At 61.4% G+C, this 103,122-nt stretch carries 91 protein-coding genes; 38 read left to right on the top strand and 53 right to left on the bottom strand.

Annotation, left to right across the window (positions count from 1 at the left end; translation table 11 throughout):
- The 7 genes from AAFO90_RS06330 to AAFO90_RS06300 all read left to right on the top strand — a co-directional run.
- Positions 1-1,005, top strand: a 1,005-nt coding sequence (locus tag AAFO90_RS06330) for a hypothetical protein (RefSeq protein ID WP_347508880.1), incomplete at its 5' end; no start/stop codon positions are given.
- A 47-nt stretch (positions 1,006-1,052) separates the two neighbouring features.
- Positions 1,053-1,307 carry a hypothetical protein gene (locus AAFO90_RS06325; RefSeq protein ID WP_347508879.1) on the top strand — a complete coding sequence of 85 codons (255 nt, stop codon included), beginning with the start codon at positions 1,053-1,055 and terminating at the stop codon, positions 1,305-1,307.
- A gap of 338 nt (positions 1,308-1,645) precedes the next feature.
- A complete protein-coding gene (locus tag AAFO90_RS06320; protein WP_347508878.1) occupies positions 1,646-2,395 on the top strand; it encodes a hypothetical protein in 750 nt (249 codons plus the stop codon).
- Between the two features lie 166 nt (positions 2,396-2,561).
- Complete coding sequence (locus AAFO90_RS06315; protein WP_347508877.1) at positions 2,562-4,169, top strand: peptide chain release factor 3; 1,608 nt, start codon at positions 2,562-2,564, stop codon at positions 4,167-4,169.
- A gap of 178 nt (positions 4,170-4,347) precedes the next feature.
- Positions 4,348-5,241, top strand: coding sequence for a glycosyltransferase family 2 protein (locus tag AAFO90_RS06310; RefSeq protein ID WP_347508876.1), 894 nt, complete (start codon positions 4,348-4,350; stop codon positions 5,239-5,241).
- Between the two features lie 201 nt (positions 5,242-5,442).
- A complete protein-coding gene (locus tag AAFO90_RS06305; RefSeq protein ID WP_274868063.1) occupies positions 5,443-6,948 on the top strand; it encodes a DEAD/DEAH box helicase in 1,506 nt (501 codons plus the stop codon).
- Positions 6,949-7,169: 221 nt separating this feature from the next.
- Positions 7,170-7,343, top strand: coding sequence for a hypothetical protein (locus tag AAFO90_RS06300; RefSeq protein WP_274831831.1), 174 nt, complete (start codon positions 7,170-7,172; stop codon positions 7,341-7,343).
- A gap of 86 nt (positions 7,344-7,429) precedes the next feature.
- Here AAFO90_RS06300 and AAFO90_RS06295 read toward each other — a convergent pair whose 3' ends face one another.
- From AAFO90_RS06295 to AAFO90_RS06155, 29 genes are all read right to left on the bottom strand, one after another.
- Complete coding sequence (locus AAFO90_RS06295; protein ID WP_347508875.1) at positions 7,430-9,100, bottom strand: ribonuclease J; 1,671 nt, start codon at positions 9,098-9,100, stop codon at positions 7,430-7,432.
- Entirely contained in the window at positions 9,090-9,878 is a 789-nt protein-coding gene (locus tag AAFO90_RS06290) for a type III pantothenate kinase (protein WP_065273135.1), read from the bottom strand. The genes AAFO90_RS06295 and AAFO90_RS06290 overlap by 11 nt, the downstream gene beginning before the upstream one ends.
- 13 nt (positions 9,879-9,891) lie before the next feature.
- Positions 9,892-10,641 carry a biotin--[acetyl-CoA-carboxylase] ligase gene (locus tag AAFO90_RS06285; protein WP_197492327.1) on the bottom strand — a complete coding sequence of 250 codons (750 nt, stop codon included), beginning with the start codon at positions 10,639-10,641 and terminating at the stop codon, positions 9,892-9,894.
- A gap of 70 nt (positions 10,642-10,711) precedes the next feature.
- Entirely contained in the window at positions 10,712-12,151 is a 1,440-nt protein-coding gene (gene nuoN, locus AAFO90_RS06280) for an NADH-quinone oxidoreductase subunit NuoN (protein ID WP_347508874.1), read from the bottom strand.
- 14 nt (positions 12,152-12,165) lie between these two features.
- Positions 12,166-13,713, bottom strand: coding sequence for an NADH-quinone oxidoreductase subunit M (locus tag AAFO90_RS06275; protein WP_347508873.1), 1,548 nt, complete (start codon positions 13,711-13,713; stop codon positions 12,166-12,168).
- Entirely contained in the window at positions 13,713-15,875 is a 2,163-nt protein-coding gene (gene nuoL, locus AAFO90_RS06270) for an NADH-quinone oxidoreductase subunit L (protein WP_274836736.1), read from the bottom strand. Before nuoL ends, AAFO90_RS06275 begins: the two co-directional genes overlap by 1 nt.
- 6 nt (positions 15,876-15,881) lie before the next feature.
- Positions 15,882-16,187: an NADH-quinone oxidoreductase subunit NuoK gene (nuoK, locus tag AAFO90_RS06265; RefSeq protein ID WP_005624625.1), complete on the bottom strand. Its 306-nt coding sequence runs from the start codon at positions 16,185-16,187 to the stop codon at positions 15,882-15,884.
- A gap of 4 nt (positions 16,188-16,191) precedes the next feature.
- Positions 16,192-16,794: an NADH-quinone oxidoreductase subunit J gene (locus tag AAFO90_RS06260; protein WP_065273130.1), complete on the bottom strand. Its 603-nt coding sequence runs from the start codon at positions 16,792-16,794 to the stop codon at positions 16,192-16,194.
- Complete coding sequence (locus AAFO90_RS06255; RefSeq protein ID WP_065273129.1) at positions 16,791-17,198, bottom strand: carboxymuconolactone decarboxylase family protein; 408 nt, start codon at positions 17,196-17,198, stop codon at positions 16,791-16,793. Before AAFO90_RS06255 ends, AAFO90_RS06260 begins: the two co-directional genes overlap by 4 nt.
- A gap of 7 nt (positions 17,199-17,205) precedes the next feature.
- Positions 17,206-17,700, bottom strand: a complete 495-nt coding sequence (gene nuoI, locus AAFO90_RS06250) for an NADH-quinone oxidoreductase subunit NuoI (RefSeq protein WP_065273128.1) — start codon at positions 17,698-17,700, stop codon at positions 17,206-17,208.
- A 2-nt stretch (positions 17,701-17,702) separates the two neighbouring features.
- Positions 17,703-18,740, bottom strand: a complete 1,038-nt coding sequence (nuoH, locus tag AAFO90_RS06245) for an NADH-quinone oxidoreductase subunit NuoH (RefSeq protein ID WP_065273127.1) — start codon at positions 18,738-18,740, stop codon at positions 17,703-17,705.
- A gap of 6 nt (positions 18,741-18,746) precedes the next feature.
- Positions 18,747-19,136: a hypothetical protein gene (locus AAFO90_RS06240; RefSeq protein WP_347508872.1), complete on the bottom strand. Its 390-nt coding sequence runs from the start codon at positions 19,134-19,136 to the stop codon at positions 18,747-18,749.
- Positions 19,133-21,148: an NADH-quinone oxidoreductase subunit NuoG gene (nuoG, locus tag AAFO90_RS06235; RefSeq protein WP_347508871.1), complete on the bottom strand. Its 2,016-nt coding sequence runs from the start codon at positions 21,146-21,148 to the stop codon at positions 19,133-19,135. The genes AAFO90_RS06240 and nuoG overlap by 4 nt, the downstream gene beginning before the upstream one ends.
- A gap of 3 nt (positions 21,149-21,151) precedes the next feature.
- Positions 21,152-21,562, bottom strand: a complete 411-nt coding sequence (locus AAFO90_RS06230; protein WP_274868071.1) for a DUF5333 domain-containing protein — start codon at positions 21,560-21,562, stop codon at positions 21,152-21,154.
- A gap of 89 nt (positions 21,563-21,651) precedes the next feature.
- Positions 21,652-22,005, bottom strand: a complete 354-nt coding sequence (locus AAFO90_RS06225; RefSeq protein ID WP_347508870.1) for a hypothetical protein — start codon at positions 22,003-22,005, stop codon at positions 21,652-21,654.
- Between the two features lie 145 nt (positions 22,006-22,150).
- Positions 22,151-23,449, bottom strand: a complete 1,299-nt coding sequence (nuoF, locus tag AAFO90_RS06220) for an NADH-quinone oxidoreductase subunit NuoF (RefSeq protein WP_065273122.1) — start codon at positions 23,447-23,449, stop codon at positions 22,151-22,153.
- A gap of 6 nt (positions 23,450-23,455) precedes the next feature.
- Positions 23,456-23,683 carry a DUF5337 domain-containing protein gene (locus AAFO90_RS06215; protein WP_065273121.1) on the bottom strand — a complete coding sequence of 76 codons (228 nt, stop codon included), beginning with the start codon at positions 23,681-23,683 and terminating at the stop codon, positions 23,456-23,458.
- Between the two features lie 50 nt (positions 23,684-23,733).
- Entirely contained in the window at positions 23,734-24,903 is a 1,170-nt protein-coding gene (locus AAFO90_RS06210; protein WP_274836734.1) for an NADH-quinone oxidoreductase subunit E, read from the bottom strand.
- Positions 24,903-26,117, bottom strand: coding sequence for an NADH-quinone oxidoreductase subunit D (locus AAFO90_RS06205; RefSeq protein WP_274834452.1), 1,215 nt, complete (start codon positions 26,115-26,117; stop codon positions 24,903-24,905). The genes AAFO90_RS06210 and AAFO90_RS06205 overlap by 1 nt, the downstream gene beginning before the upstream one ends.
- Complete coding sequence (locus tag AAFO90_RS06200; protein WP_065273118.1) at positions 26,117-26,722, bottom strand: NADH-quinone oxidoreductase subunit C; 606 nt, start codon at positions 26,720-26,722, stop codon at positions 26,117-26,119. Before AAFO90_RS06200 ends, AAFO90_RS06205 begins: the two co-directional genes overlap by 1 nt.
- 24 nt (positions 26,723-26,746) lie before the next feature.
- A complete protein-coding gene (locus AAFO90_RS06195) occupies positions 26,747-27,280 on the bottom strand; it encodes an NADH-quinone oxidoreductase subunit B (protein ID WP_082996117.1) in 534 nt (177 codons plus the stop codon).
- Entirely contained in the window at positions 27,271-27,636 is a 366-nt protein-coding gene (locus tag AAFO90_RS06190) for an NADH-quinone oxidoreductase subunit A (RefSeq protein ID WP_065273116.1), read from the bottom strand. The genes AAFO90_RS06195 and AAFO90_RS06190 overlap by 10 nt, the downstream gene beginning before the upstream one ends.
- Before the next feature lie 306 nt (positions 27,637-27,942).
- Positions 27,943-28,725 (bottom strand): crotonase/enoyl-CoA hydratase family protein, encoded by a 783-nt coding sequence (locus AAFO90_RS06185; protein ID WP_347508869.1) that lies wholly within the window; start codon positions 28,723-28,725, stop codon positions 27,943-27,945.
- A gap of 30 nt (positions 28,726-28,755) precedes the next feature.
- The gene (locus AAFO90_RS06180) at positions 28,756-29,613 is read right to left on the bottom strand and encodes a hydroxymethylglutaryl-CoA lyase (RefSeq protein WP_347508868.1); all 858 of its coding nucleotides are present in this window, start codon (positions 29,611-29,613) and stop codon (positions 28,756-28,758) included.
- Positions 29,614-29,701: 88 nt separating this feature from the next.
- Complete coding sequence (locus AAFO90_RS06175; protein ID WP_347508867.1) at positions 29,702-31,642, bottom strand: acetyl/propionyl/methylcrotonyl-CoA carboxylase subunit alpha; 1,941 nt, start codon at positions 31,640-31,642, stop codon at positions 29,702-29,704.
- A complete protein-coding gene (locus tag AAFO90_RS06170) occupies positions 31,635-32,063 on the bottom strand; it encodes an ASCH domain-containing protein (RefSeq protein WP_274831819.1) in 429 nt (142 codons plus the stop codon). The genes AAFO90_RS06175 and AAFO90_RS06170 overlap by 8 nt, the downstream gene beginning before the upstream one ends.
- A gap of 12 nt (positions 32,064-32,075) precedes the next feature.
- Complete coding sequence (locus AAFO90_RS06165) at positions 32,076-33,680, bottom strand: carboxyl transferase domain-containing protein (protein ID WP_347508866.1); 1,605 nt, start codon at positions 33,678-33,680, stop codon at positions 32,076-32,078.
- A complete protein-coding gene (locus tag AAFO90_RS06160) occupies positions 33,677-34,495 on the bottom strand; it encodes an EcsC family protein (protein ID WP_347508865.1) in 819 nt (272 codons plus the stop codon). Before AAFO90_RS06160 ends, AAFO90_RS06165 begins: the two co-directional genes overlap by 4 nt.
- Positions 34,492-36,021 (bottom strand): AMP-binding protein, encoded by a 1,530-nt coding sequence (locus tag AAFO90_RS06155; RefSeq protein WP_347508864.1) that lies wholly within the window; start codon positions 36,019-36,021, stop codon positions 34,492-34,494. Before AAFO90_RS06155 ends, AAFO90_RS06160 begins: the two co-directional genes overlap by 4 nt.
- Before the next feature lie 149 nt (positions 36,022-36,170).
- Between AAFO90_RS06155 and AAFO90_RS06150 the strand changes: the two genes are divergently transcribed.
- Positions 36,171-36,776 (top strand): OmpW family outer membrane protein, encoded by a 606-nt coding sequence (locus tag AAFO90_RS06150; RefSeq protein ID WP_065273793.1) that lies wholly within the window; start codon positions 36,171-36,173, stop codon positions 36,774-36,776.
- Positions 36,777-36,869: 93 nt separating this feature from the next.
- Here the strand turns inward: AAFO90_RS06150 and AAFO90_RS06145 are convergent, their stop codons facing one another.
- The 3 genes from AAFO90_RS06145 to AAFO90_RS06135 form a co-directional block, all read right to left on the bottom strand.
- Positions 36,870-38,030: an isovaleryl-CoA dehydrogenase gene (locus tag AAFO90_RS06145; protein ID WP_347508863.1), complete on the bottom strand. Its 1,161-nt coding sequence runs from the start codon at positions 38,028-38,030 to the stop codon at positions 36,870-36,872.
- Positions 38,031-38,195: 165 nt separating this feature from the next.
- Positions 38,196-39,389 (bottom strand): aminotransferase class I/II-fold pyridoxal phosphate-dependent enzyme, encoded by a 1,194-nt coding sequence (locus AAFO90_RS06140; protein ID WP_347508862.1) that lies wholly within the window; start codon positions 39,387-39,389, stop codon positions 38,196-38,198.
- Positions 39,390-39,479: 90 nt separating this feature from the next.
- On the bottom strand, positions 39,480-40,142 hold the full coding sequence (locus AAFO90_RS06135) for an HAD-IA family hydrolase (protein ID WP_274833537.1): 663 nt from the start codon (positions 40,140-40,142) through the stop codon (positions 39,480-39,482).
- A gap of 130 nt (positions 40,143-40,272) precedes the next feature.
- Here AAFO90_RS06135 and glmU point away from each other — a divergent pair, with 130 nt between their 5' ends.
- From glmU to AAFO90_RS06120, 3 genes are read left to right on the top strand one after another with little or no spacing between them, the layout of a single operon-like run.
- Positions 40,273-41,628, top strand: coding sequence for a bifunctional UDP-N-acetylglucosamine diphosphorylase/glucosamine-1-phosphate N-acetyltransferase GlmU (glmU, locus tag AAFO90_RS06130; protein WP_347508861.1), 1,356 nt, complete (start codon positions 40,273-40,275; stop codon positions 41,626-41,628).
- On the top strand, positions 41,628-43,451 hold the full coding sequence (gene glmS / locus AAFO90_RS06125) for a glutamine--fructose-6-phosphate transaminase (isomerizing) (RefSeq protein ID WP_347508860.1): 1,824 nt from the start codon (positions 41,628-41,630) through the stop codon (positions 43,449-43,451). Before glmU ends, glmS begins: the two co-directional genes overlap by 1 nt.
- Positions 43,452-43,455: 4 nt before the next feature.
- Positions 43,456-44,154 carry a DNA alkylation repair protein gene (locus AAFO90_RS06120; RefSeq protein WP_347508859.1) on the top strand — a complete coding sequence of 233 codons (699 nt, stop codon included), beginning with the start codon at positions 43,456-43,458 and terminating at the stop codon, positions 44,152-44,154.
- A gap of 33 nt (positions 44,155-44,187) precedes the next feature.
- Here the strand turns inward: AAFO90_RS06120 and AAFO90_RS06115 are convergent, their stop codons facing one another.
- Positions 44,188-44,676: a hypothetical protein gene (locus AAFO90_RS06115; protein ID WP_347508858.1), complete on the bottom strand. Its 489-nt coding sequence runs from the start codon at positions 44,674-44,676 to the stop codon at positions 44,188-44,190.
- Between the two features lie 93 nt (positions 44,677-44,769).
- Between AAFO90_RS06115 and moaA the strand changes: the two genes are divergently transcribed.
- The 3 genes from moaA to AAFO90_RS06100 are packed head-to-tail and all read left to right on the top strand — an operon-like array spanning position 44,770 to position 48,155.
- Positions 44,770-45,777: a GTP 3',8-cyclase MoaA gene (moaA, locus tag AAFO90_RS06110; RefSeq protein ID WP_065273102.1), complete on the top strand. Its 1,008-nt coding sequence runs from the start codon at positions 44,770-44,772 to the stop codon at positions 45,775-45,777.
- 1 nt (position 45,778) lies between these two features.
- A complete protein-coding gene (locus AAFO90_RS06105; protein ID WP_347508857.1) occupies positions 45,779-47,119 on the top strand; it encodes a 3-deoxy-D-manno-octulosonic acid transferase in 1,341 nt (446 codons plus the stop codon).
- Positions 47,112-48,155, top strand: coding sequence for a glycosyltransferase family 4 protein (locus tag AAFO90_RS06100; protein WP_347508856.1), 1,044 nt, complete (start codon positions 47,112-47,114; stop codon positions 48,153-48,155). Before AAFO90_RS06105 ends, AAFO90_RS06100 begins: the two co-directional genes overlap by 8 nt.
- A 58-nt stretch (positions 48,156-48,213) precedes the next feature.
- Here AAFO90_RS06100 and AAFO90_RS06095 read toward each other — a convergent pair whose 3' ends face one another.
- From AAFO90_RS06095 to AAFO90_RS06075, 5 genes are all read right to left on the bottom strand, one after another.
- A complete protein-coding gene (locus tag AAFO90_RS06095) occupies positions 48,214-49,377 on the bottom strand; it encodes a M20 aminoacylase family protein (RefSeq protein ID WP_065273099.1) in 1,164 nt (387 codons plus the stop codon).
- 96 nt (positions 49,378-49,473) lie between these two features.
- Positions 49,474-50,634, bottom strand: coding sequence for a M20 aminoacylase family protein (locus AAFO90_RS06090; protein WP_347508855.1), 1,161 nt, complete (start codon positions 50,632-50,634; stop codon positions 49,474-49,476).
- Positions 50,635-50,645: 11 nt separating this feature from the next.
- Positions 50,646-51,812 (bottom strand): M20 aminoacylase family protein, encoded by a 1,167-nt coding sequence (locus AAFO90_RS06085; protein WP_274836721.1) that lies wholly within the window; start codon positions 51,810-51,812, stop codon positions 50,646-50,648.
- Positions 51,813-52,153: 341 nt separating this feature from the next.
- Positions 52,154-53,320 (bottom strand): acetylornithine deacetylase, encoded by a 1,167-nt coding sequence (argE, locus tag AAFO90_RS06080; RefSeq protein WP_274868097.1) that lies wholly within the window; start codon positions 53,318-53,320, stop codon positions 52,154-52,156.
- Between the two features lie 4 nt (positions 53,321-53,324).
- Positions 53,325-55,145 carry an ABC transporter ATP-binding protein gene (locus AAFO90_RS06075; RefSeq protein ID WP_065273095.1) on the bottom strand — a complete coding sequence of 607 codons (1,821 nt, stop codon included), beginning with the start codon at positions 55,143-55,145 and terminating at the stop codon, positions 53,325-53,327.
- Positions 55,146-55,506: 361 nt separating this feature from the next.
- Here AAFO90_RS06075 and AAFO90_RS06070 point away from each other — a divergent pair, with 361 nt between their 5' ends.
- The 4 genes from AAFO90_RS06070 to AAFO90_RS06055 all read left to right on the top strand — a co-directional run bounded on the left by AAFO90_RS06070 (position 55,507) and on the right by AAFO90_RS06055 (position 60,586).
- A complete protein-coding gene (locus AAFO90_RS06070; RefSeq protein WP_065273094.1) occupies positions 55,507-57,207 on the top strand; it encodes a peptide ABC transporter substrate-binding protein in 1,701 nt (566 codons plus the stop codon).
- A gap of 149 nt (positions 57,208-57,356) precedes the next feature.
- A complete protein-coding gene (locus tag AAFO90_RS06065; RefSeq protein ID WP_274828840.1) occupies positions 57,357-58,364 on the top strand; it encodes an ABC transporter permease in 1,008 nt (335 codons plus the stop codon).
- Positions 58,357-59,268, top strand: coding sequence for an ABC transporter permease (locus AAFO90_RS06060; RefSeq protein WP_274828842.1), 912 nt, complete (start codon positions 58,357-58,359; stop codon positions 59,266-59,268). Before AAFO90_RS06065 ends, AAFO90_RS06060 begins: the two co-directional genes overlap by 8 nt.
- 244 nt (positions 59,269-59,512) lie before the next feature.
- Positions 59,513-60,586, top strand: coding sequence for a YeeE/YedE family protein (locus AAFO90_RS06055; RefSeq protein ID WP_347508854.1), 1,074 nt, complete (start codon positions 59,513-59,515; stop codon positions 60,584-60,586).
- Here the strand turns inward: AAFO90_RS06055 and AAFO90_RS06050 are convergent.
- From AAFO90_RS06050 to AAFO90_RS06030, 5 genes are all read right to left on the bottom strand, one after another.
- A complete protein-coding gene (locus tag AAFO90_RS06050) occupies positions 60,522-61,802 on the bottom strand; it encodes a DUF3422 domain-containing protein (RefSeq protein ID WP_065273090.1) in 1,281 nt (426 codons plus the stop codon). The genes AAFO90_RS06055 and AAFO90_RS06050 overlap by 65 nt on opposite strands.
- Positions 61,803-62,000: 198 nt before the next feature.
- Positions 62,001-63,434 (bottom strand): NAD(P)(+) transhydrogenase (Re/Si-specific) subunit beta, encoded by a 1,434-nt coding sequence (locus AAFO90_RS06045; protein WP_347508853.1) that lies wholly within the window; start codon positions 63,432-63,434, stop codon positions 62,001-62,003.
- A 16-nt stretch (positions 63,435-63,450) separates the two neighbouring features.
- Entirely contained in the window at positions 63,451-65,025 is a 1,575-nt protein-coding gene (locus tag AAFO90_RS06040; RefSeq protein ID WP_347508852.1) for a Re/Si-specific NAD(P)(+) transhydrogenase subunit alpha, read from the bottom strand.
- 139 nt (positions 65,026-65,164) lie between these two features.
- On the bottom strand, positions 65,165-65,614 hold the full coding sequence (locus tag AAFO90_RS06035) for an isoprenylcysteine carboxylmethyltransferase family protein (RefSeq protein ID WP_274833516.1): 450 nt from the start codon (positions 65,612-65,614) through the stop codon (positions 65,165-65,167).
- 225 nt (positions 65,615-65,839) lie between these two features.
- Positions 65,840-66,793: an MBL fold metallo-hydrolase gene (locus AAFO90_RS06030; protein ID WP_347508850.1), complete on the bottom strand. Its 954-nt coding sequence runs from the start codon at positions 66,791-66,793 to the stop codon at positions 65,840-65,842.
- 173 nt (positions 66,794-66,966) lie between these two features.
- Between AAFO90_RS06030 and AAFO90_RS06025 the strand changes: the two genes are divergently transcribed.
- The 3 genes from AAFO90_RS06025 to kynA all read left to right on the top strand — a co-directional run bounded on the left by AAFO90_RS06025 (position 66,967) and on the right by kynA (position 70,103).
- Complete coding sequence (locus AAFO90_RS06025; RefSeq protein WP_274831802.1) at positions 66,967-67,737, top strand: SDR family oxidoreductase; 771 nt, start codon at positions 66,967-66,969, stop codon at positions 67,735-67,737.
- A 175-nt stretch (positions 67,738-67,912) separates the two neighbouring features.
- Positions 67,913-69,106: a kynureninase gene (gene kynU / locus AAFO90_RS06020; RefSeq protein WP_347508849.1), complete on the top strand. Its 1,194-nt coding sequence runs from the start codon at positions 67,913-67,915 to the stop codon at positions 69,104-69,106.
- 148 nt (positions 69,107-69,254) lie between these two features.
- Positions 69,255-70,103 (top strand): tryptophan 2,3-dioxygenase, encoded by an 849-nt coding sequence (gene kynA / locus AAFO90_RS06015; RefSeq protein WP_347508848.1) that lies wholly within the window; start codon positions 69,255-69,257, stop codon positions 70,101-70,103.
- 163 nt (positions 70,104-70,266) lie between these two features.
- Here kynA and AAFO90_RS06010 read toward each other — a convergent pair whose 3' ends face one another.
- A complete protein-coding gene (locus tag AAFO90_RS06010; RefSeq protein WP_347508847.1) occupies positions 70,267-70,854 on the bottom strand; it encodes a helix-turn-helix domain-containing protein in 588 nt (195 codons plus the stop codon).
- Positions 70,855-70,951: 97 nt separating this feature from the next.
- Between AAFO90_RS06010 and AAFO90_RS06005 the strand changes: the two genes are divergently transcribed.
- Together AAFO90_RS06005 and AAFO90_RS06000 are read left to right on the top strand one after the other, a co-directional pair.
- Positions 70,952-71,416, top strand: coding sequence for a (2Fe-2S)-binding protein (locus tag AAFO90_RS06005; RefSeq protein WP_065273082.1), 465 nt, complete (start codon positions 70,952-70,954; stop codon positions 71,414-71,416).
- A gap of 3 nt (positions 71,417-71,419) precedes the next feature.
- Complete coding sequence (locus tag AAFO90_RS06000) at positions 71,420-73,660, top strand: molybdopterin cofactor-binding domain-containing protein (RefSeq protein WP_347508846.1); 2,241 nt, start codon at positions 71,420-71,422, stop codon at positions 73,658-73,660.
- A 572-nt stretch (positions 73,661-74,232) separates the two neighbouring features.
- Here AAFO90_RS06000 and AAFO90_RS05995 read toward each other — a convergent pair.
- From AAFO90_RS05995 to AAFO90_RS05975, 5 genes are all read right to left on the bottom strand, one after another.
- The gene (locus AAFO90_RS05995) at positions 74,233-75,012 is read right to left on the bottom strand and encodes a gamma-glutamyl-gamma-aminobutyrate hydrolase family protein (protein WP_274836713.1); all 780 of its coding nucleotides are present in this window, start codon (positions 75,010-75,012) and stop codon (positions 74,233-74,235) included.
- Between the two features lie 218 nt (positions 75,013-75,230).
- Positions 75,231-75,656, bottom strand: coding sequence for a heme-binding protein (locus AAFO90_RS05990; RefSeq protein WP_274836712.1), 426 nt, complete (start codon positions 75,654-75,656; stop codon positions 75,231-75,233).
- A gap of 76 nt (positions 75,657-75,732) precedes the next feature.
- Positions 75,733-77,865, bottom strand: coding sequence for a malate synthase G (locus tag AAFO90_RS05985; protein WP_347508845.1), 2,133 nt, complete (start codon positions 77,863-77,865; stop codon positions 75,733-75,735).
- A gap of 108 nt (positions 77,866-77,973) precedes the next feature.
- Positions 77,974-78,138, bottom strand: coding sequence for a DUF2256 domain-containing protein (locus tag AAFO90_RS05980; RefSeq protein ID WP_347508844.1), 165 nt, complete (start codon positions 78,136-78,138; stop codon positions 77,974-77,976).
- The gene (locus AAFO90_RS05975; protein WP_347508843.1) at positions 78,138-79,646 is read right to left on the bottom strand and encodes a deoxyribodipyrimidine photo-lyase; all 1,509 of its coding nucleotides are present in this window, start codon (positions 79,644-79,646) and stop codon (positions 78,138-78,140) included. The genes AAFO90_RS05980 and AAFO90_RS05975 overlap by 1 nt, the downstream gene beginning before the upstream one ends.
- 184 nt (positions 79,647-79,830) lie before the next feature.
- Here AAFO90_RS05975 and pepN point away from each other — a divergent pair, with 184 nt between their 5' ends.
- The 3 genes from pepN to AAFO90_RS05960 all read left to right on the top strand — a co-directional run bounded on the left by pepN (position 79,831) and on the right by AAFO90_RS05960 (position 84,317).
- The gene (pepN, locus tag AAFO90_RS05970; RefSeq protein ID WP_347508842.1) at positions 79,831-82,395 is read left to right on the top strand and encodes an aminopeptidase N; all 2,565 of its coding nucleotides are present in this window, start codon (positions 79,831-79,833) and stop codon (positions 82,393-82,395) included.
- Positions 82,396-82,411: 16 nt separating this feature from the next.
- A complete protein-coding gene (locus AAFO90_RS05965; RefSeq protein WP_347508841.1) occupies positions 82,412-82,858 on the top strand; it encodes a hypothetical protein in 447 nt (148 codons plus the stop codon).
- A gap of 160 nt (positions 82,859-83,018) precedes the next feature.
- Positions 83,019-84,317, top strand: a complete 1,299-nt coding sequence (locus AAFO90_RS05960) for a hypothetical protein (protein WP_347508840.1) — start codon at positions 83,019-83,021, stop codon at positions 84,315-84,317.
- Positions 84,318-84,407: 90 nt separating this feature from the next.
- On the opposite strand, the gene AAFO90_RS05955 is transcribed toward AAFO90_RS05960, so the two are convergent.
- Positions 84,408-86,774, bottom strand: a complete 2,367-nt coding sequence (locus AAFO90_RS05955) for a Tex family protein (RefSeq protein ID WP_347508839.1) — start codon at positions 86,772-86,774, stop codon at positions 84,408-84,410.
- Between the two features lie 127 nt (positions 86,775-86,901).
- Positions 86,902-88,656, bottom strand: a complete 1,755-nt coding sequence (locus tag AAFO90_RS05950; protein WP_347508838.1) for a hypothetical protein — start codon at positions 88,654-88,656, stop codon at positions 86,902-86,904.
- 364 nt (positions 88,657-89,020) lie between these two features.
- Here AAFO90_RS05950 and gatB point away from each other — a divergent pair, with 364 nt between their 5' ends.
- The 4 genes from gatB (at position 89,021) to AAFO90_RS05930 (ending at position 93,612) form a co-directional block, all read left to right on the top strand.
- Positions 89,021-90,529: an Asp-tRNA(Asn)/Glu-tRNA(Gln) amidotransferase subunit GatB gene (gene gatB, locus AAFO90_RS05945; RefSeq protein WP_347508837.1), complete on the top strand. Its 1,509-nt coding sequence runs from the start codon at positions 89,021-89,023 to the stop codon at positions 90,527-90,529.
- 198 nt (positions 90,530-90,727) lie between these two features.
- Positions 90,728-91,621, top strand: a complete 894-nt coding sequence (locus AAFO90_RS05940) for a hypothetical protein (RefSeq protein ID WP_347508836.1) — start codon at positions 90,728-90,730, stop codon at positions 91,619-91,621.
- Between the two features lie 112 nt (positions 91,622-91,733).
- Complete coding sequence (gene pepT, locus AAFO90_RS05935; protein ID WP_347508835.1) at positions 91,734-92,972, top strand: peptidase T; 1,239 nt, start codon at positions 91,734-91,736, stop codon at positions 92,970-92,972.
- A gap of 136 nt (positions 92,973-93,108) precedes the next feature.
- Complete coding sequence (locus AAFO90_RS05930) at positions 93,109-93,612, top strand: DUF4177 domain-containing protein (RefSeq protein ID WP_347508834.1); 504 nt, start codon at positions 93,109-93,111, stop codon at positions 93,610-93,612.
- A gap of 36 nt (positions 93,613-93,648) precedes the next feature.
- Here the strand turns inward: AAFO90_RS05930 and AAFO90_RS05925 are convergent, their stop codons facing one another.
- Entirely contained in the window at positions 93,649-93,903 is a 255-nt protein-coding gene (locus AAFO90_RS05925; protein WP_274828888.1) for a BolA family protein, read from the bottom strand.
- 106 nt (positions 93,904-94,009) lie between these two features.
- Between AAFO90_RS05925 and AAFO90_RS05920 the strand changes: the two genes are divergently transcribed.
- From AAFO90_RS05920 to AAFO90_RS05890, 7 genes are all read left to right on the top strand, one after another.
- Positions 94,010-94,633 (top strand): J domain-containing protein, encoded by a 624-nt coding sequence (locus tag AAFO90_RS05920; RefSeq protein ID WP_347508833.1) that lies wholly within the window; start codon positions 94,010-94,012, stop codon positions 94,631-94,633.
- A gap of 274 nt (positions 94,634-94,907) precedes the next feature.
- The gene (gene cobS, locus AAFO90_RS05915; protein ID WP_065273067.1) at positions 94,908-95,888 is read left to right on the top strand and encodes a cobaltochelatase subunit CobS; all 981 of its coding nucleotides are present in this window, start codon (positions 94,908-94,910) and stop codon (positions 95,886-95,888) included.
- A gap of 19 nt (positions 95,889-95,907) precedes the next feature.
- Positions 95,908-96,609: an aspartate/glutamate racemase family protein gene (locus AAFO90_RS05910; protein WP_347508832.1), complete on the top strand. Its 702-nt coding sequence runs from the start codon at positions 95,908-95,910 to the stop codon at positions 96,607-96,609.
- Entirely contained in the window at positions 96,606-98,483 is a 1,878-nt protein-coding gene (cobT, locus tag AAFO90_RS05905) for a cobaltochelatase subunit CobT (protein ID WP_347508831.1), read from the top strand. Before AAFO90_RS05910 ends, cobT begins: the two co-directional genes overlap by 4 nt.
- A 12-nt stretch (positions 98,484-98,495) precedes the next feature.
- Positions 98,496-99,146: a 2-hydroxychromene-2-carboxylate isomerase gene (locus tag AAFO90_RS05900; RefSeq protein ID WP_347508830.1), complete on the top strand. Its 651-nt coding sequence runs from the start codon at positions 98,496-98,498 to the stop codon at positions 99,144-99,146.
- Between the two features lie 75 nt (positions 99,147-99,221).
- Complete coding sequence (locus AAFO90_RS05895) at positions 99,222-101,012, top strand: aminopeptidase P family protein (protein WP_347508829.1); 1,791 nt, start codon at positions 99,222-99,224, stop codon at positions 101,010-101,012.
- A gap of 62 nt (positions 101,013-101,074) precedes the next feature.
- The gene (locus AAFO90_RS05890; RefSeq protein ID WP_274828896.1) at positions 101,075-101,416 is read left to right on the top strand and encodes a DUF427 domain-containing protein; all 342 of its coding nucleotides are present in this window, start codon (positions 101,075-101,077) and stop codon (positions 101,414-101,416) included.
- 332 nt (positions 101,417-101,748) lie between these two features.
- Here the strand turns inward: AAFO90_RS05890 and AAFO90_RS05885 are convergent, their stop codons facing one another.
- Positions 101,749-101,940: a hypothetical protein gene (locus AAFO90_RS05885; RefSeq protein WP_065273789.1), complete on the bottom strand. Its 192-nt coding sequence runs from the start codon at positions 101,938-101,940 to the stop codon at positions 101,749-101,751.
- 91 nt (positions 101,941-102,031) lie between these two features.
- Here AAFO90_RS05885 and AAFO90_RS05880 point away from each other — a divergent pair, with 91 nt between their 5' ends.
- Positions 102,032-102,943: a LysR family transcriptional regulator gene (locus tag AAFO90_RS05880; protein ID WP_274828898.1), complete on the top strand. Its 912-nt coding sequence runs from the start codon at positions 102,032-102,034 to the stop codon at positions 102,941-102,943.
- Positions 102,944-103,122 lie beyond the last annotated feature (179 nt).

The following is a 103,122-nucleotide window of genomic DNA, read 5'->3' as shown; positions in this document are numbered from 1 at the left end:
TGTTTCTTCTTCATTGACTGGCGTAGCGCAGGAAAGGCGGGCTGTTTGGGCATCGGCGGGCATCCTTCAAGGTCCCGCTCAGTCTACCGCAACCCGCTCAGAGCACGAGGTTTTTCAGACTTTCCTTTAGAGGTCACCATGCTTATCAATCAATCCCTGAACGCGAATACGCTCTCCCTTTTTGATACCGCAGGGACACGCCAGGAGAGTATTGAGGCATCAAAAAACTCACTGGCCGCGCCATCAGGCTCCGATCAGGCAGTGAAAATCGCCCTCAGCAGGATTGCACGTGCTGCCATTGCAGGCGAGTCCGGCGCATCGGCAGACGCAAAAACCGGAATTCCGAAGGAAGGCGGCACCTACGGGATGCAGTATACAGATCCTGCACAGCGCGCCAAAATGTTCGCCGATGCCTATGCAAGACAGGCAGAGTCCGATGCGTTCCAGGCGGAGAACGGATACAAGAACCGTCTGTCTTTGGGGCTCTACACGGCCCATTCCATGGCGAAGGCTCAGCAACCGGGCATGGGGGCTTATGAGACTCGTGAGGACGCAATTTTGGCTGCTGCGACACGGCTGGGTGATATGATTACCGCTGCCAATCAGGCGAACTTCCCTAGAAACAAGTTTGAAGTTCAGCTTGAAGATGCGTCATCAGGGCACTCAGTGGTGTATGCTTCGGCCAACACGCCCCCGGAGATGATCGAAGGCATTGTTGATGGGATGTCTTCGGAAGACATTAGAAAAAATAATGAAAAACAGGCTCACGACCTGAAAGCCACCGGCATGTGGTACGATGTGATTGCGTCGGAATTGACCCGCGACTTTGGTATCACAGTAGAAACCTCGACAAGCTTTGATGAGGACGGTCGCGTCACGTTGAATGACTTCGAGGTCACGCATTCAAAATACGGCAAGCTCGGCGAAGTGAAAGATGGCGTGTTTTATATCGCGACGGAAGATGGGGGGCTTATGGACCCCGAAGCCTACTACGGCCATAGCTGACACGTGCTGACCTGCCACTGGACATTCAACCAGCCGGAAGCAGAGCCTTGCTGATTGGCGCAGGTGGAGCAATCGACATCCCCGCGGAGCTTTCAGATGGCGCAGCCAGGGTGTCGGTTGCGGCGAACATGTGCTCGGCGAAGGCCTTGGGCGTATGGGAAATGAACGAAAAGAACATTTCTCTTCGCCCCGCGCATCAGATCAAAGGACACCACTTTTTTCGCGGCGCTGACATCAGCACTAAATGTGGAATTGGCGCCGTCGATGCTGCATATCTGAACGTCCGGTCTCGCGAAAATTAGAAAACGAAGCCGCAGCCGCAGCATAGTGAATGTCGTACCCCATGCGGATGGCGAGTTTGTGCTGCCTGCCGCCCCTCACCCTCTGCGCCTCTCCCCCTGCATGCGTTGCGCATTCAGCGCGATGCGCAGAATAGTGTCGTCCCTCTCATGCGCCTGGATGTGGCCAAACAAAAGCGGCATCCAGTAGATGCCCTGCACCGCATTGATGCCGCGGACGCGCCCCTCTCCAAAGGGTGGGTGCGATGCCATTTCCGTACTTTTGCCATGATACGGATCAAGGCGTGTATCTGTAGGTCGGTTCAGAATGCTTTGCACGCGGAACTGAAAGGGGAAAGGTCATGGAAGCAAAAAGCCTCATCCGACTATTCAGCGTGGTCGCAGCCCTGAGTTTAACCGGGTGCTTGGATACGACCCAGGTCGGTATTCCGAGTGATGCGCAAGCGCAGTATTCAAAAATCGGCCTAGTCACTCAAATCAGTGATAATGTTGTGTCAACCTACTGGGACGCTGCATTCGCCGAGCCACAGCCGATTGACGGCAAATTGGGATGGAACGCCGCATCGGCGACGGGCCGTTTTGTAAGGGAACAACTCACCCCAACAGGCGCAGTCGTCGCAAACGTTCCCTCGCACACTGGCGCAGCGGCGCAGAAGACCGACGTCGTCATCGTACTTCAGCAAACGCCCCTGGATATTCTGGGCCAGAACTACAATCCCGGACGCGACTTCTTTGCCCTCGGCGGCGGACTGTTTGCAATCGGCGCCATCGCAAGTGCTGAAAAAGCCAAAGGTGAAAAATACCAACCGCGTTTTGTCCTGTGGGTTCGCAACCCTGCAGTAAATAAAGCGCTCATCGGGGAGAATGCCTGCACAGTTGGCCTCACCGCATCTCTGGTCGATCCCGCTACTGGCAGTCAAATTGTTGAAGGCAAACAGGTAAGCGGACGATCTGTCATTCCAGGTAACTTGCAAACCAAAGATTGGGCCAATTTTTCGACCAGCGAGAAGCAACTTGTGCGTTCGCATTGTTCATTGGCGCTGCGCAGCGCTGTCTCACAAGCACTTGTGGGGTTGAAGGTCGTGCGCTGAAAGAGGGTGACGCCGGGCTGAAACCTCCCCGAGACGCGGCGCACGCAAGTTAGACATTTTGACAAAGGGTTGCCGGGGCATGCAATCGACCCGGTGTATACCCCGTGCACGTAGGGGCACGCCTGTTTTTCTTGCCTCGACCCGCAATCCTGATATACGCGCGCTCATGCTGGATTCCGTCACAAACCGCCCTGAACTGCCGCCCGAAATCGCGCGGCGCCGCACCTTTGCGATCATCTCGCACCCGGATGCGGGCAAGACCACTCTGACCGAGAAATTCCTGCTCTATGGCGGCGCGATCCAGATGGCCGGACAGGTGCGTGCCAAGGGCGAAGCGCGGCGCACGCGCTCGGACTTCATGCAGATGGAAAAGGACCGGGGCATCTCGGTTTCGGCCTCGGCCATGTCGTTCGATTTCGACGGTTTCCGCTTCAACCTGGTGGACACGCCCGGCCACTCGGACTTTTCCGAGGACACCTACCGGACGCTCACTGCGGTGGATGCGGCGGTGATGGTGATCGACGGCGCCAAGGGTGTCGAGAGCCAGACGCAGAAACTGTTCGAGGTCTGCCGCCTGCGCGATCTGCCGATCCTGACCTTCTGTAACAAGATGGACAGGGAAAGCCGCGACACGTTTGAGATCATTGACGAAATCCAGGAGATGCTGGCGATTGACGTGACCCCCGCCAGCTGGCCCATCGGAGTCGGGCGCGATTTCATCGGCTGCTATGACCTGTTGCGCGACCGGCTGGAGCTGATGGACCGCGCCGACCGCAACAAGGTTGCCGAGAGCATCTCGATCGAAGGGCTGGACGATCCGAAACTGGCAGAACACGTGCCTGCGCATCTGCTCGAAAAGTTCCTGGAAGAGGTGGAGATGGCCAAGGAGCTGTTGCCAACCCTTGACCCGCAATCGGTGCTGGAGGGCCACATGACTCCGATCTGGTTCGGCTCTGCGATCAACTCCTTCGGGGTGAAGGAGTTGATGGATGGCATCGGCCGATACGGCCCCGAGCCGCAACCCCAGCAGGCCAGCCCGCGGCAGATCTGCCCCGAGGAAAAGAAGGTCGCCGGTTTCGTCTTCAAGGTGCAGGCCAACATGGACCCCAAGCACCGCGACCGCGTCGCCTTCGTGCGCATGGCCTCGGGCCATTTCAAACGCGGCATGAAGCTGACCCACGTGCGCACCAAGAAGCCCATGGCGATCTCGAACCCGGTGCTGTTCCTGGCTTCGGACCGGGAACTGGCGGAAGAGGCATGGGCGGGTGACATCATCGGTATTCCGAACCACGGCCAGCTGCGCATTGGCGATACGCTGACCGAAGGCGAGGCCCTACGGGCGACCGGTATCCCCTCCTTTGCACCGGAACTGCTGCAGACCGTGCGGGCGGGCGATCCGATGAAAGCGAAGCATCTGGAAAAGGCGCTGATGCAATTCGCAGAGGAAGGCGCCGCCAAGGTCTTCAAACCCTCCTTCGGCTCCGGCTTCATCGTCGGCGTTGTGGGGGCTTTGCAGTTCGAAGTGCTCGCCAGCCGGATCGAGATGGAATACGGCCTGCCGGTGCGTTTTGAGCCCTCTCAGTTTACCTCGGCCCGCTGGGTCTCCGGGGAAAAACCGGCGGTGGAGAAATTCATCAACGCCAACAAGCAGCATATCGCGACAGACCATGACGGCGACACCGTCTACCTGACGCGGCTGCAATGGGACATCGACCGGGTGGAGCGGGATTATCCGGACTTGAAACTGACGGCGACCAAGGAAATGATGGTCTAACACCATCAATGCCCGGGCGGTTCAACATGGCCCGGGCGCGTTTCCAGACCGGCGGTGATCTGGAGACGACCGTCGACTGCGCCGTCCTGCTGAACCGCCGTTCTGAGAGGCCGCCCTGACACATTCGCCGACACAGACATGGGGTATCGTTAGCACCATCAAGGCCCAGGCCAAGGATGTGCTGAACTTTGCCGCCTATCATCTGGACGCAGGCGCGCATCGGCTTTTCCTCTATCTTGATGCCCCCTGCCCCGAGGCACGCGATCTCTTGGCGCAGCACCCAAAGATCCGGGTTTTCGACTGCGATGATGCCTCCTGGGCGCAGCGGCGCAAGGGCGGCAAACCTGACAAGCACCAGGTCCGGCAAACCCTGAATGCCACCCGCGCCTACAGACGTCAGAGCAAGGGGCTGGATTGGCTGATCCATATGGATGTGGATGAATTCCTCTGGTCCAAAGAGCCCTTGTCACAGGTGCTGGCGCGCCAGCCCGAAACGGCTCTCTGCGCGCGCGCGTACCCGATTGAAAGCCTGGCCGGAGGCGACGGCTCTGCCTTCAAGACGCAAATCCCCCGTGGTAGCGACAGAGGTGCCCGGGCCGGGCAGCTTTATCCCACCTATGGCGAGCATCTGCTCAGCGGCTTTCTCAGCCATACCCAAGGCAAGCTTTTCGTCCGCCCCGGCATGGAAGAGGGCAAGCTGCGCATCCACAATTTCTTCGTGGACGGGGAGGAAAATCCCAGCCAGGTGGTCCTGCCGGACGTCGACCTGTGCCATCTGCACGCCCGCGATTGGGACAGCTGGCTGTCGCATTACAGCTACCGGCTGAAGCAGGGCTCCTACCGATCCGAGCTGAAACCGGCCCGGCCCCGCGACAAGGGCGGTATCAATCTGCACGAACTCCTCTCGGCCATCGAAGCGGAACAGGGTACCGACGGTCTGCGCGGTTTTTTTAAGGAGACCTGCGCCGACAGCGTGGAACTGCGAGCGCGGCTTGAGCAGGAAGGCTGCCTGCGAATCCGTGAACTGCGCCTCGCGGAGAAACGCGCCAAACATTTTCCAAAACTCGCCTAAAGGGCGATAAACTCTGCAAATATGCACCGAAAGAGCGCGAAAAACCGCGTTTTCTCCTGCAAAATCAGGCTTCAATTGACGGTGCACCCGTATTTTGCTAAGTCCGCCCCGAAGCCGGAAGCTGCCAAACCGCATGACCTTGCGAAACCGGCTGACTCACATACGCGCGGGCCTGGTCAGTGTCCGCAAAAACGGACGCATATGACAAAATTCACCGATCTGAACTTGAACCCCAAGGTCCTCAAGGCAATTGAGGAAGCCGGGTATGAATCCCCCACCCCGATCCAGGCCGGAGCGATTCCGCCCGCGCTGGAGGGACGCGACGTTCTGGGGATCGCCCAGACCGGCACCGGGAAGACCGCTTCTTTCACCCTGCCGATGATCACGATGCTCGCCCGCGGTCGCGCGCGTGCGCGGATGCCGCGCAGCCTGGTGCTCTGCCCCACGCGCGAGCTGGCAGCACAAGTTGCTGAAAACTTTGACACTTACACCAAGCACCTGAAACTGACCAAGGCCCTTCTGATTGGCGGCGTCAGCTTCAAGGAACAGGACCAACTGATCGACAAGGGCGTCGACGTTCTCATCGCAACGCCCGGTCGTCTGCTTGACCATTTCGAACGCGGCAAGCTGATCCTCTCTGATGTGAAGGTCATGGTGGTGGACGAAGCCGACCGGATGCTCGATATGGGCTTTATCCCAGATATCGAACGCATCTTTGGCCTGACGCCCTTTACCCGCCAGACCCTGTTTTTCTCGGCCACTATGGCGCCGGAGATCGAGCGGATTACCAACACCTTCCTGTCGAACCCCGAACGGATCGAAATCGCCCGTCAGGCGACGACTTCGGAAACCATCGAACAGGCCGTTGTGGAATTCAAAGCCTCCCGTAAGGATCGCGAAGGCAGCGAAAAGCGCAAAGTGCTGCGCGCGCTGATCGATCAGGAAGGCGAAAAGCTGACCAATGCGATCATCTTCTGCAACCGCAAGATGGACGTGGATGTGGTGGCAAAGTCGCTGAAAAAATATGGCTATGACGCCGCGCCGATCCACGGCGATCTGGACCAAAGCCAGCGGACCAAGACCCTTGATGGGTTCCGTGAGGGCCAGTTGCGCATTCTGGTGGCTTCGGACGTGGCTGCGCGCGGTCTCGACGTGCCCAGCGTCAGCCATGTGTTCAACTACGACGTTCCCGGCCACGCCGAGGACTACGTGCACCGGATTGGCCGCACCGGCCGCGCCGGCCGTGAGGGCAAGGCGATCACCATCTGCACTCCGCGCGATGAAAAGGCGCTGGATGCCGTCGAAAGCCTGGTTCAAAAGACCATCGCCCGCCTGGAAAACCCTGTTAAAAAGGCACCCAGCCGCAAGTCCACCGAAGATGCCGTGGACGCAGGCAAGGATGATACCGCCGCAAGCAAGCCCAAGCCGACCCGCAGCCGTCGTGGCAAATCGGCGGACAAGGGTCAGGACGCGCCCAAGGATGCAAAGGCAGATCAGGCAGCAGACGCGGATACGGACACTGCAACCGCGCCAAAATCCCAGTCCCGCTCTGGCGACAAATCGGCCAATGCTGAAAAGCCAGCGAAACAATCGCGTGGTGGCCGTGGAGGCAAGCAGGACCGCCGCGACGACCGCAAGGTTGTCGGCATGGGCGATCACATGCCCAGCTTTATTGCGCTGTCCTTTGACGAACGCCGCGCTAGCTGACGCATCAGCACTTTGACAGTTTTGACGGCTGCATCCTGAATGGGATGCAGCCGTTTTTCGTTCTCCCCTACGGCGCCTGCCATCCAATCATTCGCGGTTTGGTGACTTGCTTTGCACCTGCAGCATGGCGGCATTGATCATTTGACCGGATGTCAAACCCGCCGCAGGGGACTATGTCACCCGCAAGCAAGACAGACACATCTCATAGGTTGAAAAGTTAAATGACCCAGTTCGACAACACCCCGCTCACCGCACAGGACATCCAGGCCATCGAGCAACGCGCCCATGCAATGCGCAGCGCGGCAATGGGCAACATGCTGCGCGCCGTGGTGGCACGCATCGGCGGCGCCGTCCACAAGATCACCGCATTGGTGCACCGCCCGCGCCACGCCTGATCGCACTTTCGAATACCACCACTCACAAAAACGCCCTGACTTATCCAGTCAGGGCGTTTTCGTTTTCAGTCTTTGACAAGTAGGGATCAGCGCATACGGCTGATCACCACTGTTACTTCAGGCTTCTTGCCGATCTCGTTGTTCGCGGTTTGGCGTGCCACACGGCGCAACTCGCCTTCCAGCTTGTCATCGTCCCGCAGGGTCTTGGCACCGGCGCGCATCAGGAACTGGTTCAGGTCCTCTTCGATCACCTCAGCCAGCGCGGCATCGGATGTTCCGGTCTCCACTAGGCCTTTGATGTCGCACCAGGGTTCGCCCAGCGGTTCGTCTTCTTCATCAAGGATCACCGTGATCACCACGTGGCCGTTCAGCGCCATGCGGATCCGGTCACGCACGATGCCATCCAGCGCGCCGATCTTGACCGATCCATCCAGATAGGTCCGACCGGTGTCCACATAGTCGACGATCTTCGGCCCCTGATCACCGGAAAGATCCAGCATGGTGCCGTTCACCGCCACAACGCTGGCATAGCCTTTTTCCTCGGCGATGCGCGCGTGCTGGCGCAAGTGGCGGTGTTCGCCGTGCATCGGCACCAGGATCTTCGGTTTGACCAGCGCGTGCAGCTGTTCAAGGTCGGGACGGTTGGCGTGGCCCGACACGTGGTACAGGCCAGAGCTGTCATCTACGACGTCGACGCCGCGCTCCGAGAACTGGTTCATGATGCGGATCACGCCCTTCTCGTTGCCCGGAATGGTTTTCGAGGAGAACAGGAACAGATCACCGGCCTTCAGCTCAAGCCCGCGATACTTACCGCGTGCCATCTGCGCAGTTGCCGCCCGGCGTTCGCCTTGGCTGCCGGTAGTGATCAGCATCACGTTGTCGCGCGGCAGTTCCTGCGCGTCCTCGGGCTGGATCACCTTGGGGAAATCCTTCAGCACACCGGTTTCCACGGCGGCCTCAACCATGCGCAGCATGGCACGGCCCAAGAGCACGATGGACCGCCCTGCCCGCTCGCCCGCCTCAGCAAGGGTCTTCACTCGCGCAACGTTGGAGGCAAAGGTGGTGGCAGCAACCATGCCGGTTGCGCTCTCGATCAGTTTGGTGATCTCCGGCGCCAGTTCGGATTCAGAGCGCCCCGGATGAGCCGAGAAGACGTTGGTGGAATCGCAGACCATCGCCTGCACGCCGTCCTTGGCGATTTCGGTCCACATCTGCGGATCAAAGGCCTCACCGACCAGCGGGTTCGGGTCCAGCTTGAAATCGCCGGTGTGCACGATCCGTCCAGCCGGGCTGTCGATCACCAATGCGCCGCTTTCGGGGATGGAGTGGGACATCGGCGCGACACCAACGGTAAAGGGGCCGAGCTTGGTCACTTCGGGCCATGCCGAAACGGTCTGCACCACCTGGGGATCATGGCCGCGCTCTTCCATCTTGCGGCGGGCAAGGTTGGCAGTAAAGGCGCGCGCGTAGACCGGAACCCGCAGATCTCCATAGAGATGCGAGACCGCCCCGATGTGGTCCTCGTGACCATGGGTGATGAAGATCGCCTCAAGCTGGTCAACGCGTTCCTTCAGCCAGGTGATGTCGGGCATGATCAGGTCCACGCCCGGGCTGGTCTCCATATCCGGAAACGCAACGCCCAGATCCACCAGGATCAGCCGTTCCTTGCCCGGTTTACCATAGCCATAGACATAGGCGTTCATGCCAATTTCACCTGCCCCGCCAAGGGGCAGATAGATCAATCGTTCAGTGCTCATTCGGAGTACCGTTATCCTTATTGTATTTATGGATGACCTGTAGGCCGTGCATCGTAAGGTCGTCCTCGAATGCGTCAAACAGATCCGCCGTTTGCTGGAACAAAGGCGCCAGCCCGCCTGTTGATATGATCTTCATAGGCACACCGCGCTCTTCCTTGATGCGGGTGCATATCTCTCGCACCAGCCCCACGTAGCCCCAGAACACGCCAGATTGCATGCAGGCCACGGTATTGGTGCCAATGACTTTTTGCGGTTTAGAGATGTCCACATGTGGCAGCGCAGCGGCCGCCTGATGCAGAGCCTCAAGACTGAGGTTCACGCCAGGGGCAATCACGCCGCCGACATAGGCGCCATCCTCGGCCACGACATCAAAGGTGGTCGCCGTTCCGAAATCCACCATGACCAGATTGCCACCGTAGTGATCGAACCCGGCGACCGTATTGACCAGCCGGTCCGGCCCCACTGCGGTGCCTTCATCCACGCGCACCTCGACCGGCAGCAGGCAATCGGGCTTGCCAACCACCAAGGGCCGTGTGTTGAAATAGCGATCCGCCAGAACACGCAGGTTGAACACCACCCGCGGCACAGTGGAGGAGATGATCATGTCGGTGATATCCGCCTCGATCCCCTGTAGCCGCATCAGCGTGTTGAGCCAGACGTAATACTGATCCGCGGTGCGTTTCCAATCGGTGGCGGTGCGCCACATGCCGATGAACTCCTCCCCGTCATAGATCGAGAAGACAGTATTGGTATTGCCACAATCAACGGCCAGAAGCATGGGCTTGTCCTTCCTAGAAATAGACATCCGCGGCCGGGATCGAAATGCGGCCTTTGGCGGTGTTTAGGACAAGGTTGCCACTGGCGTCCACCGTTTCGAACGTGCCTTCGGTTTCCGACGTTGCGGTGCGTGCGGTGATGACCTCACCGAGCTTGGCCGCGCGGGCCAGCCAGGCGGTGCGGATCGGTTCAAACCCGTAGGTCGCGAATTGCTCCTCGTATCGGGCAAAGGCCGCGGCCAGCGCCTCAAGGAAATCCTCGGGCGCCACCTGAATACCGGTTTCAGACAGCAGCGAGACCGGCCACACGGCGCCGGGTTCCAGCCACTCCTTCATCGGGGTTTCCATCAGGTTGACGCCAATGCCGATCGACAGATGGCTAACACCTGTACCCTGCCCGACGCTTTCCAACAGGATGCCCGCCAGCTTGCCACCGTTCAGCAGCACATCGTTGGGCCATTTCAGGGCCAGCCCCTCGCTGCGTCCCGTCAGGGACTCGCAGGCGTCATAGACCGCCAGCGAGGCCACGAAACTGCGCAGCGCCACCTGCGATGCCGGACCTTCAGGACGGATCACCAGCGTGGCTGCAAAATTTCCCTTGGGGTCTTTCCAGTCGCGGCCACGGCGGGCGCGTCCCTTGGTCTGACGCAGCGCCAGGATCCACTCGGGGCCCTGAAGCTCACCAACGATCCGCGCTGCCTCGTCCAGGGTGCTGTCCACCTCGGGCAGAACCCGTTTCCCATATCCCGTCGGCCAGGTCATCAAACGCCTCCACCTTTACGCACAAAAGGCCCGGTCATGCGACCGGGCCTTCCGAGACTGTCTGAACGATAGATCAATTTACAAGCGTTGCGGCGGCAGCAGCCGCTGCCCCGTCGATACCGAACTGGTAGACCACCCCGATCAGCATCAGCGCAGCCGATCCCATCAGCGCCAGCGTCAGCACCGGAGAGCCTTTGATCTCGACTTCGCCTTCGCCCGAGCCGAAGTACATGTAGAAGACAATCCGCAGGTAGTAGAAGGCACCGATGACCGAGGCGACAGCTGAGGCCACAACCAGCCCCATCAGACCCGCATCAACACCCGCCTGCCACACGCCCAGCTTGGCAAAGAAGCCAAGCATCGGCGGAACACCGGCCAGCGAGAACATCAGGATCAGCACTGCCAGCGCCTTGCCCGGCTGGCGCGATGCGAACTGGTTCAGGGCGCTGATATCGGTGACCGGCGTGCCGTCTTTTTCCAGCATCAGGATGAAAGAAAAGGTGCCGATGTTCATGGTGACGTAGATCGCCAGGTAAACCAGCATCGCGGTCACGCCCTGTTCGGTGCCTGCTGCCAGACCGATCATCGCATAACCCATATGCGCAACCGAGGAGAAGGCCATCAGGCGCTTGATGTTGGTTTGACCGATGGCGGCAATGGCGCCGAGGAACATCGACAGAACCGACAGAACCACGATGACCTGCTGCCAGTCGGTGACCGCTCCGCCGAATGCATCGTGCAGCACCCGTGCAAACAGACCCATCGCAGCAACCTTGGGCGCGGTGGCAAAGAAGGCGGTAACCGGCGTCGGCGAACCTTCGTAAACGTCCGGTGTCCACATGTGGAACGGAACGGCCGAGACCTTGAACGCCATGCCCGAGATCAGGAAAACGAGGCCGAACAGCATGCCCAGCGACATGTGGTTATGCTCTGCTACCTGAATGATACCGGCGAATTTCGTGGTGCCAGCAAAACCGTAGACCAGCGAGGCGCCATAGAGCAGCAGACCGGAGGACAGAGCGCCCAGCACGAAGTACTTGAGACCCGCTTCGGTCGATTTCACGCTGTCGCGGCGCAGGGCGGCAACCACATAAAGCGCCAGAGATTGCAGCTCCAGCCCCATATAGAGCGCCATCAGGTCGCCTGCCGACACCATGACCATCATACCCACGGTGCTAAGCGCAACCAGGATCGGGTATTCGAAGGGCAGCATGCCGCGGCGCGACATGTACTCTTGCCCCATCACCAGCACCGCTGCGGCGCCGATCAGAACCAGAACCTTGGCAAAGCGGGCAAAGCCATCATCGACGAACATGCCGCCGAAGGCCTCGTGCGTGCCATTGCCGCCGGTTGCGATCCAGACCGCCAGGGCGACCATCAGGGCTGCGGTGGACCAGACCAGCGTCGCGGCCAGCTTGTCCTTGCCCGTGTAAACCGCCGCCAGCAGCGCCAGCATTGCGTAAACAGCCAGAATAATCTCTGGCAGGACGACGGAGAGATCAGCTTGGATCATCTGCCTTGGCTCCCTTAGTGCGAAGCAATCTGGGTCGCAGACGAGGTGTCAGCGGCAGCCAGAGAATGGTTGAAATTCGAGATCAGAGCCTCGGTCGACGGGCCGATGATATCGGTGACAAGCGACGGGTAGACGCCCAGCAGGATCGTCATCACCACCAGCGGCGCAAAGATGAACCGCTCGCGTGCATCCATGTCCTTGATGGTCTTAAGGCTCTCCTTGATCAGATCGCCAAAGACCACCCGGCGATAGAGCCACAGCGCATAGCCCGCCGAGAAGATCACGCCGGTGGCAGCAACAGCCGCAACCCAGGTGTTCTTCTGGAAGGTGCCCATCAGGGTCAGGAATTCACCGATGAAGCCCGAAGTGCCCGGCAGGCCGACGTTGCCCATGGTGAAGAACATGAAGACCAACGCATAGGCAGGCATCCGGATCACAAGGCCGCCGTAGGCGTCGATGTCACGGGTATGCATACGGTCGTAGATCACGCCAACGCAAAGGAACAAGGCAGCCGAGATGAAGCCGTGGCTCAGCATCTGGAAGATCGCACCGTCTACGCCCTGCTGGTTGGCCGCAAAGATACCCATGGTCACAAAACCCATGTGCGCAACCGAGGAATAGGCGATCAGCTTCTTCATGTCCTCCTGCACCATCGCCACCAGCGAGGTGTAGACAACCGCGATGGCGGACATCCAGAGCACCAGATCAGTCATCACGTCCGATCCGACCGGGAACATCGGCAGGGAGAAGCGCAGGAAGCCATAGCCGCCCATCTTCAGCATGATCGCTGCCAGCACCACCGAGCCTGCGGTCGGCGCCTGAACGTGCGCATCCGGCAGCCAGGTGTGTACCGGCCACATCGGCATCTTCACCGCGAAGGAGGCGAAGAAGGCCAGGAACATCAGCGTCTGCATGCCGCCCACCACATGGATACCCAGCACGTCAAAGCTCGCGGCCGAGAAGCTGTGGGTCAGCAGGGACTCGATGTCGGTGGTGCCCGCGTCAGCGTACATCGCCACCATGGCCACCAACATCAGCACCGAACCGAAGAAGGTGTAGAGGAAGAACTTGAAGGAGGCGTAGATACGCTCCTTGCCGCCCCAGATACCGATGATCAGGAACATCGGGATCAGGCCCGCTTCGAAGAACAGGTAGAACAGCACCAGGTCCAGCGCCATGAAGACGCCCAGCATCAGGGTTTCAAGCAGCAGGAAGGCCACCATGTATTCCTTGACGCGGACCGTGACATTCCAGCTGGCCAGAATGGTCAGCGGCATCACGAATGTGGTCAGCAGCACGAAGAGCACCGAGATGCCATCGACACCCATCTTGTACTTCAGGCCGAAGATCCAATCGGCCTCTTCCACGAACTGGAAGCCCGTATTGGCGGCGTCAAAGTTCACGAAGATATAGAGCGACGCCAAGAAGGTGATCGTTGTCGCCAGCAGCGCGATCCATTTGGCGTTGCGCTGTGCCGCGTCATCCTCTCCCCGGAGCAGCAGGGCCATCAGGCCCGCCGCAAATGCCGGGATAAAGGTGATAATAGAAAGGATGTTGTCCATCAGTGCGCTCCTCCGCCGATCGACATCCAGGTGACAAGGGCGGCAATGCCCAGCACCATCCAAAAGGCATAGGTAAAGATGAAGCCGGACTGGGCCCGGCCAGCGAGACGGGTGAAGAAGGGCACGATGCCCAGAGCCACACCGTTCAGGAAACCGTCAACCGTCTTGCCGTCGCCCTTCTTCCAGAAGAAGCGGCCGATCGCCAGGGCGGGTTTGACAAAGATCGCATCGTACAGCTCGTCAAAATACCACTTGTTCAGGAGGAACAGGTACAGCGGACGCTGCTGCTCGGCCAGACGTGCGGGCAGCGAGGGGTTCCAGATGTAGAACCACAGCGCCAGGATCAGACCGCCCAGCATCGCAAAGAAGGGCGCGGTCTTGACTTGCCATGGAGCCGCGTGGGCATCGTCCAGAACATGGTTGTCCGGCGCGATGTACAGAGCACCCTCACCCGGCTCACCAGCAAAGACGTAGTGATGTCCACCAGCGGCTTCACCATGACCTTCATCTGCGGCGCCGTGTCCATCAGCGGCTTCGCCGTGAGCAGCCTCCTCGTCACCGCCTTCGGCGTCATGAAGCATACCGCCATGCTGATCCGGACCCAGCTTAATTTGGCCGTCCGCGCCAGCTTCGGCCACCGGGATTCCGTAGAACTTGCCCACCTGATCGGCGTGACCAAAGAAGCTGTTGTACCAGATCATACCGGAGAACACCGCACCCAGAGCCAGGACGCCCAGCGGGATCAGCATGACCATCGGGCTTTCATGCGCATGATCATGCGTATGCTTGTCGCCGCGGGGCTTGCCGTAGAAGGTCAGGAAAATCAGGCGCCAGCTGTAGAAGGAGGTCATCGCAGCAGCGATTACCAGCAGCCAGAAGCCATACATGGACCCACCTGCATAGGCGCTTTCGATGATCGCATCCTTGGACAGGAAGCCAGCGAAACCAAAATGCGTGAGCGGAATACCAACACCGGTGATGGCCAGCGTGCCGATCATCATCGCAGCAAAGGTATAGGGGATCTTTTTGCGCAGACCACCGTAGTTCGTCATGTCCTGCTCGTGGTGCATCGCGTGGATCACGGAGCCCGCGCCAAGAAACAGCATGGCCTTGAAGAAGGCATGGGTGAACAGGTGGAACATCGCTGCCGAATACATGCCCACGCCTGCGGCCACGAACATGTAGCCAAGCTGCGAACAGGTGGAATAGGCGATGACGCGCTTGATATCGGTCTGAACCAGACCCACGGTGGCGGCAAAGAAGGCCGTCGTGGCACCCAGCACGGTGATGAACATGGTCGCCTGCGGCGCCACTTCCATCAGCGGCGACATGCGGCAGACCAGGAAGACACCAGCGGTCACCATGGTCGCGGCGTGGATCAGGGCCGACACCGGGGTCGGGCCTTCCATCGCGTCCGGCAGCCAGGTGTGCAGGATCAGCTGCGCCGATTTACCCATGGCACCGATGAACAGCAGGATCGCGATCAGGTTTGCCGCGTTCCACTCGCCCCAGAGAAAGCTGAGCTGTGTTTCGGCAATCTCGGGCGTCGCCGCGAAGATGTCGTTAAAGCTGATGCTGTCGGTCAGGAAGAACAGACCAAAGATACCCAGCGCAAAGCCGAAGTCACCGACACGGTTGACGATGAAGGCTTTCATCGCAGCCGCATTGGCCGAAGGCTTGCGGTAGTAGAAACCGATCAGAAGGTAAGAGGCAACGCCCACGCCTTCCCAGCCAAAGAACATCTGAACCAGGTTGTCCGAGGTCACCAGCATCAGCATCGCGAAGGTGAAGAAGGACAGGTAGGCAAAGAAGCGCGGCTTGTAGCTTTCGCCGTCTTTCCACTGCGGGTCATGGGCCATGTAGCCGAAGGAGTAGAGGTGCACGAGGCTGGAGACCGTGGTCACCACGATCAGCATGATCGCGGTCAACCGGTCCAGCCGGATGCCCCAGGAGGTCGAAAGCGAGCCGCTTTCGATCCAGCGCATGATTTCGATGTGCTGCGTGGTCCCGTCAAAGGACAGGAAGGTGATCCAGGACAGGATCGCCGAGAAGAACAGCAGGCCCGTCGCCGTGATGGTGGCGGCCTTTTCGCCGATGAACTTCCAGCCAAAGCCGCAGATCACCGCCCCGACCAAGGGGGCAAAGAGAAGGATGGTTTCCATGACGCTTTAGCCCTTCATCACGTTGATGTCTTCCACGGCGATGGTGCCGCGGTTGCGGAAGAAGCAAACCAGGATCGCCAGGCCAATGGCGGCCTCAGCGGCGGCCACGGTCAGCACGAACAGGGTAAAGACCTGCCCCACCAGATCCCCAAGGAAGCTGGAGAAGGCCACAAGGTTGATGTTCACAGCGAGGAGCATCAATTCGATGCTCATCAGCAGGATGATCACGTTCTTGCGGTTCAGGAACAGTCCGAAGATGCCGATGACGAACAGTGTCGCCGCGACGGTGAGATAATGTTCAAGTCCGATCATTGCCTTACAGCCCCTGCCCCGGTTTGATGTCCTTGAGTTCCATCGCCTTGGCCGGGTCACGCATCATCTGTGCGACGATGTCCTGACGCTTCACGTCCTTGCGATGGCGCAGGGTCAGCACGATAGCGCCGATCATGGCCACCAGCAGGATCAGGCCCGCCAGCTGGAACAGAAGGAAATATTGGTCATAAATGATGAGGCCAAGCGCCTCGGTGTTGTGGGTATCCGTCGGTGTCGGCTGCGCCAGCAGCTCGGATGCCAGCGGCGCGCTTTCCCAGGCGCCATAGGCCATGACGAACTGCATCAGGATGACAAGACCGATCAGCAGCGCGACAGGCATGTACCTTGCCATTTCCGCTTTCAGCTCGGCGAAATCCACATCCAGCATCATCACCACGAAGAGGAACAGAACAGCGACCGCCCCCACGTAGACGATGACCAGCAGCATGGCGACGAACTCCGCCCCCAGCAGCACGAACAACCCGGCCGAGGAAATAAAGGCCAGGATCAGCCACAGCACCGAGTGTACCGGCTGGCGACTGATCACAGTGAACAGCCCGCCGGTGATGGCGCTGATGGCGAAGAGGTAGAAGGCAAAAACGCTCATGTCTCATCGTCCCTTTTGTCGTCCAGGACCTCCTGCGCCAGCTCGAGCGCGCGGGTCATGGCCGGAATGCCGGCAAAGACCGACATCTGTCCGATCGTTTCAACGATCTCTTGTTTCTTCGCGCCCGCCTCCAAAGCGTGGCGCACGGTCTGGCGCACGGCGGTATCCGCCTGCGCGCCCTGCATGGTCAGCCCGGCCAGCGTCAGAAGCAGCCGGGTCTTGGCGTCCAAACCGTCCTTGTTGACGGTCCTGCCGAACATCAGTTCCATCGCCTCTTTGGGCATGGTCGGCCAAAGCGCCTCGAACCCCTTGGGCGAGAAATGCTCAAGGCCGGGATTGAGAGCCCGGGCCATCTCGTGGGCCTGGGCCATCATGGCCTCAAAGGGGTTCTTGGTTTCGCTCATCTCTCATTCACCGGTACGGGGCGTCGATTTCCAGGTTCCGGGCGATCTCGGCTTCCCAGCGCTCCCCGTTCGAAAGCAGCTTTTCCTTGTCGTAGAACAGCTCTTCGCGGGTTTCGGTGGCGAATTCGAAATTCGGCCCTTCCACGATGGCATCCACCGGGCAGGCTTCCTGACAGAAACCGCAGTAAATGCATTTGGTCATGTCGATGTCGTAACGCGTGGTGCGGCGGCTGCCGTCTTCACGCGGTTCGGCATCGATGGTGATCGCCTGAGCGGGGCAAACCGCCTCGCAGAGTTTGCACGCAATGCAGCGTTCTTCGCCGTTGGGATAACGGCGCAGCGCGTGTTCACCGCGGAAGCGCGGCGACAGCGGCCCCTTTTCGTGCGGGTAGTTGAGGGTGGCCTTGGGCGCGAAGAAGTACTTCAGGCCCAGTTTCATGCCTTGCCAGAAATCCTGCAGCAGGAAGTATTTGGCGGCGCGGGTGTAATCGATCTGCGTCATGATCAGCCCCCAGTTGTCCAGCGTGCGAAGGCACCCCAGAACCAGTCGAATTTTGCAGCGAAGGAGACGAAGACAACCCAGACCAGCGAGAAGGGAAGGAAGACCTTCCAGCCAAGGCGCATCAGCTGGTCATAGCGGTAGCGCGGGGTGATCGCCTTTACCATCGCAAAGAGGAAGAAGAAGAAGGCCATCTTGCCAACCATCCAAAGGACGCCATCAGGCAGACCCGGGATCGGGGACAGCCAGCCGCCAAAGAACAGCAGCGTGGTCAGCGCGCACATCAGGAAGATGGCAATGTATTCACCTGCCATGAACAAGAGGAACGGCGTGGCCGAATATTCAACCTGATAACCCGCAACCAGTTCCGATTCCGCTTCGGGAAGGTCGAACGGCGGGCGGTTGGTTTCAGCCAGGGCCGAGATGAAGAACAGGAAGACCATCGGGAAGTGCGGCAGCCAGTACCAGTTGAACAGGCCAGCGTTGCCATCCTGTGCACGCACGATCTCGCTGAAGTTCATCGAACCGGTCGAGATGATCACACCAACGATAATCAGGCCAATCGACACCTCGTAAGAGATCATCTGCGCGGCAGAGCGCAGGGAGCCGAGGAACGGATATTTCGAGTTCGAGGCCCAGCCGCCCATGATGACGCCGTAAACCTCAAGGCTGGACACCGCGAAGACATACAGGATCGCCACGTTGATATCTGAAAGGACCCAGCCATCGTTGAACGGGATCACCGCCCAGGCGATCATCGCCAGCACGAAGGATGTCAGCGGCGCCAGAATGAAGACGCTGCGGTCCGCACCCGCCGGAATGACGACCTCTTTGACGACGTACTTCAGCGCGTCGGCCACCGATTGCAGCAGGCCGTAGACGCCCACCACGTTGGGGCCCCGGCGCATCTGCACCGCCGCCCAGATCTTGCGGTCCCCGTAGACGAGGAACAAAAGCGAAATCATGACAAAGGCAACAACTGCAAGCACTTGCGCCAGTATCAGAATGGCGATGCCGCCTGGGGTGTTAAAGAATTCAGCCATAGGTCCTCACACCGTGGGTATTCCGTTTGCCTCACAGTCGGCGACCACGACTTCAGCGTCGATGGTGCGCAGACCGCGCGGGAGGGAGGGCGAGATGGTGTAGACAGCATCTGCAGTCTGAACGCCACCCTCTTGTTTCATTTTTGTGCGCACGTGACGCGCGAAGCCGTAGCCCCGGATCAGCGCATATTGCGCGGCCGCACATTCGGCATAGTCATCCAGGTCCGCCTCGGAGCGGGCACCGGACATAGCAACGTTGAAACGCACCAGATCGCCGTTCAGCAGGCTGGTCTCGACCCCTTTGTATTCAGAGGTGGACCCGTCTGCCACGCCGGAACCGGGCACCTGCGCGCAGGCCCCCAGCAGCAAGGACGATATGAGCGCCGCGCGGATCACTCGGCCGCGATCTTGTCTGTCTTGCGCGCCTTGGCTGCGGCCGAAAGTTCGGCCATCAGCTGCGATGCACGTGCAATCGGGTTGGTCAGGTAGAAGTCCTTCACCGCAGGCAGGAAGTCGGCCTTGCCCAGCGGTTCGCTGTCGAGCGCAACGACCTCGTTCTCGGCAACCTCACCCACTTTCGCCAGATGCGGCACCTCACCGATCATCGCCTTGCGCAGCTGCGCCAGCGAGTCATAGGGCAGTTTCGCGTCCAGCTCGGCGCTCAGCGCGCGTAGGATGGCCCAGTTTTCCTTCGCCTCGCCCGGTGCGAACCCCGCGCGGAAGGTCAGCTGCGGCCGCCCTTCGGTATTGACGAAAAGACCGTTTTCTTCGGTATAGGCGGCACCCGGCAGGATCACGTCGGCGCGGTGTGCGCCGCGGTCACCGTGGCTGCCCTGATAGATCACGAAGGCACCCGGATCGATTTCGACCTCATCCGCGCCGAGGTTGTAGATCACCTCGGCGCCATCGATGGCTGCGGCCATGCCGCCTTCGGTCACGGCGCCGATATCCATCGCGCCAACACGTGCCGCGGCGGTGTGCAGGACCAGAACCTTGGCGCCGGATTTGGCGGCGAGCTCCTGAACCTTGGCCATCACGGCCAGTCCGTCTGCCTCACGCAAGGCGCCCTGCCCCACGATGATGACCGGTGCCTTGTCCGCAATGTCATGGGCGTTTGCCACCGCGGCGTCCAGCGCAGCGCGGTCGGTGCCGATGTGTTCGTAATCATAGGTCAGATCCGCAGCGGCGCCGATCAGCCCGACACTGGCGCCCTTCAGCCAGGCCTTGCGGATACGGGCATTCAGAACCGGCGCTTCGTCGCGCGGGTTGGTGCCAACCAGCAGGATCGCCTGCGCCGCGTCGATATCCTCAATCGCCGCAGTGCCCACATAGGCCGAGCGGTTGCCGATGGCGAGGCGGGCATTGTCGGTGCGGCATTCCACCGAACCGCCCAGACCTTCGATGAGTTGTTTCAGAGCAAAGGCCGCCTCGACCGGGACCAGATCGCCGATCAGACCGGCAACTTTCTTGCCCTTCATCGCACTCGCTACGGTGTCCAGCGCCTCGGGCCATGTGGCGGGGCGCAGTTTGCCATCAACACGCACATAGGGCTTGTCCAGACGCTGGCGACGCAGACCGTCCCAGACGAACCGGGTCTTGTCCGAAATCCACTCTTCGTTCACGCCGTCGTGGTTGCGCGGCAGGATCCGCATCACTTCGCGGCCCTTGGTGTCCACGCGGATGTTCGAGCCAAGCGCGTCCATCACGTCGATGGTTTCGGTCTTGGTCAGCTCCCAGGGGCGGGCGGTAAACGCATAGGGTTTCGAGGTCAGCGCACCAACCGGGCAAAGATCGATGATATTGCCCTGCAGGTTCGAATCCAGCGTCTCGTTCAGGTAGGAGGTGATCTCCGCATCTTCGCCGCGACCGGTCTGACCCATCTGAGTGATGCCGGCGACTTCAGTGGTGAAACGCACGCAGCGGGTGCAGGAAATGCAGCGGGTCATGGCGGTGCCGACCAGCGGTCCCAGATCCAGATCATCCACGGCACGCTTGGCTTCACGGAAGCGGGAGAAGTCGACGCCATAGGCCATCGCCTGATCCTGCAGGTCGCATTCGCCGCCCTGGTCACAGATCGGGCAATCGAGCGGGTGGTTGATCAGGAGGAACTCCATCACGCCTTCGCGTGCCTTCTTCACCATCGGTGAATTGGTTTTTACCACCGGTGCCTGACCCTCGGGGCCGGGGCGCAGATCACGGACCTGCATGGCGCAGGAGGCTGCGGGCTTGGGCGGGCCGCCGACGACTTCGACCAGGCACATACGGCAGTTGCCGGCGATGGACAGGCGTTCGTGATAGCAGAAACGCGGGATCTCTACCCCGGCCTCCTCGCACGCCTGGATCAGGGTCATGGCCCCGTCCACCTCAATCTCGGTTCCGTCAATGTTGATCTTGCGGAGGTCAGACATGGTCTATTTCGCCCTCAATAAAACGCCGATCGCGCTGTTGTTCTTGATTTCCATGCGTCCGAACGCACAGAAGGATTCCGGTTTTCCGTATGAGACGCCACGGCTTGCAAACAGCGTCTCTCCCTTTGCCCGCATCCGGGCCTTTTCCCTGTCCGAGCCGATGTAGGCGCGGATTTCAGTGTCCGAATAGCCAAGGTCATTGGCCCGCGCGCGCAGGCGCCGCAACTCGCCGACGCCCTTCCAGAACCGCGCACTCAGGCTGTCGCAGTGATCGGCGATCTCTTTGGCGACAGCGACGGCAAACAGCGGTTCTTCGATTTCCGCGACCGAGCGCAGCGGCGGCTTCGCCAGCAGCGACGATGGCACCAGCGCCAGCGCGACAGCGGACACAAATGACAGAACAACCCGTTTCACATGCCTCTCCTTCTTTGCGGAGCGCCAATGGAACGGGGAGCTTGCGTCGTTATGCAATAACGCCGGGCCAGGATATGAGGCCATACCGATCAAGTGTCGCAGGTCCCGTGGAAAATCGCGGTGTCGCCATCAAGGCGCAGCTCGGCCTCGGCGTCGTAGGGATCCACGTCCCAGATGATGTCGGAAGTGCCGTAACCGGCTTCACTCAGGCAATAGGTGACGCCTGCGTGATGCGCAGCCATACGCGCGCCCTTGAAGGATTGGGACGCCTTGGAGACCTCAACGCGGAAATCGGCCCGCGTGACCTTCTTGTCCACCGGTTTCGCCTTCGCCTTGAACGCTACGCCATCATAAAGCGTGCGGTCGCTGAAGGAACTGCCACAGCCAGCAAGAACTGCCGCCGACAGCAACAGGACACCTGCGGATTTCAGTTTCCGGTTCATCGTGCCCCCTCCCCGTCGCAGCAACAAAGACCCCATGCCCCCAGACAAAGCACAGCCGCCCGGGCAGAAACGCCTGCCTGGCCGGATGTCATTGTGAGGGTAAAATTGCTCATCATGGGATCTGCTATCTGCCTGTTTTTTATTCTTATTCAGCCGCCATCGCGCCCATGCGGCCCGACTTTTGCGCCTTGATGCGGTCTTCGATCTCTTCGCGGAAGTTGCGGATCAGGCCCTGGATCGGCCAGGCCGCCGCGTCGCCAAGGGCGCAGATGGTGTGGCCTTCGACCTGCTTGGTCACATCCCACAGCATGTCGATTTCTTCCGGTTCCGCCTGGCCTTTGACCAGACGATCCATCACGCGCATCATCCAGCCGGTGCCTTCGCGGCAGGGTGTACACTGGCCGCAGCTTTCGTGCTTGTAGAACTTGGACAGGCGCCAGATCGCCTTGATGATGTCGGTCTGCTTGTCCATCACGATCACCGCCGCCGTGCCAAGGCCCGAGCCCAGCTCACCGCGCAGGTAATCGAAATCCATGATCGCATCGCGCATGTTTTCACCGCGCACACAAGGCACCGAGGAACCACCCGGGATCACCGCAAGTAGGTTGTCCCAGCCGCCGCGAATACCGCCGCAATGCTTTTCGATCAGCTCCTCGAAGGAGATCGACATCGCCTCTTCGACGACGCAGGGGTTGTTGACGTGCCCCGAGATCGCGAACAGCTTAGTGCCCGCGTTGTTGGGGCGACCAAAGCCCGCAAACCATTCAGCGCCGCGGCGCAGGATGGTGGGAACGACGGCGATGGATTCGACGTTGTTCACCGTGGTCGGGCAGCCATAAAGACCCGCGCCCGCCGGGAAGGGCGGCTTCATACGGGGCATGCCCTTCTTGCCTTCCAGGCTTTCGATCAGGGCGGTTTCCTCGCCGCAGATGTAAGCGCCGGCACCGTGGTGCAGGAAAACGTCAAAGTCCCAACCGGATCCGGCCGCGTTCTTGCCCAGAAGACCTTTGTCGTAGCATTCGTCGATGGCCGCCTGCAGGGCCTCGCGCTCGCGGATGTATTCGCCGCGAAGATAGATATAGCAGGTGTGGGCGTTCATCGCGAAAGAGGCGATCAGCGCACCTTCGATCAGCGTATGCGGATCGTGGCGCATGATTTCGCGGTCTTTACAGGTGCCGGGCTCGGATTCATCCGCGTTGATCACCAGATAGGCCGGGCGACCATCGCTTTCCTTGGGCATGAAGGACCATTTGAGGCCAGTGGGGAAGCCCGCACCGCCGCGACCACGCAGGCCGGAGTCCTTCATGGTCTGGATGATCCAGTCACGCCCCTTTTCGATCAGACCGGCGGTGCCATCCCAGTGGCCGCGCGCCTGAGCGCCTTTGAGCGTCCGCTCATGCATACCGTACAGGTTGGTAAAGATCCGGTCCTGGTCCTTCAGCATGTCTGCCTACCTTTGGTTGTCCTGACGCATGCGCCAGAGTTGAACGATGTTGACCCCTGCATAGATCATCCCCGCCAGCGCGAGAAAATCGAACAGAAGCGCGTAACGGCCCGGCAATCCCATCGCCGGACCAATGATCAGGGACAAAGCGAGCCATGCGAGCATGGTTCCGGCAATCACCAGGGCGATGTGGCGCCCCTTGGCTGCGATGGCTTTGTCCTGTTCAGCGCTCATTGGGTCCCAATGTCTGCTCCCCCGCCCCCGGTTCAGAGGCGGAAGACGGGTTAATCTTCGTAGCGGCCGTCGTCCTTGGCCTTCTTGGCGAACTCGGTCTCTTCACCAGCGGCGAGCTGTTTGGATTGCTCAATCCAGCCGTCGCGTTCGATGCGGCCCTTGAACTTGAGGCGGCTGTCGACCCATGCGATTTCGGCCTCGGTCCATTTGGCGATCTGGTCAAAGTGGAAGAAACCGAGTTCATTCAGCGTCTCTTCCAGCTTGGGACCAACGCCCTTCAGCATCTTCAGATCGTCGGCCTTGCCACCGCGGGCTTCGCTCAGCGTCTCAGGCGCGCTTTCTTCAACCGATTTGGCGGCTGCCCCTTCGGGCGACGCAGGCTCAGCGGCTTTCTTGGCCGGAGCTTTCTTCGGTGCGGGCTTAGCCTCGGCAGCCTGTTTGGCAGCCGGTTTAGCCGCTTCGGGCGCCTTCGGAGGCTGACCTTCGGCAGCGCGGCCAGCGACGACGCCGTCCTTGCCAACCCAAGGGGTCAAGATCGGAACTTCATCGCCCTGAATGCGCTTGACGCTGTCGCCCAGATCCACTGCCAGCTGCACAGACGCGTTATACTGCGTCTTACCACTGTCGTATTCGGTGAGCGACGTCAGGCCCGATTTCGGCTCGGCCGCGTAACGCCCGTTCTGCGGCCCCGGAACAACCGGATTGCCTGCTGCCAGATCATCGAGGATCTTGGTGAAGCTTTCGGTGGTCAGATCCTCGAAGTAATCCTTGCCGATCTGCGCCATCGGCGCGTTGGTGCAGGAGCCGAGGCATTCCACCTCTTCCCAGGAGAACTTACCATCGGCAGACACGGTGTGCGGCTTCGGCGCGATCTTTTCCTTGCAGACCGCGATCAGATCCTCGGCGCCGCAGATCATGCAGGAAGTGGTGCCACAGACCTGCACGTGGGCAACGGATCCGGTCGGGACCAGCTGGAACATGAAGTAAAAGGAGGCAACTTCAAGAACGCGGATATAGGCCATGCCCAGCATATCCGCGATATATTCAATCGCGGGCTTGGTGACCCAGCCTTCCTGCTCCTGGGCACGCCACAGCAGCGGAATAACCGCAGAGGCCTGACGCCCCTCGGGGTATTTGGTGAGTTGCGCTTCGGCCCACTTCTGGTTGTCGGGCGTGAAGGCAAAGCTTTCGGGTTGTTCGGAATGCAGACGACGAAGCATTAGCGGTCAATCTCTCCAAATACGACGTCCATGGTGCCGATGATGGCAGCTACGTCGGCAAGTTGGTGACCCTTGGCCACATGGTCCATGGCTTGCAGGTGCAGGAAGCCCGGCGCGCGCAGCTTGGCGCGGTAGGGTTTGTTGCTCCCGTCCGCCACAAGATAGACGCCGAATTCGCCCTTGGGCGCCTCGACAGCGGCGTAGACTTCGCCCTCGGGCACGTGGAACCCTTCGGTGTAAAGCTTGAAGTGGTGGATCAGGCTTTCCATCGAGGTTTTCATGTCGCCGCGTTTCGGCGGGGTCAGCTTGCCACGGGCCAGCACATCGCCGGTGGCTTCGCGCAGCTTGTGGATGGCCTGACGAATGATCGACAGCGACTGGCGCATCTCCTCCATGCGGACGAGGTAGCGATCATAGCAGTCGCCATTCTTACCGACAGGGATCTGGAACTCGAACTCGTCGTAGCATTCATAGGGCTGCGCACGGCGCAGGTCCCATGCAAGGCCGGAGCCGCGTACCATGACGCCGGAGAAACCGTAGTCCTGGATCTCCTGCTCGTTCACCACGCCAATGTCGCAGTTACGCTGCTTGAAAATGCGGTTTTCGGTCAGAAGCCCGTCGATATCAGCCAGAACTTTGGGGAATTCGATCGCCCATTCTTCGATATCGTCGATCAGTTCATCCGGCAGATCCTGATGCACACCGCCGGGACGGAAATACGCCGCGTGAAGGCGGGCACCGCAGGCGCGCTCGTAGAAGATCATCAGTTTCTCGCGCTCTTCAAAGCCCCACAGCGGCGGGGTCAGCGCACCGACGTCCATCGCCTGCGTGGTGACGTTCAAGAGGTGGTTCAGGATGCGGCCGATTTCCGAGTAGAGCACCCGGATCAGCGAGGCCCGGCGGGGAACTTCGACACCGCAAAGCTTTTCGATTGCCAGACACCATGCGTGTTCCTGGTTCATCGGCGCCACATAGTCGAGGCGGTCGAAATACGGCAGGTTCTGGAGGTAGGTGCGGCTTTCCATCAGCTTTTCGGTGCCACGGTGCAACAGGCCGATGTGCGGGTCGCAGCGTTCAACGATCTCGCCGTCCAGCTCCAGCACCAGACGCAGCACGCCGTGCGCCGCCGGGTGCTGCGGACCGAAGTTGATGTTGAAGTTGCGGATCTTCTGTTCGCCCGTCAGGGCGTCTTCGAAACCTTTGGAGCCGTCCATCATTTCGCCCCCTCTTTTTCATCGCCGGGCAGGATGTATTCGGCACCCTCCCACGGGGACATGAAGTCAAACTGGCGGTATTCTTGCACCAGGCTGACGGGTTCGTAGACAACGCGCTTTTGCGCCTCGTCGTAACGAACCTCGGTATAGCCGGTGGTCGGGAAGTCCTTGCGCAGCGGATGGCCGCGGAAGCCATAGTCCGTCAGGATCCGGCGCAGGTCGGGGTGACCGGTGAACAGGATCCCGAACATGTCGAAGACCTCGCGCTCGAACCAGTTGGCCGAGGGGTGCAGATCGACAATCGAGGGGACCATTTCATCTTCGCGTACGGAAACCCGCAGGCGGATACGCTGGTTCTGATACATCGACAGGAAGTGATAGACCACGTCGAACCGCTTGGTCCGCTCGGGGTAATCGACTGCCGTAATATCAACCAGGGTGGAAAACTTGCAGGTCGCATCTGCTTTCAGAAAATCGACCAGCGCCGCAATATTCGCAGGCGCCACGTCCACGTTCAGCTCACCATGGGATACATCCCAGGACAGCACGCATTCGGGGCGCTTGGCCGCGATCTGGGTCCCGAGTTCGTTCAGTGCTTCAGTCATCATCAATTCTCCAACCAAAGCCGATCAGCGGACCAGGGTGCCGGTGCGGCGGATTTTGCGCTGCAGCTGCATCAGACCATAGAGCAGAGCCTCTGCGGTCGGCGGGCAGCCGGGCACATAGACGTCAACCGGAACGATGCGGTCGCAACCGCGCACAACCGAGTAGCTGTAGTGATAGTACCCACCGCCGTTGGCACAGGAGCCCATCGAGATCACGTAACGCGGCTCGGGCATCTGGTCGTAGACCTTGCGCAGCGCCGGGGCCATCTTGTTGGTCAGCGTCCCCGCGACGATCATAACGTCCGACTGACGCGGAGAGGCGCGCGGCGCGATACCGAAGCGTTCGGCGTCATAGCGGGGCATCGAGGTGTGCATCATCTCAACCGCGCAGCAGGCCAGACCAAAGGTCATCCAGTGCAGCGACCCGGTGCGGGCCCAGTTGATGATGTCCTCGGCCGAGGTCAGCAGGAAGCCTTTGTCCTGCAGTTCGGCGTTCAGGGCCTGGGTGACGACTTCCTTGTCGACGCCCGCCGTATTGGCTCCGGTCATCACTCCCATTCCAGGGCCCCCTTCTTCCATTCATAGGCAAAGCCGGCTGTCAGCACGCCCAGGAACACCATCATCGACCAGAAACCTGCGTCGCTCATGTCCTTGAAGCCGACGGCCCAGGGAAACAGGAAGGCGATTTCCAGATCGAAAATGATGAACAGAATCGACACCAGGTAAAAGCGCACATCGAATTTCATACGGGCGTCATCGAAGGCGTTGAAACCACATTCGTAAGCACTTACTTTTTCCGGGTCGGGATTGCGTACGGCGAGCACAACTGCTGCCAGAATAAGAACAATTCCAAGGCCGATAGCGACGGCCAGAAACACCAGGATCGGGAGGTATTCCCGCAACATCTCTTCCACGAGTGGCTCCTTTCCGCGCGCGCGGATTCTCGCGCGCCGTCAATTGGCGTGTTGACTTGGGGCCGTGTCTACTCCCCTGCCCCCCGACCGTCAACACAGGCATTTGGTTTGGCTAAAGCTTCCTTTAACAGCGCGGCGTGGGCACATCACATGGCCCGCAAACGCATATAAATATGCATATTTTTCTATGTATAAGAAAAGAACAGCGCGCCCAAAATTTGGGCGCGCCTGAGGGAAATACTCGGTCTTTGGCAAGGCCGCGAAACCGCCTTTAAACCCGTGTCTGAGGCCCCTCTCAGACCCGTTTCAGACCTGCCAGCTGGGTTTGCGTTTGTCGAAAAACGCCGCGATGCCCTCGGAGGCTTCGCCGCCTTCCCAGCGGTCAACCAGCGCCTTGATGGTGTGGTCGATGGTGGCATCGTCCAGACGCGGACCCAGATCGCGGGTCAGTTTTTTCGCTGCGGCGACCGCGCCCGGGGCGCAGGCCATGTAGGGGGCGACCTCTGCCTCGACCGCTTCGGCCAGTTGATCGGCCGGAACGATTCTGGCCAGAAGCCCCAGATCGACGGCCTCGGCTGCGCCAAACAGACGGGCCGACATGAAGACACGGCGCGCGCGCGCTTCGCCCATGCGGGCAATCACATAGGGGCCGATGGTAGCCGGGATCAGGCCCAGTTTGGTTTCCGTCAGCCCCATCTTGAGATGATCGACACCAATCGCCACATCGCAGACTGAGGCCATGCCAACACCGCCGCCAAAGGCATTGCCCTGAATCGCTCCGATCAGCGGCTTGGGCAGGGTGTTGAGCAGCATCAACATTTCCGCCAGCACCCGCGCCTCTTTCGCGCGGGTTTCCGCGTCCGCTGTCATCTGGGCCTGCATCCAGCCGAGATCGCCGCCCGCGCAAAAGCTTTTGCCCGCGCCGGTCAGCACCACGACGCGGACATTGTCATCGGCGGCTAGGTCCTGTGCGGCCTGTTTCAGCTCCAGCAGCATCTCGCCGGACATGGCGTTGTGCTTTTCGGGCCGGTTCAGGGTCAGGGTCGCCACGCCGCGCGCATCGGTCTCAAGGGTAATCGTGTTGAACATCGTATCGCTCTCTTTTCAAAATTCGCGCTATCAGACCACGCCGCGCATGGCTCGGGCCACCTCTGCCGCCTCATCCAGCACCCGCGCATCGAGCCCGGTGTCATATCCCAGCGCCGTCAGATGCGCATGCACTGTTTCCGTCGCCACATTTCCCGCGGCGCCCGGCGCATAGGGGCAGCCGCCCAGCCCGCCGACGGCGGCATCAAACACCCGCACGCCCTGCGCAAGCGAGGCGTCGATATTGGCAATCGCCCGCCCGGCGGTGTCATGATAATGTCCGGCCAGTTTCTCGACAGGCACACGTGCCTTTACGGCCTCTAGCATTTTCGTGATCGTTTCCGGCGTCCCCTGTCCGATGGTGTCGCCCAAAGAGACCTCATAGCAGCCGAGTTCAAACAACCGCTCAGCCACTTCTGCCACCTTTTCCGGCGGGGTTGCGCCATCATAGGGGCAATCGGTCACGCAGGAGACATAGCCCCGCACCGGCAGGTCGATCTTCTTTGCCGCCTCAAGGATGGGCACGAAGCGCTCGATGCTCTCGGCAATGCTGGCGTTGATATTGGCTTTGGAAAACCCTTCGGAGGCCGAGGCAAACACGGCGATTTCATCCGCCTTGGCCGCCACCGCGTCCTCGTATCCCCGCATGTTGGGGGTCAGTGCTGCATAAGAGACCCCGGGCGCGCGTTTGATGCCCGCCAGAACCTCGGCGCTGCCCGCCATCTGCGGCACCCATTTGGGGGAGACGAAGCTGGCGACCTCGATCCGCCGGAAGCCTGCGCGGGACAGGCAATCCACCAGCGCGATCTTTTCCGCCACCGGAATGGCCCGTTTTTCATTCTGCAGCCCGTCGCGCGGGCCCATTTCGAAAATTTCAACGCTTTGCGTCATGGCGCGCCCTCCCTCGGCAATCCTGCCAACGTTATCCAGTCGCATTGGCAGCCACCAGCCGCCAACGCAGTTTCTTTATGAGTGCCGATCAGTCTTCGGCCTCCTCCAGCCGCACCAGCGCGGCTCCGGCCTCGACCTGATCGCCAGCGGCGGCCAGAACTTCTGCCACGGTGCCATCACGGGCAGCCAGCAGCGAATGCTCCATTTTCATGGCTTCGAGAATGGCAAGGCGATCACCTTCCTTCACCTCCTGGCCTGCTTCGGCGAAGACCGCCTTGACCAGACCCGGCATCGGCGCCTCGATCAGGTTCATGTCCCCCCCGGCAGCCGACGCCCGGTCGAGCGGATCGATCACCTCAAACTGGATCCCGTAGCCGTCGAAAACGGTGATCGTGTTCCCAGCCTGCGCCATCGGCGGCAGCCGGTCGCCGCCCAGAACCCATGCACCACCGATGCGGTTTGCCGTGACCTGATCCTCACCTATGGTCCAGATCTGCCGATCCGGCCCGTCCACCTCGACCATGGCCTCGAATTCTTCGCCCTGAAGGCTGAGATGAACCGAGCGGTGCATGTCGGACCACAGGGTAAAGCCGGTGTCCCAATCGGTGTCGGTCAGACCCAGCGCCTGCATCCCGGCGGCAGCCTTGTGTGCGGGCGTCACGGCGGGCGCCTCGACAAGCTGATCCAGATCCCGCGCGATGAGGCCAGTATCGACATCGCCTGCGGCGAAGCCCTCGTGTGCGGCCAATGCGCCAAGGAAGGCAAGGTTGGTCACCGTACCGCCGACCTCAGTTTCCGCCAGCGCCTGTGACAGCCGCGACAAGGCAACCGCACGTGTTGGCCCGTGCACGATCACCTTGGAGATCATCGGATCATACCAGGGACTGATGGTATCCCCGGCCCGCACGCCACTGTCGGCGCGGCAGCTGGCGGGGAATTGCAGATGCGTCAGCGTGCCGGTTGCAGGCAGGAAGCCCTTTGGCACGTCTTCTGCATAAAGCCGCGCTTCAAAGGCGTGACCGGTGATCATCAGCTCGTCCTGCTGTTGCGGCAGGCTCTCCCCTGCGGCGACGCGCAGCTGCCATTCCACCAAATCGACACCGGTGATCAGTTCCGTCACCGGGTGTTCCACCTGAAGGCGGGTGTTCATCTCCATGAACCAGAACCCGTCGGGACGCAGCCCGTTGGAGCCATCGACGATGAATTCCACCGTACCGGCGCCTTTATACCCAATCGCCTCGGCCGCGCGCACACCTGCGCGGCCCATGGCCTCGCGCATTTCATCGGTCATACCGGGCGCAGGTGCCTCTTCGATGACCTTCTGGTGACGACGCTGGAGAGAACAGTCCCGCTCGAACAGGTGCACCGCTGTGGTGCCATCGCCAAAGACCTGCACTTCGATATGGCGGGGTTGCTGGATGTATTTCTCGATCAAGACGTCCGGGTTGCCAAAGGCCGTGGTGGCTTCGCCCTGCGCGCTCTTGAGGGCCTCGTCGAAATCCTTTGGATCCTCGACCAGACGCATACCCTTGCCGCCGCCACCGGCGACCGCCTTGATCAGGACGGGATAGCCGATGGTATCGGCAGCGCCCGACAGGTGCTCGGGGTCCTGGTTCTTGCCGTGGTAGCCGGGAACAACGGGCACGCCCGCCTCTTCCATCAGCGCCTTGGCTGCGTCTTTCAGGCCCATCTTGCGGATCGCATCCGCCGAAGGACCGATGAACACAAGGCCAGCCGCCTCTACCGCATCCACGAACTCGGGGTTTTCCGACAGGAAGCCATAGCCCGGATGGATCGCCTGCGCGCCGGTCGCCTTGGCAATGGCGATGATCTCATCCCCCAGAAGGTAGCTGTCGGCGGGCGCAGATCCGGTGCCGATGTGGCAGGCCTCATCCGCCATCGCGACATGTTTCGCCGCGCGGTCGGCGTCTGAGTAGATGGCGACGGTTTTCACGCCCATGGCGCGGGCGGTTTCCATGACACGGCAGGCGATCTCGCCCCGGTTTGCGATCAGAATCTTGTCAAACATCTTTGTGGTCTCCGAAATCACGGACCAGACGAAAGGTCTCAACCATCATCGGTGCGTTTTGGTGAAAGCGACCCGTACGGGTCAGGTAGCTTTCGTACCCCGCCCGCCAGTGCTCCAAGTCTTTGAATTCTCCCTGAGGCGGAACCATCTCTGCCGTTACGTCGCAAAAGCGGACCTTGTCCACCTTCACGGTTTCGGTGGCGCAGGCGGCCGTTCCGTCCCAGTTCAACACGATATCCACGCGCCCCGCCTCGGGAAAGCTTTCCAGGCCATCGTCGAAGACCGACCAAGCCTCGCAGCTGACGGTCTTTGCGCCCGAGCGGATCAGGCCGATGATTTCGGCATTCAAGGCAGATGAATCGCCGGGGCGATAGCTTTGCGCAACGGGAAATGCTGCGAGGGCCTCTTCGAGGGGGATCATCGTTGCCTTACCTCACATCCGGAACACGCCAAAGCGTGTGTCTTCAATCGGGGCATTCAAAGCAGCGCTCAGCGACAGGGCCAGCACCTCTCGGGATTTGCGCGGGTCGATGATGCCATCGTCCCAAAGCCGCGCCGAGGCATAGAGCGGATGGCTCTGCGCCTCGAACATCTCGATGGTGGGGCGCTTGAACTCGGCCTCTTCCTCGGCGCTCCAAGAGCCGCCCTGGCGTTCGATGGCGTCGCGTTTCACGGTGGCAAGAACACCTGCCGCCTGTTCGCCGCCCATCACGGAAATGCGCGAATTCGGCCAGGTCCACAGGAAGCGCGGCTGATAGGCACGGCCCGACATGCCGTAGTTACCGGCCCCGAATGAGCCGCCCACCAGCATCGTCACCTTGGGCACATTGGTCGTCGCAACCGCCGTCACCATCTTGGCGCCGTGGCGGGCGATGCCCTCGTTCTCGTACTTGCGGCCCACCATGAAGCCGGTGATGTTCTGCAAAAAGACCAGCGGGATCTTGCGCTGGCTGCACAGTTCAACGAAATGCGCGCCTTTCTGTGCGGCCTCGGAGAAGAGAACCCCGTTGTTGGCGATGATGCCCACCGGGCAGCCCTTCACATGGGCAAAGCCGGTGACCAGCGTCTCACCAAAGCGCGGCTTGAACTCGTCAAAGCGCGACCCATCCACCAGACGCGCGATCACCTCGCGGATGTCATAGGGGGTGCGCAGATCGCCAGGCACCACACCGAGGATCTCTTCAGGGTCATAGGCGGGCTCTTCCGGGCTGGCCCAGTTAACGCCCAGCGGTTTGGTGATGTTGAGCGACTGCACCGCGCGACGCGCCAGTGCCAGCGCGTGGGTGTCATCCTCGGCCAGATAGTCGGCGACACCGGAAAGACGCGTGTGCACATCACCGCCGCCGAGGTCTTCGGCGGAAACCACCTCGCCCGTTGCGGCCTTCACCAGCGGCGGACCGGCGAGAAAGATGGTGCCCTGTTCCTTGACGATGATGGTCACATCCGACATCGCGGGCACATAGGCGCCGCCTGCGGTGCACGATCCCATGACCACGGCGATCTGCGGGATGCCTTTTGCGGACATACGCGCCTGATTGTAGAAGATGCGGCCAAAGTGGTCGCGATCCGGGAAGACCTCGTCCTGGTTGGGCAGGTTGGCCCCGCCACTGTCCACCAGATAGATGCACGGCAGGCGGTTTTCCTCGGCGATCTCCTGCGCGCGCAGGTGTTTCTTGACCGTCATCGGATAATAGGTGCCGCCCTTCACAGTGGCGTCGTTGCAGACCACCATGACCTCTTGCCCATGCACCCGGCCAATGCCCGCGATGACGCCCGCAGCCGGGGCTGCGCCGTCATACATATTGTGGGCCGCCGTCGCGCCGACCTCAAGGAAGGGAGAGCCCGGATCCAAGAGGTTCGCAACCCTGCGGCGCGGCAGCATCTTGCCCCGGCTTTCGTGACGGGCGCGGGATTTCTCACCGCCGCCCATGCGCGCGGCCTCCGCCGCCTCGTTGATCTGCGCCAGCGCCTCCAGATGCGCCTCGCGGTTCTGCTTGAAGCCTTCGGAGGAAGGCATTGCCTTGGATTGAAGTTTCATGGCTTGGTAACCTCCTCTCCGGAATAACCGGGTAATAATTTCTGTCTCATCAGCCACCGCAGGCTATAGGCATATCGCGCCGCACGGCTTACATCCGTTTGGAAACTTGCATTTACTGACGCGGCAACGACTCCGCCTACTACCGGAACAACCTGCCCCAGTTTGCGGCCTGCAAGGGACACCCCCAATTGTCGTGCAACTCGTTCAGCAATTTTTTCAGCAACCCAATTGCTCGCCTGATCCACAACCACACGCACCTTGGGCTGGTTCAGCAACTCTGCAAATGCCCTCAGTTGGGTGACTGTCTCCCGCCGGGCGTCGCCAGCCTGACGCGTGGCCAGCTCAAGCACCATCAAGCGAAAGGCTCGTTCGTCTTCACTGTCGCCTGCAAACCCAAAGGCCGCGCCGGTCGCTCGGACGTTACACGCGGCTAGCGTAAGCGTCGCTGGTATGTCAGCTGCCGCCCCGGCCGCCCCCCAAAATCCAGTTGCCCCGCCGGATGCCGCGTTCAGCCCGGCAGCCCAGCCCTGCACATATAGCGCTGCTGCTTCACAGGCCTCTATATCGTCGAAGCTCTTGGGGGACTTATCCGCCGGAAGCGTGTATTCTGCGGCCTTGTCTGCCGCATGAAGGATATTCAAAACCCAGGCGTCTGGCACAACGGCCGCCAAGGCACCGCCAATTGGCGCGGTCACTCTTTCGAAGCCCTTCCCAAGACGTGTTGCCCGCTCGCCTTCATAGTCTTGAACCCGTTTGAGCACCATCGAAATGGTCGCTGACAAGGACTCATCTTTTGCAGGAGGTTTCTTGGTCATTCCGGCCCCTCCCCCGCCGCACGGGCCTTCAGTTCCTTGCGGATCACTTTGCCGGTCACGGTCATCGGCAAGGCGTCCAGAAATGCGATTTCACGGGGGTAGGAATAATGGGCCAGACGGCCCTTGACGTAGTCCTGCAGTTCTTTCTCGGTGGCCGCAGCGCCCTCTTTCAGCACCACATAGGCCTTCACGATCTCGGTGCGCATCGGGTCGGGCTTGCCGACGACGCCGACGGTGGCGACGCTTGGATGGGTCAGCAGGCAGTCCTCGATCTCGGCCGGGCCGATGCGATAGCCCGACGAGGTGATCACATCATCCTCGCGGCCTACAAAGCGCAGATAGTCGCCCTCCCAGATGCCACGATCGCCGGTCACCAGCCAGTCGCCGTGGAATTTCTCGGCCGTCTCCTTGGGGCGGTTCCAGTATTCCAGCATCATCGAGGCAGAGCCACGCCGCACCGCAACATCGCCCTCCTGATCGGTGGGATTGCCATCGGCGTCGATCACGGCGACCTCATGCCCCGGCACCGCCTTGCCGATGCAGCCCGGACGGGGCGGGTAATCCACGCCGCAAGAGGAGGCGACCATGTTGCATTCGGTCTGCCCGTAGAATTCGTTGATGGTGAGGCCAAAAGCCTCCTGCCCCCAGGCCAGCATCTCGGCCCCCAAGGGTTCGCCACCCGATGCGACCGAGCGCAGGCCCGGCACGGCCTTGCCAGCGGCCTTCAACATGCGAAGCGCGGTGGGCGGGAAAAAGATGTTGCGTACATCTCCGCGCGTGATCAGATCGACGCAGGCCTCAGGCGTGAATTTGTCGAGCCGCGCCGCGACAACTGGCACGCCCAGCGCAAGACCGGGCATCAAGACATCGAACAACCCGCCAATCCAGGCCCAATCGGCAGGGGTCCAGATACAGTCGCTCGGCTGGCCCAGGTGATCATGGCTGATGGCGACGCCCGGCAGATGGCCGGTCAACACCCGGTGGGCGTGCAGCGCGCCCTTGGGGCTGCCGGTGGTGCCGGAGGTATATATAAGGACAGCCGGGGTTTCTGGGCCGGTCGCGGCAAAGGGCACCGGGGCGCCGTCAATGCCTGCGTCCTGCACCATCACCGCCTCGGCCAGATCACCTAGCAGCAGCGCACCCTCGGGATCGGTCAGCACGAAACGCACCCCCGCATCCCCGGCGCGCGAGGCCAGCGCATCGTGCTGGAACAGCTTGAACAAGGGCACCGAAATGGCGCCGACCTTCCAGATCGCCAGATGCGCGGCAGCACACCAGGGCGACTGGCTGAGCAGCACACCCACCCGGTCGCCCGGCTGGATCCGCGACAGAAGATAGCGCGCCAGACCATCGACCATCGCCGCCAGTTCCCCATGGGAAATGTCGCGCCGCGCGGCGCCGGTCAGATCGATCAGCGCCAGCGCATCTGCCGGGTGATCCATGGCCTGTGCCGCCATATTGAGCCGCTCTGGCAGATCCCAGCGACCATAGGGCGTCAACCCCGGTATGCTACTGTAGTCCTGCATAGTCAGATCTTCCTAAAATGCATGGCAGGCATGCGCGTTTTGTGGTGCATTTCAAAGGCTCGGCACAAACCTGCTTGATCCAGATCAGAGACGTTTTCGCCTCCATCGCGCATGATCCCGGCGTACTCGAAAGAAAAGGGATCTTCCCCATGAAACGCATCGTTTCCGCCCTCGCCCTCTCTGCTGCATGCGCCGCCTTTGCGGCCCCGGCCCTTGCCCAGTCGCAAGGCGACTGGACCTTCGGTGCAGGGATCGCCAACGTGAACCCCAAATCGAACAACGGCACGTTGGCCGGGGGTGCCGCAACGGTCAGCGATGAAACGCAACTGTCGCTGACAGTTGAATATTTCATCCGCGACAACCTTGGCATCGAACTCTTGGCCGCGACCCCGTTCGAGCATGACGTCACCATCGCCGGTGTCGGCTATGCCGGTTCGACCAAGCAGTTGCCGCCGACCCTGTCGCTGAACTACCACTTCCCGACCAACAGCAAGATCACGCCCTTCGTCGGCATTGGTGTGAACTACACCACCTTCTTTGAAGAAAGCTCGCCGCTTGGCGTGCTGAACCTTGATGACAGCTGGGGTCTTGCGCTCAACGCTGGTGCGGACTGGCAAGTGTCGGACAACGGTGCGCTGCGTCTGAACGTGCGCTACATGGATATCGAGACCGACGCCTTCCTGAACGGTGCCGCGATCGGTACCGCCGAGATTGATCCGGTTGTTGTGGGTGTTGCCTACGTCCACCGCTTCTGACCCTCTGATCCGGTTTCCCGGGCGGGCGCTGCCGCCTGCCCGGACCACAGACAAGCCCGCGTGCCTTCCCTCGGTCACGCGGGCTTTCTGCTTTTACATGGTTGCCATCAGCTCGCGGCCGATCAGCATACGGCGGATTTCCGAGGTGCCTGCGCCGATTTCCATCAGCTTGGCATCGCGGAAGATCCGGCCCACCGGATTGTCAGACAGATAACCGGCACCGCCAAAGGCCTGCACCGCCTGGTGCGCCTGCACCATTGCTTGCTCAGAGGCACAAAGGCAGCAAGCCGCCGCGTCCTGGCGCGTCACCGTGCCATTGTCGCAGGCCTTGGCCACTTCGTAGATATAGGCGCGCGAGGAATTCATCGCCGTGTACATATCAGCGATCTTGCCCTGCATCAGCTGGAAGCTTCCGATCGGCTTGCCGAACTGTTTGCGTTCTTTCATGTAGGGCATCATCTCGTCCATGCAGGCGGCGATGATACCGCTGCCGATGCCCGCCAGAACCACGCGTTCGTAATCAAGGCCGGACATCAGAACCTGAACGCCCTTGCCCTCTTCACCCAGCACGTTCTCAAACGGCACTTCGCAGTCCTCAAAGATCAGCTCGCCGGTGTTGGAGCCACGCATGCCCAGCTTGTCGAAATGCACCGAGGTCGAGAAACCTTTGAACTCTTTCTCGATCAGGAAGGCGGTGATGCCCTTGGAGCCTGCTTCGGGATCGGTCTTGGCGTAGACCACCAGCGTGTCGGCATCGGGGCCGTTGGTGATCCAGTATTTGTTGCCGTTGAGGCGATAGTGATCGTTGCGCTTTTCGGCACGCAGGGACATCGACACAACGTCAGAGCCAGCGCCCGCTTCGGACATGGCCAGCGCGCCGACGTGTTCACCCGAAATCAGCCCGGGCAGGTATTTCTTCTTCTGCTCGGCATTGCCGTTCAGCTTGATCTGGTTGACGCAAAGGTTGGAATGCGCGCCATAGGACAAGGACACCGAGGCGCTGGCGCGGGCAATTTCCTCGACCGCGATGGTATGGGCCAGATAGGACATCCCGGCTCCGCCGAATTCCTCGGGGACGGTGATCCCCAGAAGGCCGAGCTCACCCATCTCCTGCCACAGCTCGGCGGGGAATTCGTTCTTCTGATCGATTTCCTGCGCCATCGGCTTGACGCGCTCTTGCGCCCAGCGGTGCACCATGTCGCGCAGGGCGTTTACATCTTCGCCCAGATCAAAAGTCATGCTTGCGTTGAACATCTCGCGTCTCCTCCCGAGTCATCGCGAATTATTTGAACATGTGTTCATTTATTGCCGGCAAGCCACCACAGGTCAAGAGGTCACGTGGGGACACGAAAAGGCCGGACCCTGTCGGGGCCCGGCCAGTCGGAGTTGATTGCTGCAGGAAACAGCCTCAGCTGTGGATCAGGCGCCCTGAAACACTGCACCAACCTCGGCGCGGATGATGCGGGCGATCTGGGCGCAGTCCTCAAGACTGAAGGTCAGCGGAACCCGCATATCGACGATCCCCGCCAGAATGCGATCACTTTTGGGCAGCGACGGCGTCTCGGCGTAGCGCCAGCTGTCATAGCGGGAGGTAAAGGCCACGGGTTGCGGTTCACCAAACCACTTCAGCTCAACCCCGCGGGCGGCGCAGCGGCGCAGAACCTCCTGCACCCGGTCCGCAGCCCAATCCAGCAACAGAAACTGGATAGAGGAACCCACATAGGTTTCCGCAGCCGGGCGCTCCACCACGGTCAGACCCGGCGTTCCGCGCACCCCGGTTTCGACCTCCCTGTAGCGTTCATTCCAGCGGGCGACCTGCGTCTCCAGATCGCGCAGCTGGGGCCGCAGGATCGCGGCCCTCAGATTATCCATGCGCCCGGAAATATTCGGGGTTTCATATTTCACCCGTTCGAACACCTCTGGCCCCGGCGCGGCCAGATGACGGCCATAAAGCATGTAGGAACCGGACAGGATGATGGCCCGCGCGGCGATCTCCTCATCATCGGTGATCAGCAGCCCGCCCTCGCCCGAGTTCACGTGCTTGTAGGTCTGGCAGGAATAGCAGCCCACCGCGCCATGCCGTCCCGAAAGCGTGCCATTCCAGGCCGCCCCCATGGTGTGGGCGCAATCCTCGATCACGGTGATCCCGGCGTCGTTGCAGATCTCCATCAGCCGGTCCATGTCACACAGATGCCCGCGCATATGGCTGAGCATCAGCACCTCCGCCTGATTCGCCTTGGCTGCCAGATCCTCCAGATCGATGGTCAGATCCTCGGTCACATCCACATAGACCGGCGTGGCACCGACAGCTGCGATGGAGCCCGGCACCGGCGCCAGGGTAAACGCATTGGTCAGCACCCGGTCGCCATGTTTCACACCAACCGCTCTCAGCGCGGTGGCCAGTGCGTAGCCGCCCGAGGCAACCGCCAGACAGTATTTCGCCCCCATCTGGTCGGCGAATTCGCGCTCCAGCAGCGCGGTCTCTCCGGCCTCGTCGCCCGCAACATTGTAGCGGTGCAGACGGCCATGCCGCAGCACCTCCATCGCGGCGGCAATCGCCTCTTCTGGGATGGGTTCCTGCTGGGTGAAACTGCCGGTGAAAATCTCGCTCATGGCCTGTTTGTGAGCGCGGCCAGCAGCGGGGTCAAGGGGGAAGCCGCTGTCGCGCCCGGTTTCAGACGCGCGCGGAAGGACATCAGATCATCAGGGCAGCAATTCCGCCACCACCCCGGGCAGATCCTCATACCGGTGCAGCAGCGCCTCGGGTTTCAGCGCCGCCATGTCATCGCCTGCAGGACCGAAGGTGACCAGAACCGACGGCACGCCCGCCGCGGCGGATGTGTTGCGGTCGGTATCACTGTCGCCAATCAGAACGGTGCGCGCGGGGTCACCGCCCGCGCGGCGGGCCGCTTCGAACAACGGCGCGGGATCGGGTTTGCGCACCGGCAGCGTATCGGCGCCCACAAGCGAGGCAAAGGCATCGCGCACGCCAAGGGATCGCATCAGCTGCTCGGCCAGCGCCTCGGGCTTGTTGGTGCAGATGCCAACGCCATAGCCAGCCAGTTTCAACGCCTCGACGGCATCCATCGCGCCGGGATACAGAACGGTGTGGTGATCGATTGCGCCTTTGTACGCCTCCAGCAGCACGGGATAAAAGGCTTCGACGGTAGCGTCGTCGTATTCATTGACCCGCTTCAGCCCCTCGGTCAGCATCCGTTTGCCGCCGCGCAGGGCGATCGCCGCGTCGCCCGGGCGGGTCAGCAGATCGCCATGGCCCATCTGGCGAAAGCAGGCATTAGCCGCTGCCAGCAAATCCCCCGACGTGTCCGCCAGAGTACCATCCAGATCAAAGATTACCGTCCGCATATCGTCCCCTTTCGGCGCATTTCCGCCGCATGATGTTGCAAGCCGCAACCTAGTTTGATGGCGCAATGGCTTGCGCACCCACTGTTAGCGGATAAAACGGGGGCGCTGAAAAGACAAAGAGAAACATAACATGAGCACAGCCCTCGTCATCCTGGCCGCAGGCAAAGGCACGCGGATGAATTCAGATCTGCCTAAGGTCCTGCATCCCATCGCCCAGGTCCCCATGCTGGAACATGCCATGGCCGCTGGGCGCGCTTTGGAGCCGGAACGGATCGTCGTGGTCGCAGGTCATGGCGCCGAAGCGGTGCGCGCCGCCGTGGCCGATATCGACGAGAGCGCCGAGGTGGTGCTGCAAGAGGAACAGCTGGGCACGGGTCACGCAGTGGATCAGGCACGGGAGGCGCTGGCCGGGTTTGATGGCGATGCGGTGGTTCTTTATGGCGACACGCCTTTTGTCAGCGGCGAGACCATCAGCCGCATGATCGAAGCGCGCGCCAAGGCCGATCTGGTGGTTCTGGGCTTTGAGGCCGCTGACCCTGGCCGCTACGGGCGGCTGGTGATGGACGGCGACAGCCTGGAGCGGATCGTCGAGTTCAAGGACGCGAGCGAGACCGAACGCGCAATCACCTTCTGCAATTCCGGCCTGATGGCCTGCGCATCGCAGCTGATGTTCGACTTGATCGCCGAGATCGGCAACGACAATGCGGCAGGCGAATACTACCTCACTGATCTGGTGGAACTGGCGCGCGCCAAGGGCCTGCGCGTCACCGCCGTAGCCTGTGACGAAGCCGAAACGCTGGGTATCAATAGCCGCGCCGAACTGGCCCAGGCCGATGCCCAGTTCCAGAGCCGCGCCCGCGCCGAGGCGCTGGACAATGGCGTCACCCTGATGGCGCCTGAAACCGTCTATTTCGCCTTTGACACCGTGGTCGGCCGCGATGCGGTCATCGAACCCAACGTGGTGTTCGGCCCTGGCGTCACGGTGGAAAGCGGCGCGTTGATCCGCGCCTTTTCGCATCTCGAAGGCTGCCACGTCAGCCGCGGTGCCAAGGTCGGCCCCTATGCCCGCCTGCGCCCCGGCGCCGAACTGGCAGAAGACACCCATATCGGCAACTTCGTCGAGATCAAGAACGCCGAAATCGCTGCTGGCGCCAAGGTCAATCATCTCTCTTACGTGGGCGATGCCTCGGTCGGTGAAGCCACCAATATCGGGGCCGGCACCATCACCTGTAACTATGATGGCGTGATGAAGCACCGAACTGAAATCGGCGCCCGCAGCTTTATCGGCTCCAACACCCTTCTGGTGGCGCCGGTGCGCGTCGGCAATGAGGCGATGACCGCCAGCGGCACCGTGGTGACGAAGAACGTCGATGATGGTGACCTGGCAATCTCGCGCAGCGCCCAGGAAAACAAACCGGGCCGTGCGCGAAAACTGATGGACATGCTGCGCGCCAAGAAGGCCCGCAAAGCAAAAGGAGGCGCGTAATGTGCGGAATCGTCGGAGTTCTTGGCAATCATGAAGCCGCGCCCCTGCTGGTGGAGGCGCTGAAGCGGCTGGAATACCGCGGCTATGACAGTGCCGGTATTGCCACCGTCAACGACGGCAAGCTGGAACGCCGCCGCGCTGTCGGCAAGCTGGTCAACCTCAGCGACCTGCTGGTGCATGAGCCGCTGGCGGGAAAATCCGGCATCGGCCACACCCGCTGGGCCACCCACGGCGAACCTTCGGTCAACAACGCGCACCCGCATCGTGCCGGCGCAGTGTCGGTCGTGCATAATGGCATCATCGAAAACTACCGCGACCTGCGGGCGGAACTGGCCAAGGAAGGGATCCAGTTTCAGACCGAAACCGATACCGAAACCGTCGCGCTGATGACAGAGCGCTACATGCGCGGTGGGCTGTCCGCCGCCGAGGCCGCACAGAAAACCCTGTCACGGCTGGAGGGCGCCTTTGCACTCGCCTTCCTGTTCGACGGCGAAGAGGATCTGATGGTTACTGCCCGCAAGGGCTCGCCCTTGGCGATCGGTCATGGCACCGGCGAAATGTTCGTCGGCAGCGATGCCATCGCCCTGGCGCCGCTTACGGATAAGATCACCTATCTTGAGGAAGGCGACTGCGCCGTCCTGACCCGCAGCAGCCTGGAGATCCGCGACGCAAACGGGGATCTGGCGAACCGCGAAATGCGCACCATTCAGATAGACTCAGCACAGGTCGACAAGGCCGGGCATAAGCATTTCATGGCCAAGGAAATCGCGGAACAACCCACGGTCATTGCCGAAGCCATCCGCCACTACCTGCCAGTCGGCGAAGACGCGGTGCACCTGCCAGGCGACGGGATCGATTTCACAAAAATCGACCGGCTGACACTGGTCGCCTGTGGCACCGCCTTTTATGCCTGCCTCACTGCGAAATACTGGTTCGAAAAACTGGCCCGCATTCCGGTCGAGGTCGATATCGCCTCCGAGTTCCGCTATCGCGAACCACCGATCCCCGGTCGCACTGCCGCACTGTTTGTTTCCCAATCGGGCGAGACCGCAGATACCCTCGCCGCCCTGCGTTATTGCAAGGACAAGGCAGATCAGATCCTGTCGGTGGTCAATGTCCCCGAAAGCTCCATCGCCCGCGAGAGCGATCTGGCCCTGCCGATCCATGCAGGTGTTGAAATCGGCGTTGCCTCGACCAAGGCCTTTACCTGCCAGCTGAGCGTGCTGCTGATGCTGGCCCTCAAGGCCGCAACCGACCGGGGCGAAATCGGCGAAGAGGAGCTGCAGGCGCATGTCTCCGCTCTGCGCGGGCTTCCGAACGTCATGTCTGCTGCACTGGAGCAGAACGAGGCGATCCGTCAGGCCTCCCTCAAGCTCAGCGAAGCGCGGGATGTGCTGTTCCTGGGCCGGGGGCTGATGTTCCCGCTGGCGCTCGAAGGCGCATTGAAACTGAAGGAAATCAGCTACATCCACGCCGAAGCCTATGCCTCGGGGGAATTGAAACACGGCCCCATCGCGCTCATCGACAACAACATGCCGGTCGTGGTTCTCGCCCCGCGGGACGATCTTTTCGACAAATCGGTCTCCAACATGCAGGAAGTCATGGCGCGCAAGGGCAAGGTGATGCTGGTCTCGGATGCCGAAGGGCTTGCCGAGGCGGGTGACGAGGTCTGGCAGGCAATCCGCATGCCGCAGGTCCACGACAGCCTGTCGCCGATCCTTTACGCCCTGCCCGCGCAGATGCTGGCCTATCACACCGCCGTGGCCAAGGGCACCGATGTGGACCAGCCGCGCAACCTCGCCAAATCCGTGACGGTGGAATGATCCGATGACACTGGACGAGGCGCTGGCGCAGCTACGCGCCCTGATCGAACCGGGCCGCGCCGAGCAGATGGCGGCCTATCACAAGCAGAACCGGGAGGTTCTGGGTATCCCGAACCCGGCGCTCAACGAGCTGACCAAGGGCTGGCGGCAGACCCTCACGGTGGAAGAGCGCGTAGCCCTTGCCGATGCCCTGTGGAATACGGACATCTTCGAAGCGCGCCTCGCTGCCGCCAAACTGCTAACCCAGGCCCGGATCAAGGGCGACGACGCCGCCTGGGCGTTGATCTGTTCCTGGGTGCCACAGTTCGATAGCTGGGCCATCGCCGACCATGCCTGCATGGCGGCGCAGAAACGGCTGGTGGCGGATCCCGCCCGGCTGGACGATGTCGAGGCCTGGACGCAGTCCGAATATATGTGGACCCGCCGGGCCGCATTGGTCGCCACCCTGCCCTGGGCCAAGATGAACAATCTCAAAGCCGCCGATCAAGCCCGGCGGGCGCGGATCATCACATGGGCGGCAGGCTATGTGCCAGACCGCGACTGGTTCATTCAGAAAGCCATCGCTTGGTGGCTGCGCGATCTAAGCAAACACGATGCAGAGGCCACCCGTATCTTTCTGGCGACCCATGGCGATGCAATGAAACCCTTTGCCCGCAAGGAAGCCGGGAAATACCTTCGAGACGAGGCGCCCAAGGCAGGCTAATCCACGGGTTTAGTTCACCGGTCAGTTGGCCCGTCAGTTGGCCGGGCGCACCTGTAGCTCAACCAGCTCGGTCAAAGGCAAACCAAGCGCCCGCATTGCAGCGATGGACACCCGGGCGCTGCCCCCGTTTGCCGCCGGTTTCAACGTGACCTGCACTTCGGCGCCGCTGGCGCTGCGCAATACCGCCTGTTGCTCGGCCCCGACCAGAGAGGTCTCCATCCACAGTCCCGGAACCGAGGGATCCCCCAGCGAGGCGACCACCTGCTCGGTGCCGGTGAAGATCGAGGACGCCGCAGGCGCCTCAGCCTCGGCAACCATGTCCTTCTCCACATCCTCCGGCACCGCCAGAGCGCCTCCGGTTGCATCCAGCGGAGCGCCGGTCACGGGCTCTGCGGCAGGCACCGGGGCGCTGCTGGCGGCCTGCCCGCGCAGGTCTGGAAAGTCGAGGTTCCCGCAACCGGCGAGCAGAAGCAGGGACAGGGACAATGGCAGGGCGGTGGAGCATGAGATTGTGATACGCATGGCCGCAAATCTATTGGCGCACACAGATCTTTACCAGCAGGAAAATGCACTCCCCTCTTGTCGCAGGCAAGGCGCCGCTTTACCTATGCAGTCATGACTGCTCCGCTGATCGATCCCTTCGCCCGCGCCATCACCTACCTGCGCGTCTCGGTTACTGACCGTTGTGACTTCCGCTGCGTCTATTGCATGTCGGAAAACATGACCTTTCTGCCCAAGAAAGAACTGCTGACGCTGGAGGAACTGGACCGGCTGTGTTCGACCTTTGTCGGCATGGGCGTGGAAAAGCTACGCATCACCGGCGGTGAGCCTCTGGTGCGGCGCGATATCATGACCTTTTTCCGCGGCATGACCCGGCATCTGGACAGCGGCGCGCTCAAGGAGCTGACGCTGACCACCAACGGCTCGCAGCTGGAGAAATACGCCCAGGATCTGTTTGATGCCGGGGTACGCCGGGTCAATATCTCGCTTGATACGCTTGACGAGCAGAAATTCGCGGCAGTCACCCGCTGGGGCCGCCTTCCGCAGGTCATGCGTGGCATCGATGCGGCGCAAAAGGCGGGCCTCAGGGTCAAGATCAACGCGGTGGCGCTGAAAGGTTTTAACGAACCGGAGCTGCCCGAGATCACCCGCTGGTGCGCCTCGCGCGATATTGATCTCACGTGGATCGAGGTCATGCCCATGGGCGATATCGGCAATGAGGACCGCCTGGACCAATACTGGTCGCTCAAGGACGTGCGGCGCGAATACGAAAATCACTATACCGTGACCGATCTGGCGGAACGCAGCGGCGGCCCGGCCCGCTATGTGCGGCTGGAAGAGACCGGTCAGAAGATCGGTTTCATCACCCCGCTCAGCCATAATTTCTGCGAAAGCTGTAACCGGGTGCGCCTGACCTGCACCGGCGAGCTTTACATGTGCCTGGGTCAGGAAGACATGGCCGATCTGCGCGCGCCCCTGCGCGACCACCCGGACAGCGAGGCCCCGCTCGAAGAGGCGATCCGCGCCGCGATCAACCTCAAACCCAAGGGCCATGATTTCGATTACTCCCGGCAGACGCCCGGCGGCCAGATGTCCCGCCACATGAGCCACACCGGCGGCTGAGATGACCAGCCAAGGTTCTGGCGGCAAGGCGACGGCTCTGTTTCACGCCTACCGGGCCGTCACCGCGCTGATTGCGCCCTTTGCCTACCGCAAGGTTGCCGCAAAACTGGCGGCGCAGGGTGTGTCCCCGCAGCGCCAGCGCGAGCGTCTGGGCCATGCCAGCGTGTCGCGCCCCACCCTGCCCTCCGGTGCGCCGCTGATCTGGTTTCACGGCGCCTCGGTCGGGGAGAGCCTGGCCGCGATCACCCTGATCAACCGGCTCGCGGAAAAACGCAGCGACGCGCGCTTCCTTCTGACCTCGGGCACCGCCACCTCGGCTGCGGTGGCTGAAAAGCGGCTGCCAAAGGGCGCGATACATCAGTTCGCCCCACTGGATGCGGCCGGACCGGTGCGCAGGTTCCTCGATCACTGGCGGCCCGATGCGGGGGTCTTCGTCGAAAGCGAACTCTGGCCTGTCACCCTCAGCGCCGCTCATAAGCGCGGAACCCGGCTGGCGCTGGTCAATGCCCGCCTGTCCGACCGCTCGGTCCGCAGCTGGCAGAAACGCGCCGCTACCGCCCGTTTCATCCTGTCGCGTTTCGATCTGCTGCTAAGCCAGAACGATCATATGGCACAGAACCTGATCACGCTTGGCGCCGATACCGCGCGGGTGCAGCCCGGCGGCAACCTCAAGGCCGGGGCTGCCGCCCTGCCGGTTGATGCAGCGGCGCTGGAGGCGCTGCGATCCGAGGTCGGCGCGCGGCCGGTGTGGATTGCCTCATCGACCCACGACGGCGAGGAAGAGACTATTCTTGCTGCGCATCGCACCCTGCTGGACCGTTTTCCCGACTTGTGCCTGGTGCTGATCCCGCGCCATCCGGAACGCAGTGACAAGGTTGCCGAACTCATCCGCGACGCCGAGTTGACCTTCGCGCGGCGCAGCAAGGGAGAAGCGATCACCCCGCGGACGCAGGTCTATCTGGCCGACACGCTGGGCGAGCTGGGCACATTCTACGCGCTGTCTCCGTTGGTGTTTCTGGGAGGCTCTCTGCGGCCCATTGGCGGGCATAATCCCTTTGAAGTGGCACAGGCAGGCGCCGCCGTGATCACCGGTCCCGGCACCAGTAATTTCACCGAGACCTTCCCGCCGCTGATCGCCGCTGGCGGTGCGGTTGAAGTGCAGGACGCACCCGGACTTGCGCATGCCGTACAGCACTGGCTGGAAGAGCCCGAAGCTCTGCACGCTGCCTGCACGGCTGCCTCCAGCTTTGCCAGATCACAAGCGCAGGAGCTGGATGGCGTGGCGGATCTTCTGATCGACCGGCTGCGGCTTGGGGCCAAAGGGACACATCCCGATGCCTGAACTCTTCGTCACCAATTTCAACCGTAATTTCACCGGGGTTTCGGCCACCGCCGCCAATGTGATCCGCCAGCAGGCAAACACCCATGATCTGCGGCTGGTGGGTCGCCCCCTGCCCGGCTGCCCGGCCCCGGTTACCACGGCCGAGGCGCGGCGCCTGTGCAGAAACGCCCCGGACGGCAAACCCTTCGCCATCTGGCACGTGCGACGCAATACGGAAATGCGCGCGGCGATCTGGGCGCGGGATGTGCTGCGCCTTCCGATCCGCATCGTCTTTACCTCGGCGGCGCAGCGGCGGCATTCGGCCCTGCCGCGCTGGCTGATCAGCCGGATGGATGCGGTGGTGGCGACCACGGACAAGGCTGCTGAATTCGTACCGCACGTGCGCGCGGTGGTGCCGCATGGGGTAGACACCGATCTGTTCCAGCCAGCAGACAACCGCGACACCGCCTGGGCGGCGCTGGGATATGGCGGAACCCGCGGCATCGCTACGATTGGCCGTATCCGCCCGGAAAAGGGCACCGATATTTTTGTCGATGCGATGATCGACCTCTTGCCCACCCTGCCCGGCGCGGTCGCGCTGGTGATTGGCCGTGCCGCGCGCGAACATCAGGGATTTCTAAAGGATCTGAAATCCCGCATCGCTGCTGCGGGTCTAGGTGATCGTATCCTGTTTCCCGGCGAAATCCCCGCCGCAGATCTGCCGCCGCTGATGCGGGCGTTGTCACTGGTGATGCAACTGCCCCGCTACGAAGGCTATGGCATGGCTCCGCTGGAAGGTATGGCCAGCGGCGTGCCCTTTGTGGGGGCCGAGGCTGGATACTACCGCGCCTTTTCGGCCCAGGGCAAAAGCGGCGTGATCGTACCGCTTGAGGCCGCGCAAGCCGGAGCCGAAGCTGCCCGCGCGATCCTAAGCGATCCGGCGCGCCATGCGCAGATGGCACGGGATGCCCGCGACATCGCCCTGCACAGTTTCAGCGCCCGGACTGAAGCAGATGGGATCGAGGCGGTCTATCAGGCGCTCTGGTCCGAAGGCTGAACATGAAAAAGGCCCGACGATCTGACGGGCCTTCTTCTTTCAAAAATCTCAGCCTCTATCAGGCGGCGGGCATGCGCTGCTCGACGATACCGGCCCACCAGCTGCAACCAGCCGGAATGGCCTCGTCGTTGAAGTTGTATTCCGGGTGGTGCACATCGGCGCTGTCGCCGTTGCCAACCAGGATATAGGCGCCGGGACGCTCTTCCAGCATATAGGCGAAGTCTTCGCCGCCCATGACCAGCGGCGCTTCATCGCAGTTGCCGGAGATATCGGACGCAACCTTGGCTGCGAATTCGGTCTGCTCTTCGTGGTTCACCATGACCGGATAACCGCGGTTGTAGGTGACGTCGGCCGTGCCGCCAAAGGTCGCTGCAACGCCTGCGCAGATTTCCTTGATCCGCTTTTCGGCCAGATCGCGCATCTCTTTCGACATGGTGCGCACGGTGCCTTTGATCTGAACCCGCTGCGGGATCACGTTGAATGCCTTGGAAGAGGTCTCGAATGAGGTCACCGAGACAACCACGCGATCCACCGGATCGGCATTGCGCGATGCGATGGTCTGCAGCGCCAGAACCGCCTGAGCGGTCATCACGGTGGTGTCGATGGTCTCATGCGGTTTCGCCGCATGGCCGCCGCGTCCCTCAAACGTGATGTCAAAGGTGTCGGTCGCGGCAAAAAAGGCACCGGGGCGGATCGAGAAGCTGCCGATCGGTTTACCCGGCCAGTTGTGCATGCCGTAGACTTCCTGGATGTTCCAGCGCTCCATCATGCCGTCGTCGCACATCTCCTTGCCGCCGCCGCCGCCTTCTTCGGCGGGCTGGAAGATCACCACAACGGTGCCATCAAAGTTGCGGGTCTCGGACAGGTATTTGGCAGCGCCCAGCAGCATCGCGGTGTGGCCGTCATGGCCGCAGGCGTGCATGGCATTGGCGGTTTTGGAGGCATACTCAAGCCCGGTCTGCTCGTGGATCGGCAGCGCGTCCATATCGGCGCGCAACCCGATGACCTTGCCCGAGGTGTCGGACTTGCCCTTGATCACGCCGACAACGCCGGTGCGGCCGATGCCGGTGACGATCTCGTCGCAGCCGAATTCCTTCAGCTTGTCTGCCACCAGCGCCGAAGTGCGGTGGGTTTCGAACAGGATTTCGGGGTTCTCGTGAAGATCACGGCGCCAGGCGGTGATTTCCTCCTGAAGCTCGGCAAAACGGTTCTTGACCGGCATAGTGTCACTCCTTGTTTTTATCATGTGCGGCGCCACATGCGCCGCCGGGTTTGCTGTCGCAGGCGCTATAGGCACCAGCGAGGGTCCGCGGCCGGATCAGGCCGCGGGCATTCTGCCTTCGACGATTTCCGCAAACCAGCTGATGCCGGCCGGGATAATCTCGTCGTTGAAATCGTATTCGGGGTGATGCAGGCCCGCGCTGGGGCCGTTGCCCAGACGGATCATCGCCCCGGGGCGCTCCTGTAGCATAAAGGAAAAGTCCTCACCGCCCATCAGGATCGGCACATCCTCGCAGATACCAACCGCCTGCGCCGCAGCGCGGGCGTATTCCGTGGCCGCATCATCGTTGATGGTAACCGGCACGCCGATGCGCATTTCCAGCTCGACCGAGCCGCCAAAGGTCTGCGCCACGCCTTCAGCGATTTCCTTGATCCGCTTTGGGATCATCGCGCGCACGTCTTCGGAGTGGGTGCGGATGGTGCCGCGGACCTCTGCCTTGTCGGGGATCACGTTGAACGCCTTGGAAGATGTCTCGGCGCTGGTCAGCGACATTACCGCCTTCTCCACCGGATCCATGTTGCGCGACACGATGGTCTGTAACGCGGTGATCATATGGCACATCATCACCGTGGTATCGACGGTCATGTTGGGTTTGGCGCCGTGGCCGCCGCGCCCGCTCAGATGCAGGGTGAATTCGTCGACCGAGGCCAGGATCGGCCCGGGACGGATGGCAAATGTGCCTGCCTCGATACCGGGGCTGTTGTGGATTGCATAGACTTCGTCGATGCCGAAACGCTCCATCATCCCGTCCTTGACCATGGCCTCGCCGCCATTGCCGCCTTCTTCGGCGGGCTGGAAGATCATCACGGCGGTACCATCGAAATTGCGGGTCTCCGCGAGGTATTTGGCTGCCCCCAGCAGCATTGCGGTGTGACCGTCATGTCCGCAGGCGTGCATCGCGTTGGGGATCTTGGAGGCATGCGGCAGGCCGGTCTGTTCCTGCATTGGCAGCGCGTCCATATCGGCGCGCAGACCGATGGCACGCCCCTTGCTGTCGCTCTTGCCCCGGATCACCGCAACGACGCCGGTGCGACCGATCCCGGTCACGACCTCATCACAGCCAAAGCTTTTCAGCTTTTCCGCCACCAGGGCAGAGGTGCGGTGAGTGTCATAAAGGATCTCGGGGTTTTCGTGGATGTCGCGGCGCCAGGCTGCGACCTCTTTCTGAAACTCTGCGGCGCGGTTCTTGACTGGCATTCTCGATCTCCTCAGGCGGCGGGCATACGTCGTTCGACCAGTTCGGCGAACCAACTGCACCCCAGCGGGATGGCATTGTCGTCAAACACATAGGCCGGGTGGTGGCACATGGCGGTGTCGCCATTGCCGAGGAACATATAGGCGCCGGGGCGCTCCTCCAGCATATAGGCGAAGTCCTCGGACGGCATGATCGGGTCGGTGTTGTCGACCACATCGGCAGAGACTGCACGGGCAGCTTCGACGGCGTAACCTGTCTCTTCCTCGGTGTTGATGGTGACGGGATAGCCCGGCGACCATTCGACCTTTGCCTCGGCGCCATAGGCGGCAGCGACGTTTTCCGCGATCTGGCGAACCCAGCCTTCGGCCTGCTGACGGTACTCGGTATCCAGAGTGCGCACGGTGCCCTGCAGACGGGCGGAATGCGCAATCACGTTGGAGGCGGTGCTGTCGGTTTCAAAGGTGCCGACGGTCAGGACCACGCGTTTCACCGGGTTCACATTGCGCGACACGATGGAATGCAGCGACACCACGATCTGCGACGCCACCAAAGTCGTGTCGATGGCATCATGCGGCGCCGCCGCATGGCCGCCCTTGCCGGTCACGGTGATTTCGAATTCATCCGAGGACGCCAGCAGCGCCCCGGGGCGGATAGCAAACTGCCCGACAGGCAGGCCCGGCATATTGTGGAGACCATAGACTTCCTGAATACCCCAGCGCTCCATCAGCCCGTCATCGCACATCGCCTTGCCGCCAGCGCCACCTTCTTCGGCAGGCTGGAAGATCAGCACGACCTTGCCATCAAAGTTGCGCGTCTCGGACAGGTATTTCGCCGCCCCCAGCAGGATCGAGGTGTGACCATCGTGGCCACAGGCGTGCATCACGCCCGGCGTTTTAGAGGCATAGTCGACACCCGAGGCTTCGGTGATGGGCAGCGCATCCATGTCGGCGCGCAATCCGATGACCCGGCCCGAGGTGTTGGTCTTGCCTTCGATCACCGCGACGACGCCAGTGCGGCCGATGCCGGTGGTGATATCGGTGAGACCGAATTCCTTCAGCCGTTCCTCCACAAATCCGGCGGTCTTGTGAACCTCGTACATCAGTTCCGGATTCTCATGCAGGTGGCGGCGCCATTTGGTGATTTCATCCTGCAGATCGGCAAAACGGTTTTTGACTGGCATCCTGTTCCTCTTGCGTTGTGCCCGCACGGCTGCGGTTCCGGGGCACTGTCAGTCAATTAAGTTGCGTTAGCAAGTATCACAAGCAGACGAGCTGCCATGCAAAACGCGTCAAAGCGAACCAATTTTGGCCTCCGAAACTTCGCCCCCATTAAATCAATGACTTAACCCGAACCAATTTGCAGATTTGCACTACTGCATTGGTTCGCCCCCGCAAAAATATTTGTATTTGCACAAAATAGCGGCCCAAGGAGTGGGCTAATGAAAACGGGCTGCATCGCCCTGCGATACAGCCCGTCCGTGTTCAGAATATGCATCAAGCGCCCAAGCACCGGGCCCTTGGATCAGGCCGCCAGCCGGTCCACCAACTGCCGCATGAAATCGTGACCGGCGTTGAACTGAGCGACGGTGATGAATTCATTCGGCTGGTGCGCCTGGGCAATATCGCCGGGGCCACAGATGACTGCGGAATAGCCCGCTTCCTGGAATTGCCCCGCTTCGGTGCCATAGCTGACCACGTGGGTGCCATTGTCCCCAGTGATCATCCGCACCAGTGTTTCCGCTGCGCCCTCCTGTTCGGGGACGAGACCCGGAACGTTGAACTTCTTTTCGATCTCGATTCGCGCCTCCGGATGCACCGCCTGCATCTCGGCTTCGATGCGGCGCACCTCGGCCAAATAAGCCTCTTCCCAATCGGCCGCGTTTTCGCCGGGCACCACGCGGAAATCCATCACGAACCGGCAATCCTTGGCGGTGATGTTATGAGCCGTGCCACCTTCGATCATGCCGACGTGGCAGGTGGTATAGGGCGGCGTGAACATCGCCGGGATCTCCTCCGGCTCGGCAGCCGCATTTTCCGCATTACGGTGGTTAGCCCAGTCGATCAACCGCGCCCCCTGCATCACCGCGCTGACCCCGGTGTGCATCAGCGAGCTGTGCACCTCAAAACCGATCAGATGCGTGTCATAGCCGATACCGCCCTTGTGGCCGGTCACCGCCTTCATCATCGACGGCTCGCCGACGATGACCGCGCCGCCCTTGGGCAGCACGGGTTGCATCGCTTCGATCATCGGCGGGGCGCCGGTACAGCCAATTTCCTCGTCAAAGGACAGCGCCAGTTGCAACGGACGGTTGACGCCGCGGCGGTGCGCCTCGACCAGCGCCCAGATCGCCAGCGCGTCGAAGCCTTTCATGTCACAGCAGCCGCGCCCGTAGTATTTGCCGTCACGCTCCACCACGGTGAAAGGATCGCTGTCCCAGGGCTGGCCGTCGACCGGCACCACATCGGTATGGCCGGACAGGACCACCGCCCCTTCGACCATCGGTCCGGCATGGGCAAAGACTGCAGCCTTGTGAGGCTGATCGGGATCGACCCAGCGGTGCGGCGTGATGCCATGGCTGCTCAGGTACTCTTCGACCCATTCGACCAGCGGCAGATTCGTGTCCCGGCTGACGGTGGGAAAGGAAACCAGTTTCTCCATCAGCTCCAGCGGCGTCAGAATATCAGCCACAGGATCAATACCCACTGTCGGTGGTCAGAACGAAATGGCCCGGCTCAAGCTCAAGGTACTCTGACGGCTCCGGCTTGTAATCCGTGCCGTGAATGGGCGAGGGAATCGGTTTGAAGTTCAGATCTTTCTCGCTCTTACGCTTGCGCGGATCGGCGATAGGCACGGCCTTCATCAGCGCCTGGGTATAGGCGTGCAGCGGGTTGGCAAAGACGCGGTCGCGCGGGCCGATTTCAACGATCCGGCCCAGATACATCACGCCCACCTGATGGCTGACGCGTTCGACGACGGCCATGTCGTGGCTGATGAACAAGAAGGACAGCCCCAATTCGGCCTGCAGTTCCATCATCAGGTTCAGAACCTGCGCCTGCACCGACACGTCCAGCGCCGAGACCGCCTCGTCCGCGACGATCAGCTTGGGATTGAGCGCCAGCGCCCGGGCAATGGCGATCCGCTGCCGCTGACCACCGGACATTTCATGCGGATAGCGGCGCATGAAACTGCGCGGCAGGTGCACACGGTCGAACAGCGAGGCAACGCGATCCTGCAGTTCCGAGCCCGAGGCGAGCCCGTAGTTGCGCATCGGTTCAGCCACCTGATCCAAGAGCTGCATCTGCGGATTGAGCGAGGCAAAGGGATCCTGGAAGATCATCTGCATGTCGAGACGCGCCTTGTGCATCTGCGAGTTGCTGAGCCCCAGAATATCGCGCCCCTCGAAATTTACCTGCCCCGACATGGGTTCGACCAGACGGAGAATCGAGCGTCCGGCGCTGGATTTACCACAACCGGATTCGCCGACCAGCGACAGGGTCTGGCCCTTGAACACCTTGAACGAGACGTCCTCGACCGCGTGCACGTTGGCAACGGTACGGCGCAGCACCCCGCCTTTGACCGGGAAACGGGTGGTCAGGTTCTTAACCTCAAGAAGCACCTCATCGGTGCCCTTGATCGGTTCGATCTTCTGGTCCTCGACGCCCATCAGTTTCATCGGTTCGGGGTAGTCCTTACCGATCATTTCGCCCAGTTTTGGCACGGCGGCCAGCAGGGCGCGGGTATAGTCGTGCTGCGGGTTTTCAAAGATCTCGGTGACGGTGCCTTCTTCGACCTTGTTGCCACGGAACATAACCACCACGCGGTCCGCCATTTGCGCCACAACCGCCATATCGTGGGTGATGAACATCACTGCAGTGCCGGTTTCCCGCTTCAGCCGGTCCATCAGGGCCAGAATTTCGGCCTGAATGGTCACATCAAGCGCGGTGGTCGGCTCATCCGCAATCAGAAGGCGCGGCTCACAGGCCATCGCCATCGCGATCACCACACGCTGACGCATACCGCCGGACAGCTCATGCGGGTATTGCTTCAGGCGCCGCTCGGGTTCGGGGATGCGCACCTGACGCAAAAGTTCCAGCGCCCGCTCTTCTGCCTGTTTTTTAGTCATGTTCTTGTGGATGCGCAGACCTTCGGTCAGTTGGCGCCCCACAGTGAACACCGGATTGAGCGCAGTCATCGGCTCCTGGAAGATCATTCCGATCTCGTTGCCGCGAATCTGCTTCATCATCTCCTGTTCGGCCTTGGCCAGGTCGGTGGTTTCACCTCCACGGCCATTGAACAGCAGTTCCCCACCCGCGATTTCGCCGCCGCCGAACTCGACGAGACGCATCAGGGAAAGGGAAGAAACCGATTTCCCCGAGCCGGATTCGCCCACGATACAAACGGTTTCGCCCGGGTTGACGTCAAACGAGACATCCTCAACCCCGACGACCGGGCCGTCCTTGGTCTGAAATTCGACCCGCAAGCCCTTAATTTGTGCAATTGGTTGGTCCAGCACCCCAGTCGTCCCCTTATCGGTAAATCGTTATCCGCTGCATCGTTGGCAGTCTTTCAAGGCCGAGATGTAAGCTGATCATTGAAGCTTCGTCAAACCAATGGGCGGCGTTAAGCGAAATTTTGGATCCGAAGGCTTGCAATTTCCGCAAACTCTGTTTCGATACCTCCCAGTGTCTGCCCGGGCAATCTGGCGCGCAGGACCGGCCATGGCCGAAGCTGGCGCATTAGATTTCAATCGTTTAACGCGTGGGGCGGAACGACAAACCATCCGCAATCTTGCGGCAACAGGCTGGGCCACGCATCGCCCGGCCGCAAAAAGACACAAGAACACCGTTTCTGTGTTCGACAAGGAGAGTGTGAAAATGAAACTCAAGACCCTTTTGATGGGGGCTATTGCTTCTGCAGCGCTTGCTCCGGCAGCGTTTGCCGAGCGCGGCGCCGACGGTCAGGTGAACATCATCTACTGGCAGGCGCCCTCGATCATGAACCCGTTCCTGTCGGGCGGCACCAAAGACGTTGAAGCCTCCTCGCTGGTCATCGAACCTCTGGCGCGCTACGACCCCAACGGTGCAATGGTTCCCTTCCTGGCCGAAGAGATCCCGACCGTCGCCAATGGCGGTGTGAGCGAAGACCTGACTTCCATCACCTGGAAGATCAAGGCGGGCCTCACCTGGTCTGATGGCACACCCTTCACCTCCAAAGACGTGAAGTTCACCTACGACTACTGCACCCATCCCGAAGGCGGCTGCGCGCAGGTCACCAAATTCGAAGGCGTGACCTCGGTCGAAACCCCCGACGATCTGACCGTCAAGGTCACTTTCGAAGGCCCGACCCCCTTCCCTTACGGCCCCTTCGTTGGCGGTGAAAGCCCGATCATCCAGGCCGCTCAGTTCGCCGAATGCCTGGGCGCCAAAGCCCCCGAGTGCACCGAGGCCAACTTCAGCCCGATCGGCACCGGTCCCTTCGTGGTCGATGAGTTCAAACCGAACGACGTGATCACCCTGTCTGCCAACCCGAACTACCGTGACCCGGCCAAACCGGCCTTCGCCAAGGTGCTGTTCAAAGGTGGCGGCGACGCAACCGCGGCCGGTCGTGCCGTGATGGAAACCGGCGAATTCGATTACGCCTGGAACCTGCAGCTGGCACCCGATGTGATTGCCCAGATGGAAGCAGGCGGCAAAGGCGTTGCTGTGGCAGGCTTTGGCCCGCTGGTTGAGCGCATCATGCTGAACAACACCAACCCTGATCCGGCGCTTGGCCCGGACGAGCGTTCGGTTGTACGCCCGCACCCCTTCCTGAGCGATCCTGCGGTTTACAAAGCCATGTCCATGGCGATCGACCGCCCGCTGCTGGTTGAAATCGGTTACGGCAAAGCCGGTAAAGTGACCTGTAACTGGGTTCCCGCACCTGCCGTATACGCAGCAGATATTGCTGGCTGTGACGTTCAGGACATCGCTGGCGCCAACAAGATGCTGGACGAAGCAGGCTACAAAGACACCAACGGTGACGGCGTTCGCGAAACTCCGGATGGCAAGCCGATGAAGGTTCTGTACCAGACTTCGACCAACGCCGTGCGTCAGGACTTCCAGGCCCTGATCAAACAGTGGTGGAGCGAGATCGGTATCGAAACCGAACTGCGTAACGTCAACGCATCCGTCTTCTTCGGTGGCGACCCGGGTTCCCCGGACACCTTCCAGAAGTTCTACGCGGACGTGGAAATGTACGCCAACACCTTCAACGGCACCGACCCGCAGTCCTACTTCGGCAACGGCCTGTGCGACAAGGCACCGACTCCGGCATCCCAGTGGCAGGGTGAGAACATCTCCCGCTTCTGTGACGAAGAGTTCGACGCTCTGCACGCTGAGCTGACCAAGACTGCCGATGCAGGCAAGCGCGCCGAAATCGGTCAGCAGCTGAACACGATGATCTTCGAAAAAGGTGGCATGATCCCGCTGGTTCACCGTGGTCGTCTGTCCGGTCAATCCAACACCCTGGGTGGCCACGTCCTGAACGTCTGGGACAGCGAACTCTGGGATGCGGCTGACTGGTACCGCATCAAGTAAGGCAGGCTAGCCTCTCCTGAGGCCCCGGTGTTCCACCGGGGCCTCTTGCCATTTACGCCCAGATCCGCTTTAGCGCGCGGGCATAATGGACCCGAGGCCTCCGGCCCTGCTTCCTAATTCTGAAATCGAACATCAAAGGCGCCCACCTGATGCTGACCTTTACAATCAGGCGACTGATCCTATCGGTTCCGACGCTGCTGTTCATCAGCCTCGTGATTTTCCTGCTGCTGGAGCTCGCCCCTGGCGATCCCATGGCGCAGGTCCCGCTGACCGTCCCCCCCGAAGTAAAAGAAAAGATGCGCGAGGCCCTTGGCCTTGGCCAACCCGCCCATATCCGGTTCTGGAAGTGGCTTGTGCAGTTCTTCTGGATCGAGCCGCAGGTCATGATTGACTACTACTTCGGCTCCAATTTTTCCGAAGGCGATCTGCGCGTGATCTCCTGGCAGACCCGCTCGCCCGTCATGGACATCGTGATCCAGCGTATGCCGCAGACCCTGTGGGTTGTCGGTACCGCCTATGTGGTTGCAATCCTGATCGCCCTGCCCATCGGGATCTACTCGGCCTACCGCCAATACAGCTGGTTCGACCAGATGGGCACCTTCGTGTCCATGGTCGGCTTCTCCGTGCCGCCGTTCTTCTCCGGCGTGCTGGTCATCGTTATCTTCTCGGTGCAGCTTGGATGGTTCCCGTCGATCTATGACACCACCTTGGTCGTTGACAGCTGGGACGCCTTCGTCAAACAGCTGCAACAGATGATCATGCCTGTAATGGTGCTGGCCCTGCAGATCACCGCCCAGCTGAGCCGCTTCATGCGGGCCTCGATGCTGGACAACCTCAATCAAGACTACGTGCGCACCGCCCGTGCCAAGGGTCTGAGCGAATATACCGTGGTCATGGTGCACGTGCTGCGCAACTCGATGATCCCGGTTGTCACTGTGATCGCACTGGGGATCCCAGCGATCTTCGGCGGCGCCATCATCACCGAGCAGGTGTTCAAGGTGAACGGAATCGGTCAGCTACTGATCGGCGCCATTCAGGCCAACGACCTGCCGATGGTGCAGACCCTGACCTTCATCTTCGCGGTGCTGATCGTGATGTTCAATCTGATCGCCGACGTACTGTACGGCATTCTTGACCCAAGGATCCGCTATGACTGAGCTGAGCAATCCTGTCCCGAGCAACCCGCCGCGCAGCCAATGGCTGGACGTGTGGGATCAGTTCAAATCTCACCGTGGCGCCCTGATGGGCGGGGCGCTGTTCCTGTTCATCATTCTGGCCGTGTATCTAGGCCCCATGTTCTGGGATATCGAAGCCACCAGGATCGATATCCGCGCGCGGAACCAGGGTCCAAGCTGGGCGCATCCCTTCGGCACCGACCAATTGGGCCGCGATATGCTGGCCCGGATGATGGCCGGTGGATCGACCTCCGTTTCGGTGGGTCTGACGGCCATGCTGCTGGCGCTGTTCCTGGGCTCCTTCGTGGGTGTTGTCGCGGGCTTTTTCAAAAAGCTCGACGGGCCGCTGATGCGTCTCACCGACCTGTTCCTTGCGCTGCCCCTGCTGCCGCTTCTGCTGGTGATGATGCTGTTGTTCCGCGAACCGCTGAACGCGGCCTTTGGCCCCGAACAGGGGATCTTCATCCTGATCGTGACCTCGATCGGCGTGACCAGCTGGATGCCCACGGCACGGATCGTGCGCGGCGATGTGCTGGCCATCAAGGAACGTGAATTCGTTCTGGCGGCCCGCTCCATCGGTACCTCGGATGGCAAGCTTATCACCCGACACATCCTGCCGAACGTCCTGTCGCCGATCATGGTCTCCGCGACGCTGGGGATCGCCACCGCGATCATCACCGAAAGCTCGCTGTCGTTCCTTGGTCTTGGCTTCCCGCCGGACTTCCCAACCTGGGGCCGTCTGCTGTTTGATGCCACCGACTATCTGCAGCAGTACCCTGAGCGCGTGTTCTGGCCCGGTATGGCGATCTCGCTGACCGTTCTCAGCGTCAACTATCTGGGTGACGGCCTGCGTGATGCGCTGGATCCGCGTATCCGGGGCCGCTAAGCCGCAAGCCAGATGGGACACACCCGCACATATTCAAATAAGAACATAACCACCGGCCGCCCCAACAGGGCGGCCGGTTTGTTTTGGGGCACCCCGCCCCATCTGGATTCATTTTCTGCCAGCCCTCCGCTACCGGGAACTTTGTCCTGCAGATACCCGTCGACAACTGGCATACTGGCCTTGCTCGCTTGGATATTTCGCGCCATTTCGGGAAAAAGTTCCGATTTCCGGTATGGAGAGTATCATGTTCGAAACGTTCGGTTTTGAAGAGACCACCGCACGCCAGGCTTCTGTCCTGTTCGCCTTGGGGCTGGGCCTTGTCTTTGGTGCGCTGGCGCAATTGACCCGGTTCTGCCTGCGTCGCACCATCGACGGCAGTGACCGCCGCGAAGCCGCTGGCGTCTGGGCTATGGCGCTGGCCATTGCTGTGCTCGGCACCCAGGCCGCTGTCCTGCAGGGCTGGATCAGCTTTGACGATCACCGCCTACTCGCCGCAGATCTGCCGGTGCTGGCCGTCATCGCCGGTGGTCTGATGTTCGGTGCCGGCATGATCCTGACCCGGGGCTGCGTGTCCCGGCTGATGGTTCTCAGCGGCAGTGGCAACCTGCGCGCCCTGCTGGTCATCTCGGTCTTTGCGATCACCGCCCATGCCACGCTGAAGGGTGTTCTGGCGCCACTGCGCACCAGCCTTGGCGCCGTCACTGTTCCGCTTGGCGATTACGCCACGCTGGCGGCCCTGCCCGGCGGCGCGCTCGTCTGGGGCCTGCTGATTGCGCTCGCCGCACTTGCCATTGCCCTGCGCTCTGGCAACCGTATCCCTGTGCTGGTTGGCGCGGCTGTGATTGGCCTGCTGGTCCCGCTGGCCTGGGTCGGCACTGGCTTTGTGCTGTTTGACGAATTCGATCCCATCGCGATGGAAAGCCTGTCCTTCACCGCGCCGTCTGCTGACACCCTGTTCTACGTCGTCGCCTCCAGCGCCGTCTCTGGCAGCTTTGGCACCGGTCTGGTGGGTGGCGTTCTGGTCGGCGCACTTGTTGCGGCCCTGCTGACCGGACAGTTCAAGTGGCAGAGCTTTGAAAGCCCCGCCCAGACAGGACGCTATCTGGCAGGTGCCGTACTAATGGGCATCGGCGGCGTGCTGGCCGGTGGCTGCACCGTTGGCGCCGGTCTGGCCGGGGTTCCCACCCTTGGCGTGGCTGCCCTGCTGGCGATCTTCTCGATCCTGCTGGGCGGCAGCCTCACCCAAGCGCTGCTCAGTGCAGACCCTTCCGGATCCGCCGGACGGCGAGCCACACCAGCCCCACAACCGGCAGAGTGATCAGCGCGGTCATCATCCCCTTGCTGAGCCCCAGCGGCCCGGCAAGGGGATAAAGCGCATAGGACGCGAGCGACACCGCATAGTAGCTGATTGCCACCACAGACAGCCCCTCGACCGTATGCTGAAGCCGCAGCGCCATATCGGCGCGGCGGTCCATGCTTTCCAGCAAGGCCTGATTCTGCGCGCTGCGCTCCACATCCACCCGGGTGCGCAAAAGCTCCCCCGCCCTGCGTGCCCGATCGGCCAGCGTCACCAGTCGCTTTTCAGTGGACTTCACCGTACGCATGGCCGGCTCATAGCGGCGCAGCATGAATTCCGCGAAGGTCTGGAAGCCTTCCAGACGTTCCTCCCGCAACAGCCTGATCCGCTGGTTCACCAGCGCCTCATAAGCGCCGGTGGCGCCAAAGCGGAAGGCCGCGCGGGCGGCCATCGCCTCCAGCTCGGCCGAGACCGTCAGAAGGTGCGACAGGGTCTGTTCTGCCGGAACGCTGCTGCCGGTCATTTCCGCCATAATTTCACTCAGATGGGTGTCCAGCCCGCCGATGGTAGGCGACAGTCCCCGGGCACGGGAAAAGCCCAGCATCGACATGGCGCGATAGGTCTCGATCTCACACAAGCGCTGCACGATGCGGCCAATCCTGCGGCTGCCTGTTTCGCGGTTCACAAAGGCAGCAAACCGCATGTGCCCCGCCGGATCGATCCGGAAATCCCCGGCCACCACCGCATTGTCGTCCAGCACCTGCGACACCGCCATGCTTTCGGGCACCAGCCAGTCCTGCAGCTTTGATTTGATCTCCGCCGTGTCCGGACGTGGCAGGACACGGAGCATCAGTGAGGTGATCCGCTGCCCCGGCGCCTGTTCCAGCCAATCGCCAGGCAGCACCTCGAAATCGACCGGGTCAAAGGGCCGTTCGCTGACACCGTCACTGTAGAGCGTGTAGCTGACGAATTCGGTGTGCTGTTCCCACTTCAGGGTGTGGCGCCCCAGCTGGGCCGCATGATGGGTGGCGCCCGGTTTCGGGTGCGGCGCGCCGTGGCGGTCCAGCAGATCGATCAGATGCGCAAGATCCAAGCCGCGGTCCCGGTGCACGGCTTCCTCGGGCTGTTTCACCGCCAGATAGATCACGGTGCTTGGGCTTTTCATGGTCGGAAAAGGACGCGCGTGCAGCTCATTGGCAAGCTGATAGCGCAACGGGTGATCCTGGATCGGGGGCATCACGGTCTCCACTGGTACAGGGCGACCATAGCCAAAACCACAAGACCTGTAAAGAATGCATGTAATTCAATACCTTAGCAGAATACAACAGTATACAACGCGGCCGCATGCAGCACAGGCTAGCCGCAGAATGCAGAAAAGGCGCCCCACAAGAGGCGCCTTTTCCGAGTGATACAGCCCGCAGGCCTGTGGAACTGATCAGCTGATCTTGGTCAGCAGATCGTCCAGCGACTTCTTGGCGTCGCCGTAGAACATCCGGGTGTTCTCCTTGTAGAACAGCGGGTTCTCGATGCCCGAGTAACCGGTGCCCTGGCCACGCTTGGACACGAAGACCTGTTTCGCCTTCCAGCACTCCAGAACCGGCATACCGGCGATGGGGCTGTTGGGGTCTTCCTGTGCAGCAGGGTTCACGATGTCATTGGAACCAATAACGATGGCCACATCGGTCTCCGGGAAGTCCTCGTTGATCTCGTCCATTTCCATGACGATATCATAAGGCACCTTCGCTTCGGCCAAGAGAACGTTCATGTGGCCCGGCAGACGACCCGCAACCGGGTGAATCGCAAAGCGCACGTTCTTGCCCTTGCCGCGCAGACGCTTGGTCAGTTCGGAAACCGACTGCTGTGCCTGTGCAACGGCCATGCCGTAGCCCGGGATAATGATGATGTTGTCGGCCTCTTCCAGAGCCTGCGCAACACCGTCGGCGTCGATCGCAACCTGTTCGCCCTCAACTTCCATGGCAGGACCCGAAGTGCCGCCAAAGCCGCCCAGGATCACCGAGATGAAGGAGCGGTTCATCGCCTTACACATGATGTAAGAGAGGATCGCACCCGAGGAGCCAACCAGAGCACCCACAACGATCAGAAGGTCGTTGCCAAGGGAGAAACCGATCGCCGCCGCGGCCCAGCCCGAGTAGCTGTTCAGCATCGAAACAACCACCGGCATGTCGGCGCCGCCGATGCCCATGATCAGGTGGTAGCCGATGAACAGCGCCATCAGGGTCATCAGGAACAGCGGCAACAGCGCGCCGGTGTTGAAGTACCAGATCAGAGCCAGCAAAGAGATCGCCGCCGCGCCTGCGTTCAGCATGTGACCGCCGGGCAGTTTCGTCGCTGCCGAGCCAACCTTGCCCGCCAGTTTGCCATAGGCAATGACAGAGCCGGTAAAGGTCACAGCACCAATGAAGATACCGAGGAACAGCTCGACCCGCAGGATAGCGATCTCGACGCCGTCCTTCTTGGCCAGCAGCTTGGCAAAGCCATCAAGCGAGGCTTTGGCGCTGTCGTCCATGGCCATAACGCGGCCCAGTTCGACATGGGCGATAAAGCCCACGAAAACCGCCGCCAGACCGACCAGCGAGTGCATCGCCGCAACCAGTTCCGGCATCTGGGTCATCTGTACCCGTTTGGCCAGGAAGTAGCCGATGATGCCGCCACCAGCGATCAGCACCAGCGACAGCAGCCACAGGCCCGAACCAGGGCCGATCAGCGTGGCGAAAACCGCCAGCGCCATGCCAGCGATCCCGTACCAGACCGCACGTTTTGCGCTTTCCTGTCCCGACAGACCACCCAGCGAGAGGATGAAGAGAACAGCCGCGACCACATAGGCCGCCGTGGTAAATCCGTATTCCATCTGTTTTCCCTCGCTCTTAAGACTTCTGGAACATGGCGAGCATGCGCCGTGTCACAAGGAAGCCGCCGAAAATATTGATACCGGCCATGAAGACCGAGAGCGCTGCCAGCAGGATCACCAGGAAGGAGCCGGAGCCGATCTGCATCAGCGCGCCCAGGATGATGATCGAGGAGATCGCGTTGGTCACCGCCATCAGAGGTGTGTGCAGGCTGTGCGCCACGCCCCAGATCACCTGGAAGCCGACAAAGACCGCCAGAACGAAGACGATGAAGTGCTGCATGAAGCTGGCCGGAGCCACGAGCCCCACGCCCAAGAGCAGCGCCGCACCGATCACCAAGAGAGTGACCTGTTGCTTGGTCTGCTGCTTGAAGGCCGCGATTTCCTGCGCGCGCTTTTCTTCCGCGGTCAGTTCTTTCGGCGCATCGGGTTTCTTCTGCGCCGCGATGGCCTGAACCTTTGGCGGCGGCGGCGGGAAGGTGATTTCCTTGTCGAAAGTCACCGTTGCGCCGCGGATCACGTCGTCTTCCATGTCATGCACGATCTGACCGTCCTTTTCAGGGGTCAGGTCGGTCATCATGTGACGGATGTTGGTCGCATAAAGTGTCGAGGACTGCGCGGCCATACGGCTCGGGAAGTCGGTGTAGCCGATGATGGTGACGCCGTTGTCGGTGACAACTTTCTCATCCATCACGGTGCCTTCGACGTTACCGCCCTTTTCGGCTGCAAGGTCGACGATGACCGAACCCGGCTTCATCGCCGCAACCATGTCCTCAAGCCAGAGCTTGGGCGCTTCGCGGTTGGGGATCAGCGCGGTGGTGATCACAATGTCCACTTCCGGGGCCAGTTCGCGGAACTTCGCGAGTTGTGCTTCGCGGAACTCGGGGCTGGAGACAGCCGCATAGCCGCCGGTCGCCGCGCCGTCCTGCTGTTCCTCTTCGAAATCGAGGTAGACGAATTCAGCGCCCATCGATTCGACCTGCTCTGCCACTTCCGGGCGCACGTCAAACGCATAAGTCACAGCGCCCAGGCTGGTGGAGGCGCCGATGGCTGCCAGACCGGCCACACCTGCGCCCACGACCAGAACCTTCGCCGGGGGCACCTTGCCTGCAGCGGTGATCTGACCGGTGAAGAAGCGGCCAAAGTTGTTGCCTGCCTCGATCACGGCACGGTAGCCGGCGATATTCGCCATCGAGGACAGCGCGTCCATCTTCTGCGCGCGGCTGATGCGCGGCACCATTTCCATGGCGATGACATTGGCGCCCTTGGAGCGGGCCAGTTCCAGGCCTTCCTCGTTGCCACCGGGGTTGAAGAAGGAGATCAGCGTCTTACCCGCTGTCATCCGCTTCAATTCGGTGTCAGTCGGAATGCGCACCTTGGCGACGATATCCGATGTCTTCCACAGCGCGGCTGCGGTTTTCACGATTTCGACGCCAGCCTCTTCATAGGCGGCATCGCTGAAACCAGCCAGCTGACCGGCACCGGTTTCGATGGCGCAGTCATAGCCGAGCTTTTGCAGCTGCTTGGCAGAGTCCGGCGTCATCGCGACGCGCGCCTCGCCTTTCATTACTTCCTTTGGTGTACCTATTCTCACCTTGTCGGTCCCCCTCGTCTTGCCCGTGCCAGCAAAGCACCGGGTACGGATCGCAAATATTTTGATTATCCTGCGCAACATTTTTGCGCAAGCGTTTCGCCGCGTCGCCGCATCATTTTGCCGCGACGCCGCATGAACTTTAGACCCAGCGGCGTACCTTTCCTTCGTAGCGCGCCCAGTCCTGACGGAATGTCCGCCGCATTCTGTTTTCTTCGGGTTCGATGAAGCGCCGTTCCAGAATCCAGACGAATATCGGCACCAGCGGCAAGGACAGCACTGCGTCAAACCGAAGGATAAGCCCGGCCAGAACCAGGATGTCGCCCAGATAAATGGGATTGCGGCTGCGGCTGAAGATCCCCGATTGCACCAAGCGGCTTGGTGTCTGGTGGGGAATGATGGTGGTGTGCTGGCGCCGCATCTCGACCACCGCAAGCAGCATCAGAAGGATGCCCCCCCCGACCAATATTCCACCAAGGAAATCCGCCCACGCCCCGCCAAAGGTCAGCCCATAGGGCAGATAGCTGGCCTGTAGCCACGCCAGGATAAGGCAGGCAAACAACCAGACGGGAGGCATATCAATCCAGCGCATCAGGCGCACACCATCGCGATATCCGGGGCAGAGTACAAGTTCATCGAGCGCAAAGTCCTCTTATCCGGCCGACAGGTCCAGCCCGCGGCGCCGTTGTGCGCAAAGAAAAGGACAAAATGTCCAAAATGGCCCCAAAACGGCGAATCTGTTCCGGGATGCGGCATGATCCTGCACAATTCTACGGGCTTTCCTACGTATACTTTTGCATGCTGACCGGGTGCGGGGTCATTCCCACTCCATTTCCTCGAAGACCCGCCCGGCGTTCTTGGTAGCGAGTTCCTCGAAGGTATCGAGCCCCTTCCAGCGTTCCTGGTCCACATAGTAAGCGCCAGCCAGATCACCACCCTCGTCGATATGGGCGCCGATCTTCGCTCGCAGATCCGTGAGGTAGTCGTAGGTGTAGCGGCGCACCTGCGCGAGGTTGGTCGGATGGCCGTGCCCCGGGATCACATAGGTCGGGTTCAGCGGCTCCATCTTGGTCTCCCAGGTCTCCAGCCAGCAGGAGGTACAGGTCCCTTCAAAGATCGGCAGCATGCGTTCGTGAAAGGCCATGTCACCGGCGATCAGCATGTTCCATTGCGGCAGCCAGACCTGCGTATCCCCCGGGTCATGCGCGGGCCCCATGTGCATCACCTTGATCTCTACTCCGCCAAGAGACAGGTCGTAATTGTCTTCAAAACTTAGGTTTGGCGTCACGATCCGGGTGCCTTCGGCCTTGTCGCGGTTGTAGCGCTCCATGCCCTGCAGGATGAAATCGGCCTCTTCGGTGAAGGCTTCGATCGCATCCACATGCGCCAGAATATCGACGCCCTGATCGACCCAGTAGGAATTGCCCAGCATCGCATGGCCCTGGCCGTTTTCATTGATCACCAGAACCACCGGCTGATCGGTCACCGCCTTGATCTCATCGTGAAGCGCCGCCGCCAGACGCACCGAAGCGCCGCCGTTGATGACCACGACGCCCTCACCGGTCACGATAAATGACAAATTGTTGTTGTGTCCTGAGTTCTCGTAGGTCGGCGGCGCGGTGGCTCCGATGGCGGAAAACACATGCGGGATCACCTCGACCGGCTTGGAGTACAGCTCGGATTGTGGGTACTGATCGGCAATGTCCTCGCTGGCCCATGTGGCGCCTGCGCTAAATGTCGCGATCAATGCAGCGGAAAAAATCAGTTTCATGGTGTCCTCCAAAAACAGCTGCGAAATAATTCACACTTATGAATATGATTGTAAATGGTCCCGGCAGAAAACCTTTGCCCAAGAGTGCCGACACGGAATTGTGACGGGACGGCTTTCTTGCCCTGCCCCGGCAGGCCGTTAGGCTGGGCGCAAACACGGGAGGACCGAAAAGAATGACATCACAAGACACGACATCGCTGGCTGGAAAACATGCGTTGGTCACGGGCGGCGGCACCGGCATCGGCCTCGCCATCGCCCGCGCACTGGCCGCGCAGGGCGCCGAGGTCACCATCACCGGACGGCGACAGGAGGTGCTGGAGGAGGTCGCCACCAAGGGGCTGCACCCCATGGCGATGGATGTGCGCGATGAGGATGACATCGTGACCAAGATCCAGGCCGCCGTCGATGCGCGGGGACCGATCCAGATCTGTGTCGCCAATGCCGGCGTTGCCGAGGGCAAGGCACTGCACAAGACCACGCTCGATTTCTGGCGCAACATGATGGCGACCAATCTGGACGGCGCTTTCCTGACCATCCGCGAATGTCTGAAATCCATGCGCGAAACCGATTGGGGCCGGGTGATCACCGTTTCCTCGATCGCGGGTCTGCGCGGGCTCAAGGGCGGTGCCTGCTATTCCGCCAGCAAACACGGCATGATCGGCCTCACCCGCGCGCTGAGCGAGGATTACCTCGGCACGGCCTTCACCTTCAACGCGATCTGCCCCGGCTACGTAGATACCCCCATCGTGGAGCGCAACATCACCTCGATCTCGGCCCGCGCCGGTGTCAGCGAAGATGAGGCGCTGAAGATCATGACCCACGCCAACCGCCACCAGCGTCTGATCGAGCCGGAAGAAGTCTCGGCTGCGGCCATGTGGCTCTGCGGTCCCGGATCACAATCCATCAACGGGCAAACCATCGAAATCTCCGGCGGCCAGACCTGATCGCAGCAACAGCCCCGCACCACATTTCGCCGCCGGATTTCCGGCGGCGTTTTTGCGTGTCCGTCAGAAATACCACACGCACTGGACAGGTTTTTGAATATCGGATACAAAATCCGAAACCTTCAAGCTTGAAACAGTTCAGGCCCTTCTTTTCAGCCCGCCAAACGAGGTTCCGATGACCGATTTTGCCGCCACCAAGGCCATGTTCGACCTGCCCGAAGGGGTGATCTACCTCGATGGCAACTCACTCGGCCCCCTGCCCAGCTCCGCCAAGGACCGCGTCGCCAACATGATGACCGAGGAATGGGGCAAGATGCTGATCACCGGCTGGAACAAGGCCGGATGGATGCAGAAATCCACGGCTGTCGGTAACCGTATCGCCCGACTGATCGGCGCCGAAGAAGATCACGTGATCATGGGGGATACCCTGTCGATCAAGGTCTATCAGGCCGTCGCCTCGGCGCTGGAGATGAACCCGAGCCGCAAGGTGGTTCTGTCGGACAACGGCAACTTCCCGTCCGACCTCTACATCGTGCAGGGGCTGCTCAAATCGCTTGGCGCCGAGTATGAGCTGCGCGTCGTCGACCCCGAGGCGGTTGCCGAGAACATCACCGATGATGTCGCTGTGCTGATGCTGACCGAGGTGGATTACCGCACCGGACGCAAGCACGACATGAAGACCCTCACCGCCAAGGCCCATGAGGCAGGCGCCCTGACTGTCTGGGATCTGGCGCATTCCGCAGGTGCCCTGCCGGTGGATCTGGCAGGCTGCAAGGCTGATTTCGCGGTCGGCTGCACCTACAAATACCTCAACAGCGGCCCCGGCGGCCCTGCCTTCATCTATGTGGCGCCGCGCCACGCCGAGGTTGCCCGTCCGGCGCTCTCTGGCTGGCTGGGACACGAGGCACCCTTTGCCTTTGATCTTGATTACCGGCCAGGCCGCGGCATCGAACGCATGCGGGTCGGCACGCCACCGGTGATCCAGCTGACCTCGCTGGAAGCAGCGATGGACATCTGGGACCAGGTCGACATGCAGGATCTGCGGGCAAAATCCATCGAGCTCTGTGATCTGTTCATCGCCGAGGTCGAAGCCGCCTGTCCCGAGTTGGAGCTTGCTTCGCCGCGCGATGGCGACCAGCGTGGCAGCCAGGTCTCCTTCCGCTTCCGCGAAGGCTATGCCGCGATGCAGGCCCTGATCGAACGCGGCGTGATCGGTGATTTCCGTGCCCCGGACATCATGCGCTTTGGCTTTACCCCGCTATATATCGACGCCGACGACGTGCGCGCCGCCGTGGCGATCGTGAAAGACGTGATGACAAACGATCTGTGGGACAATGACGCCTACAAACAGCGCGCTGCCGTGACCTGATCGTGAGTGGGGAGACTCATATCCTTCCTTTGTGCAGGCCTGCGGGCTGGGTGGCGCTCTGGCGCCGCCTGGCTCAGTGCTGCCGGTTAAACCGGAGGACGCTTTCCTTTCCCTGATGTATAAAAGACCAAGGAACAGGAAAGATCCAATGAGCAAATGCCCTCTTAACTCACCCTTTGACCCGGCCGAGGACGGCGCCGAAATGTCCTTTGACGGGCGTATGTCCTATGGCGACTACCTGTCGCTGGACGCGATCCTGACAGCGCAAAAGCCGCTGAGCGACGCCCATGACGAGATGCTGTTCATCATCCAGCATCAGACCAGCGAATTGTGGATGCGCCTTGCGGTGCACGAGTTGAACGCCGCCCGTGATTGCCTGCTGGCCGGTGATTCCCGGCAGGCGTTCAAGATGCTGGCCCGGGTGGCGCGGATCTTTGAGCAGCTGAATTCGGCCTGGGATGTGCTGCGCACGATGACGCCCTCGGACTACACTCATTTCCGGGATTCACTGGGGCAGAGTTCGGGCTTTCAATCCTATCAGTACCGGCTGATTGAGTTCATGCTGGGCAACCGGAACAAAGCCATGCTGCGCCCCCACGCCCATGATGCGGATGTGACAGCCCTCTTGAAGAATGAACTGTCGCAGCCCTCGCTTTACGATGTGGCCCTGCGGCTTCTGTCGAACAGCCTGCCGCTGCCTGCCCAGGTGCTGAGCAGGGATGTCTCCTTGCCCTACCAAGCCAGCGACGCGGTTATGCAGGCTTGGACCACTGTTTATCAGGCCCCCGAGACCCATTGGGAGCTGTATGAGCTGGCCGAAAAACTAGTCGATTTCGAGGATTACTTCCGCCGCTGGCGGTTCAACCATGTGACCACAGTGGAACGAGTGATCGGCTTCAAACGCGGCACCGGCGGCACTGGCGGCGTCAGCTACCTGAAACGCATGCTGGAAGTGGAGCTGTTCCCCGAACTCTGGCACCTGCGCACCGAGCTGTAAGCCCGGTCCCCACCGCAGGTCAGGGAGCTCTCCCCCCGGCCTCGGATTTCATGCGAAACCCGGGCCCAAGACTGTAAGCGGGCTCTGCCAGAGGCAGGGTCTGCGTCAGCCGCGGGAGCCTCCTGCTCCTTCTGCAGCACACCCCGCGATTGCTCATCTGTTATTAAAGACCTTCGAGCGCCCGTGCCATCAGCGCGGCAAGCTGCGAAACACGCATGCGATAAGTTGGGTAATCGGGCGCCGTATGCTTGATCCCTTTGAGCGCGGCGCAGAACACCTGCGCCACCTCTGCGGCCGTCCCGATGGCTTCGGGCAGATCTTTTTTCTGCAGCCATTCGGCATAGGCCCCAGACAGCGCCGCCTCGCCCGCCTCGATGGCCTCTGGCGCGACGCTCACACCAGCCTCGAACAGCTCCAAGCCATGCGCCGAAGACATCATCGCCTCCATCGTCGCCCCGCCATGGGCGGCAAAGGCATGCGCAACGCGGTCGGCCAGAGTGCCCTCTCCCTCTAGCGCCGCGCGGATGTCTTCGCGCGCCTGCCGGTAATAGGCTTCGACCAGAGCCGTGAAGATCGCTTCCTTGTTGCGAAAGTGAAGATAGACCGCCGGACGGGACATCCCTGCCCCACGCGCTATGTCGTCCATAGAGGTTTTGCGGAACCCATAGGCCGAAAAAGCCTGCCAGGCAGACTCGAGTATGGTCTGGGCCTTTGGGTCGGACAACATGGGATCAGCGGTAAGACGGTTCATACCCAAGGCTACTGACACTATTGCCTGATTTTGTCAATTGACACGCTGACATAATTACCCCATTCTGTCACAACGTCCACAAACAGAGGTCAGCCCCATGCCAACCACGCTTAGGATCAACGGAAGCGACCACGAGGTGGATCTGCCGCAGGATGTACCCCTGCTCTGGGTCCTGCGTGATGAAATCGGCCTTACGGGCACCAAGTTCGGCTGCGGCATTGCGGCCTGCGGTGCCTGCACCGTGCATATCGACGGGGTGGCGACGCGCTCCTGCCAGGTGGCGCTTGGCGATGTCTGGGGTGAGGTCACCACCATCGAAGGCGTCGGCACACCCGAAGCCATGGCTGCAATCCAGCAAGCCTGGGTCGATCATCAGGTGGCACAATGTGGCTATTGCCAGTCCGGGCAGATCATGCAGGCTGCAAGCCTGCTGGCCGAGAACCCAGCGCCTAGCGACAGCGATATCGACGACGCCATGCAGGGGAACCTGTGCCGCTGCGGCACCTATCCCCGCATCCGCGCTGCCATCCATACCGCCGCCAAGTTGATGCAGGAGGCGTGATCCATGGCCAGCTTCAAGAAAATCGCCCGCCGCAGTTTCCTGATCGGCTCTGCCGCCATCCTGGGTGGCGTGGCCTTTGGCACCTATAAATACCATCAGCCCGCGCCCAATCCCCTGTCGCCGAAAGAAGGGCAGGCCGCCCTCAACCCGTTTGTGATGGTGGATCAGTCCGGCGTGACCCTGGTCGCCCCCCGCGCCGAAATGGGTCAGGGGGTGCGCACCTCCTGGGCAGCGCTGATCGCCGAGGAACTGGATGTGCGCCCCGAAGCGGTACAGGTCATCCACGGCCCCGCCGCTAAGGCTTATTACAACAGCGCCATGATGGCCGAGGCCCTGCCCGGGCGCGGTTATGACGCCAGCAACTTCCAGCACTCGCTGGGGCAGATCGTCGGCCATATGTCGAAATTCCTCGACCTGCAGGTCACCGGCGGATCCTCATCCATGAAAGACGGGTTCGACCGCATGCGGATGGCCGGCGCCACCGCACGCGAAACCCTGAAAGAGGCTGCGGCCCAGCGCCTTGGCACCTCGCGTGCGCTGCTGGATACCGAGGACGGCCATGTGATCGCCCCGGACGGCAGCCGCATCCCATATACCGAACTGGCGGTCGAGGCCGCCGGGGTTGACCCGCAGGATGCCGAGCTGCGCCCGGCGGCGCAGTGGAAATACGTCGGCAAGGACATGCCGCGCCTTGATATGGTTCCCAAGGTCACCGGCACCGCGGGCTTTGGCGTCGATGTGCGGCTTGACGGCATGAAGTTCGCCGCCATCCGGCAAAGTCCGCATTTTGGCACCGGCAAGAGTGCCTTTGATGCCAGCGCCGCCGAAGGCATGCCGGGCGTGGAAAAGGTTCTGGATCTGGGCGATGCAGTTGCCGTGGTGGCGAGTAACACCTGGCTGGCGCAACAGGCCGTGGATGCGATCGACGTGACATGGGAGCCCGCCCCCTACCCTGAAACCACTGATGCGATCTTTGCCGAAATCGACCGCGCATTCGAGGACAGCTCAAACTCCGTCCTGCGCGACGATGGCGATGTCAACAGCCTCCCCGAGGGGGCGCAGATCATCGAGGCCGAATACCGCCTGCCCTATCTGGCCCATGCTACCATGGAGCCGATGAATGCCACCGCGCTTTATACCGGTGACGCCTTGCAAATCTGGGCCCCCAATCAGGGTCCGACAGTGGTGCAGAAATCCGCAGCCGACCTTGCTGGCCTGCCGAAAGAAGCCGTGCAGGTCCACACCACCTATCTGGGTGGTGGTTTCGGACGTCGGATCGAGGTGGATTACACCAACCGCGTGGTCCAGGTTGCGATGCAGATGCGCGGCACGCCCGTCCAGCTGACCTGGAGCCGCGAAGAAGACATGACCCATGACTTCTACCGCCCCGGCGCCGTGGCGCGCTATCGCGCGGCGGTGAAGGATGGCAAGGCATTGATGGTGCATGGCAAGATCGCCGCCCAGTCCACCACGGTGGAGGGCGCAGGCCGCATGCTTGGTCTGCCGATGGGTGGACCGGACAAGGGTCACGTCGATGCCGCCTTCAACCAACCGCTGGCGATCCCGAATTTCCGCGTCGAAGGCTATCTGGTGAAACCAATGATCCCGGTCGGATTCTGGCGCTCGGTTGCGGCGTCGTTCAACGGCTTCTTTTCGGACACCATTCTGGATGAGATGGCCCATACGGCAGGCCGCAATCCGCTGGAATTCCGGCTGGAGCTGGCCCGCGCCGAGTGGGAGCCAGCGGCACAGGTGCTGGAAAAGGTGCGCGATATGTCCGGCTGGACTGGCGAGACGCCCGAGGGCGTGGGGCGCGGTGTCGCGCTGGCCTATAGTTTCGGCACCCCCGTGGCCGAGGTGATCGAGGTGGTGGATGAGGCCGGCCAGATCCGCATCAACAAGGCCTGGATCGCCGCCGACATCGGCCTGGCCGTGGATCCCCGCAACGTTGAGGCGCAGCTGTTCAGCGGCCTTGCCTACGGTCTGTCAGCGGCCTGTTTTGGCGAGATCACCTTTGACGGCGGCGCGGTGGAGCAGCAGAACTTCCCCGATTACGAAGCCATGCGCATGCATACCATGCCTGCGGTCGAGGTGGCGGTTCTGCAAAACCAGACCCACATGGGCGGCGCAGGTGAACCGGGCACGCCCCCGGCAGCCCCGGCGCTGGCGAATGCGCTATTCGACCTCACCGGCAAACGCGCCCGCAGCCTGCCGTTGATGCACGAGTTCGACTTGCTGGTTTGAACCGGCGTGGCGAGAATATGAATAAGAAGAGCCCGCCGCTGATCCGGCGGGCTTTTTCTGCGTGCTAGCCTTGATGGTCGACAATCTGCACCTAACCGACCAACATGGTTGCACTGACTACGTGATCTCCTTACCCTTTGCGCAAATCTTCACCGACAGGATCTGAGCGGCTTGGACCAGTTCTTCACATTAGCTTTTGGATCTATTTTGTTTCTCGTGGGGTCAATATTATGCTTGACGTCAATAAAGACTGTTTGGCTTCAGTGTGACAAAAAATCTTTGAAAATCAACCCTATATACAGGTATCTGTCAAACAAATCGCCAAGGTTTCACTTTGTGTCGATGGTCGCTTATCGTGTGTTGGCAATGGTATTCGGGACAGTGGCATTGATTTGGGGTGCCGCCGTTCTCATTGCGTCATGGTCTACCATGAGTTGACAAGTTCAATCGATGGCGGAGTCGAGATACCCCGGAAAGCGATTCTTCTTTGGGCTCAAAGCGGACCAACTCGATTGGGAGGGGATATTTCGTTCACCCTCTACCCCCCACGTTCGACTGAGACGAGCCCTCGATCAGGCCGACTTCTGCAACGGTTTAGGACGCGCGCCATCCGCCCAGTCGCTTGCCGCTTCGCCAAAGGCCTGGAACAGAGGGCGCGACACGGGGTCGTTCGCCGCGTCCCATTCCGGGTGCCATTGAACCGCGAGGGTAAATCCGGGCGCATCCTCGACATAGATCGCCTCGGGCGTGCCATCCGGGGCGTAGCCGTCGATCACGATGCGGGTGCCCGGCTGTTTGATGCCTTGCCCGTGCAGCGTGTTGGTCATTACCTCTTCAGCGCCGAACAGGCGGTGGAACACGCCGCCGCTGGTCAGCTTTACCGAATGGCGCAGGGCGAATTTCTCTTCTAGGGTGCCATCGGGGGGCATGCGGTGGTTCATCCGGCCCGGCAGATCGCGGATCTCGGGGTATAGCGTACCACCCATGGCGACGTTCACCTCCTGAAAGCCGCGGCAGATGCCAAGGAAGGGCTGGCCCCGCTCGACGCAGGCGCGCACCAGCGGTAGGACGATGGCATCGCGGGCGCGGTCAAAGGCGCCGTGGGCTTCGGTCTCTTCCTCGCCGTATTCGTTGGGATGCACGTTCGGACGTCCACCCGTCAGCAGGAAACCGTCAAAGGTCTCAAGCAGTTCTTCCACCGACAGGAAACGCGGATCCGAGGGGATCAGCAGCGGCATGCAGCCGGACACGTCGGCCACCGCTTCGGAGTTCATAGTACCACCGGCGTGGGTGGGGTACTGATCGTTCATCAGATAGGAATTGCCGATAATGCCAACTTTGGGCCGCGCCATGATCCACTCGCGAGTTATTGCCTTTTGGTGACCCTAGCGGCGCAGCGCCGGGCATTCAACTCGTCAGGGTGGCGCAGGCGCTTGTTCAGGTGCGCACAGGGGACAAAGCGGTGATTTTTAACGCAATCCTGCGGTAACGCCGCGTCAAAACGAAACGGCCCGCACCCCGGAACGGGTACAGGCCGCTTCACTGTTCGCCATTGCACAAAGGCGGCAGATCAGGCCTCACCGACCAGCCCCACGGCCTCGATCCCGGCCAGTGCCGCTGCAGCATCGTTATCCGAGGTATCACCAGTGACGCCCACGGCGCCTAGCACGGTGCCTTTCTTGTCGCGCAAGAGAACGCCGCCGGGGACAGGTACAACCTGACCGCCGTAGACACCGTTCACGGCCGCCATGAAATAGGCCTGCTGTTCGGCCCGGGCCATCTGCGCCGAACCGGACATGCCCAGCATGACGGCGCCATAGGCCTTGCCGTGAGCGATTGCAAAACGGCCCGGTGCGGCACCGTCTTCGCGTTCAAAGGCCTGCACGTGCCCGCCCGCATCCAGCACCACCACCGACAGCGGTTTGAGGTCCAGCTCGCGGCCCTTTTCCAGCGCCTTGCGGATGATGGTGCGTGCGCGTCTGAGTGAAATCGTCATCTGCGGTTTCCTTCTGATGAGTGTGTTTCAAAGAAAAGAACCGGGGACAGGCCCCGGTCCGATCAATCCGTGTGGGTCAGCCAGCCGCCTTCAGCTCAAGCCGACGGGCGTGCAGCACCGGCTCGGTATAGCCAGAGGGCTGGATGCGGCCCTTGAAGACCAGATCGCAGGCCGCCTGGAAGGCGATGCCGTCAAATCCAGGCGCCATCGGACGATAGGCCGGATCACCCTTGTTCTGCCCATCCACCACGGCAGCCATCTTCTGCATCGCTGCCATCACCTGCGCCTCGTCCACGATGCCGTGGTGCAGCCAGTTGGCCAGCGCCTGCGAGGAAATCCGGCAGGTCGCGCGGTCCTCCATCAGGCCAACGTTGTTGATGTCCGGCACCTTGGAGCAGCCGACGCCCTGATCGACCCAGCGCACCACATAGCCAAGGATGCCCTGAGCGTTGTTCTCGATTTCCTTGGCGATCTCATCATCCGACAGGTTCTGCCCTTCCATCACTGGGATGGTCAGCAGGTCCTCAAGGCTGCCACGAGCACCGCCCGCTTTCAGTTCGTCCTGACGCGCCAGCACATCAACCTTGTGATAGTGCGTGGCGTGCAGGGTCGCAGCAGTGGGAGACGGGACCCAGGCGCAGGTGGCGCCTGATTGCGGATGGCCAATCTTGGCCTCCAGCATTTCACCCATGCGGTCAGGCATGGCCCACATGCCTTTGCCGATCTGCGCGCGGCCCTTCAGACCGCAGGCCAGACCGATATCGACGTTGCGATCCTCATAGGACGCGATCCAAGGGGTCGATTTCATCTCACCCTTGCGCAGCATGGCGCCTGCTTCCATCGAGGTGTGGATCTCGTCGCCGGTCCGGTCAAGGAAGCCTGTATTGATAAAGGCGACGCGGGATTTGGCGGCGCGGATACATTCCTTGAGGTTCACAGAGGTACGGCGTTCCTCGTCCATGATGCCGATCTTGACGGTGTTCCGCGGCAGGCCCAGCGCGTCCTCGACATGGTCGAAGATCTTCACCGCAAAGGCGACCTCTTCGGGGCCGTGCATCTTCGGCTTCACCACGTAGACCGAGCCGTGCAGCGAGTTACCGCCTTCGGACTTCAGATCATGCATGGCGATCAGCACGGTGATCATGGCGTCCAGGAAGCCCTCGCCCGCTTCGCGGCCTGCGCTGTCCAGAACCGCCGGGTTGGTCATCAGGTGGCCCACGTTGCGGATCAGCAGCAGCGAGCGGCCTTTCAGCACAGCCGCCTCGCCTGCGGGCGTGGTGTAGGAGATGTCATCGTTGAGTACACGGGTGAAGGATTTGCCGCCCTTACTGACCTCTTCGGCCAGATCGCGTTTCATCAGGCCCAGCCAATTGGAATAGGCCTGAACCTTGTCCGCTGCATCGACGCAGGCGACGGAATCTTCACAATCCATGATGGTGGAAAGCGCCGATTCCAGGGTGATGTCGTTGATACCTGCGCTATCGCCCTTGCCGATATTGCCGGTGGCGTCGATCTCGATAATCGCGTGCAACCCGTTGTTTTTCAGGAAAATCCGCGATGGGGCCGAAGCCTCGTCGGCGTGGCCCGCGAATTGCGCGGCGTCCTTCAGCGCCGGAACCAGCGCACCATCCGCAACCGACAGGGCGTCGATATCAGCCCAGGAGCCAGCGGCCAGAGGGAAGGTTTCATCCAGGAACGCCCGGCCCCAGGCAATCACCCGGTCGCCGCGCGCCGCATCATAACCGCCCGCCGTCGGCAGATCGCCCATGGCATCGGTGCCGTAAAGCGCATCATAAAGCGATCCCCAGCGGGCGTTCGCCGCATTGAGCGCAAAGCGCGCATTGGTGATCGGCACCACCAGCTGCGGGCCCGGGGTATGGGCGATCTCGGGGTCGACGTTCTCGGTTTCGATCTCGAAATCGTCGCCTTCGGGCACAAGATATCCCAGCTCGCGCAGGAAGGCGGTATAGGCTTCGGCGTCATGCGGCTGGCCCCGGCGTTCAACGTGCCAGGCATCGATGCGGCCCTGGATGTCTTCGCGTTTGGCCAGCAGGGCGCGGTTTTCATCGCCCATGCCATTCACAAGGCCGGACAGCCCCGCCCAGAAAGCATCGGCGCTGACACCGGTGCCCGGCAAAGCCTTGGCTTCGATAAAGTCAGCCAGCTCGGATGCGACCTGCATCCCGTGAATGTCTTTCATGTCTGCCATCGGCTCTCTCCTCGCAGGTAAACGTTGGTCAGTTTCCCCGATACAGGAAAAGTTTCCTATCGGCAACAAGGGTGGTAAACCTTTTTTACCAATTTAAGCGCAGCTGTTTCAAATCTTCTTTGCAGATGCGCCCTTTGCCATGCCGCGACAACGGGCCGAGCAATAGATGACCTGCTCCCAGTCCCGCGCCCATTTGCGCCGCCAGGCAAAGGGGCGCGCGCAAACCGGGCAGGTCTTCGTCGGTAGCTCTGTTTTCTTCCTGATACGTGCCATTAAAAATCAAAACTCAGCTGATCAGCGCCCTTCGCAGGCCGTTTTACCTGCCTGCCCCGGGCGCGCGGGGATTTACGGCTGGCGTGTTTCGTCACGATGCGGCGGGCGACGGTGCGAAATCCGTCCTGCTGCCGCACAGCCCAGACCGCATCGCGCGCCGCCCGCGCCGCTGTCTGCACATCGACGATCGGAGCCGGATATGCCTGCCCCAGCAGCCGCCCAGCACCCTGCCACTTCCACGGCTCCTGCAGGAACCGGTCCGGCACCTCGGCCAGTTCCGGCAACCATGCCCGGGTAAAGGCGCCTGTGGGGTCCTGATCCAGCCCCTGTTTCACCGGGTTGTAGATCCGCAAGGTGTTCATACCCGTAGTGCCTGACTGCATTTGCACCTGGCTCCAGTGGATGCCCGGCTCGTAATCGGTGAACATGCGCGCCAGATGTCGGCCGGTTGCCCGCCAATCGAGCCACAGATGATAAGAGGCTACCGACATCACCATCGCCCGCATACGGAAATTGAGCCATCCGGTGGCGGTCAGGCTGCGCATGCAGGCATCAACAAAGGGCAGCCCCGTTTCGCCCCTCTGCCAGGCCGCCAGTCGAGCAGCATCCGGCTCCATGGGCCTGAGCCCTTCAAACGCCGGATGCAGGCAGCGGTGTTCGATATCAGGCTGGTCCTCCAGCTTCTGCATGAAGTGATCGCGCCAGGCCAGACGCGCCTGAAAGGATTTCAACGACCCGGACCAACCGGCCTGGCGCCCCACCCCTTGCCGGGCTTTCGTGGCCTGCACCACCTCTCGCACGGAGAGCGTGCCAAAGGCGAAATGCGGCGACAGGCGGGAACAGGCCGTTGCGCCCTCCAGAGGCGAGGACATGGCGCGGCGATAGTGCTGACCGCGATGGTCCAAAAAACTGTCAAGGCAGCGCAACCCCGCCCGGCGTCCGCCCGGTTGCGCATCGACAATCCCGTCAAGCATCAGACCAAGGTCTGCGGCCGCAGGCATCGGATCGCTGTCGCAGCGTATCCCCTCGACGTGATCGGGCGCACTGACCGGCGCCTGCCCCATGAAACCGTTCCGCGCCCGCTGCCAGCCGTCCCGCGCCGTCAGACCGCGCACCACTCCGCATTGCGGCAACTCGATCCAGCGGATGCCACGCGCCCGCGCCCACCCCGCGACACGCTTATCACGCGAATAGGTCCAACCGTTTCCGGTTTCCTCATGGCTGACGAGATGGTCGACAGGGTATTGCCGCGCCAGCCCGTCCAGCACCTCAACCGCATCTCCAACACGAAGAACCAGATCCGCACCACAGCGGCGCAGCGCCTCACGCAGGCCGGGCAGGCTTTGCCGCAGGAAATCATACTGTCGGACAGAGGCATCCTGCTGCCGCCACAATTCCGGTTCGACAACATATAGGCACAGGACCGGCCTGCCCAAGGCGACCGCATGTGCCAGCGCCGGATGATCCTCAATGCGCAGGTCGCGCTTGAACCACAGGATTGTCGTCATTGCCGGGCGGCGCCTCCTTGCCTGCAGCACCGCGCCAAGGGCCGGGCGCGATTTGCGCGCTCTGCGCTTGCTGCTCCGGGCTGCATTGCATACCACTATGTTCAAGATACGCGCGCCCCTGCCTGCCGGTTCAAAACAATCCGGGCAGGAAACGCGCCGCGCCACAGATCCACAGGAGCCCGCCATGAAAGATGCCGCACCCGAAACCGCGCCCGAGACATTCTATCTGAAGGACTACACGCCCTTCGGGTTCGAGGTGCAGAGCGTCGAGCTGACCTTCAGGCTGGCGCCCGGGGCGACACGGGTTCTGAGCCGGATCCACTTTGCCCCGAAGCCCGGCGCGGCAAACCCCGAATTCTTCCTGCACGGCGAACAGCTGAGCCTGATCAGCGCAGCCGTGGACGGCGCCCCCGTGACCCCGACGCTTACCGAGGGAGGTCTGACCTGCGATGTGCCAGACCAGCCCTTTGTCTGGGAGGCCGAGGTCGAGATCGACCCACAGGGGAACACCGCACTCGAAGGGCTTTATATGTCGAACGGCATGTATTGCACCCAATGCGAGGCCGAGGGATTTCGCAAGATCACCTATTACCCCGACCGCCCGGATGTGATGTCCACCTTCAAGGTCCGCATCGAAGGGGATGAGCCGGTAAAACTTTCCAACGGCAACCCGACCGCCAACGGTGCGGGCTGGGCCGAATGGCACGACCCCTGGCCCAAACCGGCCTATCTCTTTGCACTGGTGGCGGGCGATCTGGTCAACCATCCCGACAGTTTCACCACCATGTCCGGCAAGGAGGTCGAACTCAACATCTGGGTGCGCCCGGGGGATGAGGGCAAATGCGCCTTTGGCATGGAGGCGCTGAAGAAGTCCATGAAATGGGACGAGGACGTCTATCGCCGCGAATATGACCTAGATATCTTCAACATCGTGGCCGTGGATGACTTCAACATGGGTGCGATGGAGAACAAGGGCCTCAATATCTTCAACTCCTCCTGCGTTCTGGCCTCGCCCGAGACCTCGACCGATGCCAATTTCGAACGCATCGAGGCGATCATCGCGCATGAGTATTTCCACAACTGGACCGGCAACCGCATCACCTGCCGCGACTGGTTCCAGCTCTGCCTGAAAGAAGGTCTGACCGTCTTCCGCGACGCCCAGTTCACCGCCGATATGCGCTCCGCTCCGGTCAAGCGGATTTCGGACGTGATCGACCTGCGCGCCCGCCAGTTCCCCGAGGACGGCGGTCCGCTCGCCCACCCGGTGCGCCCCGAACAGTTCCAGGAAATCAACAACTTCTACACCGCCACCATCTATGAAAAAGGCGCCGAGGTGATCGGCATGCTGAAACGTCTGGTGGGCGATGAAGGTTACGCCAAGGCGGTAACACTGTATTTTGACCGCCACGACGGGCAGGCCTGCACCATCGAAGACTGGCTGAAAGTTTTTGAGGACGCCACCGGACGCGATCTGTCGCAATTCAAACGCTGGTACAGCCAGGCAGGCACGCCGCATCTGAAAGTGTCGGAAGACTATGCCGATGGCACCTACACGCTGACGTTTGAGCAAAGCACGCGGCCCACCCCCGGCCAGCCGGACAAGGATCCCCGCGTGATCCCCATCGCGGTCGGCCTGCTCGGTCCGAACGGCGATGAGGTCTGCGCCACCCGGGTGCTGGAAATGACCGAGGCAAAGCAAAGCTTTACCTTCGATGGGCTGGCCGCAAAGCCGGTTCCTTCGATCCTGCGCGAATTCTCTGCGCCGGTGATCCTGGAACGTGACACATCCAACGCCGAGCGCGCCTTTTTGCTGGCCCATGACACCGATCCCTTCAACCGCTGGGAGGCCGGCAATGCGCTTGCCCGCGAAGCGCGGGTTTCCATGGTGCTCGAAGGCGCCGCGCCGGATGCCGATTATCTGGATGCGCTGCAGAAACTGCTACGCGACGACAGCCAGGATCCGGCATTTCGCGCGCTGGTGCTGTCACCGCCCAGCCAGTCCGACATCGCCCAGACCCTGTTTGAGCGCGGCCATGTACCAGACCCGCAACAGATCTACGATGCGGCGGAAACCTTTGCCCAGACGCTGGCACAGCAGCTCGCCGACAGCCTGCCCCGGCTTTATGCGGATACCACCGTTGCAGGCGCCTATTCCCCGGATGCGATAAGCAGCGGCAAGCGTGATCTCAACGGGCGCATCCTGTCGCTTCTGACCCGGCTTGACGGCGGTCAGCAAGCGGCGCGCCAGTATGAAGACGCCGACAACATGACCCAGCAATACGCTGCCCTGGCCTGCCTGCTGAAGGCTGAAAAAGGCGATGCACAATCCCAGGCGTTTTTCGAACAGTGGCAAGGCGACCGGCTGGTGATGGACAAGTGGTTTGCCCTGCAGATCGCCTCTGCCACGCCGGAAACCGCTGCGGGGATCGCCCGCGATCTGACCGGGCATGATCTTTTCACCCTGAAGAACCCCAACCGGTTCCGCGCGGTGATGGGGGCGCTGGCCGGACATCACGCCGGGTTCCACCATGCCTCGGGCGCGGGTTATCGGTTGCTGGCCGAGAACCTGATCGCCCTTGATAAGCTGAACCCGCAGACCACCGCCCGCATGTGCGCCGCCTTCCAGACCTGGAAACGATACGATGCAGACCGTCAGGCGCTGATCCGTGCCGAGTTGGAACGGATCGCGGGCACCGAGGGGCTGAGCCGTGACACCACCGAAATGGTGACCCGGATCCTGGATGCCTAAGGAGAACACTCCTCCCATGCCGAAAACCGCCCCTGTGGAAGACTATCACTTCCGCAGGCAGGGGCGGTCTACCGCACTGGTTCTGGCGCTGACAGCCTGGCTTGCGGCGCTGGCCGGGCTGTATTTCTATGCGCAGGCAACGCCATGGCTGATTGCGCTGTTGTTCCTGCCGGTCATTCCCGGCCTGTTCGATCTGGTAAAGAACCCGGGCTCCGGCCTTGATGTGACGGCGGAGCAGATCGTCTGGTTCACCGGCGGCGAGCAGACGGACCTGGCGCTGTCACGCATCGCGCAGCTGCGGCTTGATACCCGGCTGGATCTTTCGATCCGCGCAACTCTTATCCTGACAACGGGCAACAAGCTGCGACTGCCGCAGCCCGTCGTGCCGCCTGTGGCCGAGCTGACCCACGCGCTGGATCAGCGCGGCATCGCCCATGAGCGGCATCATTTCTCACTTTTTTAGTAGTATTTTACAGGTTTACCCTGTTCATTATACCTTTTCGAAAGGACCTCTCCCGTTTTTCCGGATCGGCTCCTTCAGTTCCCCAGAGCTGCCATTTTTGCGCCGCAATGCGCCATCAGTTTGCGGGGGACGAAGCAGTACCAATTCGCCGGAAACGAGAATGCCAAGATCCCCCTTTCAACTTTTGGATATCCTGTCCCGCCTCCCCGTTTCCCTGCCTGACCGGCTGAAACGACGCGACGCCACGACCGCCGTTGCTGCACCGGCCTCAGTGCGCGCTGAGCCAGCGGCTCACTATGCGCGTCCGGAGGATAGCCTGTCGATCTCGATCTGCACTGAGAGCGACGAGGATACCGCCTGCTGTGCCTTGCAGAAGGAGGGGCAGTTCCTTGCCCGACAAGAGCGCTGGCAGGAGTTGTCAGACAGGATCGCAGAGGCCGATCAGGCACGGTTCACCACTCCCGGCGGCATGCCCGAAGCCGAGCTTCTGGCCTATGGCGCACGCGCCGATGTGGTCAACGCGGTGGAACATGCCCTGAACGATGGGCAGCCCCGCGATCAACGGCAGCTTATCGACGGGGTGATGGCACTAGAGGCCATCCGCAAGGATCACCGCAAAGACCCCTATTTGACCGCGCTGATCGCGCTGGCCCATATCGATATCGGCTGGGTTTGGCGAGGTCCGGGGCTTGAGGAAACCGTCTCCAAGGTACACCTGCGGCGCTGCGCCGCCCATTTTGAACGCGCTGCCACGCTGCTATCGGGCATCGCGCCCGGTCTGCCCGGCAGTGCCTTCCTTGCAGCGGCGGACTGCGCGCTCTTTGCCGCCCGCCGCGCCGAGACGCTGCATGTAGCCGATGCCTATGCCCGGCTGATCGATCTGGCACCGCAGAACCACCGCCCCATGCGCGCCCTTGGGCTTCAGATGCTGCCACGCTGCTCCGGTTCCTATCCGGCGCTGGAGCTGGAGGCCCGCCGCACCGCTTCGCGCACGCAGGATATCTGGGGCTCCGGTGGCTACACTTGGGTCTATTTCGACGCCCTTGCCACCGACTCGGCAGCCGGGGCCCTCGTCGATCCGCAGTTTTTCATTGACGGGCTGAAGGACATCCTGGCCGCCCATCCCTCGCAGGATATGGCGAACCTTCTCAGCGCCTATTGCGCGGTGGCACTGGGCGGCGCGCAGATGGATGGCACGACGCCGCAGACGCCCCGGCAGGAAATCGCAAGCGCCGCCAGCTGGCTGATCCGCGACCACTTGCGCGAAGTACATCCCCTGATCTGGGCCCATGCGGCGAATGGGTTTGACAACAGCGCCCGAGTTACCTCGCTGCGCCGTTTCTCGGCTCGCGGGCAGGCACAGGCTATGAGCTTTATCGCGCAGATTTTCCGGGATGAGATCGCCCATGGCCAGAAGATCGCAATCACGCCGGACGGGCTGCACGTGACCACCGGCTAGGCGCGCGCCCTCCGGCAACGCGGTACTGTCAACAGACACAGAAAAGGCCGGGACATGCCCGGCCTTTTGCGTTGCGGCTTCACCCTGCGTTCAGGTTTTCTTGAAGGCATCCATCAGTGCTGCGCCCAGCGCGCCGGTGGCGCCACCTTTATCCTGCGCCGGTTTCCCCTTGGGGCCAGCCGTCATCTTCCCCCGCGCAGGCGGTTTGCCACCGCGACGGTTGCCCGGCCCCTGCCCCGGACCAGCGCCGCGTTCCTTGCGGTTTTCCCGGGCCGACGCGCCGCCGTCCTTTTTCATCGTCAGGGCGATCCGTTTACGCGGCACGTCCACCTCGGTCACGGTGACCTTCACCACCTGCCCGGCTTTCACCACCTCGTGCGGGTCCTTCACGAACCGGTCGGCCAGCTGGCTGACATGCACCAGGCCGTCCTGATGCACGCCAATGTCCACGAAGGCACCAAAGGCCGCGACATTGGTCACCGTACCTTCCAGCACCATGCCGGGTTTCAGATCGGTGATCTCCTCAACCCCGTCAGTAAAGGAAGCGGTGACAAAACTGGGGCGCGGATCGCGGCCGGGTTTTTCCAACTCGCTCAGGATGTCGCGCACCGTAGGCAGGCCAAAACTATCGTCGACGAAGTCTTCGGCGCGAATGCCGCGCAGGGCGGTATTGTCCCCCATGATCTGACGGATATCCCGCCCGCAGGCCGCCACAATCTTGCGCGCAACGCCGTAAGCCTCGGGGTGCACAGAGGATGCATCCAGCGGCTCCTTGCCGTCCCGGATACGCAGGAAGCCCGCGCATTGTTCAAAAGCCTTGGGGCCAAGCCGCGCAACCTTCAGCAGTTCCTTTCGGGACTGGAACGCCCCGGCGGCATCCCGATGCGCCACGATCGCCTCGGCCAGCCCGGGGCCAAGCCCCGAGACATGCGCCAGAAGCGGCGCCGAAGCCATGTTGAGGTCGACGCCGACGGCGTTCACCACATCCTCGATCACCGCCTCCAGTGATTTCGACAGTTTGTGCTGATCCACATCGTGCTGGTACTGACCAACCCCGATGCTCTTGGGCTCGATCTTCACCAATTCGGCCAACGGGTCCTGCAGTCGGCGGGCAATGGAAACCGCGCCGCGCAAGGAAACATCGAGATCGGGAAATTCCCGCGCCGCCAGTTCGGAGGCGGAATAGACCGAGGCGCCCGCCTCGGAAACCACCACCTTGGTCGGCGCCTTGATCTTGGCCGGCAGGTTCTTCAACACCTCGGCCACCATCCGCTCGGTCTCGCGAGAGGCGGTACCATTGCCGATGGCGATCAGCTCGACGCCGTGCTCCGCGATCAGCTTCAGGATCGATACCTGCGCCCCGCGCAGATCGTTCTTGGGCTGAAACGGATACAGCGTCTCTGTGGCCACCAATTTCCCGGTCGCATCAACCACTGCCGCCTTGACGCCGGTGCGAATGCCCGGGTCCAGCCCGAGGGTCGGCCGCGCACCGGCTGGCGCTGCGAAGAGGAGATCCTTGAGGTTGCGGGCAAAGACCTGGATCGCATCCTCCTGCGCCCGGGCGCGCAGATCACCCATCAGTTCCAGCATCATCGACAGCGACAGTTTCACCCTCCAGGTCCAGCCTGCGACCTTGCGCAGCCATTTGTCGCCGGGCCCATCGCCGCCAGCCCCCAGAACTGCGGCCACCATGGCTTCGGCCCTTGCCACGCCCTCTTCCGGGTCGGGGCCGATATCTAGCGTCAGCACGCCTTCGTTCGAGCCGCGCAGCATCGCCAGCGCCCGGTGCGAGGGTACATCGGCCCAGCGTTCGCGATGATCGAAGTAATCAGAGAATTTGGCGCCTTCCTGCTCCTTGCCTTCGACCACCCGTGCCGTCAGCAGGGCGTCGCGTTGCAGGAACTCCCGCAGACGCCCCAGAAGGTCGGCGTTCTCGGTCAGGCGCTCGGTCAGGATATCGCGCGCACCGTTCAGGGCATCCTTCACCATCGCCACCGCCTCGGTGATATAGCTTTCGGCCAACGCCTCAGGCTCAAGGTTGCGGTCGGCAAGGATCGCCTCGGCCAATGGTTCCAGCCCGTTTTCCCGCGCGATCATCGCCTTGGTACGACGCTTGGGTTTGTAGGGCAGATAGATATCTTCAAGCTGCGCCTTGGTCTCGGCCTTGGCAATCTTGGCTGCCAGATCGTCGGTCAACCTGTCCTGACTGCGGATCGATTCGAGGATGGTTCCCCGGCGCGATTCCAGCTCCCGCAGGTAGGATAGGCGCTCGTCCAGGGTCCGCAGCTGGGTATCGTCCAGACCGCCGGTCACCTCTTTGCGGTAGCGGGCGACAAAAGGCACCGTCGCACCCTCATCCAACAACTGCACGGCGGCGCTGACCTGTTTGGCGGCAGCGCCGATTTCGGTTGCGATGGTCTGGGCGATGCGGGCGCTGATCTCGGGCGATGTATCCACGGGCGGGGTCCTCTTCCTTGGCGCGGTCATGGCGCGGGGAGACCCTTCTTAGCCTTGGCGACAGGAGCCGCCAAGGGGGTGACGAATGCACCTGTGCGCATCCGCCATTTTTCAGCCGTCAGGGCGCTCAGAAGTAGATGAAGTCATCCCAGCTGAGCTCAGAGGCACTGACATTTTCAAGCAGCACCGTATCGCCCGCGCCATAGCCAACCAGCGTGCCATCGACCACCGAGGTGATGGTGATATCCCCCTGGGTCACAACCTGCATTTCCAGCAAGTCGACACCCACTTCGAAATCAGTGATGACGTCAGCGTTGCCGCCTTGTTCAAAGGCGAAGACATCGGAATAGGCACCACCGTTCAGGGTGTCATTGCCGGTGCCGCCAGCCAAATAGTCAAACTCCTTACCACCGCTGATCACATCGTCGCCATCACCGCCAATCAGGTAGTCAAAGCCGTCGCCACCGGTGAGAACGTCATTGCCATCTTCGCCGAACAGGTTGTCGTCTCCTGCCCCGCCATCCAGCGTGTCGTGCCCGACCCCGCCATCAAGGCTATCATGGCCCGCGCCACCAAACAGCGCATCCTCGCCTTCATTGCCCAGCAGGTCGTCATTCCCCGACTGGCCATAGACAACATCGTTGCCGCCATCGGCCCAGATGTAGTCATTGCCAAGTCCGCCATCCAGCGTGTCAGCGCCATAGTTGCTGGAGATGATATCGTCCTGGGCGCTGCCGATAAGGTTGCTCGCCTCGATACCGTCGATGGTGATGAAGCGGTTGCTGTAGAGGAATGTCATCCCGCTGAAGTCATAGCTGCCGCCGGCCTCCAGGCGCAGGCCTTCGTCTTGCCCGGCAACCCCCAGCTGGATCTGCTCGATACCGCGCAGCTCTGCATCCGCGCCGATGCGGTTGTTGTCCCTGCCGGTGAATTTCAGCGTGTCGATCCCGGCGCCACCACTCACGACGCCATCCAGGCGCCCTTCCGCTGATGCGTGCAGGATGAGATCATCGCCGCCGCCCCCGTGCAGGGAATCGCGGCCCTCGCCACCATCCAGAGTGTCACTGCCATTGCTGCCGGAGAGAAGATCGTCGCCGGTGCCTCCGACCAGGTAATCATCGCCATCCCGTCCGAAAATCAGATCATCGCCAGCATCACCCCAGATGTAGTCATCGCCAAGGCCGCCATCCAATGTGTCGTCGCCATAGCTGCTGAAGATGTTATCGTTCTGGGCACTGCCGGTGACCTTGGTCGCCAGCGTGCCATCGACAAAGATATCGCCGGTGCTGTCGAGGAATGTAATTGCGCTGAAATTGTAGGAGCCGCCGGACTCAAGCCGCAAATGGCCTGGGGTCTCTGCATCGCCCAGCTGGATCTGCTCAATGTCGATCAGCTGCGCATTCGCGCCGATGGAGGCACTGTAGGGGCCAGCGAACCTCAGCGTGTCGATCCCGGCGCCGCCGACCACGACGGTGTTCAAAGGCCCCAAAATCGTGTTGTACTCGATCACGTCGGCGCTATCGGCATCCACCAGTGTAAAGTCCGACTGGTCGATATTGGCGGCATCGACGTTTTGCAGGAAGATACTGTCACCTTCGCCGTAGGTCACAAGGGTACCGCCCTCGACCGAGGAAATCGTGACATCGGACCAGGCCGCACCGCGTATTTCCAGCGTATCCTGTCCGTCGACAAAATCGGTGATGGTGTCCATCCCATCCCCGGAGCGGAAGGCAAAATGGTTAGCACCAGCACCGCCAGTCAGCCTGTCAGAGCCACTTCCCGCGTAGAGGGTGTCGTTGCCAAGACCGCCATCGATCACATCATCGAAAGCGGTTCCGAAAAGGATATCGTCTGCGTCTGTTCCAGTTTTAATATTCGCCATATCGGCTTGTATCCTCTGAAGTATATGGTTTTTGCCATGTGTCGGCAAAAACCCGCATAAGATGCATTTGCATACATATCAACAACTTTATCGAGACCAACTTGGTTAGTGCTCCCGCTTTAGGTGATCCGCTATTCTGGACAGAGACATCGCTCAGACGTCGAAAGACCCCAGTTTTCTTGTACAGTCAGGAGAGCCGAAGCCTGATGCAGACGGCGCGACCTAGGCCGATCCGGGTCGCCGCAAAAAATCGACACTTTAAACTAAACTGCAGGTCACAGGGGCGCTGCCGCCATTGCCTCTTGCTCCTCGCGCCCGGCAGCCCTAGAACGCTGGGCAAACCAGATATTAGGAGCCGGCACCCATGCTCGACCTGACATATGAACTCCCCAAGCCCAAGGTGATCTCGGGCGCCAAGCATGACTGGGAACTGGTCATCGGCATGGAGGTGCATGCCCAGGTCAGCTCCAATGCGAAACTCTTCTCTGGCGCCTCGACCCAATTCGGCGCCGAGCCGAACTCCAACGTCTCCTTCGTGGATGCGGCGATGCCCGGCATGCTGCCGGTGATCAACGAATATTGCGTCGAGCAGGCGGTGCGCACCGGGCTGGGCCTCAAGGCGGATATCAACCTATGGTCAGCCTTTGACCGCAAGAACTACTTCTACCCCGACCTGCCGCAGGGCTATCAGATTTCGCAGCTCTACCACCCCATCGTCGGCGAAGGCGAAGTTCTGGTGGAACTGGGCGATGGTACCGCGCGCATGGTGCGCATCGAACGTATCCACATGGAGCAGGACGCGGGTAAATCGATCCACGACATGGACCCCAACATGTCTTTTGTCGACCTCAACCGCACCGGCGTCTGCCTGATGGAGATCGTCTCGCGCCCCGATATCCGGGGCCCCGAGGAAGCTGCCGCCTATATCGCCAAGCTGCGCCAGATCATGCGTTACCTGGGTACCTGTGACGGCAACATGCAGAACGGCAACCTGCGCGCCGACGTCAACGTGTCGATCTGCCTGCCGGGCGCCTATGAGAAATACCAGGAAACCCAGGATTTCTCGCATCTCGGCACCCGCTGCGAGATCAAGAACATGAACTCCATGCGCTTCATCCAGCAGGCGATCGAGGTGGAAGCCCGCCGCCAGATCGCAATCGTCGAAGCTGGTGGTGAGGTCGAGCAGGAAACCCGTCTTTACGACCCGGACAAGGGTGAGACCCGCTCGATGCGCTCCAAGGAAGAGGCGCATGACTACCGCTATTTCCCCGATCCCGACCTGCTGCCGCTGGAGATCGAACAGGACTGGGTGGATGACATTGCCGCCAACCTGCCCGAGCTGCCGGATGAGAAAAAGGCCCGCTTCATCGCGGACTTCGGCCTCACCGATTATGACGCCTCGGTTCTGACCGCAGACGTGGAATCGGCTGCCTATTTCGACGAGGTCGCCAAGGGCCGCAACGGCAAGCTGGCCGCCAACTGGGTGATCAACGAGCTGTTCGGCCGCCTGAAAAAAGAAGACCACGACATTACCGACAGCCCGGTCTCCCCGGCGCAGCTGGGCGGGATCATCGATCTGATTTCCTCGGATGCCATTTCGGGCAAGATCGCCAAGGACCTGTTCGAGATCGTCTATACCGAAGGTGGTGATCCGGAACAGATCGTCGAAGAACGCGGCATGAAGCAGGTGACCGACACCGGCGCGATTGAAACCGCACTGGACGAGATCATCGCCGCCAACCCCGCGCAGGTGGAAAAGGCCAAGGTGAACCCGAAACTGGCGGGCTGGTTCGTCGGTCAGGTGATGAAGGCCACCGGCGGCAAAGCCAACCCCAAGGCCGTGAACGAGCTGGTCGCCAAGAAACTGGGCTGAGCCAAAGCACATCGATTACGAAAGGCGCTCCATCCGGGGCGCTTTTTTCGTCCATGTAATCATAAGGGCAGCAGCCGACCTATGTGTGGGCTAAGCCCCTATTTGGAAGACGGGCCTTGGTTTACACGGAGATACGAACCTACCCTTGACGCCCCGTGCACTCTAGCCCAGCCTGCTGCAAAAATAGATGGACGCCCCATGCAGATTACCATCCATATCGGTTTTCCCAAATGCGCCTCGACATCGCTTCAGGCGTATTTGGCCGACAACGACGCGCTGTTTCGCTCATCCGGGCTGCTCTACCCGGAACGACACCGCCTACGCACGGGCTACAGACACCATGGCCCCTTGCTCGCCAATGATCTTGATCTAGGCGCAGCAGTGAATGACATCATTGACGAAGCCCAGTCCAATGGATGCAGGCGAATTCTTCTTTCGACAGAGGAATATACGACCAACCGTACAGGTCGACTCGCGGCACTCACGGATGAATTTTCCAAACGTCTCGGCACCGAAGCCGTATCCCTGCTCTGCCTGCTGCGCGAACCTATCGCGATGCTTCGTTCCAGCTATCAGCAATTTGTTCGGGCCGGCCTCTGGGGTATCAATCGCGACAGGTTCTACAAGGAGACCAACGGGTCGATCGAGGCCTATATCGACGCCTTTTACGCGGCGCGTGGCTGCCATTGGTTCGCCTACGACTACCTGCTGGCCTCAGCATTGACAAATGTCACGGCCGGGAACCTGACCGTGTGGGACTTGGACCGGATTCCGGATCTTGCTGGCCAGCCAAACAGCCATTTCTCCCTCCCCGACGGTCAAAACGCCGCCGTCAAGAATACACGAATTTCCACAGCTCGCATCCAGTTGCTACGCCAGTTTCAGCAAGAATTCGGCCAGCAAGCATACACTGAGAACAAGCGTATTCTCATACGCAGAGTCGACCTATCGGATCAGAACTGGGCACCGCAGATAGCGATCGACAAGGGGCTTGACCTGCCGGATGACGTGGTGCTCCAGCGCTTTCCGCACATGCAGGAGCATAAGGCACGCGCGATGGGCATGGATGGGCCTTTGCCGACCACGATCTGAGGATCGCCATTCGGTAAGCGGTATCCCAGCGGACCTGCAAGAGGTAACTTGACGCAGCGTGCGCTCTGGACCAGCCTGCCGCCAAACGAACACGCCCACCTTGGAGCACCCCATGAAAACCCAATTCGATCAGGCCCTTCAGGAGCGCTTGGTGCGCTATGCCGCCATCGACAGTCAAAGCGATGAGACCTCGCCCTCCTCCCCCAGCACCGCGATCCAATTCGATATGCTGAACCTGATGGTGGATGAACTGAAAGAGATCGGCGCGCAGGATGTGGAGCTGACCGAATACGGCACGGTACTCGCCACCGTGCCCGGCACGGCAGAGGGGCCGACCGTGGGGTTCCTCGCCCATGTGGACACCGCGCCGCAGTTCAACGCCACAGGGGTCAAGCCACGCGTGATCAAGGGCTACAACGGCGGCGACATCACATATCCCGACAATCCCGATCTGGTGCTCTCGCCCAAGGACCACCCCTATCTGGCGGGTAAGGAAGGCCACGATCTGGTGACTGCATCTGGCACCACCCTACTCGGCGCCGATGACAAGGCAGGCGTGGCCGTGGTGATGACGCTGGCGCAGCACCTGATCGACAATCCAGACATCCCCCATGGCCCCATCCGCATCGCCTTTACCCCGGACGAAGAGATCGGCCGCGGCGTCGATCCGCAACTGCCCAAGGATCTTGGCGTCGATTTCGCCTATACGCTGGATGGCAGCGATGTGGGTGAGATCATCTATGAAAGCTTCTCGGCTGACCGCGCCGTGGTGACGATCAAGGGCGTGTCGATCCACCCCGGCTGGGCCAAGGAGAAGATGGTCAACGCAGCGCATCTGGCCTCCAAGATCATCCAGACCCTGCCCCAGGCCACAATGACGCCGGAAACGACCGATGAGCGCGAGGGTTTCCTGCATGTGACCGACATGAACGGTAGTTCCTCCGAGATGGAGATCAAGCTGATCCTGCGGGATTTCGAGCGGGACGGGCTGGCCGCCAAGGGTGATCTCTTGCGCAAGGTCTGCGACGCCGTGCAGGCAAGCGAGCCGCGCGCGGAGATCACCTGCGAGATCTACCCGCAGTATCGCAACATGCGTTACTGGCTGGAGGATGACATGACCCCGGTGGATCTGGCGCTGGAGGCCTGCAAGGCCAATGGGATCGAGCCGATTTCCATCCCGATCCGCGGCGGCACCGATGGATCGCGCCTGACCGAGCTTGGCGTGCCGACGCCGAATATCTTCTGCGGCATGCAATGCGTGCACGGACCGCTGGAATGGGTTTCGGTGCAGGACATGGCCGCGGCGACGAACGTCTGCCTGACCCTGGCGCAGCTGGCTGCGAAGAAGTAACCGCCCCCACCGCGCGGCGCCCTGCCGCCGTCGCAGATGTAGAGAGAATGTCACGGCCTGCGCCGCGTTCCGGCGGCGCAGCTTGACCCCTCGCCTGCATCCGCTAAACCTTCGGGCTAGTCGTCAGGAGTCCGGCATGCAGCCTTATGAATACAAAGTGGTTACCGCCCCGCATAAGGGCACCAAGGCTAAGGGCGTAAAAACCCCCGAGGATCGCTTTGCCCACTCGGTCGAGATCACGCTCAACCAGATGGCCGCTGAAGGCTGGGAATACCAGCGCGCAGAATTGCTACCCTCGGACGAACGTTCCGGGCTGACCGGATCGACAACCAACTGGCGCAATGTGCTGATTTTTCGCCGCGCGCTGGCCCCTGCCCCCGTGCAGCAGGCCCCGGCGGAGGACACAGGCGCGGCCGCCCCGCCGCTAACGGCCACAGCTGGCGACCCCGAAGCCCCCACAGGCGCAACCCCAGTTCCCGGTCCCGGCGCAGCGCAGATGCAGGGCGACGATGGTGTCGAAGAACTCAGCCCGGTTTCGGGCGTGACGACAGCGCTCAAAACCCGGGCCAGCCTGTCAGCGACGCGCGATCTGCCTGAAAAGCCGACAGGCGATCCCGAAGACGACTCCGGAACCCGCTGAGGATACCGCGCCCGCTTGGGGCGCAATAAGCCGTGCTTAACTGCCGATATCCAGCGCCAGCGCGTGAATACGCGGCACGATATCACCCAATGCCTTGTGCACCGCGCGGTGCTGCTGAACCCGGTTCATCCCGGCGAAGGCCGCAGCGCGGATTTTCACATTAAAGTGACTCTCACCCGCGCCGTCATGACCGGCATGTCCGATATGGCTGTCGCTGTCGTCGACGACCTCCAAATGGCTGGGCTGGAACGCCTCTTGCAGGCGCATTTCCATTTCGCTCTTCACGCTCATTTTCCGCTCACTCTCATAAAAATTTCCCCTCCCCCCTTCTATCTTCTGCCCCTTAGACTAAACTGCTTGCTCCGAGTCGAGCAGATCCGTCTAGAAGGTGCGCCCCATGAGCAAATCAGATCCCTTTGGTTTCGATATGTCCGTCCGCTCCGCGAAAAAGAAAAACCCACGCGGGCGACGTGCCGTATCCGGAGCCTCAGAAACATCGGTGCGAACCTGCGCCAAGGACGGCTGCGAGGAAGCCGGCAAGTTCCGCGCCCCCAAAGCCCCCGATGTGCTGGATGAATACGTCTGGTTCTGTCAGGAACATATCCGGGAATACAATCAGAAATGGAACTTCTTCCAGAGCACGACCGAGGCTGAATTGAACGCACAGGCCTCCAAAGACAAGGTCTGGGAACGTCAGACCCGCCCGATGGGCGACCCCGAGGCCCGCGCCTGGGCGCGCCTGGGCATCGAGGACCCGCATCAGGTGCTGGGGGCCAATGCCACCCGCAACCCCGGCAAGAACGCGAAATCCGGCCGCCGCCTGCCCGCCACCGAGCGCCGCGCACTTGAGATCCTGGAAGCCCGCGACGACTGGTCCAAGGCTGAGATCCGCAAGGCCTACAAGAAACTGATCAAGGTTCTGCACCCGGATATGAACGGCGGCGACCGCAGTCAGGAAGAACAGCTGCAAGAGGTTGTCTGGGCCTGGGACCAGCTGAAAGAGAGCCGCAGCTTCAAATAACCGATCTGCGCATTTTGTGATCAGGGCCCCACCGGGGCCCTTTTTCGTGCAGGATCTGGCCGTCGTACATTCTTCGCTCTAAGCCCGTTTCAGCGCTCCCCGTATACGCTCATATCCTCTGCCACAGCCCGCCAAACACGCATCCACCGCGGTGAGACGTCGCGCAATTGTACCGCTCACATACCTTTCGCTTGCCCTTCTCCGTCAGATCGGGCACCAATCCCCCGAATTACGCCCCCAGACCGCCGGGGCACAGAGATAAGGATCGACTGCTATGAGCGACGGCATGCTGGATATGAATGCGAAACCGACCGAGACCATTTCGGTCCGTGATGTGTTCGGGATTGACACCGACATGACCGTCAAGGGCTTTGCCGAAGGCTCTGACCGGGTGCCGGCGCTGGATCCGACCTACAAGTTCGACCCCGACACCACGCTGGCCATCCTTGCGGGCTTTAGCCACAACCGCCGCGTGATGATCCAGGGCTATCACGGCACGGGTAAATCGACCCACATCGAACAGGTCGCTTCCCGCCTCAACTGGCCCTCGGTGCGCGTCAACCTCGACAGCCACATCTCCCGGATCGACCTGATCGGTAAGGATGCGATCAAACTGCGCGACGGCAAGCAGGTCACCGAATTCCACGAAGGCATCTTGCCCTGGGCGCTGCGCAATCCGGTTGCCATCGTATTCGACGAATACGATGCGGGCCGTGCCGACGTGATGTTCGTGATCCAGCGGGTTCTGGAGCATGACGGCAAGCTGACCCTGCTCGACCAGAACGAGATCATCACCCCGAACCCCTTCTTCCGCCTGTTTGCCACCGCGAACACTGTCGGTCTGGGCGATACCACGGGCCTTTACCACGGTACCCAGCAGATCAACCAGGCCCAGATGGACCGCTGGTCGCTGGTCTCCACGCTGAACTACCTCAGCCACGATGCCGAAACCGCCATCGTCCTGTCCAAGGCACCGCATTACAACACCGAGAAGGGCCGCAAGATCGTCAGCCAGATGGTCACCGTTGCGGATCTGACCCGGACCGCCTTCATGAACGGTGACCTGTCCACCGTGATGTCGCCGCGGACCGTGATCAACTGGTCGCAGAACGCCGAGATTTTCCGCGACGTGGGCTATGCCTTCCGGCTGTCGTTCCTGAACAAATGCGACGAGCTGGAACGTCAGACCGTGGCCGAGTTCTATCAGCGTTGCTTTGACGAGGAACTGCCCGAAAGCGCGGCAAACGTCGCCTGAACCCGGTAAGGACACTCCCATGCATATCGGCCTGATCGGTGGAATCGGCGTTGCGGCCACGGTGGTTTATTACCAGCGGCTGACGGCGGCGATGGCCGCACGGGGCCTGCCGCTGGAGCTGACCATCGTCCATGCCGATGTGCAGGAGCTGATCCGCAACAACCTGTCGGACAACCGCGCGGCCCAGGCCGAAATCTATGCAGGATTGATCGACCGTCTGCGCGACGCCGGGGCCGATTGCGTTGCCATCACCTCTTTGGGTGGGCATTTCTGTTTCGACGAAACGGTGGCGCTGTCTTCCCTGCCGCTGGTCTCGGCAGTCACGCCGCTGGACGATTATTTTGCGGCACAGGGGCTGAACACCGTTGGCCTGCTGGGCACCCGCGTGGTGATGAAGACGGGCCTTTATGGGCAATTGAAGAAAACCCGCGCCGTGGCGCTGGAGGATGAGATCGAGGACCTGGGCCAAAGCTATCAGGACATGGCCGTCGCCGGGGTATGCACGCCGCAAAAGCGGGCGCTGTTCCTGGATGCAGGACAGCGGATGGTCGATGGTCTGGGCGCCGATGCCATCGTGCTGGCGGGCACCGATCTCAACCTGGCGTTTGACGGGCAGGATCCGGGCTATAGGGTGGTAGATGCGCTGGATGTGCATGTGGACCTGCTGGCGCGGCTGGCGGCCGATGAAGCCGACCTCGATGAAGTGAGAGCGAAAATATGAGCAAACCGACCGACAACCCGGCAGATCCGTTCAAAAAGGCGCTGGCTGAAGCGACCAAGGTGATGGCCGACGATTCCGAACTGTCGGTCAGCTACACGGTCGACCCGGCCGGGCTTTCGGGCGATTCCATGCGCCTGCCGCAGGTCTCCCGCCGGATGACGCGCGAGGAAGTGCTGTTGGCCCGCGGCACTGCGGATGCGCTCGCTTTGCGCCACAAGTTTCACGACGATGCCGTCCACGCGAAATATGCGCCGCAAGGCGAGATGGCCCGTGATCTGTACGAGGCGATGGAAACCGCCCGCTGCGAGGCGATGGGCGCGCGCCACATGCCGGGCACCGCATCGAACATCGACGTCAAGATCCGCAACGAGGCGATCCGGCGCGGCTATGATCAGATGAAATCCTCGACCGAGGCGCCGCTGGCTGCTGCTGCGGGCTATCTGGTCCGGCAGATGGCCACGGGCCGCCCGCTGCCCGAAGGCGCCGCCAACGTGGCCGAGCTATGGCGCGGTTATATCGAGGCCGAAGCCGGTGAAACGCTCGGCGACCTCGAAGAGAAGATTGCCGATCAGGCGGAATTCGCCCGCTTTGCCCGCCAGATTATCACCGATCTCGGCTATGGCGACCAGCTGGGCGATGACCCCGATCAGCCGGATGAGGATCAGGAAGACCAGGCCGAAGAGGACGCCGAAGAGCAGCAGGATCCCGACAGCTCCGGCGAAGATGATTCCGACGACGAACAGGCCGATGCGGATGCCGAACAGGCACAGGAGCAGCAGCAGGACGAAAGCCAGGCCCAGGTCTCGATGGACGAGATGGCTGAGGACGAGCTGTCGGAAGAAACCGAAATGCCCGATGGCGAGGCGCCGCTGGACCCGCCCCCGCCGCCGCCTGCCTCAGAAGCGGATCCCGACTACAAGGTGTTCCTGGACACCCACGACGAGGAAATCGCCGCAGAAGATCTGGCCGAACCAGCCGAGCTGGAGCGCCTGCGCGCCTATCTCGATCAGCAGCTGGAACCGCTGAAGGGCGCCGTTTCCCGCCTTGCCAACAAGCTGCAGCGCCGTCTTCAGGCGCAGCAGAACCGCTCCTGGGAGTTCGACCTGGAAGAAGGTATTCTGGACGCAGGCCGTCTCGCGCGCGTTGTCGCCAACCCGACCACCCCGCTGTCGTTCAAACGCGAAAAGGATACCGAGTTCCGCGACACCGTGGTGACGCTGCTTCTCGACAACTCCGGCTCGATGCGGGGACGTCCGATCTCGATCGCGGCGATCTGCGCCGACGTTCTCGCCCGCACCCTTGAACGCTGCAACGTGAAGGTCGAGATCCTCGGCTTTACCACCCGCGCCTGGAAGGGCGGCATGGCGCGCGAGGCCTGGCTGAACGAAGGCCGCCCGCAGCAGCCTGGTCGTCTGAACGATCTGCGCCACATCATCTACAAGGGTGCCGATGTACCATGGCGCCGCGCGCACCCGAACCTTGGCCTGATGATGAAAGAGGGCCTGTTGAAAGAGAACATCGACGGTGAGGCGCTGGAATGGGCGCACCGCCGGATGGTCGGCCGTCCCGAGGCGCGCAAGATCCTGATGGTGATTTCCGACGGCGCGCCGGTAGATGATTCTACCCTGTCGGTGAACCCGGCGAACTTCCTGGAAAAACACCTGCGCGATGTGATCGCCATGGTGGAGAAGAAAAAGCTGGTGGAGCTTCTGGCCATCGGCATCGGCCATGACGTCACCCGCTACTACGACCGCGCGGTGACCATTACCGATGTCGAACAACTCGCCGGAGCCATGACCGAACAGCTGGCGGCGCTGTTTGACAGCGACCCGCGCGCCCGCGCCCGTGTCATGGGCATCAAGAAGGCCAGTTAAGAGAGCCCCGGCATGGCGCAGCGCAAGATCGAATATTTCTACTCCACCCATTCCGCCTATGCCTATCTTGGCTCCAGGCGGCTGGCAGAAATCTGCGCGGCCCATGACTGCCAACTGATCCACCGCCCCTTTTTGTTGTCGCCAGTGGTGGAGCAGGCAGGCGGGCGTCCCTTTGCCGGGCGCAGTCAGGCGCATGTCGATTACTTCTTCGGACGCGAGATCGAACGCTGGGCCGCCTATCGCGGCGTTCCGATCATTACCTACCGCCCGACCTACCATGACAACGCCCTGACCCTTTCCAGCGGCATGGTGATCATGGCCGAACGTCTGGGGCAGGACGTCGATGCCCTTGCCCATGCGTTGCTTGAGGCGCATTGGCGCGATGACATCGACCTGATGAACCCCGAGCAGCTGTCACAGGCTGCACGAAACGCCGGGCTTGCCCCCGAACCGCTGCTTGCAGGTGCGATGGCGCCCGATGTGCAGGCGGTTCTACTGGCAAATACCGATGCGGCCCTGCGGATGCATCTGTTCGGATCACCGACCTATGTGCTGGATGGGGATCCCTATTACGGACAGGACCATCTGGAACTGCTGGAATTCGGCCTGCGCCAGCCCTTCCCCAACACCGCCTTTCAGAACCCACCTGTCGGCACGGCCTGAATTTCCCGGGTTGCACCCGGCCCCGCTTCGCTGTTCTCTGGCGCGGTTGACACCCGCCAACGCAGGAGGCTCCCCATGTTTCAGTCATTCGACGTCACCGCCCGCCCGGATCAGGGGCCGCCCCGGCTGCAGGCGCTGCGCGCAGAGCTGGATCGGGAGGCGCTTGATGGCTTCCTTGTCCCCCGCGCCGATGCGCATCAGGGTGAATACGTCGCCCCGCGGGACGACCGGCTTGCCTGGCTGACCGGCTTTACCGGCTCTGCAGGGTTTTGCGCGGCCATGGCCCATGTCGCGGGTGTCTTCATCGACGGACGCTACCGCACGCAGGTGAAACAGCAGGTCGCTGATGTCTATACCCCGGTGCCCTGGCCCGAGGTCCAGCTGCACGACTGGCTGAAGGAACAGCTGCCGGATGGCGGTCGCGTCGGGTTTGATCCATGGCTGCACGCCACCGGCCAGATCGCCGACCTGCGCAGACAGCTGGACGGCAGCGGCATCATGCTTGTGGATTGCGAAAACCTGGTGGACCGCATCTGGGAGGACCAGCCTGCACCGCCCGCAGAGCCCGTCATCGCCCACCCCGAGGCCTACGCCGGGGAAAGCGCCGCCGACAAATGCGGACGGCTGGCCAAGGGCCTGCGCGAGGCCGGACAAGAGGCCGCCCTGATCACCCTACCCGACAGCATCATGTGGCTGCTGAACATCCGCGGATCGGACATTCCACGCAATCCGGTCGCCCATGGCTTTGCCATCCTGCACAGTGATGCGCGTGTGGACCTGTTCATGGACCCGTCGAAACTAGAGGGGCTGGCGGATCACTTGGGCGCAGGCGTAACCGTACATCCACCTGCCGGTTTCCTGAATGCCGTGGGCGCGCTCAATGGCGCCGTGGCGGTGGACCGGGACAGCCTGCCGCAGATCGTTGCCGAGACTCTGGGCGACCGTCTTCAGCCGACAGGCGACCCCTGCGCCCTGCCCAAGGCCTGCAAGAACGCGGCAGAGATCGAAGGCAGCGCCGCCGCCCACCTGCGCGATGGCGCCGCTGTGGTGGAGCTGTTGGCTTGGCTCGACGACCAGGCCCCGGGCAGCATCACCGAAATCGACGTGGTCAAACAGCTGGAAACGCTGCGCCGCCGGGACGACAGGCTGCGCGATATCAGTTTTGACACCATTTCCGGCACCGGAGCCAATGGCGCCGTGATCCACTACCGCGTCACGGTCGAGACCGACACGGTACTGCAGGACGGCGATCTGCTGGTTCTGGACAGCGGCGGGCAGTATCTGGATGGCACCACCGACATCACCCGCACCATTGCTATTGGCGCCCCGGGAGCCGAGGAACGCGCCGCCTTTACCCGCGTGCTGCAGGGCATGATCGCAATCTCCCGCCTGCGCTGGCCACAGGGACTGGCCGGGCGCGACATCGAGGCCATCGGGCGGATGCCGCTGTGGCTGGCCGGGCAGGATTTCAATCATGGTCTGGGCCATGGCGTCGGCGCCTACCTCAGCGTACACGAAGGCCCGCAGCGCCTCAGCCGTGCCTCTGCGGTGCCGCTGCAGCCCGGAATGATCCTGTCCAATGAACCGGGATATTATCGCGAAGGCGCCTTTGGCATCCGGATCGAGAACCTGATCGTCGCCCAAAAGGCCCCTGCCCTGCCCGGCGGAGACGCAGAGCGGGACATGCTGGACTGGCGTACCTTGACCTTTGTCCCGATCGACCGGCGGCTGATTGACGCAGATATGCTATCAAGGGAAGAACGCGACTGGCTGAATGCTTATCATGCGCAGGTCGCCCAGAAAATCCGCCCGCTGATCAGCCCCGCCGCACAGGCCTGGCTGGATCAGGCGACTGCGGCGATCTGATACCCGGCTGTTACATTGCCGGGGCAAGACATGCATACCAATGACGAGATGGGGAAAATCACATGAGCAAGATCCGAATTCGCAAAGCAGATGGCACCTGGGTGGTGCGCTCGGGCGGGGCCGTTCTGGGCGAAACCAACCGCGCATTGGAGCTGAGCGAAGAGGGTCATGCGCCGGTCATCTATTTCCCGCGCGAAGACATCGCCATGGCCTTTCTAGATCCCAGCAGCAAGACGACGCATTGCCCGCACAAGGGCGATGCCTCCTATTTTTCCATCGTGAACAAATCCTCGGTGACCGAGGACGCTGTCTGGAGCTATGAGGACCCAATCAGTGACGTGGGCGAAATAAAAGGCTATTTGGCGTTTTATCCCAGTGACTCCGTGAAGATCGAACAGATCTAACTCTGCCGGGCCAGCAGGGCCGCGTTATACGCCACAGCTTCTAGGCGGCACAGCGTTTTACCGGCGCTGTGCCGTTTTCAAAGCGATTAAGAACCGATTGCAATCATTAAATTTAAACTGACCGACAGCGGTACCGCGCGACCTGCGCGTATCATTGACAATTATACAAAATTTTGGACCGCCTATACTTCCGTGCCCTTGCCAATGAGGGGCTCGAAGCTAGATCACGGTCGGCACCTATTCCGGCGCCCACGGCCGGTCAAAGCGGCCCATCAGGACCGCCCCGATATCAGGATTTCAAAGTGGCCCAACAGCCTGAAAGCAGATCACCCCTACAACAGTACAGAACGGACCAAATGCCGTTTTGCCTGTTCCAGAGCTTCCCCCGACCCAAAGACATTTGCGTCTCTGGCGCATTCGATTGCGTAGTTGACCAACGCTTCGAGGGCCGCCTGTTCTTTGTCCTGCTCGCTCGTTTTGTTTTGTACTTCGACCTCTTTCGGGTCGAATTTATAAGTACGCATATTTTCCCTTCCGCACCCCATTTACGCCCGTTGCCGTTAACTTTACTTAAAAAAGCGGTTCATCCAATCCAGCGAAAGAAAAAATTAATAAATGCGTGACGTAGATACATCTCAGTTGAGTGGTCGGCTGCTTCGGGTCTTTTTAACAGTTTACGATGAAATGTCCGTCAGCAAGGCCGCTGAGCAGCTGAACATCAGCCAATCCACCGTCAGTCACAACCTGGAAAAACTGCGCTGCATCATAGGCGACAAGTTGTTCGTGCAGGCCGGGCGCGGGATCGTTCCCAGCCCACGCGCGGAACGCCTGGTGCCCAAGGTCCGACGCCTGTTGGCCCAGATGGATGCGCTGGTGGACCATGGGGAATACGTCCCCGCCAATGACCCCGATCCTTTTGTGATCGCCACAAACGGCGGCGTTCTTGTCCCCGAGGTCAACCGAACCTGCACGCGCATCTGGCAGGAAGTTCCCAGAAAACGCATGGTGTTCCGCGAGCTAGGCCCCAGCGCGAATGCCGAAAACCTGCTGGAGCGTGGGATTGCCGATTTTGCCATTGCCCCCCGCCCCGAAGTCTATCCCGCGACCCTGTGCCATGCGCATCTTTTCTCCGAGGGCTTCCGGGTCTTTTACGATCCTGAGGTGCGCGGACCGGTAAAGGACGTCTACGACTACTCTGGCGCCAGCCATGCCACGCTGGATTTCGGCGGCCCCTACAAAAGCACCGTGCAGAGCGCGCTGGAGGCCCTCAACCTGTCACGCGACATTGCCGTCAGCGTGCCGAATGTCTGGCTGCTGGCCGAGGTGATCCGTGGCACCGACACGGTTGCCACCCTGCCGGCCATGCTAATAAATTCTGCGTTCCGGGGGTTCAGCAGTTCTCCGCTACCGCTGAGCGTTCCGGATGCAGAATTTGATCTGGTCTGGCATCGCCGGTTCGATGGATCATCCCGATTGGCATGGCTACGTGAGATTCTCACCGAAACCCTGAAACAGCCCGCCAGCTGAGGCACACCAGAACCGCCCCGGGTCTTAGCTGTGTTCCTCTGCAGCCGTTGCCACTAAAGCGGTTCCAGCTTTCATTGAATCAAAGGGGATTCACAGCGGGCTATTTTTCTGATTCATCCTGTTCAGGAGGATCAGATCATGCCCAACCCGCTTTCTGCCGATATTCGAGCCCGTTTTGA

This window comes from Phaeobacter sp. CAU 1743 (assembly GCF_039839315.1).
Classification (GTDB): Bacteria; Pseudomonadota; Alphaproteobacteria; order Rhodobacterales; family Rhodobacteraceae; genus Phycobacter; species Phycobacter gallaeciensis_A.
This window is presented reverse-complemented; position numbering and strand designations above follow the sequence as displayed.

Excerpts from the sequence above, each read along its gene's own strand:
- AAFO90_RS05950 (WP_347508838.1), bottom strand. The coding sequence starts at position 88,656 with ATGGCGAATATTAAAACTGGAACAGACGCAGACGATATCCTTTTCGGA.
- glmU (WP_347508861.1), top strand. The coding sequence starts at position 40,273 with ATGAGCACAGCCCTCGTCATCCTGGCCGCAGGCAAAGGCACGCGGATG.
- AAFO90_RS06050 (WP_065273090.1), bottom strand. The coding sequence starts at position 61,802 with ATGCCCCCGATCCAGGATCACCCGTTGCGCTATCAGCTTGCCAATGAG.
- AAFO90_RS06045 (WP_347508853.1), bottom strand. The coding sequence starts at position 63,434 with ATGGAATACGGATTTACCACGGCGGCCTATGTGGTCGCGGCTGTTCTC.
- AAFO90_RS06140 (WP_347508862.1), bottom strand. The coding sequence starts at position 39,389 with ATGAGCGAGATTTTCACCGGCAGTTTCACCCAGCAGGAACCCATCCCA.
- AAFO90_RS06065 (WP_274828840.1), top strand. The coding sequence starts at position 57,357 with ATGCTGACCTTTACAATCAGGCGACTGATCCTATCGGTTCCGACGCTG.
- moaA (WP_065273102.1), top strand. The coding sequence starts at position 44,770 with ATGACTGCTCCGCTGATCGATCCCTTCGCCCGCGCCATCACCTACCTG.
- AAFO90_RS06025 (WP_274831802.1), top strand. The coding sequence starts at position 66,967 with ATGACATCACAAGACACGACATCGCTGGCTGGAAAACATGCGTTGGTC.
- AAFO90_RS06055 (WP_347508854.1), top strand. The coding sequence starts at position 59,513 with ATGTTCGAAACGTTCGGTTTTGAAGAGACCACCGCACGCCAGGCTTCT.
- nuoH (WP_065273127.1), bottom strand. The coding sequence starts at position 18,740 with ATGGCTGAATTCTTTAACACCCCAGGCGGCATCGCCATTCTGATACTG.
- AAFO90_RS05895 (WP_347508829.1), top strand. The coding sequence starts at position 99,222 with ATGTTTCAGTCATTCGACGTCACCGCCCGCCCGGATCAGGGGCCGCCC.
- AAFO90_RS06160 (WP_347508865.1), bottom strand. The coding sequence starts at position 34,495 with ATGACCAAGAAACCTCCTGCAAAAGATGAGTCCTTGTCAGCGACCATT.
- AAFO90_RS06210 (WP_274836734.1), bottom strand. The coding sequence starts at position 24,903 with ATGCTTCGTCGTCTGCATTCCGAACAACCCGAAAGCTTTGCCTTCACG.
- AAFO90_RS05965 (WP_347508841.1), top strand. The coding sequence starts at position 82,412 with ATGCCGAAAACCGCCCCTGTGGAAGACTATCACTTCCGCAGGCAGGGG.
- AAFO90_RS05995 (WP_274836713.1), bottom strand. The coding sequence starts at position 75,012 with ATGGCGCGGCCCAAAGTTGGCATTATCGGCAATTCCTATCTGATGAAC.
- AAFO90_RS06030 (WP_347508850.1), bottom strand. The coding sequence starts at position 66,793 with ATGAAACTGATTTTTTCCGCTGCATTGATCGCGACATTTAGCGCAGGC.
- nuoN (WP_347508874.1), bottom strand. The coding sequence starts at position 12,151 with ATGATCCAAGCTGATCTCTCCGTCGTCCTGCCAGAGATTATTCTGGCT.
- AAFO90_RS06200 (WP_065273118.1), bottom strand. The coding sequence starts at position 26,722 with ATGACTGAAGCACTGAACGAACTCGGGACCCAGATCGCGGCCAAGCGC.
- AAFO90_RS06005 (WP_065273082.1), top strand. The coding sequence starts at position 70,952 with ATGCCAACCACGCTTAGGATCAACGGAAGCGACCACGAGGTGGATCTG.
- AAFO90_RS06095 (WP_065273099.1), bottom strand. The coding sequence starts at position 49,377 with ATGCCGGTCAAGAACCGTTTTGCCGAGCTTCAGGAGGAAATCACCGCC.
- AAFO90_RS06035 (WP_274833516.1), bottom strand. The coding sequence starts at position 65,614 with ATGCGCTGGATTGATATGCCTCCCGTCTGGTTGTTTGCCTGCCTTATC.
- AAFO90_RS06260 (WP_065273130.1), bottom strand. The coding sequence starts at position 16,794 with ATGAGCGTTTTTGCCTTCTACCTCTTCGCCATCAGCGCCATCACCGGC.
- AAFO90_RS06090 (WP_347508855.1), bottom strand. The coding sequence starts at position 50,634 with ATGCCAGTCAAGAACCGCGCCGCAGAGTTTCAGAAAGAGGTCGCAGCC.
- AAFO90_RS06150 (WP_065273793.1), top strand. The coding sequence starts at position 36,171 with ATGAAACGCATCGTTTCCGCCCTCGCCCTCTCTGCTGCATGCGCCGCC.
- AAFO90_RS06275 (WP_347508873.1), bottom strand. The coding sequence starts at position 13,713 with ATGGACAACATCCTTTCTATTATCACCTTTATCCCGGCATTTGCGGCG.
- AAFO90_RS06255 (WP_065273129.1), bottom strand. The coding sequence starts at position 17,198 with ATGAGCGAAACCAAGAACCCCTTTGAGGCCATGATGGCCCAGGCCCAC.
- AAFO90_RS06165 (WP_347508866.1), bottom strand. The coding sequence starts at position 33,680 with ATGAAACTTCAATCCAAGGCAATGCCTTCCTCCGAAGGCTTCAAGCAG.
- AAFO90_RS05975 (WP_347508843.1), bottom strand. The coding sequence starts at position 79,646 with ATGACGACAATCCTGTGGTTCAAGCGCGACCTGCGCATTGAGGATCAT.
- AAFO90_RS06100 (WP_347508856.1), top strand. The coding sequence starts at position 47,112 with ATGCCTGAACTCTTCGTCACCAATTTCAACCGTAATTTCACCGGGGTT.
- AAFO90_RS05960 (WP_347508840.1), top strand. The coding sequence starts at position 83,019 with ATGCCAAGATCCCCCTTTCAACTTTTGGATATCCTGTCCCGCCTCCCC.
- AAFO90_RS06145 (WP_347508863.1), bottom strand. The coding sequence starts at position 38,030 with ATGTTCAACGCAAGCATGACTTTTGATCTGGGCGAAGATGTAAACGCC.
- AAFO90_RS05900 (WP_347508830.1), top strand. The coding sequence starts at position 98,496 with ATGGCGCAGCGCAAGATCGAATATTTCTACTCCACCCATTCCGCCTAT.
- gatB (WP_347508837.1), top strand. The coding sequence starts at position 89,021 with ATGCTCGACCTGACATATGAACTCCCCAAGCCCAAGGTGATCTCGGGC.
- AAFO90_RS05985 (WP_347508845.1), bottom strand. The coding sequence starts at position 77,865 with ATGGCAGACATGAAAGACATTCACGGGATGCAGGTCGCATCCGAGCTG.
- AAFO90_RS06215 (WP_065273121.1), bottom strand. The coding sequence starts at position 23,683 with ATGAGCGCTGAACAGGACAAAGCCATCGCAGCCAAGGGGCGCCACATC.
- AAFO90_RS06135 (WP_274833537.1), bottom strand. The coding sequence starts at position 40,142 with ATGCGGACGGTAATCTTTGATCTGGATGGTACTCTGGCGGACACGTCG.
- nuoF (WP_065273122.1), bottom strand. The coding sequence starts at position 23,449 with ATGCTGAAGGACCAGGACCGGATCTTTACCAACCTGTACGGTATGCAT.
- AAFO90_RS05940 (WP_347508836.1), top strand. The coding sequence starts at position 90,728 with ATGCAGATTACCATCCATATCGGTTTTCCCAAATGCGCCTCGACATCG.
- cobT (WP_347508831.1), top strand. The coding sequence starts at position 96,606 with ATGAGCAAACCGACCGACAACCCGGCAGATCCGTTCAAAAAGGCGCTG.
- AAFO90_RS06305 (WP_274868063.1), top strand. The coding sequence starts at position 5,443 with ATGACAAAATTCACCGATCTGAACTTGAACCCCAAGGTCCTCAAGGCA.
- AAFO90_RS06205 (WP_274834452.1), bottom strand. The coding sequence starts at position 26,117 with ATGGACGGCTCCAAAGGTTTCGAAGACGCCCTGACGGGCGAACAGAAG.
- AAFO90_RS06085 (WP_274836721.1), bottom strand. The coding sequence starts at position 51,812 with ATGCCAGTCAAAAACCGTTTTGCCGATCTGCAGGATGAAATCACCAAA.
- nuoI (WP_065273128.1), bottom strand. The coding sequence starts at position 17,700 with ATGACGCAGATCGATTACACCCGCGCCGCCAAATACTTCCTGCTGCAG.
- AAFO90_RS05980 (WP_347508844.1), bottom strand. The coding sequence starts at position 78,138 with ATGGCACGTATCAGGAAGAAAACAGAGCTACCGACGAAGACCTGCCCG.
- AAFO90_RS05920 (WP_347508833.1), top strand. The coding sequence starts at position 94,010 with ATGAGCAAATCAGATCCCTTTGGTTTCGATATGTCCGTCCGCTCCGCG.
- AAFO90_RS06010 (WP_347508847.1), bottom strand. The coding sequence starts at position 70,854 with ATGAACCGTCTTACCGCTGATCCCATGTTGTCCGACCCAAAGGCCCAG.
- AAFO90_RS06180 (WP_347508868.1), bottom strand. The coding sequence starts at position 29,613 with ATGACGCAAAGCGTTGAAATTTTCGAAATGGGCCCGCGCGACGGGCTG.
- cobS (WP_065273067.1), top strand. The coding sequence starts at position 94,908 with ATGAGCGACGGCATGCTGGATATGAATGCGAAACCGACCGAGACCATT.
- pepT (WP_347508835.1), top strand. The coding sequence starts at position 91,734 with ATGAAAACCCAATTCGATCAGGCCCTTCAGGAGCGCTTGGTGCGCTAT.
- AAFO90_RS06195 (WP_082996117.1), bottom strand. The coding sequence starts at position 27,280 with ATGGGAGTGATGACCGGAGCCAATACGGCGGGCGTCGACAAGGAAGTC.
- AAFO90_RS06290 (WP_065273135.1), bottom strand. The coding sequence starts at position 9,878 with ATGCTTCTGGCCGTTGATTGTGGCAATACCAATACTGTCTTCTCGATC.
- AAFO90_RS06000 (WP_347508846.1), top strand. The coding sequence starts at position 71,420 with ATGGCCAGCTTCAAGAAAATCGCCCGCCGCAGTTTCCTGATCGGCTCT.
- AAFO90_RS06175 (WP_347508867.1), bottom strand. The coding sequence starts at position 31,642 with ATGTTTGACAAGATTCTGATCGCAAACCGGGGCGAGATCGCCTGCCGT.
- AAFO90_RS05990 (WP_274836712.1), bottom strand. The coding sequence starts at position 75,656 with ATGACGATTTCACTCAGACGCGCACGCACCATCATCCGCAAGGCGCTG.
- AAFO90_RS06060 (WP_274828842.1), top strand. The coding sequence starts at position 58,357 with ATGACTGAGCTGAGCAATCCTGTCCCGAGCAACCCGCCGCGCAGCCAA.
- nuoK (WP_005624625.1), bottom strand. The coding sequence starts at position 16,187 with ATGATCGGACTTGAACATTATCTCACCGTCGCGGCGACACTGTTCGTC.
- nuoL (WP_274836736.1), bottom strand. The coding sequence starts at position 15,875 with ATGGAAACCATCCTTCTCTTTGCCCCCTTGGTCGGGGCGGTGATCTGC.
- AAFO90_RS05885 (WP_065273789.1), bottom strand. The coding sequence starts at position 101,940 with ATGCGTACTTATAAATTCGACCCGAAAGAGGTCGAAGTACAAAACAAA.
- AAFO90_RS06225 (WP_347508870.1), bottom strand. The coding sequence starts at position 22,005 with ATGAACCGGAAACTGAAATCCGCAGGTGTCCTGTTGCTGTCGGCGGCA.
- AAFO90_RS06300 (WP_274831831.1), top strand. The coding sequence starts at position 7,170 with ATGACCCAGTTCGACAACACCCCGCTCACCGCACAGGACATCCAGGCC.
- AAFO90_RS06315 (WP_347508877.1), top strand. The coding sequence starts at position 2,562 with ATGCTGGATTCCGTCACAAACCGCCCTGAACTGCCGCCCGAAATCGCG.
- AAFO90_RS05880 (WP_274828898.1), top strand. The coding sequence starts at position 102,032 with ATGCGTGACGTAGATACATCTCAGTTGAGTGGTCGGCTGCTTCGGGTC.
- AAFO90_RS05890 (WP_274828896.1), top strand. The coding sequence starts at position 101,075 with ATGAGCAAGATCCGAATTCGCAAAGCAGATGGCACCTGGGTGGTGCGC.
- glmS (WP_347508860.1), top strand. The coding sequence starts at position 41,628 with ATGTGCGGAATCGTCGGAGTTCTTGGCAATCATGAAGCCGCGCCCCTG.
- kynA (WP_347508848.1), top strand. The coding sequence starts at position 69,255 with ATGAGCAAATGCCCTCTTAACTCACCCTTTGACCCGGCCGAGGACGGC.
- AAFO90_RS06105 (WP_347508857.1), top strand. The coding sequence starts at position 45,779 with ATGACCAGCCAAGGTTCTGGCGGCAAGGCGACGGCTCTGTTTCACGCC.
- AAFO90_RS06295 (WP_347508875.1), bottom strand. The coding sequence starts at position 9,100 with ATGAGCACTGAACGATTGATCTATCTGCCCCTTGGCGGGGCAGGTGAA.
- AAFO90_RS06170 (WP_274831819.1), bottom strand. The coding sequence starts at position 32,063 with ATGATCCCCCTCGAAGAGGCCCTCGCAGCATTTCCCGTTGCGCAAAGC.
- AAFO90_RS06115 (WP_347508858.1), bottom strand. The coding sequence starts at position 44,676 with ATGCGTATCACAATCTCATGCTCCACCGCCCTGCCATTGTCCCTGTCC.
- AAFO90_RS05930 (WP_347508834.1), top strand. The coding sequence starts at position 93,109 with ATGCAGCCTTATGAATACAAAGTGGTTACCGCCCCGCATAAGGGCACC.
- kynU (WP_347508849.1), top strand. The coding sequence starts at position 67,913 with ATGACCGATTTTGCCGCCACCAAGGCCATGTTCGACCTGCCCGAAGGG.
- AAFO90_RS06070 (WP_065273094.1), top strand. The coding sequence starts at position 55,507 with ATGAAACTCAAGACCCTTTTGATGGGGGCTATTGCTTCTGCAGCGCTT.
- AAFO90_RS06320 (WP_347508878.1), top strand. The coding sequence starts at position 1,646 with ATGGAAGCAAAAAGCCTCATCCGACTATTCAGCGTGGTCGCAGCCCTG.
- pepN (WP_347508842.1), top strand. The coding sequence starts at position 79,831 with ATGAAAGATGCCGCACCCGAAACCGCGCCCGAGACATTCTATCTGAAG.
- AAFO90_RS06120 (WP_347508859.1), top strand. The coding sequence starts at position 43,456 with ATGACACTGGACGAGGCGCTGGCGCAGCTACGCGCCCTGATCGAACCG.
- nuoG (WP_347508871.1), bottom strand. The coding sequence starts at position 21,148 with ATGTCTGACCTCCGCAAGATCAACATTGACGGAACCGAGATTGAGGTG.
- AAFO90_RS06185 (WP_347508869.1), bottom strand. The coding sequence starts at position 28,725 with ATGTTCAACACGATTACCCTTGAGACCGATGCGCGCGGCGTGGCGACC.
- AAFO90_RS06155 (WP_347508864.1), bottom strand. The coding sequence starts at position 36,021 with ATGCAGGACTACAGTAGCATACCGGGGTTGACGCCCTATGGTCGCTGG.
- AAFO90_RS05910 (WP_347508832.1), top strand. The coding sequence starts at position 95,908 with ATGCATATCGGCCTGATCGGTGGAATCGGCGTTGCGGCCACGGTGGTT.
- AAFO90_RS05925 (WP_274828888.1), bottom strand. The coding sequence starts at position 93,903 with ATGAGCGTGAAGAGCGAAATGGAAATGCGCCTGCAAGAGGCGTTCCAG.